This is a genomic window from Bradyrhizobium arachidis (genome assembly GCF_024758505.1).
Lineage (GTDB): Bacteria > Pseudomonadota > Alphaproteobacteria > Rhizobiales > Xanthobacteraceae > Bradyrhizobium > Bradyrhizobium manausense_C.
Map to the genome: position 1 here is coordinate 7,787,240 of NZ_CP077970.1, position 110,137 is coordinate 7,897,376.

Consider the following 110,137-nt stretch of genomic DNA (forward strand, 5'->3'; position numbering starts at 1 on the left):
CGCTCCCTGCGATAGCGGGGCGGCCAAACGCCCTGCTCGGGGAAAGGGCCTATCCAAACCAGGTCAAAGGAGTGTGGGGAAAGATGGTAGCGGGGGAGGGACTCGAACCCCCGACCCCAGGATTATGATTCCCGTGCTCTAACCAGCTGAGCTACCCCGCCACGAGGGGTTCGCGAGGCCGAACGGCTCATCTCGCGAACGCGCGGCATATAAGGAAGGGTATCGGGGGCTGTCAATCCGCCTTCGCTAAAGCTTGGCGCGACGAGAGCGGGAGTGGTGAAAAGCGGGTCGTTGTGGCTCCGGATTCGGCCGTTTTCAGCACCAGACTCGTGGAGAATCCTCCTCGCCCGGATCGCATCTGGCGATGCGCTCCCGCCTCTCCCCGCGCGAGGGAAGAGGCGAAGAAAGAGGGCCTATTTCGGCCGGACATTGGGGTCGCCGCCGGGGCTGCCGGGCGGCGGGATCACCGGGGTCTTGCCGATTTCGGGCGCGGGGGCGCGCATTTCGGGGTCGACGCCAGCGGGCGGGCAGAGCACGCCGTCGGATTTCGCCAGTCTGTCACCGAGCGGTTCCCGGGCCTGACCGGTGGTGCCGCCCTCAGGAACGAGCGAGTTGCGGGAGTGATCCGGGCGCGTCGGCGCGCAGTCGGCGGAGCGCTGCGGCGCGGGCGGGGCGGTCGCCTGCGGCGGCGTGGCCGGCGCGGGCGGGGCCTGCGCGATCGCGCTGCCTGTGGCTGATATCAACGCGGCTGCGAACAGCAATTTGGGTTTCGTGCGCATGACAAAGAAACGCGCGCGCCCCTCCCCGCGTTCCCTCCGAAGCACGACGGCTTCAATTGGACTTCTTCTTTTTGAGCATGATCTTATCGGAAAACCGCGGCACACTTTTCCGGATCATGCTCGCCATCATGCTTTGCGGTAACGGATCAGCGAAAAGTGCCCCATCGGCGGCATCGGCCGGCGCTCGGCGAGCGTGACGCCGCCGTGGCGCTTCTGCCAGTTGGCGAGCCGCGCCCACGGAAACTCCGGCCGCCAGCCGAGCCTGCGCGCGACCGGCGCAAAGGCGAGCTCGAAGGCGCGGCGCGGACCGGTCTCGGCGCCGATGTGGTTGACCAGGATGAGCTCGCCGCCAGGCTTGAGCACACGCACGAACTCGTCGAGCGTGCCTTCGGGATCCGGCACGGCCGTGATGACATATTGCGCGACGACGGCGTCGAAGCAGCCGTCGGGAAACGCGAGGTTTTTCGCGTCCATCACCGAGAGCACCTCGACATTGCTAAGCTTCATCTCGCGCACGCGCTTCATCGCCCGGCGCAGCATCGGCTCGGAAATGTCGACGCCGCACAGTTTGGTCGAGCGCGAATAATCCGACAGCGACAGGCCGGTGCCGACGCCGACGTCGAGCACGCGGCCGCCGATCTTGTCGGCGACCTCGATGGTGGATTGCCGGCCCTGGTCAAAAACCTTGCCGAACACGAGATCGTAGACCGGCGCCCAGCGGCCATAGGCCTTCTCGACCCCGGCCCGCGAGATATCTGCTGCCATGCCCCTGCCCTGAAAATTTAGCCGCGCACGGCTTCGGCCAGCGGCCGCGCGGTGGCCGCAACGACCTTCGACGCCGCGCTCTGGATAAAACCGCCGCCAAGCACGCGCGCCTGCCCCGATGGCGCGTCGTAGAACACACAGGCCTGTCCGGGCGACACGCCCTCCTCGCCCGCGACCAGCTCGACCTCGTAGTGACCGTCGGCGCCGCGCAGCCAGGCCGGCTGCGGCGCGCGCGTCGAGCGCACGCGCACATACATTTCGAGCCCGCTGCCGATCGCGCGGTCGATGTCACCGTCGCCGATCCAGTTGACGTCGCGCAGTACGATACGGTGCATCTTTAGCGCCTCGCGCGGGCCGACGACGACACGGCGGGTCGCTGCTTCCAGCCGCACCACGTAGAGCGGCGAGCCGGAGGCGATGCCGAGACCGCGGCGCTGGCCGACCGTGAAATTGGCGATGCCGTGATGCTGGCCGATGATGCGACCGTCGAGATCGACGATGTCGCCGGGCTCCATCGCGTTCGGCCGCAGCCGCGTGATGATGTCGGTGTAGCGGCCCGTCGGCACGAAGCAGATGTCCTGGCTGTCGTGCTTGTCGGCGACCGCGAGGTCGAAGCGGCGCGCGAGCTCGCGGGTCTGCGGCTTGGTCATGTCGCCGAGCGGGAAGCGCAAAAAGTCGAGCTGCTCGCGCGTGGTCGCGAACAGGAAATAGCTCTGGTCGCGATCGCTGTCGGCCGCGCAGACGAGTGCGCGCGAACCGTCATCGAGGCTGCGCGAGGCGACGTAGTGGCCGGTGGCGAGCGCGGTCGCCCCTAACTCGCGCGCGGTCTTCAGGAGATCGCGAAACTTGACCGAGCGATTGCACTCGATGCACGGCACCGGCGTCTCGCCAAGCGCGTAGCTGTCGGCAAAATTGTCGATGACGGACTCGCGAAAGCGATCCTCATAGTCGAGCACGTAATGGGGAATGCCGAGCTTTGCGGCGACGTCGCGGGCGTCGTGAATGTCCTGGCCGGCGCAGCATGCACCCTTGCGATGGGTCGCCGCGCCATGGTCGTAGAGCTGCAGCGTGATGCCGACGACGTCGTAACCCTCCGCCTTCAACAGCGCAGCCGTCGTCGAGGAGTCGACGCCGCCGGACATGGCGACGACGACCCTGGTGTCCTGCGGACGGCCTTCGAGATCCAGACTGTTGAGCATGGGTTCCGGTCAGTACGCGTGCGGCGATGATCCCGCGATTTCCGCTGCTATTTTCACTTTTCTGGCCGGGAAACAAACCCCTCCCGGAACTCAGGTTCCATGAGGTCGCCTTGCCCGGTCGAAAGCGGCTGAGAGCTACCCTTTAATATAGGCCGCATTCCGGTGAAGCAATCGCATGGGCGGGATTTGCTGGACGCTTAGGGCAATTCTTGCCGGGAGGCAGAAATGGGCCCCCTTTGCGGGGGGCCTCCCCCTCTACGCCAATCTCATAAGACATTGAAATTACAATACAAAATATGGGAGAGACGGACTGGCCCGCTCCTTGCTGACCTCTGAGCCGAGTTTATTGCAAGAGGTCTCCCGTGGTCAGCGTGACGTCCGACGTAGCCGCCAGCGTGCCGGTGCCGAGCACACCGTCGAAATCCGCAAAATCGCAGCCGAAGACGGCCGGCGACCAATTCGGCGCGCTCGTGGACAGCAATACGGCCGCCGCCAGCACGCAGACGGCGGATCCGGCGCCGCGCCGGTCCGACACCGCCAATCGTGCGTCCGATAAGACCTCCTCCGACAAGACCACGTCCGACAAGAGCTCCCGCGACACCTCCGCATCCGACAAGACGTCGCAGGCGACCTCGAACGAGGCGACCGATGATTCGGCGCCGGCCGACAAGGACGCCGCGGGCCCGGCCAAGACCAAGGACAAGTCGGATACATCAGAGACCAAATCGGCGGCGAAGTCCGATGAGTCCAAGTCCGATGAGTCCAAGTCCAAGCAGGCCGACGAGAGCGATGGCCTTGCCGCCGCCGTGCAGGCAGCCGACGCCGCGCAGCAGCAAGCGGCCAGCCAGGCCGTGCCCGATCCGACCGCCGTCATCGTGCCTGTAACAGTCGCTCCGACCGATATCGCTGCGGCCGGGACCCAAACCGGCGCCAACACCGATTCGCCCCTGACGATCGCGGCCGCAGGGATTGCGGCGAGCGCCTCGACCGCGGCGCAGATCGCAACACCCGCGACGACCAAGACCGACGCTGCGACCGCGACCACCGACACGATCGCCACGACGACAGACGCCGATGCCGCCGCGGCAAAGGCCGCGCTCGCGGATGCTGCTGCAGCCGGCACGACCGACACTGCGCCGACAGATCCGCAGCAGACCAGCGGCGCGCTCGCGGCCGCGATCGACAAGGCGACGCCAAAGACCGCGTTCAAGGAAGCCGTCACCGCGCAATCCAACAAGGATGTGTCTGACATCACCGGCGGGCAAGACACCACCAAGCCGGGCGGCCTCACTGCGACAACGGCCAATTCCGCTGCTGCTGCCACGAATGCGCCTGCGCATGCGCAGACCGCAAAACCAGAAAGCAACGGCACCACGACCGAGGCCAAGACGGACACCGCCGATCGCACAGCACCGGCCGCTCCCGCCACACCGACCCCGCACGGTCATGCTGCCAATACGCAGCCGCAGGTGAGCGCGCCCGATCCGAGCGCCCAGGCCGCAGCCGCGATCCAGGCACCGACTACGAACACCATTTCGAGCACGTCAGCCTCCACTGCAACGCTGACCGCGACCGCCGCGACGTCGACGGCCGTGCCGCTCAGCGGATTGCCGGTCGAAATCGCCGCCGCCGCGCGCGCCGGAAAAACCCAATTCGACATCCGCCTCGATCCTGCCGAGCTTGGCCGCATCGACGTCCGCATCGCGGTCGACCGCAACGGCCAGGTCACCTCGCATTTGACGGTCGAAAAGCCGGAGACGCTGTCGATGCTGCGCCAGGACGCGCCGCAATTGCAGCGCGCGCTCGACGATGCCGGCCTCAAGACCGGCAACAACGGCCTTTCCTTCAGCCTGCGCGACCAGTCGTCGTCCGGGCAGAACAACGGCAATGCCAACGACAATGGCGGCAACGCCCGCCGCCTGATCGTCAGCGACGACGAGGCGATGCCGGCCGCCGTCGCCGGGCGCAGCTATGGCCGCATGCTCTCGTCGAGCAGCGGCGTCGACATCAGAGTGTAAGGAGTCCAGGACATGGCCACCACCGGCGTTGCGCCTTCCGTCGTTTCGGGAACCACCGACATCCCGAAGACATCGACGAGCTCGACCCTGAGCTCCTCCACGGGCTCGACGCTCGCGGGTAATTTCCAGACCTTTCTGACGCTGCTCACCACGCAGCTCCAGAACCAGAACCCGCTCGATCCGCTCGACACCAACCAGTTCACCCAGCAGCTCGTGCAGTTCGCCGGTGTCGAACAGCAGCTCAAGACCAACGACACACTCTCGCAGCTCGTCACGCTGCAGCAGACCACGCAGGCAACGCAGGCGCTCGGTTTCGTCGGCAAGACCGCCGTGGTCGACGGCACCACCGCGACGATGACGAATTCGTCGGCGACCTGGCACCTGAACGTTCCGAGCAGCGCGACCGTCGATATTTCGATCGCGAACTCGAGTGGCCAGACCGTCTTCACCGGCAAATACACCGCCGGCGCCGGCACCGACATTCCCTTCACCTGGAACGGCCAGGGCAATGACGGCACCCAGTGGCCCGACGGCAAATACACGATCTCGGCGACGGGCAAGGATGCCTCAGGCAATACGGTGGGCATCGCTGCGCAGGTCCAGGGCACGGTGTCGTCGGTCGACCTGACCCAGTCGCCGCCGCTTTTGACCATCGACGGCAACACCTACACCGTCAGCCAGGTCAAGAGCATCGTCAACGCCAGCAACTGAGGTTCGCACCTCGCCTGACTGGCTCTGTTCGTTAGTAAAGTATTTACGAAGACCCCCTCGACCGGCCTGGACGCCCCCGTCCCGCCGGCCGAGCTGAGGCTGTTCCAGCCATTTTCAACGAGAATTGTATTGAAGCCTTAGGCTTAGCCAATTTTTAAGCCGGCCGGCGTACGGTTGTGGCGTGAGTTCAGTGGTTGAGAGTTTGTGAGTACGCCATGACAGAACCCCATCGCCCGAGGGTAAAATACGTCATCGGGCCGGACGGCAGCCCGTTAACGATTGCCGATCTTCCCGCGCCCGGAACCAAACGGTGGGTCATCCGCCGCAAGGCCGAGGTGGTAGCGGCAGTTCGCGGCGGTCTCCTCTCGCTTGAGGAAGCCTGCAGCCGCTATACCCTCACCGTCGACGAATTCCTTTCCTGGCAGTTTTCCATCGACCAGCACGGTCTTGCGGGCCTGCGCACCACCCGCATTCAGCAATATCGCCAGTAAGCGACCCGGAAACTGATCGATTTGACGAAAATCGGCCCCGCCCTGCGAGGCCGATTTTTTTCATGTCCGTTCTTTTGTCCGACCTCTTAACCTTCGTTAACCATATCGAAACCATCACCTAGGCAATAATTGCCCAGTCGGCTGCCGGAAGTTGGGCCGAATCTCTGGGGCGGTTGCTTGCAAGGTCTGTTGGACTTCCTGAAGGGTATCGGCGCCGCTCGGTTTGCGGCGATGATCGCGGTGACCGCCGCGCTCATCGGCTTTTTCGCGTTTGTCATCCTGCGCGTCACCACGCCCCAGATGACGACGCTGTTCACCGACCTCTCGGTCGAGGACTCTTCCGGCATCATCAAGGACCTGGAACGCCAGGGCATCCCGTTCGAGATTCGCAACGAGGGCAGCATCATCATGGTGCCCAAGGACAAGGTCACCCGTCTCCGCATGAAGCTCGCCGAGGGCGGCCTGCCCAAGGGCGGCGGCGTCGGCTACGAAGTCTTCGACAAGTCGGATGCCCTCGGCACTACCAGTTTCGTCCAGAACATCAATCACTTGCGGGCGCTGGAGGGCGAGCTCGCCCGCACCATCCGCGCCATCGACCGGATCCAGGCCGCCCGCGTCCATCTCGTGTTGCCCGAGCGTCCGCTGTTCTCGCGCGAGGCGCCGGAGCCGTCGGCCTCGATCGTGCTGCGCGTGCGCGGCTCGCTCGAGGCGCAGCAGATCCGCGCCATCCGCCACCTCGTCGCCTCCGCCGTCAACGGCTTGAAGCCGCAGCGCGTCTCGATCGTGGACGAGGCCGGCCAGCTGCTCGCCGACGGCGCTGCCACCGATCCCGAGCAGGCGATCGGCGACGAGCGCCGCGCCGCCTTCGAGAAGCGGATGCGCAAGCAGATCGAGGAGATCGTCTCCTCGGTGGTCGGCTCGGGCCGCGCCCGCGTCCAGCTGTCCGCCGATTTCGACTTCAACAAGATCACCCAGACCTCGGACAAGTTCGATCCCGAAGGCCGCGTGTTGCGCTCCAGCCAGACGCGGGAAGAGAGCAGCATGTCGGCCGAGAACAACGGCCAGGTCACGGTCAACAACGAGCTGCCGGGCAATGGCGCGGGCGGCGGCGGCGTGGTCCCCAAGGACCAGAGCAAGAAGAGCGAAGAGACCAACAATTACGAGATCTCCCGTACCACCAAGACCGAGGTAACCGAGGTCGGCCGGGTCAACCGCATCTCCGTCGCGGTCCTGGTCGATGGCATCTACTCCAAGAACGAGAAGGGCGAGCTCGCCTACACGGATCGTCCCAAAGAGCAGCTCGACCGCATCGCCGCCGTGGTGCGCTCGGCGATCGGGTTCGACCAGAAGCGCGGCGACCAGGTCGAGGTCGTGAACCTGCGCTTTGCCGATGCGCCGGCGACCGCCCCGATCGGCGAGCCCTCGGGCTTCCTCGGCATGCTCCAGTTCACCAAGGATGACGTCATGTACGTCATCGAGCTCGGCGTGATGATGCTGCTGGGCCTCGTCGTGATGTTCATGGTGATCCGGCCGCTGGTGAAGCGCATCCTCGCCTCCGATGAGGTCACGGCCGCCATCACCGCTGCCATTGCCGGCCCGGCGACGGAAGAGTCCGCGCCGGCCACGGGCCCCGGCGGCCAGCCTCTGCTGCCGAGCGCCGCGGCAAGCGCGATCGACGTCGCCACCATTCAGGGCCAGGTCCACGCCCAATCCGTTCATCGCGTCGGCGAACTCGCCGAGCGCAATCCCAATGAAACCGTCGCCATCATCCGTCAGTGGCTGACCGAACCCGCGAAATGATCTGAAATGGCCGGCTCGTTACAGAACGCCAACTCCCAGGACATCACCAGCGTCATCTCGACGCTCGGACAGCGCGCAGGCGCCCGGTCCGGTGACGCCAAGTCCGAGCCAATTTCTGGCCCCCGGCGCGCCGCGATCCTGATGCTGGCGCTCGGCGAGCAATATGGCGGCAAGATCTGGCAATTGCTCGACGACGACGAGGTGCGCCAGCTCTCGCTCGAAATGTCGACGCTCGGCACGGTCGAGGTCGACACGGTCGAGGACATGCTGCTCGAATTCGTCTCGCGCATGTCGGCCTCCGGCGCGCTGATGGGCAATTTCGACGCCACCGAGCGGCTGTTGCAGCAGTACCTCGCGCCGGAGCGCGTCAACGGCATCATGGACGAGATCCGTGGCCCTGCCGGGCGCAACATGTGGGAAAAGCTCTCCAACGTGCAGGAAGAGGTTCTCGCCAACTATCTGAAGAACGAATACCCGCAGACCATCGCCGTGGTGCTCTCGAAGCTGAAGCCGGAGCACGCCGCGCGCGTGCTCGGCATCCTTCCCGAGGAGCTGGCGCTCGACGTCGTCAACCGCATGCTGAAGATGGAGGCGGTGCAGAAGGAGGTGATCGAGAGCGTGGAGAAGACGCTGCGCACCGAGTTCATGTCCAACCTGTCGCAGACTCGGCGCCGCGACGCCCACGAGGTGATGGCCGAGATCTTCAACAATTTCGACCGCCAGACCGAAACCCGCTTCATCACCTCGCTGGAAGAGGAAAACCGCGAGTCCGCCGAGCGCATCAAGGCGCTGATGTTCACCTTCGACGACCTCGTGAAGCTCGACTCCGGATCGGCGCAGACCCTGATGCGCAACGTCGACAAGGACAAGCTCGGCGTCGCGCTCAAGAGTGCCAACGAGGACGTCCGCAACTTCTTCTTCGGCAACATGTCCTCGCGCGCGGCCAAGATGCTCCAGGACGACATGGCGGCGATGGGCCCGGTCCGTCTGCGCGATGTCGACGAGGCGCAGGCGCTGCTGGTCAATCTCGCAAAGGACCTCGCCGCCAAGGGCGAGATCATGCTGACCAAGAACCGCGCTGACGACGAGCTGGTGTATTGATGGCAGCACCCGCAAAATTCCTGTTCGACAACGACTTCGCCGCGCCCGACCGTACCCGCGAGAAGGCTGCAAGCGCGGCCGAGATCGCGCAGAAAGTTGCCGCCGCGGAAGCCGCCGCCTACCAGGCCGGCTTCGACGCCGGCCAGCGCGAGGCCAAGGCCGAGAGCGACCGGCGGGTCGCGCTGGCGATGGAAGAGATCCGGATTTCCGTGCAGGGCATCGCGTCGCGCTTTGGCAGCGTCGAGATGAGGATGGAGACCGAGGCCGTCGACGTCGCGGTGGCTGTGGCGCGCAAATTGTGCGCCGAACTGATCGCCCGCGAGCCGCTCGGCGAGATCGTCGCGCTGGTGCGCGACTGCTTCTCGCACCTCGTCGCGACGCCGCATCTGGTCGTGCGCATCAACGATGCGCTCTACGACAGCGCGCGCGAGACGATCGAGCGGCTGGCCAAGCAGAGCGGCTTCGAAGGACGGCTGGTGATCCTGGCCGAGCCGGAGATCGCGACCGGCGACTGCCGGATCGAATGGGCCGACGGCGGCGTCGTGCTGGAACGCGGCGCGATCGAGGCCAAGATCGGCGAGCTCGTCGGGCGCTACATCACGGCGTCCGGCGACGGCGCGGCGCAGAGGATCTGAGACGGGGATTTGAGGGGTAAGACATGAGCGACACTGACGGGCAGGTCCCGCTTCCCGATCTCAACGGCCCGGCGCCGCCGACCAACCCCGGCGACATCGGCTACAACGAGGACGAATATGCGGCCCGCGTCGCCGCCGACCTCGAGGCGGTATTCGACGTGCCGGTGCAGGTCTCGGCGGTGCTCGGCCGCTCGAAGATGGATGTCGGCGAGCTCTTGAAGCTCGGGCCCGGCACCGTGCTCGAGCTCGACCGGCGTGTCGGCGAAGCCATCGACATCTACGTCAACAACCGTCTCGTCGCCCGCGGCGAGGTGGTTCTGGTCGAAGACAAGCTCGGCGTGACCATGACGGAAATCATCAAGACGGAACGCGGCTAGTTGTTTGAGCATGATCTTTTCGGAAAACCGCTACGCACTTTTCCGGATCATGCTTCGCCGAGAATAACGCGCGGCAGCGCGAACAGACGAACAGGAGACTGACATGCGGCTTCTCATCGTTGGCACACTGAAGGGCCAGCTCACCACCGCCACCAAGATCGCGATGGAGAACGGCGCCACCGTGACCCATGCGGAGGACAACGAGCAGGCCATGCGGGTGCTGCGCGGCGGCAAGGGCGCCGACCTCTTGCTGGTCGACGTCGCCCTCGACATCCGCGATCTCGTGATGCGGCTCGAAGCCGAGCACATCCACGCCCCGATCGTCGCCTGCGGCATCACCAACGACGCCCGCGCCGCGGTTGCCGCGATCCACGCCGGCGCCAAGGAATACATCCCGCTGCCGCCGGAGCCGGAGCTGATCGCCGCCGTGCTCGCCGCGGTCGCCAACGATTCCCGCGAGCTGGTCTACCGCGACGAGGCGATGGGCCGCGTCATCAAGCTCGCGCAGCAGATCGCCGGCTCCGACGCCTCTGTCATGATCACCGGCGAATCCGGTACCGGCAAGGAAGTGCTGGCGCGCTACGTCCACACCCGCTCGGCCCGCGCCAAGCGCCCCTTCATCTCCATCAACTGCGCGGCGATCCCCGAGCATCTGCTGGAGTCCGAGCTGTTCGGCCATGAGAAGGGTGCCTTCACCGGCGCGGTGGCCCGCCGCATCGGCAAGTTCGAGGAGGCAACCGGCGGCACGCTGCTGCTCGACGAAATCTCCGAGATGGACGTTCGCCTGCAATCGAAGCTGCTGCGCGCCATCCAGGAGCGCGTCATCGACCGCGTCGGCGGCACCAAGCCGGTGCCGGTGGACATCCGCATCATCGCGACCTCGAACCGCAACCTGGCGGACGCCGTGCGCGACGGCACGTTCCGCGAGGACCTGCTGTTCCGCCTCAACGTCGTGAACCTGAAGATCCCGCCGCTGCGCGATCGCCCCGCCGACATTCTGGAGCTCGCCCAGCACTTCGTGAAGAAATACGCCGACGCCAACGGCGTGCCGCTGCGCCCGATCTCGGTCGATGCGCGGCAGGTGCTCACCGCCAACCGCTGGCAGGGCAACGTCCGCGAGCTCGAAAACACCATGCACCGCGCGGTGCTGATGGCGCAGGGCGACGAGATCGGACCCGACGCCATCATCACCCCGGACGGCGACCGCCTCGACCTCGCCAAGACCGCGCCGGCCGTGGCGCATGCGACCTTCGCCGCCGAGCAGGTGACGCGGGCGCTCGTCGGCCGCACGGTGGCCGACGTCGAGCGCGACCTGATCCTGGAGACACTGAAGCACTGCCTCGGCAACCGGACGCATGCCGCGAACATTCTGGGCATCTCGATCCGCACGCTGCGCAACAAGCTCAACGAATATGCCGACGGCGGCATCCCGATCCCGCCCGCCGGCGTCCCCGGCGAATACCCGCGCATGCCCGCGATGGGGTGAACGGGACGCGGGAAGCACGGCTCACAGAAATGGCCCGGAGCGTCGCGCTCCGGGCCATTTCGCTTGATCACCTGCCCCGTCTGTGCGGCCTACTTGCCCGGCGGGACGTAGGAGCTCGCAAGCTTGGCGGCCTTCTCCGCAATGGCTTTGAATTCACCCATCTTCCAGGCGCGCACGGTCTCGATCTTGGAAATGGCGCCGCTTGCGGCAGCGGCCATTCCGATGGCGACGGCATCGGCGCCGTCGGGAAACTCCGTGACGATCAGCGCATCATGCGGGCCGGTGGTCATGAAAGCTCCCTGGAGCTTTCCGCCGGCCTTCTCGACCATCGCACCGATGACCGCCGTGCGGTCAGTCGGCTTGTCGACCATTCCCTTGATGCCGGCATTTGAGTAGGAGACGTACGAGATGAACAACGGCATGTTTCTCTCCGTTGAGGTTACAACGACGTCCATGAGATCTTGCAAAAAGCGCTCTCGTTGAGAGCAAGGCATGGCCTGCCGACGGCATGCGAGCTGCCTTGAAAATTGAGCTGCGGACTTCGGCACGTCCAACTGGCAGCTTGTGCCGACTATAGCGGCTTTCGTCGACTCCACAATGCGGTCGTGCGCGAGCGGAAAGCCGGGGTGGATCAATCCCGAATTGCGTTGATTTGCCGGTCTGGCGCCGTCTTCTTCAACGATGTGCCCGTCGCCGGGCTCAGGTGAGGGCTGCATTCGACGACTAGGTCGTCAGCGCGACAGACCCTATAGGTACGACAGTATTGATACGCGAGGTGACAATGTCCGAAACCCAAATCACGGAATGGCTGGCGTCGCAGAAGCAGGCGATGATCGACCTGCTGCGCGACGTCGTGAACATCGATTCCGGATCGTACGACAAGGCGGGCGTGGATGCCGTCGGCGCGCGCTTCGAGAAGCATTTTGCCGAGCACAGCATATCGAGCTGGCGCGAGAGTCACGACACTTTCGGCGATGCCATCCACGCGGCGGTTGCAAAACCCGGCAGCAACGAGGAGCCGATCCTGCTGATGGGCCATCGCGACACTGTCTTCTCCAAGGGCGAGGCCGAGCGCCGGCCCTTCACCATCAAGGACGGTCGCGCCTACGGTCCCGGCGTCGCCGACATGAAGGCGGGCCTGGTGATGAACGTGTTCGTCGCCGCCGCCTTCAAGCGCTTTGGCGGCAGCCCGCATCCGATCAAGGTGCTGATCACCTCGGACGAGGAGATCGCTTCGCCGTCGTCGCGTCCGGTGATCGAGCGCGAAGGACGCGCGGCGCGCTGCGTGTTCAATTCGGAGCCGGGACGGCCGACCGGCAACGTCGTGACGGGCCGCAAGGGCGGCATCTTCATGCATTGCGCGGTGACCGGAAAGGCCGCACATTCCGGCGCCAATTTTGCCGCCGGCATCAGCGCCATCGGCGAGCTCGCGCACAAGATCGTCCAGATCCACGCGCTGACCGATGTTGCGAAGGGCATTACCCTCAATGTCGGCCTGATCTCGGGTGGCCAGTCGGTCAATACGACGGCGCCGTCGGCCGAAGGCCAGATCGACTTTCGCTATGTAGAGCCCGCGCAACGCGAGTCGGTGATGTCGGCGATCGAGAAGATCGTCGCGACGTCTTATGTCTCCGGCACATCGGCGACGCTGACCATCAAGGGCGAGTTCCTGCCCGCCGTCCAGAGCGCGGCGTCGAAAGCGCTGTTCGAGACCTATCAGGGCGCAGCACGGCAAGCCGGCCTCACGACGCTGCAAGGTGAGTTCTCCGGCGGCTGCGCCGATTCCGGCTTCACCGCCGCGGTCGGCACGCCCACCATCTGCGGCGTCGGCCCGGTCGGCGGGCTCGCGCATACGGCGGACGAATATCTCGAGATCGACAGCATCGTACCGCGCGCACAGGCGCTCGCGCTGGCGATTCTGCGGAGCTGAGCTTCGTAACTTCGTAGGGTGGCTTAGCCTTGCGGTTGCGCGAAGCGCAGTCCGCTAGGCGTAACCCACCTCTTTGGTGTCCGCGTCGACAGAGTGGTGGGTTACGCTGCGCTAACCCACCCTACGCAGTTCCATCACGAATAGCTGGGCGCGTCGGGCTTGCGGAAGATGTGGATGGGATCACCCGGCACGATCGGGTTTCCAGTAAGCATCGTGTAAGCGTAAAGCGCGAGATAGGCGATCGCCAACGCGCCGATGGCGTAGAAGGCCCAGGTCGCGACGCGCTTCATTGTCCGGCTCCGCGGCTTCCCGACGGGGAGGCTCTGATAGCGCTTCTAGAGCGGCGGCGACGAAAATGCCAGCCCGGACGACGTGCTGCGATCAGACGACGCGCCGGCCGCGCGCGGGAACACTGACCTCGACAAGCCGCGCCGCATCCTCGTCCTGATCGACCGCGACATACTGGCCGTGCCAATAGGCCAGCGCTGCGCTGCGCGTCGTACTTTTTATGTCACGCACGCGGCCGATGACGATGCCGTGCGAATGACGCTCGACGATCTCCTCGACCTCGCAGTCGAGCGCGGCCAGAGCGCCGACCAGCAGCGGAACACCTGAGACGCTGGTGATCCAGTCCGCCCCCGCAAAGCGGTCGGCGCCCTTCAGGCCGCCCTTGCCGGCAAAGCGCTCGGCAATATCGATCTGGTCCGCATGCAGAATGTTCACACCGAAGGCGCCGAGGCGCCTGATCAGCGGAAACGACGATGCGTCGCGATTGACGCTGACGATCAGCGTCGGCGGATCGACAGACAGCGACGTCACCGACGTGACGGTCATGCCGGTGATGTCCCTGCCCCGCCCCGCTGTGATGACGCTGACGCCGCCGGTGAGATGCCGCATGGCGCCGCGGAAATCGGTGGCGGACACGGCGGGATCGGTGACGAAGGGAAGGATGGCGTTCATGACACGCTCGCTGGCTTTTGGCTCTTGTATCTAGGTGCGCTCGTCGCCCGACAACAGATGCCGCAGGATCGAGCCTTCTAGATTGGCAAGCTCCACCGAGCCGCGCTCGCGCGGCCGCGGCAGGCTCACGGTCACGTCCTGCGCGATGCGGCCGTCCTCGATCACGAGCACGCGATCGGCGAGCGCAACGGCTTCGGAGACGTCATGCGTGACCAGGATCGCGGTAAAGCCCTGGTCGCGCCAGACGCGCTCCAGAAGCCGCTGCATCGAGATACGGGTCAATGCGTCGAGCGCCCCGAGCGGCTCGTCGAAGGCGAGCACGCGCGGGCTGGAGACCAGCGCACGCGCCAGCGCCACGCGCTGCTTTTGGCCACCCGACAGCACCGACGGCCACTGGTCGCGCTTGTCTGAGAGACCGACTTCACCAAGCGCCTCCTCGGCGCGACCGTGCGCGTCCGCAGACGCGCGCTCGCGACCGAGACCGACCTCGACGTTTTCAAGCACGCGCGCCCAAGGCAACAGCCGCGGCTCCTGGAACATCACTCTGACATCCTCGGGACGTGCCTCTTCACTGAGGCTGATGCTGCCGGCTGTGATCTGTTCCAGGCCCGCGATCAGGCGCAGCAGCGTGCTCTTGCCGCAACCGCTCTTGCCGACGATGGCGACGAACTGGCCGGCCGGAATGTGCAGGTCGATGCCGCGCAGCACCTCGTTGTCGCCGAAGGACTTTCGCAAGCCGCGGATGTTCAGCGGCAGGCCGCGGGAGATCGCCGGCTGGATCTCGCGGACGACACGGGCCTGAGGCGCGAAACTGGCGCGGCTGGCAAGCTCGGCTTCAGGCAAAATGGTACGAACGGCTGTCTGCATGGGATTCCCAGTATTTCTGCTCAACGTTTCTGGAAGGCGGGATGCCAGGACAGCGTCAGCCGCTCCAGCACGCGGGAGGCGCTGTCGGCGAGCTTGCCGAGCAGCGCATAGATCAGGATCGAGAGCACGACGACGTCGATCAGCATGAACTCGCGCGCCTGCATCGCCATGTAGCCGAGGCCAGACGAGGCCGCGATCGTCTCCGCGACGATCAGCGTCAGCCACATGATGCCGAGCGCAAAACGGATGCCGACGAAGATCGAGGGCAGCGCGCCCGGAAAGATCACCCGGCGGAACAATTCGCCGTCGGTCATGCCGTAGATGCGGCCCATCTCGATGAGCTGGGGATCGACGGTGCGGATGCCGTGCAGCGTGTTGAGGTAGATCGGGAAGAAGACGCCGAGCGCCACCAAAAACAGCTTCGCGCTCTCGTCGATGCCGAACCAGAGGATGACGAGCGGAATCAACGCCAGATGCGGTACGTTGCGCACCATCTGGAGCGTAGTGTCGGTCAGCTTGCTCGAAAGCTGCGACAGGCCGTTGGCGAGGCCGAAGGCGAAGCCGATGCCGCCACCAATCAGGAAGCCGATCGAGGCGCGCCAAAAGCTCACCCAGATATTGCGGCCGAGCTCACCGGAGAGCAGCAGCTTCCAGCCGGCCAGCACGACATCGCTCGGCGCCGGCAAGACCCGCGTCGGCACGAAGCCGGTGACGCAAGCCAGTTGCCAGATGGCGATGATGAATAGCGGCACGATCCACTGGATCAGGCCGTCGACCCGCGGCAGGCGAAAACTACGCGGAAGGGAAACGCTGTCGATGAGACTCATGATTGCGAAGCCTGCTTTTGCGGACGGTAGTCGTTGCCGATGGTTTCGCCGAACGGCCCGCTATTGAAGCGAAGCGGCGTGACGTTGCTGCCCTGTCCCAACGACAATTTCGGGAACACCAGCTCGGCAAAACGATAGGCTTCCTCGAGATGCGGATAGCCCGACATGATGAAGGTATCGATGCCGATATCCTCATATTCCTTGATGCGCGCCGCGACCGTGTCGGCATCGCCGACCAATGCGGTGCCGGCGCCGCCGCGGACGAGACCGACGCCCGCCCAGAGGTTCGGGCTGATCTCGAGCTTGTCGCGCTTGCCGCCGTGAAGCTGCGCCATGCGCTGCTGGCCGACCGAATCCATCCGCGCAAAGTTCTTCTGCGCGGCGGCGATGGTGCCGTCGCTGACATGCTTGATCAACTCGTTCGCGGCTTGCCAGGCCTGCTCATTGGTTTCGCGCACGATGACATGCAGGCGGATGCCGAAGGAGAGCTTTCGGCCACGCGCCGCTGCGACCTCCCTCACCTTCGCGATCTTCTCGGCGACCTGCGCTGGCGGCTCGCCCCAGGTGAGATATTTGTCGACGGTATCGACCGCGACGTCGATGCCGGCATCCGAGGAGCCGCCAAAATACAGTGGCGGTCGCGGCGACTGCACGGGATGGAACAGCAGGCGGCCATCCTCGATGCGGATGTGCCTGCCCTCAACATTGACGGTCTTGCCGGCGAGGAGATCGCTGTAGACGTTCAAAAACTCGCGCGTGACCTCGTAACGCTCGTCATGGGCGAGGAAGACGCCGTCGCCCCTGTTCTCGACGGGATCGCCGCCGGTGACGACGTTGATCAGCAGCCGGCCGCCTGTGATGCGGTCCAGCGTCGCCGTCATGCGCGCGGCCACGCTCGGTGATTGCAAACCGGGCCTGACCGCCACGAGATAGCGCAGCCGCTCCGTAAACGGCGCGACCGAGGAGGCGACGATCCAGGAATCCTCGCAGCTCCGCCCCGTCGGCAGCAGCACACCGAAATAGCCGAGCTGGTCGGCGGCCTGCGCGATCTGGCGCAGATAATTGAAGTTCACCTCGCGGCCGCCTTCGGCAGTGCCGAGATAGCGGCCGTCGCCGTGGGTCGGCAGGAACCAGAGGATGTTGCTTTTGGACGATTGGGTCATGGGTGTCTCTGATGGTTAGCCGTAGGACGTGCCGACGGCGGCGACCACGATGCCGATCGACAGGGCGACAGCCGCGATCACGCGTTGAATGAAACGTCTCATGGTCAAACCCCTCGAAATGGGAAGGCTGGTCGGCACGATCAGGTCGCCGTGCTGCGCCAGACGATGTCGCGGATCGCGATCGGTTTTGGGATCAGGCCGAGCTTGTGGAAGCGATCGGCGACGCCCTGCTGGGTCGCGATGATGTCGTCGGTGATCGGACCGACCCGGAACGAGGAGCGATTGGCGGCGATGGTCTGGATGTCCAGCGGGATGCCCGTTACCGCGCTCAGCGATTTCGCGACGTCGTCGCGATGGGTCTCCGCCCACGCAGCCGTGGAGGTCGTGACATCGATGATCTGCTGCAACACCTCGCCGTGGTTCTTCGCAAAATCGCGGTTGGCGATGTAGAACGAGTTGGACTTGGTGACCTCGTGGGCGTTGATCAGGATGCGGCCGTTCTGCTTGGTCTCGCCGATCGCAAAATACGGATCCCAGATCGCCCAGGCCTCGATGCTGCCGTTGGCAAAGGCGGGACCCGCATCCGGCGGCGTCAGGTAGACCGGCGTGATGTCGGCATAGGTGAGGCCTGCCTTCTCCAACGTCTGCACCACGATGTTGTGGGCGCTGGAGCCTTTGGTGAAACCGATGCGCTTGCCCTTCAGCTCACTGATCGAGCGGATCGGCGAGTCCTTCGGCACCAGGATGCCCTGGCCGTTGGTGATGGGCTGGCCGGCGGCATAGACGATGGCCGTGCCGGCGGCCTGGGCGAACACCGGCGGGGAATCGCCGACCGCGCCGTAGTCGACGCTGCCGACGTTCATCGCCTCCATCATGGGAGGACCCGAGGAGAACTCGATCCATTTCACCTCGATGCCCAAGGCTGCAAAATGTTTTTCCAGTGCGGCCTGCTGGCGCGTGATGACCAGCACGCCGTTCTTCTGGTAGCCGATACGAATTTCCTTCACGCCCGATTGCGCAACCGCGCGCGACGAGAGCGCAGCGAGCACGGCCGCACCCGCAGACAGTCTTAGAAAGTTTCGACGTTGCATTCCCAACTCCGGGCCGCGTGCGGCCGACCATTCATTCCTGTTGAAGGGATGATGGTGCGAGCTATCGGAGGTGTCGAGACATCTAGGAAAATAGCGATGCGCGCACTGCCATGCGTGCGGCGCGCATGATTAATCTTTCAACCGGCGGAGCGAATGCAGGGAGAATTTTTCTGCACGCGAATGTGAGATCGCGCAGACGCGACTGACCGCCATCCTACAAAGTGTCGAAACAACCCCATGCACAGTAGCCGGTGACGGTCGCCGGTCACCCTGCGATTTTTCCGAAAATCAGTTGACACGTCGGGCAAATCGGTGGCATTATGCCATCATCGCCACGCTTGGGATGGGCAGGGCCCTTTTGCAATGCGCGTTGCACAAGTCAGGGCTCGCGCACCCAGGGATCGGCCGAGAAGTAGCAATTCTCGAGCACCATGCGGTCCCTGGCGGTAAAGTTGACACGACAACGGCGCCACACATTTGTCTGGCGCTTGCCGTCGTCTGACATCTCGACGTCGGAGATCCACACGATCGGCGATCGCCAGCGGTAGCGTCCATCCAGATCCCAAGCGTCGCAGCCGCCGGCGCAGGCCATGTGGAACCTCGTCATGATTCCACGCCGCTTGAAGCACCAGGTTCGCGAACCCCACTCTTTCCCGGGCGGCCTTTCCGCGTAAGGGAAAGGCGAGGTCTGGGTCCAGCAGCCGGAAATGGAGGATGGTCCGGCGGCGTGCGCCGGTACGGCGGACAGCAGCGCGATCAGCACCGAGGCGACAGCCAGAGGCGACTCACGCCTCCACTTGAACCGGGACTGGATGGACATGACGCCATGTGTGTCGCCGGAGAACGATCTGGTTCAATCATCCCTGACACGGGGTCACCATCCCGGCGGCCGTCCGGTCAGTGCAGCCACCTCACCGGCAGGTTCAGCAACCCGCGGAACGCCCAGCCGCCGATTAGCACCGGCTCGTCGTCGGCCAGTTCGATATTCTTCGCCCTCGCAAACACCGTCGGCAACGCGACATCTGCGATCATGGCGCGCGAGGCCCAGGCGCCGGCGCAAAAGTGCGGACCCGCGCCGAAAGCGACGCTCTTTGTCACGTCGCGCCGCACGTCGAACTGGTCGGCGCGCTCAAAATGCTTCTCGTCGCGGTTGGCCGAGCCGAACATCAGGAACACGCGCTCATTGGCCTCGAAGGAGACATCGCGAATGGTCCAGGGTTTTGCGATACGCCGCGGCGACATGCCGATCGGCGAAATCCAACGGGCATACTCCTCGAACGCCTGCAGCCAGGACACCTCGCCACGCCGCACGAGATCGAGCTGCTCGGGATGGGTGAGCAGCGCCCACACCGTGCCGGCGATTGCCTTGCGCGGCTCGTTCTGGCCGCCGGAGATGGCAAGTTTCACGTTCGCGCGCACGCTCTCGATCGGCATATCGGAGGCAAGGAGAACACCAAGGAGACTTTGGTCGGGCTTCTTGCGCATGACCGGCAAAATGTCGTCGATCGCGGCGTCGATGCCTGATGTCGCCGCGTGGCAGCGCGCTTCGACCTCGGGATCGCCGCTGTAGTTGGCGATGCCGTTGATCATGCCCTGCGACCACGCATCCATGTCGCCGAAGCCGATATTGGTGAGGCCGGTGATCGACTTCAGGCATTCGCCGGAGAACGGCAGCGCAAAGTCGCGCATGAAGTCGATGCGGCTGCCCGGCTCGATCGCGTCGATGATGCGGTCGGCATGGGCCTGGAACTGCGCGGTCCAGTAGCCCTTCACCGTCCTCGGCGACACCGCCGGAAAGAATGCGCGCCGCTCGACCTGGTGCGCCTCGCCGTCCTTGCGCATCATGTTGTGGCCCATCAGCTTGTTCATGAGGCCTTCGGGCTGATGCGAGGAAAACACGTCGATCTGCTTCTCGGAGATCGAGATGTCGTCGCGGCTCGTCAGCAGCGTCGAGCCGAGCTGCGGCACGAAGGCGATCGGCGCCTCCGCCCGCATTTTTGCCAGCATCGGATAGGGATCGTTCCAGAACGAGGCCGGGTCGATGTCGATGCGCGGCGCGGTGCTCAAGGCAGGCTCCCCTGGGATTTTTTTCCGTTGGGGGCAAGACTAGCGAACTCAGGTGCTGACGTCTGTCCCTAGCGGTAGGGACAGACAATATCAGGGCGCATCTCCGTAGGTCGGGTGCGCGCGGACAGGATAGCGGGTCCGCATGGCCCAACAAACGCATGAGCGACGTTCGTTAAGGGCAGAGAGACTAATGCACCGCAATACGGTGGCTTGAACGGAAATGCCGGCCTATAGTTGCTAGAGCCGCCGCATCGGTGATGTCGCGGCGACCGTTTGCACGTCAGGGATACGGCCCGGACGAGTGGTGGCGACATTGGAGACTACCGTAAAACAGGCAGTCATTTTGGCTCGCACCCCGCTCTCAAGCGGCGCAGACGTCATTTTGACGGTCGGAGTGGCTCTGATCTATTTTGTCACCGCGCGGCTGAGCCTGGCGTTGCTGGACCCGGCCGACGGCGTTGCCGTTTTCTGGCCAGCGGGGGGAGTGGCTTCAGGGATTTTGATCGCCCTCGGTCCTGCGGCACAGCTGCCTGTCGTCCTCGGAGTGGCAGCTGCAACGATTGCGGCCAACTTGCTGGGCGATCGCAACATCTGGAGCTCGTTGTTCTTTGCTGTCACGAACACCAGTGAAACCGTCATCGTCGCGGGCCTGATCCACCGCTTTTGTGGATCTCCATTCGAGTTGAACGAACTGCGAAGGGTCCTGGCGCTATTCGCCGCGACCGGTATCGCAACGAGCATCTCCGGCCTTGGTGGTACGGCAGTATTTGTGCTGTTTCACGGGTCGGCTGCGTCCCCGGCGGTGATCTGGTTTCACTGGTTCTCATCTGCCTCAATCGGGATTATTGCGGTGACGCCGCTCGCAATCGGGCTGGCGTCGTTGGCGCGCACCCCCCCGCCGCGGTGGGAGGTTGCGGAGGGCGTTTTGGCGCTTGGCGTGGTGTCCCTCGTATGCGCGTTGCTGGCTTTCCTGCCCAACGAGCCCTGGACCGCGGTGCTGGCGGTCGGCGTACTCTGCCCGCTTCTGCTCTGGATCTCAGCTCGCCTTCGTCCAGCGTTCACCGCAATTGCCACGTTCTTCTGTTCGACCACGATCGTCTGGACGACAACCTTCGCAATCGGCATTTTCGGAGACCCACGTCTGTCGATCGAAGAGCGTGTGCTGACGGCCCAAGCTACCATCCTGGCGATCACACTAGGTGCTCTGGTTCTTGCGGCCCTGTTTAGCGAGAGGAGGCTTCACCACGACGCCATTCTGGAGAGGGAGTCCCGATTACAGGACGCCTGGAAATCAGCTCAATTGGCCGATCGCGCCAAATCGAGCTTTCTTGCTGCGGCAAGCCATGACTTGCGCCAGCCGTTACAGACCCTGAAACTCCTGCAAGCAGCGCTTGAATCGCACCATTCAAGCGGTGAGGCGCGCAATCTTGTCGCTGAAATCGGGAAATCGCTGGATACCATGACCAGCATCCTCTCCAGCCTGCTCGACGTGAACAAGCTGGAATCCGGAAACCTGCGTCCATCCGTGAGTGAGTTTTCGCTAAGCGAAATCTTCGAGCCGCTCGCTAGAGACTTTGTCGCGTCTGTGCAGGAAAGGGGACTCCGACTGTGCATCGTCCGTTCCGAGCTCATCATCCGCAGCGACAGCCGCATGCTCGCGGAGATGATCCGCAATCTCTTGTCGAATGCGGTTCGATACACTGACCGGGGACGAATCCTTCTTGGATGCCGACGAGTCGGCGACAATGTTCGCATCGAAGTCTGGGACAGCGGCGTCGGTATCACCGAAGACCAGCTTCCGCACATATTCGATGAGTACTACCAAGGAACCGATGGCGCGAAACTGGGTGGCTTTGGGTTGGGCCTTGCGATCGTAAAGCGGCTTGGAGAAATCCTGGATCACAGGGTCGAGGTGCGTTCTATCCCGGGGAAGGGTACACGGTTTTTCATTGAAGTTCCGCGCGGTCGATCCGGTGTCAATGTGCCGGAAGCAGCGTCGCCGGTGCATCTCTACAATGGTGCGTTCCTGGGCAGCGTTCTCGCGATCGAGGACGAGGCGTCCGTGCGCTCGGCGCTCCGAAGATTGTTGAAGGAGAGAGGGGTTGACGCCACCATCGTTGCAACGGAGACGGAAGCCTTGACCTTGGTCAAAGAGCAGAGTCTGCGCCCAGACGTGCTGCTGTGTGACTACAACCTTCGTGGCTCATCGGATGGTATCGAGACCGTTAGGCGCTTGCGTGTCGCCCTTGGCCGGAACGTGCCGACCGTCATGATGACGGGCGACATCAGATCGCAAACGATGGACTTGATTTCCGCGCAAGGTATCACTGTCCTGATCAAGCCGTTCCAGGCCGAAGAACTTCTGGACGCTCTGAGAGGCCGGGAGAAGCCAGTAATCACCGAGAGCGCATCACCCCATTGAGTTGCTGGGCCACCGCAGCGCCAATGATATCCAGAATTTGGATATCCGCCGCAGGCGCCAAGGGCGACTGGACCGCGTGCATCAACCGGATCTGCAATAGGCAGTACGACAACTGCGCATCCAGCTATTAATTCGCTGCCGAGCCCAACTAGCGGGCCAATGCCGGCTCGACCTGCTGCCCGATACGCTTCACGCTGACGGCCACATCCATGCCCGCGAAGTCGGAAGCCGCGCCGGTCCATGAGCCGGACACCGGCGCGGCCTGTTCGGGCTTGCGCGTGTAGGCCACCCGGATCAGGTCGGCGCCACCGACGAGCGTGTTGGTCGGGTCGTACGGCACCCAGCCGGCGCCGGGCAGGAAGACGTGCAGCCACGCGTGTGTCGCGCCACCTCCGAGAACGAGGGGGTCGTCGCGGCTTTCGATCTGTCGGGCGCCTTGCTGCAATCCGGTGTTTCGGATGACTGGCGGATTCGTCGTGTCGAGCGTCGCATCGTAGAGATAACCCGACACGAAGCGTGCGGCGATCCCCAGCCCTCGCACGACCTCCATCATCAGCAGGGCGAAGTCGCGGCAGGTTCCGCTACGGCGATCGAGCGTCTCGGCAGGCCGCTGCGTACCCATGGCGTCGCGCGACTGGTAGCGGAAGTCGCCGCGGATCGCGGCGTTCAGATTGCCGAGGATGTCGCGCGTGTGGATGGTGCCGCGCCGCGGCAGGAATTGCGCCACCCACTCGCGCAGCGCCGCCTGATCCTCGGGATATTGCTGCGGGAGGAAGGTCGCCAGATCGAGCCGGTCTTCGTCTCCGTACTGGAAAGGATAGTTTTCGGCCTCGGGCGCGAGCGGCAATTCCAGGTTCTTCACGCCGAAATGCTCGATCACGAAACGTGCGCGAAACTGTAGCATGTCGGCGGGCACCCGCGGCTCGACCACCGCGACCGAATTGGAAAAGACGTCGTGCTTCCAGTACTGGATGCTGTGCGGCGATACTTCCAATGTCGACGACAGCACCCGGATGTCGTGCGCGGGACGCGGCCGGAACATCACGTGGTGCGTGGAGAACTCCACCGGCTTGTTATACCGGTAGGTGGTGACGTGCTCGACTTCGAGGAAGACGGACATCAGGAGGCTCCAGGCCAATGACCAGTTCGGCGCGAACGGGCTGCAGCCGAGGGCGTTCGCACCCCTGTGCGCACTGTCGCGCAAGGACAACAGCTGCGACGGCAGATTAGACGACCTGTGCGGCCCGCAACAGGTGACTCTTGACATAGATCAACGTGCTGACCGTCAACCGAACTCGCACACTGAGACAGGCCACATCGCAACGCGCCCAAGGCCGATGAACTCGCCCCGCCGCATGCCCCCAAGACGCTTCAGTTCAGCCTCCGCGTCAGAAGCCGCAGCACGATCGCGAACAGCTCGTTCTGCGCGGAGATGCCGAGCTTCTCATAGGCGCGCTTGCGATAGGTCAGCGTCGAATGCAGGCTGATGCCGATCTCCTGCGAGATCGCCTCGGAGCTCAACCCTGCGAGAATGCCGCGACAGACGTCTTGCTCGCGCGCGGTCAGATCGCTGAGCGGCGGCCGCGTCGCAAACAGCGTAGCGATATCTTGTTCGGTACGGGGCGCCGTAGTCTGGAAATGACGCGCAACGCTCGCGCCGATCGTCGGCGCGATTGTTCGCAGGCGTTCGAGCTGCGCAGGGCTGAAGCGCCCTTGCGCGGCGATGCGATAGAAATTGACGTAGAAGCAGGTGTCCTCGACCCAGATCGCGGTGGCGAATTTGTCGACGATGCCGGAGTCCTGGAAGAAGATCTTTCGGTAGCGCGCATCGTACATGCGTGGCGCAAAGGCCGGCAGCAGGATCGGCGCCGGCTGCGCCTGCCCCTCGAACAGCGCGTCGCGGTTGGGATCCGACGCGTGGAACTGCCCGGCATAGGCGGCGCCGAGATCACTCCCGATCGCGATGTTGCCGGCATCAAGCAGACAGCTCGCGGCGCCCTTACGCGTCAGCGAGAACACCATGCAATGGCCGACATCCGCCTGCCGGCGCAGTGTTTCGATGAGGATGTTCGGGAAATTGGGCCGGCCGATCGCGAGCACGGCCGGGGTGATGTCGCCTGCTGCGAATGCCTGAGGTGCCCCATGAGGCCGCATCGTCCGCTCCCTGTCGCCATTTGCCAAAAGTTAGCAGCAACGGCGCAGGACCGGAAGGCGCCCCTGACTCGGGCATCCACAGAGGGACTCACCTTGCCCTGGTTTGCTCATGCCACAAACTCGTCATGCCCGGGCTTGTCCCGGGCATCCACGTTCTTCGTGCCCGCGACAAAGGTCGTGGATGGCCGGGACAAGCCCGGCCATGACGAATGTGGAAGCAATCGCACGCAAACTCGCCACGGTCACTTGCGATTGCACTTCCAACAGGGGAACGCCTACCCCGCAGCCACCTTCGCCGGCGCGACGTTGATCGCGAGCTTGCCGTAACGATCGGTGAAGGCCTCGGTGTCGATTTCCTCGAGCTTGATCTCGCCGCTCATGACACCCTGTTTCCAGGCCTCCTGTGCCGGGTCGTTCTGGAACTCCGGCATCACCTCGCGGCCGAACAGCTCGAGCGACTCGCAGATGTGCTCGTGGCTGTTCTTGCCGGCCTGGTTGAGCAGGATGACCTGATCGATATGGGAGCTCTGGAATCGCCTCAACTTCTTGCGGATCGTCTCCGGTGAGCCGATCAGGCCGCCGCGCAGCGCCGCCTCCTGCGCCTCCGGATTGTCGCGCTTCCACTTGTTGTACTCGTCCCACATGTTGACGGTGCCGGGCGCCGGGCGCTGGCGGTTCTGCGAGGCACCGTAGAAGCGCAGGGCGAACTGGAAGAAGGTGGCACCGTCGGCGCGCGCACGGGCCTCCTCGTCGGTCCTGGCGCACATGAAGAACGAGACCAGCGCCATGTTGGGGTTGATCTCGTAGTCGGCCAATTTGTGCAGCCGCTTGGTCATCGCATTGTAATAGGCGTGCACCCAGGCGTGCGCGGCATCGGCGCTGACGAACTGGAAGCCGAGCGCGCCAAAGCCGTGGCGGCCGGCGCGCTCGATGGTCGGCAGTTGCGAGCAGGCCATCCACAGCGGCGGATGCGGCTTCTGCACCGGTTTTGGCACGACATTGCGCAAAGGAATGTCGAAATATTTGCCGTGGTGCTCGCAGCCGCCATCCCTGAACATCGGGAAGATCGCGCGGACCGCTTCCTCGAACACCTCTTTCTTGTGCTCCATGTTCCGGCCGAACGGCTCGAGCTCGGTGATCGAGGCGCTCTCGCCCATGCCGAACTCGCAGCGGCCGTTGCTGAGGAGGTCGAGCACCGCGACGCGTTCGGCGACGCGCGCGGGATGATTGGTTGTGAGCTGGAGGATGCCGTGGCCGAGTCTAATTTTCTGCGTGCGCTGGCTGGCCGCCGCGAGGAATGATTCCGGCGAGGGCGAGTGCGAATATTCCTCCAGGAAGTGATGCTCGACCACCCAGGCATGGTCGTAGCCGAGCTTGTCGGCAAGTTCCATTTGCGTCAGCGCGTTCTGGTATAGCCTGAGCTCGTCGCCGGCGACCCAGGGACGGGGCAGTTGGAGCTCATAGAAGATGCCGAACTTCATGACGCCTCCCATTATTCTTGTTAATTGCATCTTATTGAGCGAGGCGGCGCTGTCCATGGCGGTGCAATTCCGCCACGTGGCACAAGCGGAATTTACTCCGAACAACCCAAGGTTTATTACTCATACCACTGCGACAAAGTGTGCGATGCAATGCGGGTTGATCCATATCAAACTACCAGCACCGCAGTTCCTTTAGGTAGTTGATCTGCAAGGTAACGGCCCGGATGCCGTCCAATTCCAAATTAGCTTCAGAGAGACCGAATATGTCGGCCCCTGGCGACGAGACGACTGGGCGTTTGCGCCGACGGCGCATGGAGATTTTTGCGTTCCTGTTCCTGACGGCGGTGGTGATGCCAGCCCTCGCGGTCGGGACCGTCGGCAGCTATGGGCTCGCCGTGTGGATCTACCAGATGTTCGCAGGTCCCCCCGGTCCGCCGCAAAGCCCGCATTGAAATCCAACAGAGAAAGGCAGGCATATGGCCCAAGCCAAACTCAACCGCCGCGCACTGATCACCGGACGGGTGCTCACCGCCGACCGCATCGTGCCTCCGCCCGGGGGCGAGATCGCCAGCATTCTGGTGCAGGCGCGCCCCGATCGGCTCGCTACCGTCGAAGCCGACATCACCGCGCTGTCCGGCTGCGAGATCCACGGCCGTGACATCAGAGGCAAGCTCGTTGTCGTTGTCGAAGCTGACGACGCCGGCAGCCTCGGCACCACCCTCAACACCATCCAGTCGCTGCCAAACGTCTATTCCGCGGCGCTGGTTTTTCACGCCATCGAAGCCTAAGGCGACGGGAGAATCTTGATGACCACACCCAAACTCGACCGCCGCCAGATGCTGAAGCTGGAGGCTGCCGCGATCGCGGCCGCTGCCGCCGGCATGCCGGTCCCGGCCCTGGCCGCAAACCTCGCCGCCGAGCGCGACGTCAGCGAACTGAAGTGGGACAAGGCCGCCTGCCGCTTCTGCGGCACCGGCTGCTCCGTCATGGTCGCCACCAAGGACAATCGCGTGGTCGCCACGCACGGCGACATCAAGGCCGAGGTCAATCGCGGCCTCAACTGCGTCAAGGGCTACTTCCTCTCCAAGATCATGTACGGCCACGACCGGCTGACGCAGCCGATGCTGCGCAAGACGGGCGGCAAGTACGACAAGAACGGCGAGTTCACACCTGTTACATGGGACGAAGCCTTCGACATCATGGCCGAGAAGTGGAAGGACGCGATCAAGAAGCGCGGGCCGAACGGCGTCGCCATGTTCGGCTCCGGCCAGTGGACGATCTGGGAGGGCTATGCCGCCTCAAAGCTGTTCAAGGCCGGCTTCCGCACCAACAATATCGATCCCAATGCGCGCCACTGCATGGCGTCAGCCGTTGCGGGCATGATGCGGACCTTCGGCATCGACGAGCCCGCCGGTTGCTATGACGACATCGAGGCGACCGACGCCTTCGTACTGTGGGGCTCCAACATGGCGGAGATGCACCCCATTTTGTGGACGCGTCTCACCGACCGTCGTCTCTCCGCGCCGCATGTCCGCGTCGCCGTGCTCTCGACCTTCGAGCACCGCTCGTTCGACCTCGCCGATATCGGCATGGTGTTCGTGCCGCAGACCGACCTCTACATCCTCAACGCCATCGCCAACCACATCATCAAGACAGGGCGCGTCAACAAGGATTTTGTCGCCGCGCATACCGTGTTCAAGCGCGGCCAGACCGACATTGGTTACGGCCTGCGGCCCGAGCATCCCCTGCAGAAGAAGGCGACGGGTGCCGCCAAGGCCAACGACTCCACCGACATGAGCTATGACGAGTTCGCAAAATTCGTCTCGGAGTACACGCTGGAGAAGGCAGCCCAGATGTCCGGCGTGCCGCTCAACCGGCTCGAGGCGCTGGCCGAGCTCTATGCCGACCCCAAGACCAAGGTCGTCTCGTTCTGGACCATGGGCTTCAACCAGCACACCCGCGGCGTCTGGTGCAACAACCTCGTCTACAACATCCATCTGCTGACGGGGAAGATCTCCTCGCCCGGCAACAGCCCGTTCTCGCTGACCGGCCAACCGTCGGCCTGCGGCACCGCGCGCGAGGTCGGCACCTTCTCGCACCGCCTCCCCGCCGACATGGTCGTCACCAACAAGGAGCACCGCACCAAGACCGAGCACATCTGGCTGCTGCCCGAAGGCACCATTCCCGACAAAAACGGCGCACATGCCGTGCTGCAAAGCCGGATGCTCAGGGACGGCCTGATCAACGCCTATTGGGTGCAGGTCAACAACAATTTGCAGGCCGGCCCCAACGTCAACGAGGAGACCTATCCGGGTTTCCGCAACCCCGACAATTTCATCGTGGTGTCGGACGCCTATCCGACCGTCACCGCGCTCGCCGCCGACCTCATTTTGCCCACCGCAATGTGGGTCGAGAAGGAAGGCGCCTATGGCAATGCCGAGCGGCGCACGCAGTTCTGGCACCAGCTCGTCACAGCGCCGGGCGAAGCCAAGTCCGATCTCTGGCAGCTCATCGAGTTCTCCAAGCGCTTCAAGATCGAGGAAGTATGGCCGGAGGAGCTGATCGCCAAGAAGCCGGAGGTTCGCGGCAAGACGCTGTTCGACGTGCTCTACAAGAACGGCCAGATCGACAAGTTCCCGACCTCGGAGATCGAAGCCGGTTACGGCAACGAGGAATCCAAGGCGTTCGGATTCTACGTCCAGAAGGGCCTGTTCGAGGAGTACGCCCAGTTCGGCCGCGGCCACGGCCACGACCTCGCGCCGTTCGACACCTATCATCGCGAGCGCGGCCTGCGCTGGCCGGTCGTCAACGGCCAGGAGACGAAGTGGCGCTTCCGCGAGGGCAGCGATCCCTATGTGAAGCAGGGCACCGACGTGCAGTTCTACGGCTACCCCGACGGCAAGGCGCGCATCTTCGCGCTGCCGTTCGAGCCGGCGGCGGAATCGCCCGACAAGGACTATCCGTACTGGCTCTCGACCGGCCGCGTGCTGGAGCACTGGCATTCCGGCACCATGACGCGCCGCGTGCCCGAGCTCTACAAGGCCTTCCCCGAAGCCGTCTGCTTCATGCACCCGGACGACGCGCAGGATGCGAAGCTGCGTCGCGGCGACGAGGTGAAAGTGGTCTCGCGCCGCGGTTACATCCGCGCCCGCGTCGAGACGCGCGGCCGCGACCGGCCGCCGAAGGGCCTCGTCTTCGTGCCGTGGTTCGACGAATCAAAGCTGATCAACAAGGTGACGCTGGACGCCACCGATCCGATTTCGCTGCAAACCGACTTCAAGAAATGCGCCGTGCGCATCGAGCGGGTGTGAGCCATGATGAAACGATTTGGTATCGCCGTGCTGGCGCTCGCGATGGCCGCGGGCGCAGGCACACTGACTGCGCAGACGCTCAATTCCGGCCTGCGCGGCACGGCCCCGCTCAACGAGGAAGGCCCGGCGCCGCCGATGCTGCCGAACCGCAACACCTCGGAGAAGGAGGCGCGCAACTATCCGGAGCAGCCGCCGGTGATCCCGCATTCGATCGACGGCTACCAGATCGACCTCAACGGCAACAAGTGCCTGTCCTGCCACGCGCGTGCGCGCACGGCGGAATCGCAGGCGCCGATGGTCTCGATCACCCACTTCATGGACCGTGACGGTCAGTTCCTGGCCTCGATCTCGCCGCGGCGCTTCTTCTGCACGGAGTGCCACGTGCCGCAGAATACCGCCACGCCGCCCGTCAGCAACGACTTCACCGACGTCGACACGCTGCTCTCGCGTGCAAGCCCCGGTGGCCGGCGATGACAACGACCGCTGACGAGCCCAGGGACGGGTTGAAGGCGAAGCGCGGCTTCATCGCGCGGAGCTGGGATTTTGCTCTCGAACTCTGGGGCGTGCTGAGACGGCCGAGCTCGGTCTTCGCACTCGGCACGCTGGTGCTCGCGGGCTTCGTGGCAGGCGTCATCTTCTGGGGCGGCTTCAACACCGCGCTGGAATTGACCAACACCGAAAAGTTCTGCACCGGCTGTCACGAGATGAAGGACAACGTCTATGCGGAGCTGAAGTCGACCATCCACTTCACCAACCGCTCCGGCGTGCGCGCGACCTGCCCGGACTGCCACGTCCCGCACAACTGGACCGACAAGATCGCGCGCAAGATGCAGGCCTCCAAGGAGGTCTGGGGCAAGATCTTTGGCACCATCGACACCCGCGAGAAATTCCTGGATCACCGGCTCGAGCTGGCGGCGCACGAATGGGCCCGCTTCAAAGCCAATGATTCCCTGGAATGCCGCAACTGCCACAGCGCCGATTCCATGGACATCACAAAGCAATCGCCGCGCGCCTCGGTCGCTCACCAGCGCTTCCTGTTCACGGGCGAGAAGACCTGCATCGACTGCCACAAGGGCATCGCCCATCACCTGCCCGACATGCGCGGCGTTCCCGGCTGGCAGTAGGGACTGCGGCAGCCGGATTTGCGCCGCTTGAACCGGCGGGGCGAATGGTTAGTTTTGGGGGATGGCGAATCGCCTCGTTTCGCCCTTCCTCAAGACAGATATGCCCAGTTTCACCCCGCATCAGGATGCCGCGCTAAAAGCCGTTGGCGATTGGCTCAAGGCAAAACCCGGCCGAGGCGGCACGCCGCCGATTTTTCGCCTGTTCGGCTTTGCCGGAACCGGCAAGACCACGCTGGCGCGGCACATCGCCGACGGCGTCGACGGCGAGGTGAAGTTCGCCGCCTTCACCGGCAAGGCCGCGCTGGTGATGCGCAACAAGGGCTGCGACAACGCCTCCACCATCCACTCGCTGATCTACCGCGCCCGCGAATCCGGCGAGGAGCAGCCGAGTTTTGAGCTCTGGGACGACGCGCCGGCCTCCAAGGCAAAACTGATCGTGATCGACGAATGCTCGATGGTCGATGCGGAATTGGGCCGCGACCTCATGTCGTTCGACTGTCCGCTGCTGGTGCTGGGGGATCCCGCGCAGTTGCCGCCGATCCAGGGCGGCGGCTTCTTCACCAATACCGAGCCCGACGCGATGCTGACCGAGGTGCACCGTCAGGCGCAGGACGATCCGATCGTGCGGATGTCGATGGACATCCGCGAGGGGCGCGAGCTCGAGATCGGCCGCTACGGCGAGAGCGAGGTGGTCTCGCGCAAGGAGCTCGACCCCGATCGCGTGATGAGCGCCGACCAGGTGCTGGTCGGCCGCAACAACACGCGACGTGCGTACAATATGCGAGTGCGCCAGCGCCAGAACATCGAGGACCAGTTTCCGGTCGCCGGCGACAAGCTGGTCTGCCTGCGCAACAACCGCAAGAAAGGCCTGTTCAACGGCGGCCTGTGGCGCGTGAAGTCACGCAACACGTCGCGTTCGAAATCGCGCATCCTCAGCATGCGGCTGTCGCCGGACGAGGAGTTCGGCCACAAGGTCACCAAGGTCTCGGTGCGCGCCGATTGTTTTGAAGGCGGCATCGAGCAGATCGCGTGGGAGCAGCGCAAACCCTATGACGAGTTCGACTTCGGCTATGTGCTGACCGTGCACAAGTCGCAGGGCTCGCAATGGGACGACGTCGTGCTGTTCGACGAGAGTTTTGCGTTCCAGGACTCCAGGGCACGGTGGCTCTACACCGGCATCACGCGCGCGGCGAAGCGGTTGAGCGTGGTGGTGTAAGGCTAACCCACCCTACGAATCCGTCACTTCTCCGCCACGAAAGCGTGTGCCTCACGGGTTCGTGTCCGCAGCAATGTAACAATCGCCCGGCCAACCCGTATCTTGCTCACGTACTTGGACAACGGAAAACGCCGCCGTCCGGGCTGTTCGCCCGGTCCGCCCAGCCCTAGACTGTCGCCAATTTCGCAAGAGGATCCGCCATGCGCCGAACCCGCTTCCATGTCCCCTCACTGCTCGCCGCGCTGGCGCTTGCCTTCGCCGCGCCTGCCCGGGCAGCAGAAGAGGCTGTCGTCATTCCCACCCCCGCCATAGATGCGGCGCCGGCGAGCGGCATCCAGACCGCTGTTCTCGCGGGCGGCTGCTTCTGGGGCGTGCAGGGCGTGTTCCAGCACACCGCAGGCGTCGTGAACGCGGTCTCCGGCTATGCCGGCGGAACCAAGGCGACCGCGGATTATCGCATGGTGTCCTCGGGCACCACGGGCCACGCCGAAGCGGTCGAGGTGAAATACGATCCGAAGAAGATCACTTACGGAAAAATCCTGCAGATCTTCTTCTCGGTCGTGCACGATCCGACCCAGCTCGACCGCCAGGGTCCGGACGTCGGCACGCAATATCGCTCGGCGATTTTCACGACCTCCGACGAGCAGAAGAAGGTCGCGGACGCCTATATCGCGCAGCTCAACGGCGCAAAAGTGTACAAGAAGCCGATCGTGACCAAGATCGGCGCGCTGGAGGCGTTCTACCCGGCCGAGGCCTATCACCAGGACTATCTGACGCTGCACCCGACGCAGCCCTATATCGCCTACAACGACATTCCGAAGGTCGAGAACCTGAAGAAGCTGTTCGCGGATAATTATCTGGAGAAGCCGACGCTGGTCAGTGCCAGCAAGGCCACCAACTAAAGCGCGATGGGAGATCCATGTCCGACACCAAGACGACTTCCGACAAGGTCATCAAGAGCGAGGAGCAGTGGCGGCGCGAATTGTCGCCGATGCAATATGCAGTGTTACGGGAAAAGGCGACCGAACGTCCCTTCTCCGGCGAGTATGAGCACGACCACCGCGCCGGCACCTATGTCTGCGCCGGCTGCGGCAACGAGCTGTTCGAGTCGGACGCCAAGTTCGATTCCGGCTGCGGCTGGCCGAGCTTCACCCAGCCTGCCGTCGAGAGCCATATCGACGAGGAGCGGGATGTGAGCCACGGCATGATCCGCACCGAGGTGCTATGCTCCAAATGCAGCGGCCATCTCGGCCACGTCTTCCCCGACGGTCCGGCGCCGACGGGGCTGCGCTACTGCATCAATTCGGCGGCGCTCAAGCTGGAGCCGAAATAGCGCCGGCAAGTGCGGGTTCCGGCGTGGAACCCGATGCCGAGATGTGCTTTTCTCTCCTGACGGTGCGGCTGACCGGCGCATCACAGCGGCCGTCAGGGAGGATGCCATGACGCTCGGAACCATCCTGATCATCCTGGTGATTATCTACCTCTTGGGCGGCATGTCCGGCCGCTTCGGGGGCTATGGCTATGGCATGGGCCATTCCGGCATGGGGATCGGCGGCGTCATTCTCGTGGTGCTGGTCGTGCTGCTGCTTCTGGGCAAGCTTTAAGCCGAATAAGCCATTGATTTAACTGCAATTATACCCATTGCGGGGCTGCCATGCGCGGATTCATCATCTCCGTTCGCAGGGGTCGCATTTCTGTCAAAACGGCCTATATTAGGGGTCGGAAATGACGGCGTGCCGCCAGGTCGCGGCCATCGCCCTCCACCCCCATCGCGCCTGAAGCAAAGAAAGATCACGAGGTCTTTGACCATGCGTCCACTGCGTCCGTTCAACTTCAACACCTCCGCCGAGCTCTTCCCCGCCGCCATCCGCAAGAAGAAGCGTGCCGGCTTCACCTATCGGCGTTTCGGCACTGCGGCCGAGGCCGTGCAATTCGCGATGGAGCAGTTGCCGACGGATTCGCTGAACGGCGCCTATCTCCAGGTCGAGGAAGCGCGCTTCGACCAGAACGGTATCCGCTCGCTCTATGAGAGCGAAGCCTTCCCGCTGCCGCGCCGCCGCAAGCCGGAGCCGGCTGCGAACACCGACGCCGACGCGGCGTAAGCTTTTCCATCCTCCGATGGGTTGCGAAGCGCGGTAGCCAAACGGCTACCGCGCTTTTCGCGTTTGGCTCTCTCCACGTGCGGGGACAGGCGAAGAAGAAACTCAGCGTCCCTGTTTGTCGAGCCAGCGGCGCAGCAGGCGCACGTTGCGCATGTTGGCGCGGAACATGACGTCAAAGGCATCGCCGGCGAACGGCACCATGCCGACGACACCGTCGACCGCGACATTGCCGAGCATCCGCGCCGTGAGATACCAGGGCGCGCCCAGCGCGCGCGCCTCGCGCACCAGCCACAGCGAGATCGCGGTCGTGATGATATCGCCGACCACCGGGATCAGGCCGATCAGGCCATCGATGCCATAACGGATGTTGGTGCCGGGCAGCACGAAGGCGATATCGAGCAGTTTTGCGAGCGCCTCGAGCCGCGCCAGCCGCTGCTCCCGCGTCAGATTGCCGAAGGGATTGGCGAATGAACCGTCCCTGCTGAACTCGAAGCCGAACTCGCGAAATCCCTGCTCCAGCGTCTCGGGCCGGATCTCGTGCCCCTCCTGATCGATGATCGGCCCGCGCGCCTCGCGCCCGCTGAAGGTCGCACGCGAGGTGTTCCCCGAACGGCGCCGTCCGCGCACTGAAATCTCGTCATCGGGCATGGTCATGGTCCCCGGTCAACGCACGGGTGCGGCCGAGGTTGCTGCGGCGGAGTGGCCACTCACGCCGATGCCGCCGCCGGCTGCGGCTCGTCGATATATTTGTGCACGACCCAGGACGAGATCACTGCCGGCACGAAGCCGACCAGCCCATAGAGGATGAACTGCACCGCACCGCTCTCCGATCCGCGCGAGCCATAGGTGAAGACGGCCAGGAAGAATGCGGTGATCCCGACCAGCAGGATGCGCAGCACCGGCCCGACGCGCTTGATGTGCAGGAGGATGTCATCAACCGCACCGATCATCAGCGCCGGCAGGAAGCCGAACAAATAGCTGTATTGCAGGGTCTTGAAGAACACCACGAACAGCTTACCGACCTCGCCCAGACTGGTCTGGGTCCAGTAGCCGGACTGATAGGTGGTCGTCAGCAGCAGCAGAAAGCCGCCGATGAACGGGACGACCAGCGCAAAAACCAGATAGCGTTTCATCAAGCACCCCTTACTCGGACACCGCAATTATAGCAGCGCGCCCCAAAGCTTGGATAGCCGTTCGCATAGAACGGAGCCAGCGCCGCGAAGGTCCATAAGCTCCCGGCAGCGGCCTCATCAGCCCGGCCTGCCGATTACGATCGCGCGCTGAAACTGTCGCCGGCTCGCGCAGGGTCAGCAACTCGCCGAGGGCGCATCGCGGCAACCGGCCGCAGGGCGCGGCATCGCAGTAGCCGCGGCCTTGCGAGCGCACAGCCTACGTGCAACGCTGCTGCAATCGGTAGAATGTTGGCTGCAATCAAAGAAATTGCACGAGCTTCGAGTACGATAGTGGCCGGCCCTCGGCGTAGAATATTGCGGCATGTCGTTATCTGCATCCTGACGGCGATGCTGTCCGTTGCGCTTGCACGGACGGCTCACGCCGAGCCGAAGCGCGTGCTGGTGCTGCATTCCTACGGTCAGAACTTCAAGCCGTGGCGGGACTACGCGGTTGCGCTGCGCCAGGAGTTCGAGCGCCAGTCGCGCTGGCCGATCGACGTCCAGGATTTTTCGGTCGTCACCGCCCGCTTCGACGACAAGAGCGTCGAGACCCAGTTCGTCGAATATCTCGGCGCGCTGTTCGCACACGGCGCGCCCGACCTCATCGTGGCGATCGGGGCGCCAGCGGCCCTGTTCGTGCAGCAGCATCGGGCAGGCCTGTTTCCCTCGGTCCCGATGGTCCTGACCGCCGTCGAGGAACGGCGGGTACGGCAGTCGGCATTGACGGACAATGATGCTGTCGTTGCCGTGAAGCAGGATCTTCCGGCGCTGTTTGCCAACATTCTCCGGCTGCGCCCGGAGACGAAGACCGTTGCCGTGGTGATCGGCGACTCCCCGAACGAGCGCTTCTGGCTCAGCGAATTCCGCCGCGAGATCGAACCGACGCTCTCCAACGTCAAGATGGTGTTCTGGAACGACAAATCCTTCCCCGACATTCTGAAGCAGGCCGCCACGCTGCCGCCGAACAGCGCGATCTTCTGGGTGCAGTTGCAAGTGGACGGGACCGGCGCCGTGCACGAAGGCGAACGTGCCCTGAAGCACATCCACGATGTCGCCAACGCGCCGATCTTCTCCTATGACGAGTCCTTCTTCGGCGGCGAGACCGTCGGCGGTCCAATGACGTCGGCGGCCAAGTCCGGCCACAAGACGGCGGAGGTCGCGCTCAGAATTCTCGGTGGCGAAAAGCCTGATGACATCAAGACGCCGACGCTCGAATACGGCCCGCCAAGATATGATTGGCGGCAGTTGCAGCGCTGGAACATCCCCGAGAGCCGGCTTCCGCCTGACAGCGAGGTGGAGTTTCGCCCGCCGACGGCATGGGCACCCTATCGCTGGCAGATCAGCCTCATCGCGGCCGTGATCCTGCTTCAGGCAGCGCTCATCAGCATCCTCGTCCACGAACGCCGCCGGCGGCTGCTCGCCGAGGTCCAGGCGCGGCAGCGCTCGGCGGAGCTGGCGCACATCAATCGTTTCACGATGGCGGGCGAGCTGACCGCCTCGATCGCGCACGAACTCAACCAGCCGCTCGGCGCGATCCTGACCAATGCCGAGAGCGCGGCCTTGATGCTGAAATCCGACACGCCCGACCTCAAGGAGCTGCGCGAGATCGTCGAGGACATCAGGCGCGACGACTCGCGCGCGAGCGAAGTCATCATCCGCCTGCGCAGCCTGCTCAAGAAGGCGCCGTTCGAGCAACGCGATCTCGATCTCAACCAGGTCGCGCGGGAGACGATCGAATTCCTCCAGCCGCTGGCCACCGCGCGCGATGTCGAGCTCGACCCGGGGATCGCCGCAGGCGCGCTGCCGATCCGGGGCGACCGGGTCCAGCTTCAGCAGGTGATCATGAACCTGATCGTCAATGCCATCGATGCGATCTCCGGCGCGGCGGGCCCAAAGCGCCGGATCGGATTGCGGACCGCACGGGTCGGCGAGTTCGCCGAAATCGGCGTCTGCGATAACGGCCCTGGCATCCTGCTCGACAGGTTCGACAAGGTGTTCGAGCCGTTCTTCACCACCAAGCCGCAAGGCATGGGCATGGGCCTGGCCATCGCCCGCACCATCGTGGAAGCCCATCACGGACGGATCGCGGCCGAGAACAAGGCCGAGGGAGGCGCGGTGTTCCGCATCATCCTGCCGCTCGCCGCGCCGGGACGCGGGCGGTCCTGACCGGCCGGAAACCGGCCGGAACAAGTGCCCGCCCTGCCGAGTTGGGACAGACTTCCAAGGAGCTTCCTGCAACCGACGCGGAGCGAGCGATGCGTGGTCTGATCATGGGACTAGCCGTCATCACCATGGCCGTAACGGGCCTTGTGAGCGCGCCGGCCTTCGCGCAAGGGCATGCCGGCACCAAAACGGAGCAGCAGGCCTGCTCGCGCGACGCCTCGCGGCTGTGCCGCAAGGAGCTCGGCAATGACGGTGCAGTGCAATCGTGCCTGCAGGCCAACCGCAGCAAGCTGTCGTCGTCATGCCGCAAGGTGTTCGAGAGCCACGGCATGTAACTTTGGCATGTAATTTTGGCATGTGATTTTTCGGAGCTTGCGTGACGAACGCGCAACAATCGTGAAATCGTTTGCGTGAGCCATTGAAGCTTCGCCGCAATCGCGCATAATTTGATTCGGGCGGCGCAGCACTTTCGATTCGACAGACATCGCAGATCGAACAACCACACACGGACGGATAGTCCGGTGCCGGTGATGACATGCGGCAGCGCAAGCCGCGTGCGGCGCCCCAAATACAAGCGGCCTGTCCGGCCGCGGAACCTCGGGGACGCATTTCACATGTCAAGCTACCGGATCGCAAACTACCGGATTATCAGGATCGCCACACTCGTTGCGCTCGCCACGTCGGCCGCTGCGCTCGCCACCTCACCCAGCCTCGCCTTCACGCAGGAAGCGCAGCAGATGTGCTCGGGCGATGCGATGCGGCTGTGCTCCGCCGAAATCCCCGACATCCCGCGGATCACCGCCTGCATGGTGCGGAACAAGTCCCAGGTCAGCCCGGGCTGCCGTGCGGTGATGGACCGGGAAGCGGCCGCCGCGGCGGCAGCGCGGAAGCGAGCGGCCGCGGTGGACTAGAGCCAGGTGACCGCCGCTTGCCTCAGGCGAGCGGCAGCCTGATGCGGAATCGCGCGCCACCCTTGGCATCGTTCTCGGCCAAGAGTTGTCCCGCGTGAGCCTCCACGATGGTTCGCGCGATGGACAGGCCAATCCCCATGCCGTGCTCCTTGGTCGTGAAGAACGGCTGGAACACGTCCGACAGCTTGTCCGGGGCAATGCCGGGACCGGAATCGGCAATCGAAACCTCGGCGAAATTGCCGCTGCGATCGGTCCTGACGACAATGTGGCGCTCCGCCGTCGGCATGCCGGCCATCGCGTCGATGGCGTTGACGACCAGGTTCAGGATCACCTGCTGGAGCTGAATCCGGTCTCCCCTGACGACGAGCGGTGCGGGCTCGAGCGCCCTGTCGACGCCGACCTGCCGGCCAACGGTGAGGGCAGCAAGGAACTCCAGGGTCTCGCCGACGATCGCGTTGAGATCGACCTCGCGCAGCTCGAAGGGAGTCTTCTTCAGCAGACTTCGCAGGCGCAGAATGACCTCGCTGGCACGCTCTTCGTCGCGGCGGATGTCGGCCACGATCTCCCTGATTTCGGCGATGTCGGGCGCGGCCGATTTGACCATCAGCTCCATGGTCTCGGCGTTGGTGCGAATGGCGCCGAGCGGCTGGTTGATCTCATGCGCGATCGAGGCGGTCAGCTCGTTGGCCGTCGTGAACCGGTTGACGTGGGCAAGCTCCGACATGCGCTGCCGGGATTGCACCTCGGCAAGGAGCCGGCGCCCTCGCTCATGCACGAGCAGCGTGATCAGCAGCGCCTGGGCCAGGACCACGGAGCAGATCAGCATGATCTGCCAGCGATAGGTCTCCCAGGTGGAGGGCTCGCGGAAATCGACCTCGCTACCTGCTGGCAAGATGCGCTCGCTGACGTTCCAGCGCTTCAATTCCCGCCAGTCGTATTTGGGCGGCTGAAAATCGCTGGGCGGGGTCTTGATGTCCCCCGGCTTCTCGCCGCCAAGGATGCGCATCGCGACAGACGCGGTTCGCCTGCCTCCCTCGGCCGGTGAATGCATTGGCCCGCCAATGATCTCCCGGCCGAAGAAGGCCTGATCCGTGGTGAAGATCGGCGCGTTGGCGACCGCATATAATCGTGTCAGCGCCCGGTCGCCCTCGTGGCCGACGCCCGCCCCATCGATGATCATTTGAAACCAGAAGATCGCCGAGTGCGCAGGAAGCGCGGCAATCTGCTTCAGCATCTCCTCGAAGGACAGCTTGTCGTACCACCTGATATCGACGCGCGACTCCAGCGGCTTCAACTCCCGGCGCATCTCGTTCTGCCAGACGAGCTCGTTGGGAGAGTTGCCGTTCACCATCGCGATGACGCGCGTCTCCGGCGCAATCGCGAGGAAGCTTTCGAAGAGGTAGCGAAAGTCGTGCCTGACCGCGACGACCGTATCGTTCTCGGTCAGGTTCGCGAACTGGATGCGGCGCTGCTCGACCGCCGTGAACAGCATCGGCGCGGCCGGAAACAGCTTCTGCCGGTGGCGCTGGATGAAGACGGCGGCCGGCGCGCCGATGCAGATGATCAGCTCGGGCGGCTTGTCGGCGTAGAGCGCGTGAAGATATTCGACGAACGGAAGGTCCGGATTGGAATCGGTGGTGCGGGCCGCGATCAGCGAATGTTCCTGCACATCCAGGACCCAGGGCGACTGCCGGTCCAGCTCGGCCCGAATGGCCCGCACGTATTCATTCCACGGCCGGAATTCACGGCCGAAGGAATGCAGGATCATGACGCGCTTGTGCTCGGCAGCCGCCGCATCGAGCAATGTCAATGCGTAGACCAGTGTCGCAACGCACAATCTGACAAGCGATGACCGGGCCATGAACCGAGGTACGCAATACGCTCAAGCAAAGGACGCCGGAGCCATTGTAGATCACGGGGTTCGGCTACAACAGCGTCGATCCATGACGCTTTCGGCTAAGCCCTTACTCCCCCCAGGCCGCGAACGCGTCGTTGAAGGCGCGCTCGCCGGGGGCGCCCTTTTCGATCGCGATGATGGCGCGGCGCTGGTTGGTATAGACCAGCGGGATGTCGAACCAGGAACGCTCCTTCAGGAGCTGGATGTTGCGGGCGCGGTCGGCTTCGACATTGGAGAGGCCGACCAGGAAGAAGCCGTCGGTGACCTTGACGGCGAGGCCCGCGAGCGGGGTGCCGCGCGCCTGCTCGTTCGACTTCATCAAAATGCCCGGCACGTTGGAGACGCCGCCGCCCGGGAAATCCGGAGGCAGGATGAAGGTCAATTCGGCCGTGTGACTCGCCGGCAGCGACGAGTCGGTGTTGCGGCGGAACGACATCGTCATCTTGAACTTGCGGTCGGGAATCTCGATGTCGGCGCGCACGGCGATGTCGGCCTTCTGGTTGCCGGACGCCTTGATCGGCTCGGTCCGCCACACCACGGAGCCGACGAACTGCTTGCCCTTCGGATCGGACGGATCCTCGTCATAGAGCACGACGCGCTGCGCCACCGGGGCCGCCGGCTGCTCGCTCGACGACGGCTGGCCGACACGATCGGGAATCTTCGGCTTGCTCTGCGGCTGCGACGGGTCCTTCGGCGCCTCCACCACCTGCGTGGCCGACGGCTTGAACAGGCCGCTCACGGTCTGCACGATCGACTTGCCGGCGACGAGGGCCACTCCGATCAGGACCAGCACGATGCCGAGCGCAATCGCGCTCTTGAATGGAAATCCCGAGCGGGGCTTCTTGACGTCACGGACCGGGATGCGCGGGCGCGGCGACGGCGGCTGCGGCGTGTAGCGCTCGGCCTCCTCCGCCGACTCGTCATAGGAATAGGGCACGTCCGGCGGCTCGCCGGCGCGGTTCTCCAGGCTGGGCTCGAGCCGGTCGAATTCCGGCGAGGGCGACGGCACGTTGGCGTAGGTCCGGCGCGCGGCGCGATTGGCCTGTTGCGCGGCACGGCCGAGGTCGTCGGCATCGGCGGTGATGTCGCGGAAACCGCGCACGCCCGGCGCCTGCGGAGGCAGCGGCGGCGGCGGCGCACCTTCGGGCGGACGGCGTGAGGCGGCGGAGCGATCACGCCCTCCGGGCGCAGGCGGCTCCGGCATTGGTGGCGGCGGAGCCTGCGGGCCTTGCGAACGCGGCGGCTCAGCGCGCGGCGGGCGCGCCTGACGCTGGGCATCGCGATCGCTGGAATCATCGGGCCGCTCGCCGCGCGGCGGTGCGGCCGGGCGCGAAGCACGCGGCGGTGGAGCGGACGGCGAGGCCGGCTGTTGCGCGCCCTCGGCAGCGCGGGCGCTGGCCCGGCGGAAGGCGTCGCCGCTGCCGCTACCGGTGCGCGCACCACCCGGGCGCGAGGCGTCGCGGGCGCGCTGGGCGGCTTCCGATTCGACCTTGCGCACGGCCTCTTCGAGCGACAGCCGCTCGCGGGTGATCTCGGATTCGGAGAGCGGCGGCTGTACGCTGCGCAGTTGCGCGATCAGCGCCGTGCGCGCCCGTTCATAGAGCGCGCGACGGCTTTCGCCGGGAGCGTTGGGGTCCAGGGCGGCAATAGCGCGGGCGATCAGCGGATAGTAATCAGCCATTTCAACTCAACTATGCGCACGTCCCGGTAAGAGATCGTTAAGCCTCAAACGGATTTTGCACCAGAATAGTATCTTCGCGTTCGGGGCTGGTGGAAAGAAGTGCGACCGGGCAGCCCACCAGTTCCTCGATCCGGCGGACGTACTTGATGGCCTGGGCCGGCAGGTCTGCCCAGGACCGTGCATTGGCCGTCGGCTCCTTCCAGCCTTCGATGGTCTCGTAGATCGGCTCGACCCGGGCCTGTGCGCCCTCGCCGGCCGGGAAGTGGTCGATCTCCTTGCCGTCCAGCCGGTAACCCGTGCAGACCTCGATGGTGTCGAAGCCGTCGAGGATGTCGAGTTTGGTCAGCGCCAGGCCGTTGATTCCGCAGGTCCGGACCGCCTGGCGGACCAGGACGGCGTCGAACCAGCCGCAACGGCGCGGACGGCCGGTATTGGTGCCGAACTCGCGGCCGCGCTCGCCGATCCGGCGGCCGGTCTCGTTGTCCTGCTCGGTCGGGAACGGCCCTTGGCCGACGCGGGTCGTGTAGGCCTTGCAGAGGCCGAGCACATAGCCGACCGCGCCGGGCCCGAGGCCCGCGCCGGTCGCGGCCTGCGCCGCCACCGTGTTGGACGAGGTGACGTAGGGATAGGTGCCGTGGTCAACGTCGAGCAGCGCGCCTTGCGCGCCCTCGAACAGCATCCGCTTGCCCTCGCGGCGCTTGATGTCGAGCAGCCGCCAGACCGTTTCCGCGTAAGGCAGAAGCTGCGGCGCCAGCGCCGACAGCTCCTTCAGGATGTCCTTGCCGTCGAACTCTTCGAGATTGAGGCCGCGGCGCAATGCGTTGTGGTGGGCCAAGAGCCGGTCGATCTTGTGCGGCAGCGTGTCGAGGTCGGCGAGGTCCATCAGGCGGATGGCGCGGCGGCCGACCTTGTCCTCATAGGCAGGGCCGATACCGCGGCGGGTGGTGCCGATGGCGGTCGCCGAGTTGGAGGACTCGCGCAGCGCATCGAGTTCGCGGTGCAGCGGCAGGATCAGCGTGACGTTCTCGGCGATGCGCAGATTGTCCGGGCTGACGGCGACGCCCTGCGCGCGCAGCTTGGTGACCTCGTCGAGGAAGGCGGCGGGATCGAACACCACGCCGTTGCCGATGACGGACAGCTTCGACTCCCGCAGCACGCCCGAGGGCAGCAGCGCCAGCTTGTAGGTCTTGCCATTGATGACCAGCGTATGGCCGGCATTATGCCCGCCCTGGAAACGGACGACGATGTCGGCCTGCTCCGACAACCAGTCGACGATCTTGCCCTTTCCTTCGTCACCCCACTGGGCGCCGACGACGACAACATTGGCCATTCGCGGGTAATCCCTATGCAAACTGTCTCTAAGTGACATGATCCCAACGGAAAACCGGTGCCGATCTTTCCGGAATCATGCCTATCGCCAAGCCCTAGTCGCGGCCCAAGGCCGCTCGCATGCGAGGCAGCCCAACCGGATAAAGGAAGCGGCCTCTCTAAGCAAGCAAGAACGGGGCTTTTTCGGGGTCTGAAACCCGCTTCAAGCCTTTGATATCCCCGGAAAATCCAGAATCGCTCCGGGCCGGGCCACCGACCTCGACGAAAGGCGCAGACATTGCCGCCGGAGCGCATGGTCGCGATGCATCCTCCGGCATTGTGGCTGCGTGCGATTCCGTGTCTCTGAGGGGGCCGGGTACGAGCCGGCCCGGACGCTGCCGGGCCGGACGACTCGGCGCATGAACCGGGCTTCGTCTCATCCCATGTCCGCCAGCGAGCAAACCACCGGCATTGCCGTGCCGGGGCACCAGCCCTGGATCGCCAACCAGCCTTATCTGCTGCTCAGCATCACCGCGCTGTGCTGGGCCGGCAACGCCATCGTCGGCCGGCTCGCCGCCGGCCATATCCCGCCGGTGACGCTGTCCTTCCTGCGCTGGACCTTCGCGTTCCTGCTGGTGCTGCCCTTCGCCTGGAAGCATCTGGCTAGGGACTGGCCCGCGATCCGCGGCAAGCTCGGATTGATGATCGTGCTGTCGATCACCGGCATCGGCGCCTTCAATACCTTGCAATACTGGGCGCTGGAGCACACCGAGGCGCTCAACACGCTGCTGCTGCAGTCGGCCGCGCCCCTGGTCGTGGCGCTGTGGTCGCTGGCGATCCTCGGCGTCAGGCTGACGGCGACGCAGACATTCGGCGTGCTGCTGTCGCTGTGTGGCGTGCTCACCATCCTGCTGCGCGGCGATTTCACCACGCTGTCGAATATCGCGTTCAACAAGGGCGACCTCATCTTCATGGTCGCCCTGATCATCTTCGCGCTCTATTCGGTGCTGACCCTGAAGCGGCCCGCGATCCACGGCCTCTCCTTCCTCGCCTTCACCTTCGGCTGTGGCGCGGCCTGCCTCATCCCGCTGGAAATCTGGGAACTGTCCGCCCGTCCCGTGATGAAGCTCGACGCGCCTAACCTGCTGACGCTGGTCTACGTCGCGGTGTTTCCCTCCACCCTCGCCTACCTCTGTTTCAACCGCGGCGTTGCGCTGATCGGCGCCAACCGCGCCGCGCCCTTCTTCCATGTCGTGCCGGTGTTCGGCTCGATCATGGCGATGATCTTCCTCGGCGAGCTTCCGCAGGCCTTCCACTTCATAGGCTTCGCGCTGGTGCTCGCAGGCGTGTTCGTGGCCTCGCGCAAGCAGGCTACTTGACGATCCGTCCCAACATTCAGTGTCTAATATATTGACCGGTCAACGCCTCAGGCGGTCTTGAATTTGCTGTAGGCTTCCCTGGTCGCGACGATCACATGCTCGGCACAGCCGTTGCGGCGATGCGGATCGGCGAGCGTTTCGTAAGCGTCCGACGTCATCATGTCGAGGAAGGCGGCGACGGTAGGATAATGGACCAGCGCGACGAAATCCCAGTTGTGGCCGGCCTGCGGCCCGAGCGCGACCGCCCTGGCATCGCCGGTCCACAGCAGCGTGCCGCCGCGCGCCTTGATCATCGCCACCGTCACCGCGCTGTAGCGCAAGTAAGCGTCCCAGCCCGAACCGTCGCCGTCGAGCGAGCGCGGATGAAAGCGCATCAGGTTCAGCATCACCACGGGCGCGTGCTGATCGAGTTGCGCCAAACCTTCGACGTTCAGGAGATCCACACCCATCTCACGCCTCCCCGACAATTTCCTGCATTGTAGCATTGCGGAGACGGGACTTGTCGGGCAAGCGAAGCCCGGCGCAAGCTCGACAGAGAACAATGACAATCGTCGCACCCGCGCCACCGACCACGAAACCGATCGGCTGGCTCAATAACCAGCCTTATCTGCTGCTGAGCCTGTCCTCGCTGTTCTGGGCCGGCAATATCGTGCTCGCGCGCCATGTCGGCGCGCATATCCCGCCGATCACGATGACCACGATCCGCTGGTTCGGCGTGTTCCTGATTCTGCTGCCGTTTGCCTGGCCGCATCTGAAGCGGGACTGGCCGGCCCTGCGCGCGCATCTGCCGCTGATGCTGTTTTTGTCGCTGATCGGCTTTGCCTTCAACAACGCGATCTCCTACTGGGCGATGCAATACACGGAGGCCCTGAACGCGTTGCTGATCCAGTCGTCCGGGCCGCTGTTCGTGGCGCTGTGGTCGCTGGTGCTGTTCGGGGTGCGGCTGACGGGCAGCCAGCTTGCGGGCATCGTGGTCTCGCTGCTCGGCGTGCTCGTCATCATCCTGCGCGGCGACCTCGCGGCACTCGCGAGCATCGCCTTCAACAAGGGCGATGTGATGTTCACCTGGTCGCTTATCGCGTTCGGACTCTATTCCGCGGTCATTGCGCGCCGGCCGCGGGTTCATCAGCTCTCGTTCCTGTCCTTCACCACCTGCTGCGGCGCCATGATGCTGGTGCCGGGCGCGCTGTGGGAATATTCCGCCGGCATCACGCTGAAGCTCGATGCGCTGACGCTGGCGACGATGAGCTACATCCTGATCTTTCCCTCGACGCTCGCCTACCTCTTCTTCAACCGCGGCGTGGCGCTGATCGGGCCGAACCGCGCTGCGCCGTTCTTCCATCTGGTGCCGGTGTTCGGCTCGGCGCTGGCGATCGTGCTGCTCGGCGAGAAGCTGCAGGCGTTTCACCTGATCGGCTACGCGCTGGTGCTCGCCGGCGTGGTCACCGCCTCGCGGCAGGGTTCTGCGGCGAATGGCTCTCCGGCGAAATAATTCCGCGCCGCGGATGTGCGCGCCAAGCTGCCGCCTTCCGATTCCGGCCCGGACGGGCTAGTTTCCCGGCACAACAAGAACAGGGAAACGTCCGGAATGTCCTCATTCGTCATCCGCGGCTTGCGCGCCGCCGCCGTGCTGCTCGCGTGTCTTTCGGCATCTTTGGCCACGTCCACCGCGCAGGCGCAAAACTATCCGAACCGCAACATCACGCTGGTGCTGCCGTTCGCCGCCGGCAGCGGCACCGACACCACGACGCGGATCATCTCGCAGCATCTGTCGCAAGCGCTCGGCGTCGGCATCGTGATCGAGAACAAGGCCGGCGCCAACGGCATGCTGGCCGCGACCTATGTCGCGCGCGCCACCCCGGACGGCTACACGCTGCTGGTCACCACCAACACCACGCATTCGGCCAATCCCTATCTGCTGAAGAGCCTCACCTACGACCCGGTGAAGGATTTTGTGCCGATCGCGCGCACCGGCGACCTGCCCTTCATGCTGGTGATCCACCCGGACGTGCCGGCGAAGACGGTCGGCGAGCTCGTCGCCTATGGCAAGGCCAATCCGGGCAAGCTGAGCTACGCCTCGGGCTCCTCGTCCGCGATCGTATCGGGCGCAACCTTTGCGCATAACGCCGGGATCGACATGCTGCACGTGCCCTACAAGAGCTCGCCGCCGGCGCTCAACGACGTGATGGGCGGCCGCGTCTCCATGATGTTCGTGGACATTTTGACCGGCCTGCCGCACGTCAATGGCGGCGCGCTGCGTTCGCTCGCGGTCACCACCAGGGAGCGCTCGCCGCTGGTGCCGAATCTGCCGTCGATGCAGGAAGCCGGCGTGCCCGATTTCGACATCACCTCGTGGCAAGGCTATTTCGCGCCCGCCGGCACGCCGAAGGAGATCGTCGTCAGGCTCAACGCCGAGATCCGCAAGATCGTCGAGAAGCCGGAGATCAAGGCCCAACTCGCCACGCTCGGCATGGACGCTTTCTCCGGCACGCCGGAGGAGCTTGGCGCCTTCGTGAAGGATCAGCTCGTGCTGTGGGAGAAGCTGATCAAGAACGCGAACATCGAGGCGCAGTGAGCGCTGCCACGAGTGACGACGCCGTAGGGTGGGTTAGCCCCGCGGATTGCGCGAAGCGCAATCCGCTCGGCGTAACCCACCTCTTTTGCTTCCGCGGAGACAGAAGCGGTGGGTTACGCCCAGCCGACTGCGCTTCGCGCAGCCGCAGGGCTAACCCACCCTACGAATTCCGTGTTCACTACTTAAGCCGCGCGCACCTTCGCCAGGAAGCCGTCCACCGCGCTGCGCAGCGCGCCGGACTGGTTGTCCAGCTCGCGGGCATTCGAGAGCACGTCGCTTGCCGCCGAGCCGGTCGCTTCCGCGGCCGAGGTGACGCTGCCGATATGGGTGTTGATCTCGTTCGAGCCGGCCGCGACCGACTGGATGTTGCGGGCGATCTCGCGCGTCGCCTCGCCCTGCTGCTCGATCGACGACGAGATGCCGGCGGTGATCTCGCTCATCTCGGCGATGGTCTGCGTGATGCCGGCGATGGCGGCGACGGCGTCGCTGGTCGAGGTCTGCATCGCCGCCACCTGGGCGGAGATTTCCTCGGTCGCTTTCGCAGTCTGGTTGGCGAGCGCCTTGACCTCGGAGGCGACCACCGCAAAACCGCGGCCGGATTCACCGGCGCGCGCCGCCTCGATGGTGGCGTTGAGCGCCAGCAGGTTGGTCTGCGCCGCGATCGAGTGGATCAGCTTGACCACCTCCCCGATCTTCTCGGCGCCAGACGACAGCACCTGCACGGTGGCATTGGTGCGCTCGGCGTCGTTGACGGCCTTGCTCGCGACCACCGTCGAGCGCGTCACCTGGCGTGAGATCTCGTTGACCGAGCTCGACAGCTCTTCGGCGGCCGCCGCGACGGTGCCGACATTGCCGGACGCCCGTTGCGAGGCCGCACCGACGGTCGCTGCACGCGCGCTGGCGTCGCTGGCGGTCGCGGTCATCGACTGCGCCGTGGTCTGCATGCCTGCGGCGGCCGAAGAGACCGAGCGGACGATGCCGTTGACGCTGCGTTCGAAGTCGTTGGCGATGCTGTCCATCGCGCTGCGGCGTTCCGCCGCAACACGTTCCTTGGCGTCCGCCTCGGTCTTCTCGAGATCGCGGATGCGGACCGCATTGTCCTTGAAGATCTGCACCGTTGACGCCATCGCGCCGACCTCGTCACCGCGGCCGACGCCGGGAATGTCGCCTTCGAGCTTGCCGTCGGCGAGCTCCTTCATGCGGGTGCCGAGCATGGCAAGCGGGCGGCTGATGCTGCGGCCGATCAGCCAGGCGACGCTGCCGGCGACGATGACGATGCCGAGGATGGACAGGCCGAGCAGCCAGGCCACCGGCGCCATCTTGTCCTCGATGTCGTCGAGATAGGCTCCCGTGCCGAGATACATGTCGAAGCCGGGGACGGCCACCGCGTAACCAAGCTTGCGGATCGGCTTCTCCTGGCCGGGCTTCACATATTCATAGTACAGCAGGATGTCGCCGTGGGCCTTGACGCCGTCCATCAGCTCCTTGGACAACTTGCGGCCGTTGGTCTCGACCTCCATGCGATTGGTGCCGATCTGCTTCGGATCGGGCGCGAGCTGCGTGATGCCGTCATAAGTGGTGCCGAACAGGTAGCCCGCGCCCTTGTCATAGGTCATCGCGTTGCCGTAGCGGCGAAGGTCGGCCAAGGCGGCCTCCTTCGTCATCTCGCCGGCGTTGACCCGCTTCATCAGGGTGGCCGCGTAGTTGCGCGCCAGTTCGACGATCGCCTTGGCCTGGTCGACGCGCGCATTCACCATCTCGCGCTTCATCAGATAGCCGGCGAGAACCCCGGAGATGCACAAGCCGAACAGCGTGACGCCGACAAGAATGCCAAGCTTGGGGGCGATCTTCATATTGCTCAACTTCACGGGGATGGCTCCGGGAATGGGGGACAGGCGCGTGGCAAGTCGATAGAATTTGAATCAACCTTTAGTGTGAGACCCCTTAGCGCTTTGTTACGGGAACTCCGTAGAAGCCCTGACCTCCGCGAAAGTCCGGTATTCCGGCAACCGACGATTGTACGAATACGAGCCGCTTTCGCGTAAAAGACGAACAGGCCCGGCGCCAAGGCCGGGTCAAAGCAACAACCGACCAGCAGAATCGGGAGCAGGAAATGCCGAAATACAGGGTGCTGACGCCGAAGGGCGCGAGCTTTACGGTCGCCGGCAGCGATTACTCATATGAGCGGGAGGCGCTCGATCCGATCGAGGCCGAGATCATCGAGGCGCCGGCCAACGAGGCCGAGTTCATCGCGGCCGCCCGGACCGCCGACGCGATCTACGCCAAGGGCATGCCGATCTCAAAGACGGTCATCGACGCGCTGGAGACCTGCAAGGTCATCACGCTCGGCTCCGTCGGCGTCGACAGCGTCGACGTGAAGGCGGCGACCGCACGCGGCATTCCCGTAACCAACATCCCCGACACCTTCATCGAGGAGGTCGCCGACCACGCCATGATGCTGCTGCTCGCCGGCTTCCGCCGCCTGGTCGAGCAGGACCGGATGGTGCGCACGGGGCGCTGGGCCGAGGGTCGGCCGGCGCTCCTGAAAATCCCGCGGCTGATGGGCCAGACGCTCGGCTTCATCTCGTTCGGCCGCGTGGCGCGTGCAGTTGCGAAGCGCGCCGCGCCCTTTGGCCTCAGGATGATGGCCTACGATCCCTTCATCCAGGAAACGCTGATGTACGACCACGGCGTGCTCCCGGCGACGCTGAACGAGGTGCTGTCGCAATCGGATTTTGTCTCGATGCACGCCCCGGCGCGGCCCGAGGTGCATCACATGCTCACCGAGAAGCATTTCCGCCAGATGAAAAAAGGCTCGGTCTTCATCAACACCGGCCGCGGCGCCACCGTGGACGAGGAAAGCCTGATCAAGGCGCTGCAGGAGGGTTGGATCGCACATGCCGCGCTGGACGTGCTGGAGAAAGAGCCGCCGTCGCACAACAATCCCCTGCTCGGCATGGAGAACGTGACGCTGACCGCCCATGTCGCCTCTGCCTCGGCACGGTTCGACGAGGCGCGCAAGCGCCGCGTGGGCTACGAATTGTCACTGGTGCTCCAGGGGATGTGGCCGGTAAGCTGCGTCAATCCGTCGGTGCTGCAAAACACCGCGCTCCGCCGCTGGCAGCCCGTCAGCATGGACCGCGGCCCGAACAGCTGAGCGGGCAAAAAGCGGCTTCGAAGCAAACGGAGAGACGAGACTCGTCCGAACCAGAGAGACCCTTCACCGGCGATCAACGCCGGGAAGGCGAAAAAACCTAGGGAGAGACTGATGAGGAACGACTTCACACGTCGCGATGCCTTGGCGCTGGGCCTGTCCGCAGCTGCGCTCGCCGCAACCGGAGCGCCTGCAAACGCGCAATCCGCAATCAAGGCCGCCGACGTACCGGCGCCCAAATGGGCGATCGAGAAGGGCGCATCGCTGAAGATGCTGCGTCCGGTCCGCTTCGTCCAGGCCGACGAAGACGTGTTCCGCGCCAACGCGGCCAAGTTCAGCAAGGAGACCGGCGTCGAGGTCAAGGTCGACTTCGTCGGCTGGGAGGACATCAACCAGCAGACCGCGGTGACCTCGAACTCCGGCGCAGGCCCCGACATCATCATGGGCTTCTCCGACGCCCCGCACATCTATGTCGACAAGCTGATCGATCTCAGCGACCTCGCCGACTATCTCGGCAAGCGCTACGGCGGCTGGCAGAACCTCGCAAAAGCCTACGGCAAGAAGGCCAAGAGCGACACCTGGATCGGGCTCCCGTTCGGCGCCACCGCCGGCCCCCTGATCTATCGCAAGTCGATCCTGAAATCCGTCGGCTTCGACAAGGCGCCGGAAGATGCGCCCGGGTTCCTCGACCTCTGCAAGAAGCTGCAAAAGGCCGGCAAGCCCGCCGGCTTTGCGCTGGGCAATGCCGTCGGCGACGGCAACGGCTTTGCGGACTGGATGATGTGGTCGCACAACGCCTCGCTGCTGGATGAGGAAGGCAACGTCACCATCAACAGCAAGGAGACCATCGCGGCGCTGAACTTTGTGAAGGAGCTCTATCCGACCTTCATCGCCGGCACGCCATCCTGGAACGACGTGAGCAACAACCGCGCCTATTCCTCGCAGGAAATCGGGCTGACTGCGAACGGCGTCTCGCTGTATTTCTCGCTGAAGAACGATCCGGCGACCGCCGCGATCGCCGAAGACAGTGAACATCAGCTCCTGCCGAAATTCTTTGCGCCGATCTCGCCGATGTCGGGCCTGACGCTGAACGCCATGGTGTTCAAGCACAGTCAGTATCCGAACGCCGCGAAGGCGTTCCTGCAGTTCATGATGGAGAAGGATCAGTACGAGCCGTGGCTGAACGCCAACAGCGGCTACTGGTCGCAGCCGCTCGCGGCCTATGCCGACTCGGCGGTGTGGAAGGGCGACCCCAAGGTCGCGATCTTCAAGAACACCATGAACAGCACCTACTACGCCGGCTACAAGGGTCCGATCTCGACCGCAACCGGTGCGGTTCGCGCCGACTATGTGACGGTGCAGATGTTCGCGTCCGTTGCGACCGGCGCTGCCACGCCGGAGGCTGCGGCCGCGGAGGCCGAGCAACGCTGCAAGCGGTACTTCCGGCGGCAGGCAGCGAAGTAACGCCTGAACGAAACGAACGTCATTGCGAGGAGCGAAGCGACGAAGCAATCCAGACTGTCTCCGCGGAAACATCCCTGGATTGCTTCGCTTCGCTCGCAATGACGACGCGGCCTACTCTTAAAGGACACACGCACGATGTCCGTGACCACGCTCACCTCCCCCGCCCTGGCGGTCCGGCAACCGGGCTGGATCGTGCGGCTGTTCGACTACAAGCCGTTCCTGATCGTGATGTGCCTTGCGCCCGCGATCGGCCTTTTGGCGGTGTTCCTCACCTATCCGCTCGGGCTCGGCGTCTGGCTCGCCTTCACCGACACCACGATCGGCCAGCGCGGCGTCTTCATCGGCTTTGAGAACTTCCAGTACCTGGTCAAGGATCCCTTGTGGTGGAACGCGGTGTTCTACAGCGTGGTCTACACGGGTATCGCGACCTTCGGGAAGTTTGCGCTCGGCTTCTGGCTGGCGCTGCTGCTCAACAACCATTTTCCGTTCAAGAGCCTGCTCCGCGCCATCGTGCTGCTGCCCTGGATCGTGCCGACGGTGCTGTCGGCGCTGGCGTTCTGGTGGATCTACGATCCGCAGTTCTCGATCATCTCCTATCTGCTGGTCGACGTGCTGCACTGGCGCTCTACCAATGTCGACTTCCTCGGTACGCCCTGGCCGGCACGGTTCTCGCTGATCGCCGCCAACATCTGGCGCGGCATCCCCTTTGTCGCAATCTCGCTGCTCGCGGGGCTACAGACCATCTCGCCCTCGCTCTACGAGGCCGCGATGCTCGACGGGGCCAGCGCCTGGCAGCGCTTCCGCTACATCACCTTTCCGATGATGATGCCGATCCTCGCCATCGTCATGACCTTCTCGATCATCTTCACCTTCACCGACTTCCAGCTCGTCTACGCCATCACGCGCGGCGGCCCGGTGAACTCCACGCACCTGCTGGCCACGTTGGCGTTCCAGCGCGGCATCGCCGGCGGCGAACTCGGCGAAGGCGCCGCGATCGCGGTCTCGATGATCCCGTTCCTCGTGTTCGCGACGTTGTTCAGCTACTTCGGCCTCGCGCGCCGCAAATGGCAGCAGGGAGAAGCCAATGACTGACGTAACCGCCTCACCTGATAACAGCAATGTCGCCAGTGCCACGCCGGATACGATGGCGTGGGACTCCCGCGCACGGCGGGTCATGATGATCTACCTGCCGCTGTCCTGCTTCGTGCTGATCCTGCTGTTCCCGTTCTACTGGATGGCGATCACGTCGTTCAAGCCGAACGCCGAGCTGTTGAACTACAAGGAGCACAATCCGTTCTGGATCACCTCGCCGACGCTGGCGCACATCAAGCACCTCTTGTTCAACACGGCCTACCCGACCTGGCTGAAGACCACGATGTTCGTGGCTGTCGGATCGACCACACTGTCGCTGTTTGCGAGCACGCTCGCGGCCTACGCGATCGAGCGCTTGCGCTTCCGCGGCAGCCCCTATGTCGGCCTCGGCATCTACCTAGCCTATCTCGTGCCGCCCTCGATCCTGTTCATTCCGCTGGCGACGGTGATCGTGCAGTTCGGCCTGTTCGACTCACCGATGGCGTTGATCCTGGTCTATCCGACCTTCCTGGTGCCGTTCTGCACCTGGCTCCTGATCGGCTATTTCAAATCGATCCCCTACGAGCTCGAGGAATGCGCGCTGGTGGACGGCGCGACGCGGCTGCAGATCCTGCGACGGATCACGCTGCCGCTCGCGGTGCCCGGCCTAATCTCGGCCGGCATCTTCTCCTTCACGCTGTCCTGGAACGAGTTCATCTACGCGCTCGCCTTCATCCAGAGCGGCGCCAACAAGACCGTGCCGGTCGCGATCCTGACCGAGCTCGTCACCGGCGACGTCTATCAATGGGGTGCGCTGATGGCCGGCTCGCTGCTCGGCTCGCTGCCGGTCGCCCTGTTCTACTCGCTGTTCGTGGATTATTACGTGTCGTCGCTGACCGGCGCGGTAAAGGAGTAGACTCGCAACTGCGGCGTTTGGCCCGGTTTCACAAAACTGCAACAGGCCCGCAGCATAAGGCGTGCGTCCGATAACAGGAGACGCACATGCGCGCGACCTTGCTGACTTCCGTCGCCACCCTCATTCTCACCGCGAGCGCAGCACTCGCGCAAAACGAGGGCGAATTCCCCGCCAACCTCGCCGGCCACGCGGTCATGCCGGCGGAGTCCTTCATCGAGGCGCCGGCGGATGCGCCCGCCGACCTCAAGACCTCGGGCAAATACACCACGGGCAAGCGCGTCGACGCGATCGGCACCGTGATGGGCAAGTCCTTTGAGCGGCCGACCGGCGTGTCGCTGCCCTTCAAGGGCCAGCCGCTGCAGGGCCATTCCGGCATCAAGTCGATGGGCGACGGCACCTTCTGGGTGCTGACCGACAACGGCATGGGCTCGCGCTATAACTCGCCGGATTCGATGCTCTATCTCAACCGCTACAAGATGGATTGGGTGAGCGGCAAGATCGAGCGGCAGGAGACGGTGTTCCTGCACGATCCCGACAGACGCGTCCCTTTCCGCATCGTCCATGAGGACACGCAGAAGCGCTATCTCACCGGCTCGGATTTCGACACCGAAGGCTTTCAGATCATCGGCGATGTCTTCTGGATCGGCGACGAGTTCGGCCCCTACATCCTGAAAGCCGACAAGGCCGGGAAAATCCTCGCCGTGTTCGAGACCGTCGCCGACGGCAAGCCGGTGCGCTCGCCCGATCATTGGGCGGTGCAGTCGCCAGGCGCCCCGGGCGCGAGCTACACCAACGTCAACCTCCGCCGCTCCAAGGGCTATGAGGGTTTTGCGGCCTCGAAGGACGGTAAATTCCTCTACGGCCTGCTCGAAGGGCCGCTGTGGGACGCCGAGAAGAAGGATTTTGAAAAGGTCGACGGCAAGGAAGCCTCCCGCATCCTCGAATTCGACGTCGCCGCCGAAAAGTTCACCGGCCGCTACTGGCACTACGTGTTCGAGCAGAACGGCAACGCCATCGGCGACTTCAACATGATCGACCCGACCGCCGGCCTCATCATCGAGCGCGACAATGGCGAAGGCACCGCCGACAAGGCCTGTCCGCAAGGGGTGCGCGGCGAAAACTGCTTTCCCAATCTCGCCAAGTTCAAGCGCGTCTACAAGATCGAGCTCTCGGACGCCAATGTCGGCAAGCCCGTGCGCAAGATCGGTTACATCGACCTCTTGAAGATCCGCGATCCCGACAAGAAGGCGAAGAAGCCGCTCAACGACGGCGTCTACACCTTCCCGTTCTTCACCATCGAGAACGTCGATCGCGTGGACGAGACCCACATCATCGTCGGCAACGACAACAACCTGCCGTTCTCCTCCAGCCGCGATCCGAACAAGGCCGACGATGACGAGTTCATGCTGCTCGAGGTGGCGGAGTTTTTGAAGGCGAAGTAGAGGTAAAGCTCTCTCTTCGCCAACCACAAAACCCTGCCGTCGTCCCGGACAAGCGCGCCAACAAGCGCGCGCTGATCCGGGACCCATAATCACAGGGAGACGTTTGGCGAAGACTCGGAGTTATCAGCTTGCCCCATAACCACGCCCTGTGGTTATGGGTCCCGGATCTGCGCTGACGCTTGTCCGGGACGACGGCGGAATTTGCGGCGACCGCCGCGCTACCTCACCGTAAACTCCACCGGAATCGAAAAGCTCATCGATCCGTTGCTGATCTCCGGCGGGAAAGGCGGGAACGGTTGCGCCTGCCCGATCATCGACATCGCCTGGGCATCGAAGGCGGCGATCCCCGATGATCCGCCGAGCCGGCTGGACGTCACCTGCCCGCTCCGGCTCAGCGTAAAGGAGAGCCGCGCGACGCCGCGCTGCCCGCCGCCGGCGGACGGATATTGATGGAAGCGCATCAGGTGCGCGCGGACACGCTGGTTGTAGGACGCGATCACCGAGGCCGTGGCTCCGGAACTCATGGCGGATGCCATCGGCGCCTCGCGCTCGGCACGCGGCGGTGCGCTGGTGCGCGGTGCGGGCGGCGCCTCCGAGGGTTTTTTGGCCTCGCGGCGAACGACTTTTGGCTTCACCGGCGCCGGCTTTTCGATGAGTACGATCTTCGCAGGGTCAGGCTTGGCCGCCGTGGCATCCCGCTTCTGCTCAGGCGGCACGACCACTTCGGGCTTCTCCTGAGGCGGCGTCGGTGCGATCGTCTCCTCGACGAGCTGCTGCTGCACCGGCTCCGGCGGCGAGGCGTCGGCCTCCTGCATCACAGGTCCGGGAGCGATATAGAGCGGCGTCGCTTCAGGCGCCGAGGTCACCGGCGACATGTCGACCATGATCGCGGGCATCGTCACGCCCTCCTCGGGCGCGCGGATGAGCCAGGTCAGCGCGAGCGCGGCGACAACCGAATGCAGCGCGACGATCGTGACCGCCGAGGCGCTCCAGCGGACCACGCCCCGCTCCTCGAGCGGCTCGTACAGCGCAAAGGCGTTCGCCGACATCAGCTGCGTCCGTCAAGGCCGACGAGCGCGACCTTGAGATAGCCCGCGTTGCGCAGCGCGTTCATCACCTCCATCAGGTCGCCATAGCTCACGGCCTTGTCGGCACGCAGATAAATCCGCTCGTCCTTGCGTCCCTTGGTCGCCGCATTGAGCGAGGTGACGAGACCGTCGCGGCCGACTGTATCCTCGCCGACGGCGACGGCCAGATCCGGCTTCACGGTGACGAAGACCGGCTTGTCGGGGCGCGGCTGCGGCTCGGCTGATGTCGCGGGCAAGTCCACGCCGATATCGACGGTCGCAAGCGGTGCTGCCACCATGAAGATGATGAGCAGCACCAGCATCACGTCGATGAAAGGCGTGACGTTGATCTCATGCGTGACGTCGAGATCGTGGGGATCACCACGCCGTACGCCGAGTTTTGCGCCCATGGCCTACTCCGCCGCTCGCGCCAGCCGAAAATCCCTGACGTCGCGCTGGCGGCTGACCAGCAGCAAGAGCTGCGCCGAGGCATCGCCCAGCAACGCGCGATAATTCGCAATGCCGCGGACCAGCTGGTTGTAGATCACGACCGCCGGGATCGCCGCGACGAGACCGAGCGCGGTGGCGAGCAGCGCCTCCGCAATGCCGGGCGCTACCACCGCGAGGCTGGTCGTCTGGCTCTCGGAAATGCCGATGAAGGAATTCATGATGCCCCAGACCGTGCCGAACAGGCCGACGAACGGCGCGGTGGCGCCGATGGTCGCGAGCACGCCGGTGCCGCGCGCGATCTGCCGCGACATCGCGGCCTCCACGCGCTCCAGCCGCAGCGCCACGCGCTCCGGCAGGCCGTCGTCGTGGATGCCACCGGAGAGCTCCGCTTCGATCGCCGTCGACTGGATCAGCCGGGCGACGGCGTCATTGGCGCCGCCGGTCTGTCCTGAAGCGTCGGCGATAGCGATATTGCTCTCGAGCGTCCGCATGCGCCTCCTGGCGAGCGCGCTCTTGCGGTTGAGCTCGATGGTCTTGGCGAGCCAGACCGTCCAGGTCACGAGCGAGGCGATCGCAAGCCCGATCATGACCGCCTTCACGACGATGTCGGCGCTGACGAACATGCCCCAGGGCGAGAGGTTGCGCGGCAGCAGCGCTTCGGCCGTGGCGGCAAAGGCGGAGCACGGCGCGACCATCGCAGCTATCCCGACCGTCAGTCGCGTTTTGAACAGGCTCTGCATGTCGATCTCCCAACAGGCGAGGCGTGGGAACGGTTACGCCGCGACGGTTTTGGCAAGCTGCCTGAACCGTTCGAGCTGATCCGCGCGCAAGGCGCGGGTCTCGTCGCGGCCGACGAAGACCTTGTACATGATCCCGCCATCGACATTGACGAAGGCGACGAAGGCCGACGTCTTGCCCATGAACGGCCGCTCGACGAAGGCAACGCCCGCACAGCGCTCGTGCCTGAGATGGCCGTGCAGGCCTTTTGGCTGCATCAGGTTGAAATAGCCGCGGCCGATTTCGCCGGTGGGGATGCCGCCGGTGAACTCGAAGATCGCGTCCTCGGTGTGCACGATGAGCGTGACCTCGCCCCATTGCGCGATGTCGGCCATGGCGGCGGCGAAGTGACTGCCTGATGCCATGGTGACCATGGTATCAGGCAGCGCCTCGATCACCTGGCGCGGCGTGACCTTGCGTTCGCGCGCGACGTCCTCGATGACAGCGCCGGGGTTGGCGGCCATGTACGACTTGAGATCGGCGAGCTCCGTGCTCAACATATCCGGCTCCTCTCAGGCGGCCGCGCTTGCCTTGCGCTCGGTCTGGATGACTTCAAAGCCCTCGAACTTGGGATGGCCGAGATAGAGGCTCTCGCCGGTCCGGTTGTCGGCGCGGGCATGCGCGCGGCGAAATTCTTCCGAGCGCGTCCAGGCTTCGAACGCGGCCTTGTCGACCCAGACCGTGTGCGAGGAATAGAGCGTGTGATCATCGAGCTCCGGTCCCTTCAAGAGGTGAAACTCGACGAAGCCGGCCATGGCCCCGAGATAGGATTCGCGCGTGGCCCAGGCATTCTCGAAGGCCGATTCCGCGCCCTTCTTCACCTCGAAACGGTTCATGGCGATAAACATGTCATTCTCTCCTTGTCATCGAAACGGAAACACGCCGATGCCGCGCTGGAGCATCAGCGCGGCCCGGCGGAGGTCGGTGGTGCGCAGCATCTCGCCGGTTACGCGCCTCCAAAGTGGATCTTCAGGCCGGCCTTGTAGACCCGTCCCGGTCCCGGGCTCGACCACAGCACGTCATTCTGCGTGGTGCCGTCGGTGGAGCTGCCGGGGATCGCGTAAGGCCGGTAGTACTGGTTCAAGAGATTGTCGATCGAGGCGGTGAAGACGATGTCCCGCGTCGCGTTGTAGGTCAGGTACAGATTGACCAGCTCATAGCCCGTCGCGGGCAGGTAGCCGGCGGGCACGTCGTTGTTGGGCCCGTAGGAGGCCCATTGCGCCGCCAGGACCAGCTTCTGATCGAGCAAGCGGACACCGCCGGTCGTGACGACCTTGCGCGGCGTGATGGTCGCAAGGCCGATACCGGTCTGCGTGTTCTTGCCCTGGATGTAGTGGCCAGCGATCCCGACGAACCAGAGACCGGCGTCGTACATCGTCTCCGCCTCAAAGCCCTGGATCCGCGCGTTGGCGATGTTCTGGTACTGGTAGAACTGGCTGAAGGAGCCAAACGGCGGCACCGCGACCGGCGTTGAGGCGACGAGGTCGATATAGTCGCTGACGTCGTTGCGGAAGAGATTGAACTTGCCGCGGAACGAGTCGGCGGCCGTGAAGATGCCGTCATACTTCAGGTTGAGGCCAATTTCCTTGTTCCTGCCGACCTCGGGACGAAGGTTCGGGTTAGGCAGGAAGCAGAACAGGCCGGTGGTGCCGTTCGGGCAAACGAAGAAGGCCGGCCCGCCGCCGGTCGCATGTGCGCCCGAGATCACGGTCTCGGTGATCGACGGCGCGCGATACCCCTCGGCATAGCTGACATAGGGCGTGAAACCGGCAACCGGCGTGACGCCGAGGGTGATCTTTGGCGAGAAGCGGTCGCCGCCGGAGTGCGTCGTGCCGGAGTCGAGGTCGTAGCGATCGAAGCGGATCGCGCTGACGGCCTCGAACCAGGTGCCGTAGTTCTGCTTCAACTGCACGAAGCCGCCCGACACGGTTCGAATGCCGCTCGGCGTCGTGATGTTGGAATTGCCGCGGCTGTCCGAGGTCTTCACGTTGTCCTGGAATGCGTCGAGGCCCCAGGTGACGGCGTTGCGCCAGTCGCCGACATTGAAGCGGGTGGTGTTGTTGAGGTCGATGCCGAAGGTGTCAAGCACATAGCCGCGCTTGTCGCCGACACAGCCCGAGATGTTGTTGCCGGTGTTGCCGGCGCCGCAAAAGGCAGCTCCGCCGGTCGAGTAATGATACGTCTTGGTCTGGTCGTTATCGACGCGGTTGCCGTAGACCGACATATGCCAGTCGAACAGATTGTCGCTCGGCAGCGCATAGTTCCAGGTGATCGTGCCCAGGTAATTCTTGGCGTCGGACGCATAGACCGAGGAGCCCTGGTACAGCGCGCGCTGCGCGGCGGTCGCCACCGGACCGGTGTTGAACTGGCCGATATTGTACTGGTAGTCCTGGAAGACGCTGCCGAGCTTGACCTCGTGACCGAGCGCCGGCCGCACGGTGAGCTTCATCAACCCGGCCGCGATGTCATTGCCGGTGTTGCCGATCGTGGTGCCGTTACCGTCCTTGTAGTTGCCTTGCGTGCGGTAGACCGCGCCGCCAAAAATGTCGACGTCGGGCGTTGCGCGCACGCCGCCGAACACCGAGCCGAGGCCGCGATCCTTGTTGGTGCCGTAGGAGCCGGAGAGATCGACACCCCAGCGCTCGCCGGGACGCACGACGTCGTTGATGTCCTTGGTGCGGAACGAGACCAGGCCGCCGATCGCGCCGGAGCCATAGATATTTGCCGTCGGACCGCGCACGACATCGATGCCGCCGACGAGCTCGGGATCGAGGAAGAAGGAGCCGTTGGCGTTATGGCCGGTGCGCTGGTAGTTCTGCCGCGCGCCGTCGACCACGACCGCGACGCGGCCAAAGTCCTGCAAGCCGCGAATGTTGATGACCGTCGCGGGATCGTCGCCGCGCTCCTGGAACGACACGCCTGGCACGGCATAGAAAACATCCGACAACCGGTTGGGCTGGAGACCCTGGATCTTCTCGAGCGACACGGAAGAGACAGGCGCGAGCGCATCGATCGCACGCTCCGGAGTTTTTGACGCGGCAACGGTGATGGTGTCGAGCGTCTGGACGCCGACGATGCCGGCCTGCGCACGCGCGTCGAATACGCTGGTCGCAGCCTGCTGCTCGGCCTGGGGCTTCGGCGGTTTGCGCCTGGCTTGCTTCGGCCGCTCGGAGGCCGCACGCGTGCCTTGCGGCTCCGCGTTCTGCGCAAAACCGCTCTCCGACAGAACTGCCGCAAATGAAACCACCGACGCGCCCAAAATCAGGGCGCGCGAAACCCTAGCCCTGTCAGCCATACTAGCCCCAGCCCGATCATCATCTTTTGTTGGTTTGGCTGGCGTGCGCTCGCGATGCGCGAAGCGACTGGCTGGCTATTGGTTGGCAGGCGCGAGCTCCCCGGCTCGTACCGCACCCTCTTTGGTTACGTCCCCACATCAGGACGGTCAAGAAACGCTGTTGCAATTTATATCGATTGTAAATCGCAGCCGTTGGAATGCGCTTCCGCCCGCTTATACAAGCGGGTGCAACATCCAGGAATTTCGAAAGCGCGTCACAAAGACAATGTCAGCAACTTCCGGAGACGAGATCGGCGACGCCGGAAGGGAGGCGGATGGCCCTTGCGCAGCTGCAAAGACCCTGATCATGCAGGGCAATCGCATCGACAGCCGCGACCTGTTCGCCGCCGAGCGCGAGATCATCATCGCGCATGGCGAGGACAAGTATCGCCTGCGCCTGACGTCGCAAAACAAGCTCATCCTCACGAAGTAATCGCAATGACAATTTGTCGCATGCTCATGCGTATCATGCTGGTCGGCGGCCTTGCACTCGGGGCGGCTGCACACGCCGACGGCATCACCGTGCATGATGCGCGCAACCGTGACATCGCGATCAACGACGCGGCGCGCACGGTGTCGATCGGCGGCGCCATCACCGAGATCCTCTATGCGCTGGGGTTAGACGGCCGGCTGGTCGGGATCGACACCACCAGCCTTTATCCGCCGGCTGCGCTGCGCGAAAAGCCCAATGTCGGCTACATGCGCCAGATCTCCGCCGAGGGCGTGCTCGGTCTCAATCCCACGCTGATCCTGGCGGTGCAGGGCTCCGGCCCGCGCGAGACCATGGACGTGCTCGAGACCGCAAAGGTGCCGCTGGTACTGGTGCCCGAGACGTTCTCCGAGCAGGGACTCTTGGAAAAAATCCGGCTGGTCGGCCACGCCATGGGCGTCGATGCCCGCGCCGAATGCCTGAGTACGGCGGTTGCCTCCGATCTCACGCAATTGCGCGAGCTGCGCGCCAGGGTGACGAAGCCGGTGCGCGTGATGTTCGTGATGTCGCTCCTCAACGGCCGCGCCATGGTCGCCGGACGCAAGACCGCGGCCGACGAGATCATCCAGCTCGCCGGTGCGGCCAATGCGGTGTCCGACTATGACGGCTACAAGCCGATGGGCGACGAAGCCATCGTCGCGGCCAAGCCCGACGTCGTGCTGTCGATCGAGCGCGGCGCGGATTCGCTCCAGGCCGACGCGATCTATGCCCATCCGGCGTTCGCGCTGACGCCCGCGGCGGGCGCCAAAGCCTTCATCGCGATGGATGGCCTTTATCTGCTCGGCTTCGGCCCGCGCACCGCGGCCGCCGCGCGCGACCTCTCGCTCAAACTCTATCCGGCGCTGGCGGGGCAGTCGGGCTCGTTCGCATCTGCCGTGCTCTCGGCCAATTGCCGGCAATGAGCCTCGCGGTCGACAGCAAGGCCGGCGATCTGCGCGGCCGACCGCGAACGCGACGGCGCCCTGCACCGTTGACGATTGCCGTCCTGCTTGTCGCGCTCACGATCGCGGCGGTCATCGCGCTCACGGTCGGCGCGGCCGGCATTCCGCTCAGCCGTCTGCCGGCAGCGCTCGGCCTTTGGCAACAGGGCGCCGCCGATCCCATGGCACCGCGCGACCAGCTCGTGCTGTGGTCGATCCGGATTCCGCGGATCGCAGCCGCCGCCATGGTCGGCGGACTTCTTGCGATGTCAGGTGCCATCATGCAGGGCCTGTTTCGCAACCCCCTCGCCGATCCCGCGCTGGTCGGTGTCTCCAGCGGCGGTGCGCTGGCGGCCGCTGCCGCCATCGTCTTCACGGATTCGCGGATGGGCGAGGCGTTGCGTTTTCTCCAGACCGAGCTGTTGCCGCTCGCCGCATTTGCGGGATCGCTGGTCACGACCGCCATCCTCTACGGCATCAGCAGCCGCTCGGGCCGCACCTCGATTGCGATCTTCCTGCTCGCCGGCGTTGCCATCGGCGCGATCACCAATGCCGGCATCGGACTGCTCGCGTTCATCGCCGACGACCGTCAGCTCCGCGACATCACGTTCTGGCTGCTGGGATCGATGAGCGGCGCAACCTGGACCAAGGACGCCATGCTTGCGCCGGTGCTGCTGCTCGGTCTCGCGACGTGCGTCTTCATCGCGCGCGGGCTCGACCTGCTCGTGCTCGGCGAGGCCGACGCCTTTCACGGCGGCGTCGACGTCGAGCGATTGAAACGGATCGCGATCGTGCTGGTCGCTGCGATGACCGGTGTCGCGGTCTCGGTCTGCGGCGTCATCGGCTTCGTCGGCATCGTCGTGCCGCATCTGTTACGGCTCGTGATCGGACCCGCCCATCGCCTGCTGCTGCCGGCCTCCGTGCTGCTCGGCGCCGTCTTGCTCGTCGGTGCCGACACACTGGCGCGCACCATCGTGGCGCCGGCCGAGATGCCGATCGGTATTCTGACCGCCGCGGTCGGTGCACCCTTCTTCCTCGGGATTCTCTTGCGGCAGCGCGGGCTCGCCACGCTATGACCGATGTGATCGAAGCCCGCGCCCTGACCAAGCGCGTCGGTCACGCGACCCTCGTCGACGCGATCGACCTGCGCGTCGCGGCCGGCGAGATCGTCGCTATCGTCGGCCCCAACGGCGCCGGAAAGTCGACCCTGCTCCGGTTGCTCTCCGGCGATCTGCGTCCCACCCAGGGCGAGGTGCATCTCAAGCAGCGCAACATCCGCACCTACAGGCCGCGCGAACTCGCCCTCAATCGCGCGATGCTGTCGCAGCACATCCACGTCACCTTCCCCTTCACGGTGGAAGAGATTGTGCTGATGGGCGCGGGCGATCGCGGCGCGCAGGATGCCGCGCCGCTGGTCGATGCCGCCTTGCACGAAGTCGGCCTCGAAGGCTTTCGCGCCCGACAACTGCCGACGCTCTCCGGCGGTGAGCAGCAGCGCGCCCATTTCGCGCGCGTGCTGGTGCAGTTGGCCTGCGGCGAGGCCGCGCATGGACCGGGGCTGCTGCTGCTGGACGAGCCGACCTCCAGCCTCGATTTGCGTCACCAGATCGACCTTGTCGAAGCCGCGCGACGCCGCGCCGCCAATGGCACGGCTGTTGTCGCGATCGTTCACGACCTCAATCTGGCGATCCGGCTTGCCGACCGCCTCGTGGTGCTGCGCCATGGCAAGCTCGTCGCCGACGGCAGCCGCCACGACGTCGTGACCGACAGCATGATCCGCGACATCTTCGAGATCGACGCCGTCATCGGCAGGGCCGATGACGGCGTACCTTATCTGCTGCCGCAATCGATGCGCGCAGCCAACGCCGCGAGCTTCAGCCCGCCGGCGTCATGACGATGCCCTTGTCCTTGGGCCAGCGGATGCGCCAACCGAACTTGATCTCCTTGACCTCGGCAGGCTTCGCTTCGAATGCCCATTCCAGCACGCCGCGTTTGTCGTGCAAATTGGTCGATGTGGGCGGCGTGGTCGAGGGCAGCATCTCGACTGCAATGTCCTCGTTCTCGCTGACCGGAAGTTGATCCTCGATCGCGATGCGGATCGGGAAATCGTGGCCATTACGAACGACGGTGCGGAACGAGCGGGCATCGGTCTTGGACGACGCGATCACGCCGGCCGTGCCTTCGTTCTGCCTGATGACGGTGCGCTCGATCTTGATCTTGTCGTCGGCGCCGAAGCCAAGCCGGATCGCGTCATTGCGCGCGGCGGTCGAGAATTTGCTGCGGCCGACAAAGGTGCCGTCGCGGAAGATCGCGACCTTGCCCGGCAGCAGGTTGGTATCCTCGGCGAGCTTGAAGGAGGCTTCGAGATAGGCGGTCGGATCCACGACCGGGGCGGCACGGATCGCGAGGTCAGGTGTGACCGTCATGGACGAGATGAGCAGGCTCTTGGCGCCCTCATTGGCGCCGAGGCTGACGCGACCGGAGATCTGATACACGGCCTGGAAATCGCCGATCTCAGCGTTGGCTTGCTGCTCGTCGGCCCGCTCGCGCTGCTCGGGGGCCTCGGCGGCTTTCGCCATCGCCGGGGACTGCGCCTGCCGCGTCATCGGTTGCGCCGGCATCGCCATGTCGGACGCCGTGCCCAGCGCCAGCGGCTTCGGAATCTGCGGATATTTGACGACCAGCGAATTCAGCTCCGGCGCGCTGCCGCCGCGACTGACGCGGACGGTGGAGACACCGAGGCTGACATTCGACCAGTCCTCGCCGGTCGCCTGCGTGATCTCGGCGCGGCGCACCAGTTCGAGCTGCGGCTTGCGGTCCTTGGTCCCGGTATCGAGACGGGCGTCGTAGAGCGGCAGCCAGCGCGCGTTGCGCACATTGTAGGTCACCCGCAACGTCGCCTTCGTGGCGGCAGCCGCCGCGACGTCGATCCGGACCTCCAGCTTGCTCGGCGGCTTGGCCGAACGCTCGGCTTCCAGCTGGCCGATCTGGCGATCGATGTCGCGCTGCTTGCGCGTGGCCTCGCGGATCGCGGTGTCGGCGGTCGCGATCTCCTCCGCGACGGCGGCAAAGGCCGCACGCCATTCGGAGATCGGCCGCGCCTCGCCCTTCTCGCCGATGCCGGCGGGCGATGCTTCGGCAAAGCGTTCGGCAAATTTGCGCCGCGCGTTGGCCGCGTCGATCGAACCTTGCAGATTGCCGCGCTCGTCCTTCAGGGCCTGGATGCGCTTGTCGATTTCAGGGAGATTGATGGGTGGCGCGGCGCGCGGCGGCCGTGCGTCGATCGAGCCGATGGTCAGCTTGGCCCCGCCTTCGCCCTCGACCCGCAACGACGAAGGATCGAGCGTCGGCGGAAAGTCCTTGGCGACCAGCGTGCTATCGCCGGACGGCAGGTCCAGCGCGATGACGCGGGTGATGCTTCCGCCATCGGGATAGACGGTGACGGCGTCGATGGCTGAATTGGCGTCCACATCCGCGGCCCAGGACGGCGCTGCGGCCGCCGCCGTGACCAGGACCAGACTCGTCGTAACCAGACACTTTGCGATCGTTCGCATGAATTCCCTCCTGCCAGCCTCGCCGCGCCACCAGCCGGGCGCGCGAGAAGATGCCTCGCCATCGAGATGAGACGCAGCAAGGAAGGAACTGGTTCGATTGAGGTTTCCGTGGGGCGGCGGCGTCGCCGCCTGTCGCGTCATCCGGCCGCACAGCCGGATGACCACGGTTCAGCCGTGGTTCAGGCTTGCCCGTAGATGCGGCGGAGCAAATCGGTCACGTTCTTGGCATTGGCCTTCTTGAGGACGCTGGCGCGGTAACCCTCAACCGTCCGCGCGCTCAGCCGCATCTGTCGGGCGATCCCCTTGTTGGTGAGGCCGGCGGCAAGATGCTGGAGCACGTCGGCCTCGCGCTCCGTCAACGGCTCGCAGCCGGCAATCCAGCGCTGCCGGCTCGAATCCGGGTGGGCGAACTCGTCGATGGCAGCATGGATGCGATCGGCGACGTCGTGGCTTTGAAACGGCTTCTCGATGAAATCGAACGCGCCGCTCCGGATCGCGTCGACGGCCATGGCGATGCTGCCATTCGCCGACGTCATCAGGATCGGTGCCATGCAGTTCTCCTCGCGGAGCTGCTTCAGGACATCGAGCCCCGAATGGTCGGACGCCTGCACCTCAAGCAGGACGCAGGCGGGCATGCGGAGCTTCGCTTCCGACAGCAGCGAGGCACCATCGGCAAAGCAGATGACCTCATAGGCCTTCTGCTGAAGCGCCGTCGAAAGCTGTTCGCGGGAGGAGGCGTCGGTATCAATGACGAATACCTCACCCTTGGAAATCGTGTTTCCTGGCATCATATCCGGCTCAATAATGTTTTGATCAAAGGATCCGAGGCGGCAATCCCGAACGCCCGGGAGGCCGTCGTAAGCCTGGCTTCGGCGCCAGCGCTTTCGGTTTTGCGTATGTATGTCTCGACCGGCTCCGGGATTTGACGGATTGGGACAGAAATTTTACAGTTCGGGACATCTGCTGGAATGGCTGGTATGACCGATCTCATTCGCAGCGCAGCCCTGACCCATTATCCGGACATTGCCCGGTCGGTCGGACTCGACCCCAGCGAGATGATGCGACGAGCGCGGCTTCCGCTGGCCTGCCTCGACAGGCCTGAAGTTCGGATCGCGGTAACTGGCTTCCGGCGCCTGCTCGAAACATCGGCAGCAGTGTCAGGCGCCCAAGATTTCGGCTTGCGCATGGCTGATCGGGGCGGCCTTACCAATCTCGGCCCCGTCGCCCTGGTCGTTCGCGAACAGCCGACGGTCGGCAGCGCGCTCGAGGCGCTGGCCCGCTACATCCACATCCACCATGACGGCATGCGGCTCGACGTCAGGCGCAGCGGAAGCAGGGTGACCATTGCGCTCGGCCTGCGCGGCCGTCATCCCAGCGCCTCGAACCAGTCGATCGATCTTGCGCTCGGCACCATCCACCGCGTGATCCAGGCGCTGTGCGGCGACAAATGGCGGCCGCTCGAGGTGCACTTCAGCTACGCTCCGCCGCGCGATCGCAGCCCTCATCGCGAATTCTTCGGCTGTCCGCTCATCTTCAATTCCGAGATCGACGCGGTGGTGATTTCGGCCCAGGATCTGAGCCGCCGGATCGCGAGCGCGCATCCCCTGATGGCGAGCTATCTGCGTAAGCGCATCGAAGCCATCGAAACGCGGCCGGGCGGCTGGGACGAGAAGGTGGACGAGGTCGTGCGCGCACTGCTCGCCAGCGGCAACTGCACGGTCGAGCGCGTGGCAGAGCATTTTGCGTGCAACCGCCGCACCATCCACCGTCACCTCGCCGAATGCGGCACCAGCTTCTCCGCCATCCTCGATGCGCAACGCGCCGCGCTCGTCACCAAGCTGATCGAGGATCCCGGCCGGTCGCTGTCGGCAATCGCGCAGCAGCTCGGCTTCTCCGCGCAAAGCGCGATGGCCCGCTGGTTCCGCAGCCGTTTTGGCTGCTCGATCACCGACTGGCGCAAGGGTGTGCGGCCGGCACGGCCGCGGACCGATGCAGCAACCAAAGCCAGCGAATTGCCCGCGGGCTTAGCACACCGATAACGAAAAAAGCACGGCGCTCGTCGCGCCGTGCTGTCTTACATACAAGCCTCTCGCGCGGAAGCGATCGCGTTAGCTGTAGATCTCGAACAGGCCCGCGCCGCCCTGACCGCCGCCGATGCACATCGTCACCACGCCCCACTTGGCTTTGCGACGACGTCCTTCCTGCAACAGATGGCCGGTCAGACGCGCGCCGGTCATGCCGAAGGGATGGCCGATCGCAATCGAGCCCCCATTGACATTATACTTGGCGGGATCGATGCCGAGCTTGTCGCGCGAATAGAGACACTGGCTCGCAAAGGCTTCGTTGAGCTCCCAGAGATCGATATCGTCGATCTTGAGGCCATGGCGCTTCAGGAGTTTTGGCACGGCGAAGATCGGCCCGATGCCCATCTCGTCAGGCTCGCAGCCCGCCGACGCCCAGGCGACGAAGCGGCCCATCGGATTGAGGCCGCGCTTCTCGGCGTCCTTGGCTTCCATGAGCACAACGGCCGCAGCGCCGTCGGAGAGCTGGCTGGCGTTGCCGGCGGTGACGTATTTGCCCGGGCCCTTCACCGGCTCGAGCTTGGCGAGGCCCTCCAGCGTGGTCTCGGGACGATTGCACTCGTCACGGTCCACGACATAGTCGACGATCGACTCGGCCTTGGTCGCCTTGTCCACGACCTTCATCTTGGTCTTCATCGGGACGATCTCGTCCTTGAACTTGTTGGCCTGCTGGGCGGCCGCCATGCGGCGCTGCGATTCCAGCGAGTACTCGTCCTGATATTCGCGGCTGAGCTTGTAGCGCTCGGCGACGATGTCGGCGGTGTCGATCATCGCCATGAAGATGTCGGGCGCGGTCTTGAGCAGCTCCGGATCGATCGATTCCTTCGGCGAGCCGCCGCCCGGAATCGAGATGCTCTCTACGCCGCCCGCGACGATGCAGTCGGAGCCGTCGGAACGGATCGAGTTGGCGGCCATCGCGATGGTCTGCAGGCCCGAGGAGCAGAAGCGGTTCACGGAAACGCCGGCGGTCGATTTCGGCAGGCCCGCGAGCAGCGCCGCCTGACGGCCGATATTCGGTGCGCCATGCGCGCAATTACCGAGATAGCAATCCTCGACATAGTCCTTGGCGACGCCGGCGCGATCGACCGCGTGCTTGATGGCGTGCGCGGCCAGCGACATCGGCGGAGTGATGTTGAACCCGCCACGGCCGGACTTCGCCAGACCCGTGCGTGCATAGGAAACGATTACGGCTTCACGCATTGCTCTCTCCCTTTTCGGACGACCTGATGTGGTCGGTCTTGTACGGCCAGTCTTGGCGCCATTGGTACACAAACTTTGCCGGCCGCGGGAAAGAAAAACGCCGCCCCTGGATGCAGGAGCGGCGCTTGTTCCGCACGTCGGAATATCTGCGCGGAGTCGTCATTCCGGGGCGATGCGTAGCATCGAACCCGGAATCTCGAGATTCCGGGTTCGCGCATTCGCGCGCCCCGGAATGACAGTGTCAGTTAGAACGTCAGCACCTTGGCCTGCTTGACCTGCGGCAGCGCCTGCACCTTGGCGAGAACGTCTGCCGGAACCGCGCCGTCGACCTCGACCAGCGCGATCGCATCACCGCCCTGCTCGACACGGCCGAGATGGAAGGTTGCGATGTTGATCTTGGCGTCGCCCAAAAGGCTCGCGAACTTGCCGATGAAGCCCGGCTTGTCCTCGTTGGTGACGTAGATCATCGACTTGCCGAACTCCGCGTCGACGCGGATGCCCTTGATGTCGACCAGCCGCGGCTTGCCGTCATGGTAGACGGTGCCGGAGACCGAGCGCTCCTGCCGCTCCGTCGCGACCGTCACCGTGATCAGGCTTTCATAGTCGCTCTGCGCGGCGCGGGTCACCTCGTCGACCACCATGCCGCGCTCCTTGGCGACGACAGGCGCCGACACCACGTTGACCTCGCCCAGCATCGGCCGCAGCAGGCCGGACAGCACGGCGGAGGTCAGCGCCTTGATCTTCATCTCCGCGACATGGCCCTCATAGGTGATCGTGACCTTCGAGATGCCGGTCTCGGTGAGCTGGCCGGCGAAGGAGCCGAGCTTCTCGGCGAGCGCGATGAAGGGTTTCAGCTTCGGCGCCTCTTCCGCCGTGATCGAGGGAAAGTTGATGGCGTTCGAGATCGCGCCGGACAACAGATAGTCCGACATCTGCTCGGCAACCTGCAGCGCGACGTTCTCCTGCGCTTCGGTGGTGGAGGCGCCGAGATGCGGCGTGCAGATCACGTTGGGATGGCCGAACAGCACGTTCGAATTCGCGGGCTCCTCGACGAACACGTCGAAGGCCGCGCCCGCGATGTGCTTGGAATTCAGCGCTTCGACCACCGCCTGCTCGTCGACCAGGCCGCCGCGCGCGCAGTTGATCAGGCGTACGCCCTTCTTCATCTTGGCGATCGCTGATGCGTCGATGATGTTCCTGGTCTTCTCGGTGAGCGGGGTGTGCAGCGTGATGAAGTCGGCACGCCTCAAGAGATCGTCGAGCTCGACCTTCTCGACGCCGATGTCCTTGGCGCGTTCGGGCGACAGGAACGGATCGTAGGCGATCACTTTCATGCGCAGGCCCAGGCCGCGGTCGGCGACGATCGAGCCGATGTTGCCGCAGCCGACCACGCCCAGCACCTTGCCGGTGATCTCGACGCCCATGAAGCGGTTCTTCTCCCATTTGCCGGCCTGGGTGGAGGCGTCGGCCTGCGGGATCTCGCGGGCGAGCGCCAGCATCAGGGTGATGGCATGCTCGGCGGTCGTGATCGAATTGCCGAACGGCGTGTTCATCACGATGATGCCCTTGGCGGTCGCGGCGGGGATCTCGACATTGTCGACGCCGATGCCGGCGCGGCCGATCACCTTCAGGTTCGTCGCCTTGTCGATGATCTTGGCGGTCGCCTTGGTCGCGGAGCGGATCGCGAGACCGTCGTAATTGCCGATGATCTCGGCAAGCTTGTCCTTGTCCTTGCCGAGGTTGGGCTGGAAGTCGACCTCAACGCCGCGATCTTTGAAGATCTGCACGGCAGCGGGAGAGAGCGCGTCGGAAATGAGAACTTTGGGTTTGGTCATCTGAACGTTTCCTTCACCCTCCCCTGGAGGGGGAGGGTCGGCGCTTCAGCGCCGGGGTGGGGTGAAACTGTCGATGTGAATTTCAAAAGTGCGCCGAGTGGAGAGATCACCCCACGCCGACGCACCGTCTTGTCTGAGCATGATCTTGTCGGAAAACCGGATAACCACTTTTCCGGATCATGCTCGCCGGTGCGTCGACCCTCCCCCTCAAGGGAAGGGTCGGAAGCATCACGCCGCCTTGGCGAGCTGCGCCTTGGTCTCGGCAAAGGCCCAGTCGATCCACTGGGTCAGAAGCTCGACGTCCTTGGCTTCCACAGTGGCGCCGCACCAGATGCGCAGGCCTGCGGGCGCGTCGCGATAGTACGCGAAGTCGTAGCCCGCGCCTTCCTTCTCGACCAGCGCGACCAGCTTCTTGCAGAAGTCGGCCTGCGCGTCCGCCGAGAGCGAGGTGATCGCGGGATCGGTGAACTTGAGGCACACCGAGGTGTTGGAGCGGATCGAAGCGTCCTTCGCCAAGAAGTCGATCCAGGGCGTCTTCGCCTTCCAGTCGGCGAGCACCTTGGTGTTGGCATCGGCGCGCGCGATTAGCGCCTTGAGTCCGCCGATCGACTTCGCCCAGTTCAGCGCATCGAGATAGTCCTCGACGCAGAGCATCGACGGCGTGTTGATGGTTTCGCCGACGAAGATGCCTTCGTTGATCTTGCCGCCCTTGGTCATGCGGAAGATTTTTGGCAGCGGCCAGGCCGGCTTGTAGGTCTCGAGGCGCTCGACGGCACGCGGCGACAGGATCAGCATGCCGTGCGCGGCCTCGCCGCCCAGCGCCTTCTGCCAGGAGAAGGTGACGACATCGAGCTTGGCCCAGTCGAGTGGCTGCGCAAACGCCGCCGAGGTCGCGTCGCAGATGGTGAGGCCTTCGCGAGTCGCGCTGATCCAGTCGGCGTTCGGCACGCGCACGCCTGACGTGGTGCCGTTCCAGGTGAAGACGACGTCGCTCTTCTGATCGACCTTCGACAGATCGGGAATCTCACCATAGGCCGCGTTGAGCTTGGTGACGTCCTTGAGCTTCAATTCCTTGACGATATCGCTGACCCAGCCCTCGCCGAAAGATTCCCAGGCGAGCGTAGTGACAGGGCGCGCACCGAGCAGCGACCACAGCGCCATTTCGACCGCGCCGGTATCGGAGGCCGGAACGATGCCGATGCGATAATCGGCCGGCACCTCGAGCACTTCGCGCGTCAGATCGATCGCGAGCTTGAGCTTGGTCTTGCCGACCTTCGCGCGATGCGAGCGGCCGAGCGCGGCGTCCTTGAGATTTTGGGCATTCCAGCCAGGGCGCTTGGCGCAGGGGCCGGAGGAGAAATGCGGCACGTTCGGCCGCGAAGCGGGCTTCGCTACAGTCATAATCTACCCTTCCAGATAGTAAGCCTCCCGTTGGGGGGAGGTGTCCCGCGGCGGCTAATACGGGAAACGGGTAGAATCGTCAAGGAGCTTTGGGCGTCTCACGGCGGAGTGATGGTTCGGCCTGCGTCTCCGCCGGAGATTCGCCCGCAGCATGGGCATTCAGCAAGCCCAAGGCTTCGCTGATCAATTGCGCCGCCCTGCGCCGGCTCGCGACCTTCAAAATGCATTGCTGATCGGCCAGCACCACGTAGTCGTTACCGACCTTGATCAAGGAATAGCTGGTCATCGAAATATCCCCCCTGCCGGATGGGAGACTCGACGATACACCCAATCGCTTCTCGGCGAACATGAACGACGGGTAAGTAGTTTATCAGCTCTTAATGAACGCGCATGCGCAGGCGAATTTTGCAGGCCGCGCAAGGGACGCGGTGGCTTGCGTCAAAAGCGGACAGTCATGCCGACATGGCTCGCGGCGAATCCGAGCCGCTTGTAGAAGCGCTGCGCGTCGGTGCGGCTCTGGTGCGTCAAGAGCTCGACGAGCTTGCAGCCGCGCCCACGCGCCTCTTCGACTGCCCACTGCACCAGTTGCTCGCCGATGCCGCGGCTACGGCAATCGGAAGCAACGCGAACGTCCTCGATCAGGCCGCGCGAGGCGCCCTGCGAACTCAGGCCCGGCAGGATGCAGAGCTGAAGGCAGCCGACCACCCTGCCCTCGCCGGTCTCGGCGACCACGAGCTTGAAGTTCGGATCGCGGTCCACGGTCTCGAATGCATCGAAATAGGACGCCGGCAGCGGATCGACGGGCCGCTCGCGCGCGCTGCCGAGATGGTCATCGGCAAGCATGGCGACGATAACAGGAACGTCGTCGCGGCGGGTACGGCGGATGGTGATGGAATTCGCGGCCATGATGTGATCCAGAATTCAGCGCGCCGGCGCCAGGCCCAGATACGTCTCGGTCTCGCCGATCCAGCGCCGGATCGCGGCGTAACGTGCGAGGTCAAAGCCACCCTCATGGGCAACGCGGGTATAGGCCAGCAGCGAGACGTCGGCGAGCGAGGCAGCATCGCCGGCAAAGAAGCTGATGGTTTCGAGATGCTGCTCCATCCGGTCGAGCGCCGCATAGCCGCGCTTGACCTTTTCCGGATCGAGCTCGGATGCGCTCCTGCCGAGATAGACCATCTGGAAGCGGCACACGGCAATATAGGGCTCGTGGCTGTACTGCTCCCAGAACAGCCATTCGTCCATCTTGGCTGCGGCAAAGGCATCGCGCGGAATGAGCGCGCTATCGCGGGCGAGATAGCGGATGATCGCGTTGGACTGCGCCAGCGTACGGCCGTCGTCGAAGGCGACGGTCGGCACCTGGCCGGCGCCGTTCATCTTGAGGAATTCCGCTGTGCGCGTCTCGCCCTTGCGGGTGTCGATCTCGATCCACTGATAGGGCAGCGCGAGCTTGTCGCAGACCCACTTCACCTTGAGGCAATTGCCGGAATTCGAATCGCCGTAGATCTTCATGACTGCCGCTCCCTACAGCATGATCCGGACCCGGAGGGCCGCATTAGCGCAAAGTGTGCAGCGGTTTTTCCGAAAAGATCATGCTCGGACAAAGAGGAAACGACAGAGCATCAGGGCCGAAGAGCCCTGTCAACCGGCGCCATGCGCGCGCGTCAGAACTTGTAGCCGAGGCCCGCGCGGATCGTATTGATGTTCGACTCGATGCTCGAGGTCACGCGCTGGAATTCGTATTCGGCACGGACGAACAGACCGCCCATGAGCATGACGTCAACGCCGAGGCCGGCGGAATATCCATAAACCAGCTTGGATTGGCTCGCGGATGTGGTGGCGGGCAGCACCGGCGGCGGAGACGCCGAAACGGCGCGATCGACAGTCTGATAGCCGACCCCGCCGCCGAAGAACGCATAAGGGAGGAAGCATCCCCAGGCATAGCCGGCGCGCGCGCGCAGCGATCCGAAATCGGAGATGCCGACGATCGCTGATGACGCGGTGGTGGAGATGATGTTGTTGGCGTTGTCCCAGGTTCTTCCCGTCGAGGCCGCGGTCGACTTGAAGCCGAAGTGACTGTAGTTCGCCTCGATGCCGAGGACGACATCGTCCCATTGCCCGTTGTATCCGGCAAAGGCGCCAAAGCCGGTGTTGTTGCTCTTCGCCTCGGCCGGCAGTTGCCACCAGCTATAGGTCGGCCCCGGCGTCTTGAACGTCGCCTGAAGGTCGCTGTTCATGACGGGCGAGATATTCGATTTGATGTTGCCGTAGTCGACCTGGCCGCCGACGTAATAGCCCTGCCAGCTGGTTCTGGAGGCAGACAGGCCGTCGGTGAAGCCTCCGCGCAGGATGGGAAGATCGGGCATATCGGCCGCTTGCGCGGCAGACACCGATCCCAACATCGCCGCCACCAACATGAACCTACGCATCGCAACGCTCCATCCAACACGAACTTTCGCTAGTGATCATGGACCGTTAACCTTAACCAATGGTTGCAATAGGCAATTTCGTCCGGGCGAGCATTGAAAAATACGCAAAGCAAAACGGCGCGGGATGATCCCGCGCCGTTAAGAGACTTTAAGAGATGGGCGAGCGATCAGCCCTTGGTGACCAGCGGCGGCGGCATGTAGGCCGGCGGGCTGTTGAGATCCCAGCGCACGCCGAGCTTCAGGTCGTGCGAGGTGATGTCCTTGATCTTGATCGAGGTCGGGCCGGAGGCGCTGTTGTCGAACAAGCGGAAGTTGCCGGGCGCCGCGTCGCCGAGGTTCATGTAGCTGTAGGCCAGTTCGACGGTGAAGCCGGGATTGACCTTGTAGGCGAGACCGGCGTGGGCGGCCCAGGCGAAGTTCCACTTTCCGTTGTCGGCGAAGTAGGCGACGCTGTTGTTCAGCAATGGGCTGTATGACACGCCGTCGTCGCGGAAGCCGCTGATCCTGTTGTAGGAGCCGCCGACACCGGCACCGATGAACGGCGTGATGCACCACCACGTGCCGAGATCGACATAGGCATTTGCCATGACGACCCACTCGGATTTGCTGCCGCTATAGTTGTTGGCCCCTACGAAGCCGGGCGCGATGACGTTGTCCGAGCCGTGCAGGTTGGCCTTGCCGCGCCACTGACCGATCACGTCCGCGCGGAACCAGTTGTTGAAGCGATAGCCGACACCGAGGTCGAACAGCGGCGAGGAGTCGAAGCCGAGGCCGTTCGTGGTGGTCGGGAAGGTCTGCGCCGTGAGGCTGTCGATCTTCTTTGCGCTCTGGTTGGTCATGCCGATGTCACCGCGCAGGTACCAGCCGCCGAAGTCGGCGGGCGGCGCCGGCGGTGCGTACATGGGAGGGGGCGCCGCAATTGGCATGTCGGCGGCAAACGCCATCGACGAGATCAGGGTTGCCGCTCCTGCGGCAAGCAAAGACTTAACGCTACGCATTGGCTTCGTCCTTTTGGCCGGTGAGGCAAAATCGGACGCCTCACGTTCTGGAAACTCACGGACCGGACGATGGCACTAAATGCTTAAGCGCCACTTAACCCTAATTTTTAAGGTTGATTTTTTCTCACCGTACACGCGCACGCGGCAAGAGCGTTGCAAAAATGCGGCGCCTGCGCGCTCAATTGCTAACGATTGATGAAAATGCAGCGCAACGAAAGAGGAAGCGTTAACGCCCGTGCCGCGGCAGTTTCGGCAGGAACACCGCCAGCAGGCCGATCGCCGGAAGATACGAGCAGACCTGATAGACGAACTCGATCGAGGTGTGGTCGGCGAGCTTGCCGAGCACGGCAGCGCCTAAGCCGCCGATGCCGAAGGCGACGCCGAAGAACACGCCCGAGATCATGCCGAATCTGTGCGGCACCAGCTCCTGCGCGAACACGATGATCGACGATGTCGTGGAGGAGATGATGAGCCCGATGAAGACGGAGAGCACCGCACTTCCGACGAGCCCCACATAGGGCAGCGCCAGTGTGAACGGCAGCGCGCCGAGGATCGAAATCCAGATCACGATCTTGCGGCCGAAGCGATCGCCCAAGGGGCCGCCGAGGAACGCGCCGACCGCGTTCGCCGCGAGGAAGATGAAGAGATAGATCTGGGCTGCCTGTGTCGACACGCCGAAACGGTCGATCAGATAGAAGATGTAGTAGCTCGACAGGCTCGAGACGTAGAGCTGTTTTGAGAACAGCAGCGCCACCAGCACGAGCAGCGCGACCGCGACACGGCGCGAGCTCGGCCCGTTCGGATGCGCGTGAAGCGGCGCCGTTTTCTTCGTGGTGATCTGCGGCGCGTACCAGCGGCCGATGCGCCAGAGGATGACAATGGCGAGGAACGCGATCGACGAGAACCAGGCGATGCTGCCCTGCCCGAACGGCACGACGATCAGCGCCGCGAGCACCGGTCCCATCGAGGTACCAAAGCTGCCGCCGAGCTGGAACACCGACTGTGCGAAGCCGTAGCGTCCGCCGGAGGCAAGCCGCGCGATGCGTGCGGACTCCGGATGAAACACCGCCGAGCCGAGCCCGACCAGCGCGGCCGCAACCAGGATGATGAGATACTGGTGTGCAACGGCCAGCAGCAGCAGCCCGAAGAAGGTCGAGGCCATGCCGATCGACAGCGAATAGGGTTGCGCCTTCTTGTCGGTGTAGTGCCCGACCACCGGCTGGAGCAGCGAGGCCGTGAACTGGAAGGCCAGCGTGATCATGCCGATCTGCGCGAAGTCGAGCGCGTAAGTGTCCTTCAGGATCGGGTACACCGAGGCGATCAACGACTGCATGGTGTCGTTGAGGAAATGCGAGACGCTGATTCCGGCAAGCACGACATAGGCCGGCCCCGCACTGGGCTTGGCAGCCACAGACGCCAGGTCGGCCACCACGACGGGCTCGGTCAGCGTTTCCTCGGAGACGACGACAGGCTTGTTCAAGGGAGCATCCCGGAGAGGCGCGGCGAACCGCCACACCTGTTTACCTACGATGACCGCGGCATCGCGACCACCGCCAATCGCCGATAGCTGGGATGCGCGCGTCTCCGGCTGATCAGGACGCTTACCCTCCCCTGGAGGGGGAGGGTGAGAAGCCAGGCCATCTCCAACAGCAGCTGTGGGATGCGCTTAGGCCGCCGCCTGACCGAGCGCCGAGACGATGGTGTCGACGACTTCCTCGACCAGGATGCGGTCCTCGCCCTCGCCCATCACGCGGATCACGGGCTCGGTGCCGGAGGAGCGGATCAGGAGGCGGCCGTGGCCGTTGAGGCGCTTCTCGCCGTCCGAGATCGCCGACTTGACGTCGGTGTCGTCGAGCGGCTTGCCGCTCTTGTAGCGGACGTTCTTGAGGATCTGCGGCAGCGGATCGAAGCGGTGGCAGACCTCGGAGACCGGACGGCGCAGCTTCTGCACCACCGCCAGCACCTGCAGCGCGGCGACGAAGCCGTCGCCGGTCGTTGCGTAGTCGGACAGGATGATGTGGCCGGACTGCTCGCCGCCGAGATTGTAGCCGCCGCTCAACATCTGCTCGAGCACGTAGCGGTCGCCGACCGGCGTGCGCACGAGATCGAGCCCCTGCCCTTTCAGGAAGCGCTCAAGCCCGAGATTGGACATCACGGTCGCGACGATGCCGGGCCGCGACAGCCGACCGTCTTCCTTCCAGCTCTGCGCGATCACCGCCAGCAACTGGTCGCCGTCGACGATGTGGCCGCGCTCGTCGACCAGGATGACGCGATCGGCGTCACCGTCGAGCGCAATGCCGATATCGGCGCGCATCTCGCGCACCTTCTTCGACAGCGCTTCCGGTGAGGTCGAGCCGCATTCCTTGTTGATGTTGAAGCCGTCGGGCTCGACGCCGATCGGGATCACGTCGGCGCCCAATTCCCACAGCGCTTCCGGCACCACCTTGTAGGCCGCGCCATTGGCGCAATCGACTACGACGCGCAGGCCGTCGAGCGACAGGTCGCGCGGCAGCGTCCGCTTGGCGAATTCGATGTAGCGGTCGTGCACGCCGTCGATACGGCGGGCGCGGCCCAGGCTCGCACTCTGCGCGAGCCGCTTGTCGAGGGATTCGTCGAGCAGTTGCTCGATCTGCTTCTCGACGTCATCCGAAAGCTTGAAGCCCTGCGGGCCGAACAGCTTGATGCCGTTGTCCTCGAACAGATTGTGCGAAGCCGAGATCATCACGCCGAGGTCGGCGCGCATCGACTTGGTCAGCATCGCGACCGCCGGCGTCGGCATCGGGCCGACCAGGAGCACGTCCATGCCGACCGAGGTGAAGCCGGCGACCATCGCATATTCGATCATGTAGCCGGACAGACGGGTGTCCTTGCCGATCACCACCCGGTGGCGATGATCGCCGCGCTGAAACGCAAGACCGGCCGCCTGGCCGACCTTGAGCGCGAGCTCAGGCGTGATCAGTCCGTTGGCGCGGCCTCGAATCCCGTCCGTACCGAAATATTTGCGACTCATAAGGTCCCCCAAGCGAGAACCAGGGATCCCCACTCTACAACTGGCGGATGCCCAGGAAAGCTCCACCATCCCCTGATTTGCTGAGGGTCTTATAATGCTTCCGCGGCTAACTTGGCTTCAAAAAATATGATGAATCATTACGGAACCGGGCCCGGACCGGACCGGTAACCTCTTGTTAACATTGAAATTCCAGACCCTTGGAAGCGGAAGGATGGAACCGGAGCCCTAGCCCTTGCGCTTCACGTGTTGGTCGGCCCGGCTTGGCGGCGGCTGGGTGACGTTGACGGGATCGGAGGCCGGGAAGGTCTCCTCCAGCCCTTCCTCGAGGGCTTCGTCCAACTGGCGCTTCTCGGTGCTGTCGTCCGATTTCGGCAAGACGTGCGGTCTGGTCATCACCGCCTCCCTGCAAACGATTTGGCTGCGCATCCAACCATGCTAGATGACCATGAAATCATCCGATGCAAGGACGGGCCGGGGAACGTTGATGAAGCATATCACCTGCATTGAAGACCTGCGTGAATTGCACAAGCGGCGCGTGCCGAAGGCGTTCTTCGACTATTGCGATCGCGGCTCCTATGCCGAGGAGACGCTGCGCGCCAACCGCGAGGATCTTCAGCACATCAAGTTTCGCCAGCGCATCCTCGTCGACGTCTCCAAGCGCGACACCTCGACGACGATCCTCGGCGAGCCCTCGACCATGCCTCTGATCCTCGCGCCTGTCGGGCTGTTGGGCATGCAGCATGGCGACGGCGAGATCCACGCCTGCCGCGCCGCGCAGGCCGCCGGCATCCCGTTCACGCAGTCGACGATGTCGATCTGCTCGATCGAGGACATCGCCGCCAATGTCGAGAAGCCGTTCTGGTTCCAGCTCTACGTGATGAAGGACCGCGGCTTCATCAAGGAATTGATCCAGCGCGCGATCGCCGCCAAATGCAGCGCAATGGTGCTGACGGTCGATTTGCAGGTGATCGGCCAGCGCCACGCCGACATCAAGAACGGCATGTCGGTGCCGCCGGAATGGACGCTGTCAAAGCTGATCGACTTCGCGACCAAGCCGGCCTGGGTTTCCGGCGTGCTGCGCGGCAAGCGCCGCACCTTCGGCAACATCGCCGGCCACGTGAAGAACACCGAGGATCTCAACCGGCTTGCGGAATGGACGGCGTCGCAGTTCGACACCACCTTGAACTGGAAGGACGTCGAGTGGGTCCGCAGCATCTGGCCGGGCAAGCTCGTCATCAAGGGCATCTTGGACGTCGAGGACGCCGAGGAAGCCGCCAAGACCGGCGCGCAGGCGCTGGTCGTCTCCAACCATGGCGGCCGCCAGCTCGACGGCGCGCCGTCCTCGATCGAGGTGCTGCCTGAAATCGCCGATGCGGTCGGCTCCAAGATGGAGATCATGTTCGACGGCGGCATCCGCTCCGGCCAGGACGTGGCCCGCGCGCTCGCACTCGGCGCAAAGTCCTGCATGATCGGCCGCGCCTATGCCTATGGCCTGGGCGCCGGCGGCCAGGCCGGCGTCGCCAAGGCGATCGACATCATCCAGAAGGAGCTGTTGACGACGATGGGCCTGTGCGGCGTCAACAGAGTGGACGAGATCGACGATCACATCATCGCGGTGTGATGTGCCGTAGGGTGGGTTAGCTCTGCGGCTGCGCGAAGCGCAGTCCGAAGAGCGTAACCCACCAACTTCGATCCGCATTTGCGGAAGCATGGTGGGTTACGGCTTCGCCTAACCCACCCTACAACTCCACCGCTTGCCGCGACCTCACATCGGCGGCGTCACGCCATCGCGGCCGACATTGACGCGGCCAGCCTCCAGCGAGCCGTCCTCCTTCTTCGCCGCGCCAAAAATGATCAGCTTGGCGCCCGGCTTCACTTCACTCCGGTCGCTGGCGACAAAGGTGACGATCGGCGTCTCCGGCGGCACCACGACTTTCTTCTCGCCGTCCTTGTATTTGAGCAGGATGTTCTGACCGTCAGTGCCCTTGACCGTCTCGGCGACCGTCGCATTGGTCATGGTCGAGTTCGCGCGCGCGTCCCAGGGGCGAAAACCTTCGGCGGCACCCCGCTGGTTCTCGGGGAAGATGTGCACGGCGATGGCACGCTGAGTCCCGTCGGGCTCAGGCATGCCGGTCACGCCGATATAGGATCCTTGCTTGATCTCCGAGAGTTCCGTCTTGATGACAGCGAAGACGGCGACGTTGTCGGTCATGCGGACCTGCATGTCGGTGCCTTCGCGGGTCTTGATGCCGAGCATATTGCCGTCGACGGTCTCGATGGTGCCGCGGATGCGGACCGTCGGCGCTTGCTGGGCTGTAGCGACTGCGGCGTAGAGCGAGAGGACGGCAAGCGAGGCCAAGAACAAGGCCAAGAACAAGCGTGGCATCCGGATAATCGGTTTCGGCACGGCCTTATCCCTCCATGGCGGTTGCGACGAGCGCGGGAACGTTTCACATCGGCGGCGTCAGGCCGTCGCGGCCGACGCTGACGCGGCTGGTCTCGAACGAGCCGTCCGGCAAGGCCTTGATGAAGGCGATGATCTTGGCGCCGGCTTTCAGGTCGGATTTTTCGCCGGGCACGTAAGTGACAACAGGGGTGTCGGCCGAGACGAACACCTTCTTCTCGCCGTCCTTGTACTTGACGAGCAGCGTGTGGCCGTCATTGCCGACAACACTCTCGGCGACCGTGGCGTTGGTCATGCTGGAATTCGGACGCAGATCGTAGGGGCGCGAGCCCTCGCCGGTGCCGCGCATGGTCTCGGGGAACACGTGAACCTCGACCGCGTTCTGCCCGCCGTCCGGTCCGGGCACCGTCGTGGTACCGATGAAGGAGCCGACCTTGATGTCGGCCAGCGCGATCCTGGTGACGCCGGCGACGCGAATGTCGGGCGTGACATGCAGCTTGACGTTCTCACCGCTGCGTGACTTGACGGCCAAGAGATCGCCATCGACGCTTTCGATCGTGCCGCGCACGCGCGTCGGCGGTTGCTGCGCGAGCGCATAGAGGGAAGACAAGGCCACCATCGCAACAGCGACGAGCGGACGCGCGAATGTCGTACGTTGAACGGGCATGAATACTCTCCGATTGTCCCACGACAGCAAGACCCCGGATATCGCCCGCTATTCTCTCAAGACTTTGTGAGATCGGCCTCGACCAGCGCGCGCAGTTCCGCCGTGACTTCCGGCCGCTCGCCGAACCACAGTTCGAAACCGCGCACCGCCTGGTGCAGGAGCATGCCGAGCCCGTCGGCGGTTTTCAGGCCGCGCGCCTGGGCTGCCGCGAGCAGCGCCGTGACCAGGGGGACATAGACGAGATCGGCGACGACGGCATCTTGCGGCAATCGCGTCACGTCGACCTCCAGCGCAGGCTGGCCGTGCATGCCGAGTGAGGTCGTATTCACCAGCAGTTTTGCGCGCGACAGCACGTCGTTGGTCGCGCGCCAATCGATGGCGAGCACGCGCGGCCCAAACTCCTGCGCCAGCGCCTCGGCGCGCGCGACGGTGCGGTTGGCGAGATGAACGCGGCTGATGCCGCGCTCCAGGAGGCCGAACACGACGGCGCGCGAGGAACCGCCCGCCCCCAGCACCAGCGCCTCTTCGCACCTGTCCCAGCCGGGCGCACTGGCGTCGAGATTGTTGATGAAGCCTTCGACGTCGGTATTTGTCGAGCGCAGCTCGCCATTGGCAAACCACAACGTGTTGGCGGCGCCGATTGCCTTGGCGCGCTCGTCGGGCGTCGAGAGCGCGAGCACGTCCACCTTGTGCGGGATGGTGACGTTGGCGCCGACGAAGCCGCGCAGCGACAGCCGCAGCACGAAGTCGCGCAAATCGTCCGGAGGGACTGCCTCGATCACATAACCGCCCGCGATGCCGAGCGTGCGCAGCCAATAATGATGGATCAACGGCGAACGCGAATGCGCGGCCGGCCATCCGATCAAGCAGGCAGCAGGAGCTTTAGGCACGATCGTGCTCGGCGTATCGATACGGCACAGCAACCTCCCCCGTCATCCCGGCGCCGAAGACATGCGTCGCGCTGCCCGGCCAGGACGATGAATATCCTCGGTGCCGTCCTGTCAAGCGTGGGTCATCGCGCCATCGGAGCGAGAGGTGGAAGGCCGGAGGGACCGTTGAACGGCCCCTCCGGGGCGATGGCATGTCTCACGCCGCGTCGCGATGCGCGGCGATGATCTGGTCGGCGGCGCGCCCGGTCACCTCGGCCATGTGGTCGAACTGACGCGTGAAGCTGCCGGCGCCTGCAGTTGCCGAACGCAACTCCACGATCAGTTCGCCGATCTCGGCCTCCGGCATCATGGCGCGGACGGAGTCCCAGCCGCTCCAGCCGTCGCGGGTGTCGAAGCCGAGAATCTGCCCGCGCCGCGCCGACAGGATCGCGTTGATCTTGGCGGTGGCATCGGTCGGACAGACGATCTCGACGACATAGATCGGCTCCAGCAGCACCGGCTGGCACTGCGGCAGGCCCTCATTGAGTCCGATCCGCGCAGCCGTGCGGAAGGCGAGATCGGAGGAGTCGACGCTGTGATAGGAGCCGTCGGTCAGCGTCACCTGCAAATCGGTGACGGGGAAACCGAGCGGACCGCGCGTCAGCCCGTCGACGACGCCTTCTTCCACCGCGGGAATGTAGTTGCGCGGCACCGCGCCGCCGACCACCTTCTCGGCGAATTTGAAGCCGTCGCCGCGCGGCAGCGGCTTGATGTCGAGCACCACGTCACCGAACTGACCGTGGCCGCCGGACTGCTTCTTGTGCCGGCCGCGCTGGGTGATCGGCTTGCGGATGGTCTCCTGATAGCCGATCCCGGGCGCATGCGACTTCACGCTGACGCCGAAGCGGTCGCGCAGACGTTCGCTTGCAACGCGCAAATGCATCTCGCCCTGTCCCCACAGCACGGTGTCGTGGGTCTGGGCATTCTGCACGACGACGAGCGAGGGATCTTCCTCGTGCAGCCGGGCCAGCGCCTGGCCGAGCTTGACGTCGTCCTTGCGATCGTTCGCCGCGACCGAGGTCGCCAGCACCGGCGAGGTCGCCTCGACCGCGATCAGCGCCGCCGGCTGGGTCTTGCTGTTGGAGAGCGTGTCACCGGTCTTGATCGGATCGAGCTTGCCCAGCGCAACTGTGTCGCCGGCTTCCGCCGACGGACGCTTGCTGTCATAGGCGCCGCTGACGGCAAGGATGCCGGAGACGCGGCTTGCGCCACCCGAGGATGACTGCAACGTGGCGCCGTCGTCGAGATGGCCGGCGAGCAGCCGGGTCAGCGACAGTTTTCCACCATGCTGCGAATGCAGGGTCTTGAAGACGTAGCCGAGCGCGTCCTTGCTCTCGGGCGCACCGAGACGCTGGGCGGTCTCCGCAATGCCCGGCGCCTCGTGACGCAACGCCTTCATCAGGCGCAGCACGCCGTTCTCGCGCGCGGCCGCACCCAGCAGCACCGGACAGATCAGGCCTTCGCGCAGTTCGCGCGCGAGATCGTCGAACACGGCGTCGCGCGGCGGCTGGATATCTTCGAGCAGCTGCTCCATCAGCGCATCGTCGTGATCGGCGAGCTTCTCCAGCATCGAGAAGCGGGCTTCCTTCTCACGATCGAGATTGCCGCCTTCGAGCGCGACCACTTCGGATGCCTTGTGCTCGCGATAGATGAAAGCGCGCTCCAGCGCGAGGTCGACGAAGCCCTCGATCAGCTCGTCCTTCCAGATCGGGATCTGCCGCAGCACCAGCGGCACGCGCGAGGCCGGCTGCAGCGTCGCGAGCGTCTCGCGGATGCGCTTGTTGGCGCGATCGATCTTGTTGAGGAACAGGAAACGCGGGATCTTCATCTCCTCCAGCTCGCGCAGGATGATCTGAAGCTGCGGCAGCTTCTTCTCGTCGGCCTCGCAGACCACGACCGCAGCATCGACCGCAGGTAGCGCGGCGCGCATGTCGTGGGCGAACTCGACGGAGCCCGGACAGTCCAGGAACGTGTAGCTGTCGCCCATGAAACTCGTGGTGGCAGCAGTGAGGCCGACGGTCATCTTGTGATGACGGGCCTCGGGACTGGCGTCGCCCACCGAGGTACCGGCGTCGACGCTGCCGGCGCGCGGGATTGCGCCCGTTCGCGCCAGTATTGCTTCGAGAAGAGTGGTTTTACCGCTTTGGAAAGGGCCCACCAGCGCGATGCACCGTGGACCGCGGGGACTTCTGACGTCTTGTCCCATTCGCCGCCTCCTTCATGTGGAGCTCGGCCCGTGATTGGGTCGGCAGAGCGATGCTCTGCCGGTCCGAAAGTTTTGGCAAGCGCGAAACGTCGCTGCGGTGCGTCGTCGATAGAACCGCGTCAGCTAACTGTCCGACCCGACTATTCGATCGACACGAAAATTTGTTAACGGCCCGGACGCAGTTCCAGGCTCTCCAGGCCGGCGGCGATATTGAACCCGACCTGGCCCTGCACGCTGAGCGGCTGGAGCGCGATCGAATTGTTCGAGCCGCCGACCAGCACGTTGCCGCCGAGACCGACGCCGATCGACGCGCTGCCCTGCGCGCCGGCGTAGTTGCCGGCAAGGTCGCCCGGCCCGAGCCGGTCCACCGGCGCGAACACGCCCCAGGCGAGCGCGGTTTCCTGGGTGATGCCGATGTCGAGACCCACTTTACGGATCGTTGCGACGTAGCGGTCCTCCGGCAAGCCGTCGGCGCGCAGCACGCAGCCGAGATGGGTCACCGAGCCCACGACGAAGCCGATGCTGGCGCCGCCGCGGCATTCGAGTACGCCGACCCGCACCATTCGCTGCTGCGCGCCGGCCGCAGCGATGGACGCAACGAGGCTGGCGGCAACGAGCCCGGCGAGGGCGAATGAGCGGCGCATGGGAGGTCTCCGGAATATGATGCAGGCGAGGAGCGAGCGCCGCGCAAGCGGCGCGCGAAACGTCTATGCCACAACATCCCCCGCGGTTCCAGATTGACAGCGACCATAAAAAAGGCCCGCGCGAAGCGGGCCTTTTCGTCAACTGCCGTCGGGATTATCGCAGATTACCGCAGAAGCGCTGGATGCGCTTGCAGGCATCTTCGAGATCCGAAGTCTTGGTCGCATAGGAGATGCGGAACGCCGGGCCGAGGCCGAAGGCCGAGCCCTGCACCACGGCGACGCCTTCGGTTTCCAGGAGCTCCGTAACGAACTGCTCGTCGTTTCCGATCACATTGCCCGACGGCGCTTTCTTGCCGATCGTGCCGGCGCAGGACGGGTAGACGTAGAACGCACCCTCGGGACGCGGGCATTCGATGCCCTTGGCCTGGTTGAGCATGGAGACGACGAGGTCGCGGCGCTCCTTGAACACCTTGTTGTTGGCGGGGATGAAGCTCTGCGGGCCGTTCAGCGCTTCCACCGACGCCCACTGCGCGATCGAGCACGGGTTCGAGGTCGACTGCGACTGGATGGTCGCCATCGCCTTGATGAGCTGCGCCGGACCACCGGCATAGCCGATGCGCCAGCCGGTCATGCAATAGGCCTTCGACACGCCGTTCACGGTGAGCGTGCGGTCATACAGTCTCGGCTCGACCTGCGCGACGGTGGTGAACTGGAAGTCGTCGTAGACGAGATGCTCGTACATGTCGTCGGTCATCACCCAGACATGCGGGTGCTTGACCAGCACGTCGGTGAGCGCCTTCAGCTCGGCCTTCGTATAGGCCGCGCCGGTCGGGTTCGACGGCGAGCACAGGATCACCCATTTGGTCTTCGGCGTGATCGCGCGCTCCAGCGCGTCCGGCTGCAGCTTGAAGCCAGACGCGGCGGTGCAGACCACCGACACCGGCTCGCCGCCGGCGAGCGCCACCATCTCGGGATAGCTGACCCAGTAGGGCGCCGGGATGATCACCTCGTCGCCCGGATTGATGGTCGCCATCAGCGCATTGTAGAGCACCTGCTTGCCGCCGGTGCCGACGATGATCTGGTTCGGCTTGTAGGCCAGACCGTTCTCGCGCTGATATTTCGCGATGATCGCTTCCTTCAGCTCGGGAATGCCGTCGACCGCGGTGTACTTGGTCTTGCCGGCTTCGATGGCGGCGATCGCGGCCTGCTTGATGTTGGCAGGTGTGTCGAAGTCGGGTTCGCCGGCGCCGAGGCCGATGACGTTGCGCCCCGCCGCTTTCAGCGCGCGTGCTTTATCCGTGACCGCGATGGTCGCGGACGGCTTCACACGGTCGAGCGCAGCGGCAAGGAAGGACATCGTCATCTCCTGACAAGCGTCGTGAATCCATTGTTGGTCACGACTCTGATTGTGGGAATGGAAGCACCCTAGGACGGGTGCCGCTGCACCGCAAGAAACTTCCTCATTTGCCGCAGAAGTTTACGTGACAAACAGGGTCCGAGCCCTGAATTCGCGCAAGATTCATAAAATTTCGCCGCAAAATGGCTCATATCCGGCAAGCCATTCGGACAGGCGGTGAGGCACGTCCCTCATCCGACATTGCACCGAGGATATTGCTCCGAGCACCAAGCCGGTGACCAGCCCGCGTCTGCCGAGCGGCCAGCTCGATCGCGCGACGTTGATCGGAGCCATAGCTACCTTTCGCAGGACGCAGGAATCATGCGACATGAGCCCGTGCGCGAACGATTGTGATTTGGAATGTCGCGCAAGCGTGATCCGACTTGTTCGGTTGTGTTGAAATGATTTTTCGCACGTTTGCAGTGCAGTAGAGTTTTCGAGTTTTTCTAGCGCCCGGGCCTTGCGGCAGATTCGCATCGGCATCATTGTTTAGCCGCGTTGCGGGACGACAGGTCCGCAACTTCGTCAGGACTCGAACCCCAAGAATGTACAAGCTCTATTCGATGCAACGCTCCGGCAACAGCTACAAGGTCCGCCTTGCGCTGGCGCTGCTGAACGTTCCCTATCAGGCGATCGAGATCGACATTCTGCGCGGCGAGAGTCGCACGCCGGACTTTCTGGCGAAGAATCCGTCCGGCCAGGTGCCGCTGCTCGAGGTCGGCGACGGTCGCTACCTTGCCGAGTCCAACGCCATCCTCTGGTACGTTGCCGGCGGCACGCCGCTCGCGCCCGAGCAACGCATCGACCGCGCCGAGGCGCTGCAATGGATGTTCTTCGAGCAGCACGCGCTCGAGCCGAACATCGGCGCCGCCTATTTCTGGCTGTCGCTGGTCAAGGGCGGCCGCGACCTTCAGACCCACGCGCTGGAAGACTGGATGGAGCGCGGCTACGGCGCGCTCCAGGTGATGGAAAACCACCTCAAGACCTGCGAGTACTTTGCGGCGCGCCAGCTCACGGTCGCCGACATCGCGCTCTACGGTTACACCCATCTCGCCGACCGCTGCGACTTCGACCTCTCGACCTTCCCGGCGATCCGGGCCTGGCTGAGACGGGTCGAGCAGACCCCCGGCTTCGTTGCGATGGATTGGCGGCCGGTCGACATCGACAACCCTGCCAGTATCGCGGCGGGCGCCTAAATAGCGGGCACAACGGTAATCTTTGCCGCGATCTCGCCATATTCGGCGAGGCGGCCGCCCCAATATTGCCGGTTGAAATTGTGACAGTTGTTGGCGTCGCGGGTGATTCGCTCGCGTGCTGAAGGATTTACGCCATGATTCGGGAGTCCGGCACGACGGGCTTTCAGAGCCGAATGGTACCCGCCGCCTCGTCCCGGCTGACCAACGCCGTCGCGGCCTCGCTGGCAATCGCCGCACTGTCGCTGTGCCTGAGCGTCAGCCTCACCGTGCTGTCGACCAAGGCGACCATGGCGATGGTGCTGCACTGACGCAGCCTCATTCCCGATCACACTCTTGAGCGCCCCATGAGGATACGCGCTGACCGATATCGCGACAGGACGTCGATGAGAACACCGGTCATCCTCGTTGCACTGACGCTGACCGCAGCCATCCTGGTCGCGGTGCTGATGCTCGCCGGCACCCGCAAGAGCGTGGGCACCTCGACGTTGCACTTCCCCGTCGTGCACATGCAGGTGATCGCCTGAGCCTACCGGCCGCGCTCGGTCAAACGCGCGATGACTTGAGCTAAAATCATCGGAAAGCTTTTCGCGCCACCTCAGCCGCGCCTTAAGCATTGGCTGCGAAACTCCATCCCAACTTCGCAAACGTCAGTCACTCTTTCGCCCCCACCTCGTCCAGGGAGTGACCATGCAGCTCGGATGGCGAGCGATCTGTGGTCCGGCGCTGACGGCAGCGACCGCGCTGCTGGCGATCCTGCTCGACCGCTTTCTTCCCGTCCCCTCACCGGCTCCGCTGTTCGTCTGCATCGTCGCCTTTGCCGGCTCACTCTCCGGGTTCGCATCCGGCATGGTCAGCGCGGCCATCGCAGTGATCGGCTCGGCGCTGTTCTTCCTCGGTCATCGCGGCATTCCCGGCTACGCCGCGGGCGATTTGGTGCGGCTCGGATTGCTGGCAATGACCGCGGCCGGCACCGCGGGGATCACCGGGCTGATGCGCAAGCGCCTGCTCGATGCGTTTGCCTGGGAACGCAGGCATCATGCCACGGCCGCGCGACTGTCGGCCGCGCTCGACCAGGTCGACATCGGCATCGTGCTGCTCGATAGCGAGACGCGCGCGGAGTTCATCAACCGCGCGTTCCGCGACTATTTCTCGCTGCCCGACGAGAAGGCCGACAGCCGGCCGCCTTTCATCGCGCTGATGTATCACGGCCGCGACACCGGCGCCTTCGAGCTGCCCGAGGACGAATTGAGCGCCTTCATCGCCCAGCGCATGGAGATGGTGAGAAGCGGCGACGCCACGCCGATCAACATCAACCTCGCGGACGGCCAGGTGCTGCGCTTCAGTTGCACGGCCTTGCCCGACGGCGGACGCATGCTGAGCTACACGCCGGTGACCGACCTCGTGCGCCACACCGACGAAGCCACGCGCGCGGAGTATTATCGCTCGCTGCGCGATCCCGCCGAGCGCAAGCTGATCCGGTATCTGCGCGTCGCGGAATAGCGCATAGTTGATCGGCACAGCCATCGTCCCGTATGAAGGTATCCCGCTTGGACTCGCGCCTCGCCTCCTCTGGGATCGTGGAATCTCGATATGTCGCTCACCATTCGCGCCGTCACCCGGCAGGACTACGACCAATGGTATCAGCTGTTCGACGGCTACAACGCCTTCTACGGCCGCTCGGGCCCGACCGCGCTTGCGCCCGAGATCACGCGCATGACCTGGCAGCGCTTCTTCGACGCCTATGAACCCGTGCATGCGCTGGTCGCCGACAGCGACGGCAAGCTGCTCGGGCTGACGCACTACCTCTACCATCGCAGCACGACGGCGATCGAACCGTCCTGCTATCTCCAGGACCTGTTCACGGCGGAAGGCGCGCGCGGCAAGGGCGTCGCTTCCGCGCTGATCTACGGCGTCTATGAGCGCGCCAAGGCGGCCGGCGCCTCGCGCGTCTACTGGCAGACCCATGAGACCAACCGCACCGCACAGAGCCTGTACGACAAGGTGGCGGAGCGCTCCGGCTTCATCGTCTACCGCAAGCTGTTCTGATCGCCGGGCCTGTGGATAAGTTGTGCTGTCACCGCGGCGTAACATAGCGGGACTAGGCTCCCGCTTGCGTCTGATCAGGCCCCCCGTCACCGATCAAGCGCCCCAAGGCGGTCCCCGTCAGTCGCCGCGTCTGGCCGGGACCGCATTTTTTTGCGCGCATGGCAGAGGCGCAGGCAGCGCCTTGCTGGTGCAGCGCGCCGCCGTCACAATGGGCTCCTGCACTCGCTCCTTCCGTCAGGATCTCCCATGGAAACTCGCAATCTCGGCGCCTCCGGGCTGTGCGTCTCGGCCGTCGGCCTTGGCTGCAACAATTTTGGCCAGCGCACCGATCTCGAGACCTCGCGCAAGGTGATCCACCGCGCCATCGATCTCGGCATTACGCTGTTCGACACCGCCGACATCTATGCGGGCATGGGCGGCTCGGAGACGGTGCTCGGCACCGTGCTGGGCGACCGGCGCAAGGACATCGTGCTCGCCACCAAATATTCAAAGCCGATGGCGACCGACGGTACCAAGCAGGGTGCGTCGCGGCGCTACATCATGAACGCGGTGGAAGCGAGCCTGAAGCGGCTGAAGACCGACTGGATCGATCTCTACCAGCAGCACGACTACGACCCGCTGACGCCGATGGAGGAGACGCTGCGCGCACTCGACGACCTCGTCACCCAGGGCAAGGTCCGTTACATCGGCAACTCGAATTTCCCGGCCTGGCGGATCGCGGAAGCCGAATATCTGGCACGCGGGATGAACGTCAGCCGCTTCGTCTCCTGTCAGGACGAATACAGTCTCGTGGTGCGCGACATCGAGAAGGACCTGTTGCCCGCGGCGCAGGAATACAAGCTCGGCCTGCTGCCGTTCTTCCCGCTGGCGAGCGGCCTTCTGACCGGCAAGTACCAGCGCGGCGCGGCGGCGCCCTCGGATACGCGTTTTGCCAAGGCGCCGGCGCTGCGCGACCGCTACGTCACCGCGCGCAATGAGGACATGGTCGAGAAGCTCGGGGCCTTTGCGCAGGCGCGCGGGCACTCGATGCTCGAACTCGCCTTCTCCTGGCTCGCCGCGCGCCCGCAAGTGTCGAGCGTGATCGCGGGAGCCACCCGTCCCGAGCAGATCGAGCAGAACGTGGGTGCAATCGCGTGGAAACTGACGGCCGAGGACATGGCCGAGATCGACAAGATCACCAAAGGCTGATGCGCGCTATTTCGCGCCGCGCCCGACCGTCTGCTTGACCTCAAACCCCTCGAACTGCGGATGGCCGAGATAAAGCGGCTTGTTGTCGCCGGCGCGGGCATGCGCCGCGCGGAACGCCTCGGACTTGGTCCAGGCCTCGAACGCGGCGTGGTTTGCCCACACGGTGTGCGAGGCGTAGAGCGTGTGGTCCTCGAGCTCCGGTCCTTTGAGCAGATGAAACTCGACGAAGCCCGGCACCTTGTCCAGATGGGTGTCGCGCGACATCCAGACCTGCTCGAAGGCAGCCTCCGACCCCTTGGCGACGCGGAAGCGGTTCATGGCGATGTACATGAAGATGGTCTCCTGATGCTCTCGCCAGATACTTCGTCATTCCGGGATGCGCCGCAAGGCGCAGGCCCGGAATCCATTTTGCCACAGAGTCGGCGGAGGGATGGATTCCGGGCTCGCGCTAACGCGCGCCCCGGAATGAGGCGCTCGTGAGTTAGATAACCAGCCCCTTCATCGGGCGCGCGGCGGCGCTGTCCGGAAACACGGTCTCCGCCAGCACGCGATCCGAGAGCCCGAACTGGTCCTGCAGCACGCCCTTGATCACGGCGCGCAAGTCCGTGGTCGGCTTGAGGTCACGGCCTTCGTAGAGATTGGCCGGCTTCAGGCCCGGCCAGTCCGAGATCACCCGGCCGCCCTTCACCGCGCCGCCGGCGAGCAGCGCGATGGTGCCGGTGCCGTGATCGGTGCCGTCGGTGCCGTTGATGCGCGCGGTGCGGCCGAACTCGGTTGCGACCACGACCACGGTGTTGCGCCAGCGATCCCCAAGGCCGCTTTCGAATTCGGCGAGCGCACCGTCGAGGCCGCCGAGCAGGAAGGCCAGCCGCCCGACCGGGCCGCCTTCATTGGCATGCGTATCCCACCCGTCGAAGGCGAGCGCGGCGATGCGCGGGCCGTCGTCGGCTGCCATCAGCTTTGCAGCGCCGCGCGCCACCAGCCGCATCTGCGCGACCGCATTGCCCGGCTTCGGCTTCATGTCGTCGCCGCTGGCCGCCTTCTCGAGCTGCAGGCCCTGCGTGAGCGCGGAGGCCAGCGCGGGATCGCGGTGGCGGTAGAGATCGACGAGCCGCATCGCGGTGTCGTCGTCGGCCTGCGGCAATGCGACCGGCGCCCAGCCGACGGTGGGTGCGGCGCCACGCAGCACCAGCGGCGTGGTCGGACCGACCGCGAGCCCGCTCGACACGCGCTCGCCGCGCGGCAGGGCTTCCAGCGCGCGGTTGAGCCAGCCGGATTGCACCCGGCCCGGCCCGGCGTAGCCGCTCTCCAGCACGTCCTGGCCATCGAAATGCGAGCGGTCGCGATACGGCGTCGACACGGCATGAACGATTGCGGCATGCTTGTCGCGATACATGCGCGCAAATTCCGGCATCGCCGGATGCAGCGCGAAGAACTGATCGAGCATCAAGGCGGCGCGCGGCCCGTCCGCGCTCAGCGCGATCGAGCCGTGCAAGCCGGCATAGTCGGGGTCTCCGATCGGCGCGACGGTTGCAAGACCGTCGAGCGCACCGCGCAGGATCACGACGACGAGCCGCGGATCGCGCCCGTCGGCAGCACGCGCGAATTTCGGCAAATAGGCCCAGGCCGCGAAGGAGGCGCCGCCGAGCAGCAGCGCGCGACGCGAGGTGAGGAGCCGGTTCTCGACGCAATCCATCGTCATCTCCTCTGTAGTTCCGGCGACATCAGCAAGAGCGCCAGCGCCTGCTGGCGCGATTCCGCGCGCTCGATGGTTCTGCGCGTCTCGACCGAGGCCGCGTCCGACGCCGCGAATTCCAAGAGATCGAGCGGATCGATGTTGTTGCCAAGACGCGCGCCCATTTGCGCGGCAACGTCGAGCCTCAGCTTCATGCCTTCGGGCGCGGTCCAGGCCGCGTTGGTGTCGGGGAATCCGTTCGGGCCCGGCGGCGCCCATAGCGGCTGTCCCAGCAGATTGAGATTGTTGAGATAGCCGCCCGGATCCTCTGGCACGCGCGCAAGCAGCCGTCCGCTCGCGACCAGGAATTCGTAAGGTGAGCGCATCTTGGTCAGCGGCGCCTTCCAGGCCTCGTCGGCATCGACGAGCGCGGTCGCAAACGCCTTGAGGTCGCCGTCGGTCTTGACGAAGACGTCGCGCAGCCGCGCCACCAACCCAAGTGGCGGATCGTCGGCCACGAAGTGGCGCACGAATTTCGTGGCGATGAAGCTGGCTGTCGATGGATGGCGCGCGATATCGGCGAGCGCCGCCTCGCCCTGCGCAACGCCGGTCGCCTCATAGGTCTTGCCGAGCAGCACCTGCGGACCGGGCTGATGCGCGTTGCTGTTGAACACGAAGGAGCCGGGCACCCCGAGCTGGCCCTGCCGGCCCGCAAAGGTCCATCCCGTGATGATGCGCGCGAGCGAGGTGACATCTTCCTGCGTATAGCCGCCGCCGACCCCGAGCGTATGCAGCTCCATGATCTCGCGCGCGAGGTTTTCGTTCAGCCCGCGCTTGCGGTTTTGGCCGGCGCGCGAATCCGGCCCGAGCGATTGCTGGTTGTCGAGGAAGAACAGCATCGCCGGATGCTGCTCGACCGCCTTCAGCATGTCGGCGAAGCGCCCGAGCACGTGCGGCCTGATCGCCTCACGCTCGAACGACCCCGCCCACATCCGCGCCAGCTCGCCCTTGGCGGCCGAGATGCAGAAATGGTTGGACCAGAACACGACCAGCCGCTCGGTGAAGCCGCAATCGGCGAGCGTGGCACGCTGCAATCGCGCCAATGCCTCGGCGCGAAACGTCTTCTGGATGACGTTGAGCGGCTGCGGCGCCGGCTTCGCAACCGGCGGCGCTGCCGCATTTGGTTGCATGCTCTCGGCGGCCTTGGCCGCGTTGTCGGCCGCCTTCATCTCCGGCGGCTGGCCCGCGATGTCCATGGCGGCCATGTTGAGCGACAAATTGCGGCGCGCCTTGGCGTCGGGCTTCTGGTCGGCGGGCACTTGCTGGGGCTGCGCTTCCGCGGGCCCGCCCGCTTTCGCTGCGGCCTCGCGGGCCTGCTTGACCTGCGCCTGGTATTCGAACACGGCCTGGCCGAGCTGCGGCGTCGATTGCAGGGCCGGCGCCTCCAGCAGCACGCCACTGGGCCGGCTCAGTTCCGCCTTGACGAAACCGCGGGGATCGGTGGCCGCGTTGATGAAATCGCCGGACGCTCCGCCGCGCGCGCCAAAGCCGAACCGATTGAGCGCAACGAGCGCGGCTTGCGAATCCCGGGCCATCAATGTGTCCTTGAGCGCTGGCGCTTCCGCGCCGTCGGTGCGGCGCATAATATACCGACCAAAGAGATGAACCTGATATGAAGATCACGGCGAAGCTTCGGCGCAAATCATGACAAAACCGAAAGAATTTCCGTTGCCCGGGGCGACCGCGCGGCGCGTCGTCTGTTCCCGCTGCGGCACCGAATTCGGCTGCGGGCTGTCCAAAAACTGCTGGTGCGCGGAGGAAACGGCAAAGCTGCCGATGCCAACCGGTGCTGAGGATTGCCTGTGCCGGGAATGCCTAAGGAAGGCGGCCGGGGCGGCTTCCTAAACCGCAAACCCCGGGGAAGTCCTTGCCATGCCGTCGAACGCATCGAGCAATCGCTCGCGCCAGGCGTAGACGGGGTCGTCCGTCTCCAGCAGCCTGAACGGGCTGACCACGCGCGCCCACTGAAAACCGCCGAACACGATGTAGTCGGCATAGTTCGGCTGCGCCCCGCCGAGCCAGGGCTGCGCCTTCAGGGTGAAGCGCAGCACGTCGAGCGATTTGCGGAAGGCGACGACGCCGGTGTCGCGGCTCGCCATGATCTCCTCGAGCGGCTTGCCAAAGCGCGCCTCGCGCGTCCTGCGAAAATACTTGGCGTCGACGGCGGCGAGGTTCTTCGGGATGTCCGCGATGATCAGCGGAAAGATGCCGCCGACGATGGCGAGATCGCCCCACCAGTTCAGCATCCGCGCCATGGCGCGGCCGCCCTCGCCGCCGAACAGCGACGGACGATCCGGATAGGTGTCCTCGAGATAGTTTGCGATGGCCCAGGAATCGACCACCGGCTTGTCGCGGTCGAGCAGCACCGGGACTTTTTCCGAGCCATGCGGCGCGATTGCCTGCTTCTCGGTGAAGCGCCACGGGATCGACTCGGCCGACAGGCCCTTATGCGCCAGCGCCATCCGCGTGCGCCAGCAGAACGGGCTGAAGGGACGCGCGGGATCGGTGCCGACGAGTTCGAACAGTTTGAGCGACATGGCTTCTCCAATGCTCCATCATCGCGAGGAGCGCCTGCGGCGGCATTGTGGATTGCTTCCCTTGCGCTCGCAATGACGACGTGGTGGCGGATCCGCGCCGGGCTCGACCGGCTCCGCCGATCTCACGGCGCCGCGGTCACGACGATCGTCCTGTTTTCCGTCTTCTGCATGCTGCGGCCGCGCGCGCTTGCCTTGGTGACGGTCGTGTCCGCGATCCTGCGTGTCATGCCATCCTCGACCGAAAACTCGGCGCGCGCGTCGAGCGAGAGCACCATCTGCTTGACGATGCCGTCGATCTCCTGCGGCGTGACGCTGTTGCCGGCAGCCACCATGAGCTTCCTGGTGAGCGACTGCATCAGCTCCTTCAGCGACGCGGGATCGTAGGCCGTGGTGTTGACGTAGGTGCGCTTGCCGGATGCGCTATCTGCCGCAGTGAGCTCGAAGCTGGAGTTGGATTTCATCGCGCCGCCGCCGAGCGGATTGTCGACAGCATCGCTCGTGCGCCTGACCTCGTGCAGCTTCATCCCGGTGGATTGCGCCTTGGCGAGTTGCGGCAGCTCCTCCAGATAGTTGGCCGCGGCCTTCACGGCGTCGGCCTCGATCAGGCCTGCCATGATCTGGTTGAGCGCGGTGACGAGCTGCGGCTTGTCCTTGAATTGCTCCGTGATGCGGCCGGCCATGGCGCGCAGGGCGGCCCTGGCTTCGTCGAGATTGTCGACGCGCACCGGCTTGCCTTGCCGGTCCGTGGTGGCCTTGATCGGGACGTCGTCCAGCGCCTTCGCGGCAGATCGCACCATAGGCAGCGTCGGGTCGTTACCCTCGGCCGTGGTGCCGCGGCGGACATAGGTGATGCGAAAGCCGTCGGCGACCTTCTCGTCGATCGAGAGCTCGGCGCGCGTCCTGATCAGGGAATTCCTCGCCCCGCCCTCCGCGCGCATCTCGTCGGTGCGGGTTTCGGTCTCGATGACCCAGCGGCTGCCGACCGGTGGATTGAAGGGACGCTCGGTGGTGTCGGCGGCGAGCGCGCAGGCGGCCTGGAGCGAGAGCGTCGCGGCGGCCCCGATAAAGATCGCGGCGAGGCGAAGCCTGACGGCTTTCGGATGTGTCATTGCAGCCCTCCAGGCCCTTGGTGGCGGCCTGGAGGGGTTGGGTTCAAATGCGAGGTCTGGTGTTGGCGAAGATCAGCGCCCGTGCGTGCGCAAAAACTTCTCGCCATCCGTGGTCACGGCGATGGTGAGGCCGAGGCCTGCGCGCGTCTCGCGGGCGACGTAGCCGCGGTCGGCGGCGTCTTCCCAGATGGTGAGGCGCGGGCACGACGTCTTCCAAGTCGCGATCACCTCGGCATAGGCGCGCGGCTCGCGCGCGACCCATTCGACGAAATCGAGCACCAGGGGATCGGCCTCATCGGTCATTGCAAACCTCCCTTGTCGAACGCCGCCAGCACGGGCGTGCGCACCAGAAGCCAGCTTCCATAGGCGATGTAGTAGCAGGCGATGGTGGTGATCAGCCGTGTCGCCCAGACGCGGTATTGCTGGTCGCTCATCGCTTCCAGGATGCGCCGCGCCAGCGTGGTGCCGAGCATGGAGGCGGCGATCGCGACGCCGGCAAGCACCGGATCGAGCGTCGCCGCCTGGTCGATGATGCCGCCAAAATAGATCAGCTTGGTGAAGTGGCTGGCGACCTGGCAGGTCGCCTTCGTCGCCACGATCTCACGGCGACCGAACTTGCCGCCAAGGAAGAAGGTGTCCATCAGCGGACCGGACACGCCGGTCATCAGCATCAACCCCATGCAGATCGAGCCGTAGAATGTGCCCTGCCAGATGCTGTCGGGATTCGGCTTGATGCCCGCGGGCATCAGCCGCGCCATGAACGGGGTGACGCCGAGCAGCAGCAGCGCGACCGGCTTGTCCGGCACGTAGCGCGTGATCGACCAGGCGCCGAGCGCAAGCGCGCAACCGATCAAATAGACCCCGACCGGCCGCCAGCGGATATGCGCGCGCCACAGCACCGCACGCCAGCCGTTCGAGGCCATCTGCGTGATCGCGTGCAGCACCATCGCGGTCGGCAGCGGCATCAGCGCCAGCAGCACGCCGATCAGGATCAGCCCGCCCGCCATGCCGAACAGCCCCGACAGGAATGCCGTCGCGACCATCAGCAATCCGAGTGCAGCGATCATGATGGGCGTCACGAAGGATTCTCCTGTGATCGGCACGGCTCAACGTCAGGGACGCGAAGCTGCTTCACTCCCTCGCCCCGCTTGCGGGGAGAGGCGAACAACGGCAGGCATCTCGAAAGCAACTTGGAATTATACTCATTCTTGTGCCGCGCTTGTCCTGCCTGCGCAAACTGAGTTATCTTGCCCTGGCATCAGTTTTCCTGAGGGTCCACGGCCGTGCGGCGGCTGCTCTTTCTCAACGGCATCAAGGCGTTCGAGGCGGCGGCGCGCACCGGCAGCTTTGCCTCGGCCGGCATCGAGCTGAACGTGTCGGCGGCCGCCGTCAGCCGCATGGTGCATCTGTTGGAAGAGCGGCTCGGCGTGGCGCTGTTCGAGCGCAAAGCCAACCGTCTGGTGCTGACGCAGGCCGGCCGCGCCTATCAGAGTGGGCTGACGCCGATCTTCGATGCGCTGGCAAGCCTCACCGCACAGGTGACGGCGGCGTCCAGCCTGCGCGTGCTGACCATCGGCGTCGGCCACACCTTTGCGATGCGCTGGCTGATCCCGCGGCTGTCGGAGTTTCGCAGCGAGGAGCCCGACATCGAGGTGCGCTTCACCACCGGCGGCGCGGCGGTGCCGTTCGGCGAGGACTGGAGTTGCGGCATCAAGCTCGGCACCGGCGACTGGCCGGGCCTCGTCGCCGAGCCGCTATTCGCCGGCGATCTCACGCCGGTCTGCGTGCCCCGGCTCGGCACGTCGCTGAAGAGGCCGTCCGACCTGAAGGCGCCGAGCCTGATCCGCGTCGCGCATTCGCCGGATGACTGGCCGATCTGGCTCAAGGCCGCCGGCCTTCCGCGCCTCACCGCGCGCGGGCCGGAGTTCGAGTTCTACGGCCAGGCGCTGCAGGCAGCCAGCGACGGGCTCGGCATCGCCATGGGCATCCGCCCCTATATCGATGACGACCTCGCCGCCGGCCGGCTCGTCGCGCCGTTCGATCTCTCCGTGCCCAAGGGCATGCGCTGGTATTTGGTCTATCGCAGCTTTCAGACCGAGCAGCGCGATTTTGCGGCGTTCCGGCGCTGGATCATGCGCGCCGCCGCGGAACCCGCCGCGCGGCCTGTCCGGCGGCCCGCGCGCGGCGCAGCGCGGACCTAAGCACGGAACCGGGCAAAAAAGCCGCCGCGTGTGAACGGCTTCACAGTCGCTAACGCCGAAACGTGGTCCTCTGACTCTCCAATGAGAAACGGGGACTACGAATGACGACCATGTATGACGGCTTTGACATTGAATCGTTCGAAGCTGGCAAAGGCCTTTGGCATGCCCGCATCCGCCGCGCCGATCTGAGCCCGCTCGCCATCGACGGCGTGCTGTTTCCGGCGATGGAGATGGGCTTTGCCTGGCCCGACGCCCAGGCCGCGATCGCCGATGCAAAACACCACATCGACCGCTTTCGCCGTCGCATCACCAGCGACGAATGAGATTCGACGCACGGCCGGGACAATCAGGGGAAACAGTCATGGCGTACATCGAATTCGAAGAGGCTCAACCGGTGGCCCGACCGCTGGCCCGGTCGGTGCTGGCGGGATGTCCGGACTGCACGGGCGAGCTCACCGTGCTGCGCGTGATCGGCGGCCGCGCCGGCTGCGAGTACTGGACCATGCGCTGCACCGCATGCGGCGGGATCCATCTCGACATCCTCGAGCCCGCCGAAGCACGCGCGCCGGACGACGGACCGCAGCCGGCGGCGTAACGCGGAAGCGCACATGGGGCGCAGGCGAGGCACGACGATGATCAAGGCTCTGCTGCTTGACCTCGGAGACACGCTGATCGACACCCACAAGACGCCTCCAGCGCCGTTTCCCGGGGTCGAGGACGCCCTTGGTGTCCTCAAAACCCTGGAGACGGCGGACCACAAGCCGCTGGTCATGTGTCTGGTCTCTGATTTCACGATGCCGGAACCGCGGACTCCGGAGGCCATTGCAGCGGCATTCGCCGACTATCTCCGGGAGCTGGACAAGACCCACCTGCGGCGCTTCTTCGAGCCGGTCGACGAACGCGTGACGCTGTCGACCCATGCCGGACAGCGCAAGCCCGCCGCCATCGTGTTCAAGATGGCACTCGAGCGCGCCAAGGTCCACGGCACCCTCCGCAATACGCTCTTGATCACGGAGAACGCCGAGCATATCAGGGTGTGCCGCGACGAGCTTCACATGAAGACCCTGCAATTCGGCGTCGACTTCACCGCCTGGTCGGAAGCGCCGAAGCTGATCTCGCAGACGATCGGCGCGGACGCATAGGTGATGCGTGATGAGATTAGGTTGAGCTGGTGCGACAAGCGCCCACCCTCCCCTGGAGGGGGAGGGTGTCAGCCCGTGTGATGACCACCTCAACCAACCCCGCGCTTGCTGCTGCCAACCTGCTGTCAGCAGCCTCGCTGTGACAGGGCATTCGCCCTTTCCTGCGGGCCGGACTCGTCCCATATTCCGGCCATGGCGAAGAAACCTGCTCCCCCCGCAAAATCCGGAAAATCCCCCAGATCCAAGGCACATCGACCCGATGTGCAGCCGATCGCGCCGGCACTGGCCGAGCTCCTCAATCCCGCGATCAATCGCGGCGAGAGCGGCATCGGCTCGTCCACGGGGTTGCAGCCGCCGCCCGACAATTCGCGCGACCGCCGCGCGGGCGGCGAGGCCGCGGCGCATCGCGCGCGGGCCTCGACGCCGAAGGAATTTCCTTCCGACCGTCCCGCGGGCCTCGACGAGGCGCCGCAGGCGAATTACGGCACGTCGGCCACGATCCCGTTCCTCGACCCGGAACTGGCAAAGCAACTGGGCCTGCCGACCGAGGAGGACGATGCGGACGCGCTTGCCCGCCCCCCGCGCAGCAAGATGGAAGCGCTCGGCGTCAGGGCGACTGCGGACGCGCTGGAGGCGCTGATCCGCGAAGGCCGCCCCGAGTTCCGCAAGGATGACGGTTCGATGCGGGTGTGGACGCCGCACCGGCCGCCGCGCCCGGAAAAGTCCGAAGGCGGCGTGCGCTTCGAGATCAAGTCGGCCTATGAGCCCAAGGGCGACCAGCCCACCGCGATCGCCGAGCTCGTCGAAGGCATCGAGCGTAACGACCGTTCGCAGGTGCTGTTAGGGGTCACCGGCTCCGGCAAAACCTACACCATGGCAAAAGTGATCGAGGCGACGCAGCGCCCTGCCCTGATCCTGGCGCCAAACAAGACCCTCGCCGCCCAGCTCTACGGCGAGTTCAAGAGTTTTTTCCCCGACAACGCGGTCGAGTATTTCGTCTCGTATTACGATTACTACCAGCCGGAAGCCTACGTTCCGCGCACCGACACCTATATCGAGAAGGACTCTTCCATCAACGAGCAGATCGACCGCATGCGCCATTCGGCGACGCGCGCGCTGCTCGAGCGCGACGACGTCATCATCGTCGCCTCGGTGTCCTGCATCTACGGTATCGGCTCGGTCGAGACCTACACCGCGATGACCTTTGCGCTGAAGAAGGGCGAGCGCATCGACCAGCGCCAGCTCATCGCCGACCTCGTCGCCCTCCAGTACAAGCGCACCCAGGCCGATTTTACCCGCGGCACCTTCCGTGTCAGGGGCGACGTCATCGACATCTTCCCGGCGCACTATGAGGACCGCGCCTGGCGCGTGAACCTGTTTGGCGACACCGTCGAGAATATCGAGGAGTTCGATCCGCTCACCGGCCACAAGCAGGACGAGCTCGAATTCATCAAGATCTACGCCAACTCGCACTATGTGACGCCGCGCCCGACGCTGGTGCAGGCGATCAAGTCGATCAAATCAGAGTTGAAGCAGCGGCTCGACCAGCTCCACGACCAGGGGCGCCTGCTGGAGGCGCAGCGGCTGGAGCAGCGCACCACCTTCGACCTCGAGATGATGGAGGCGACCGGAAGCTGCGCCGGCATCGAGAACTATTCGCGCTACCTGACGGGCCGCCGCCCCGGCGAGCCCCCGCCGACGCTGTTCGAATACGTGCCCGACAACGCGCTGATCTTCGCCGACGAAAGCCACGTCACCATTCCGCAGATCGGCGCCATGTTCCGCGGCGACTTCCGCCGCAAGGCGACGCTGGCCGAATATGGTTTCCGCCTGCCGTCCTGCATGGACAACCGTCCCTTGCGTTTCGAGGAGTGGGACATGATGCGGCCGCAGACGGTCGCGGTGTCGGCGACGCCGAGCGGCTGGGAGCTGAACGAGAGCGGCGGCGTGTTCGTCGAGCAGGTCATCCGCCCGACCGGCTTGATCGATCCGCCCGTCGACATCCGCCCGGCCCGCACCCAGGTCGACGATCTCGTCGGCGAAGTCCGCGCCACCGCGAACGCCGGCTATCGTTCGCTGATCACCGTGCTGACCAAGCGCATGGCCGAGGACCTCACCGAATATCTGCACGAGCAGGGCATTCGCGTGCGCTACATGCACAGCGATATCGACACCATCGAGCGCATCGAGATTATCCGCGACTTGCGCCTCGGCGCCTTCGATGCGCTGGTCGGCATCAACCTCTTGCGCGAAGGCCTCGACATTCCCGAATGCGCGCTGGTCGCTATCCTCGACGCCGACAAGGAAGGTTTTTTGCGCAGCGAGACCTCGCTGATCCAGACCATCGGCCGCGCCGCGCGCAACGTCGACGGCAAGGTGATCCTTTATGCCGACCAGGTCACGGGATCGATGGAGCGCGCCATCGCCGAAACCAACCGCCGCCGCGAGAAGCAGGTCGAGTACAACACCGCCAACGGCATCACGCCGGAGAGCGTGAAGAAGCAGATCGGCGACATCCTCAACTCCGTCTACGAGCGCGACCACGTGCTGGTCGAGGTCGGCGGTCACGACATGACCGACGACGTCATCTCGATCGGCCACAATTTTGAAGCCGTGCTCGCCGATCTCGAAACAAGGATGCGCGAAGCCGCCGCCGACCTCAATTTCGAGGAAGCCGCACGTCTGCGCGACGAAGTCAAGCGCCTGCGCGCCACCGAACTCGCCGTGGTCGACGACCCCACCGCAAAGCAGCGCACCGTGCAGGGCAAGGCCGGCGCCTACGCCGGCACGAAGAAATACGGCGACGCCGCGAATCTTCCCGTCAGCGCGATGAAGAAGAAGACCGTCGGCTCAGCACTGAAAGCGAGCGGCGGCAGCGGCTCAAAAGTGCACAAGCCGCATCTCGACGAAATGCACGGCCCGGAGTCGCTGCCCTATCGTGCGGAGCGTGCGCTGCCGGCAAAACCGTTCGGCAGCACCAGCCGGATCATCCAGCCGACGGACTCAAGGCAATCGGGGCCGGAGTTCGGGCCGGCGCCGAAGTCGACGGGTGGCGCGCCGGGACGACGGGGTGGGTGGAAGAAGAGGTAAGGAGCGCAGCGCCCGCTTTCACCCCATGCTCGCGAACACCACCGCGAGCACCGACATCATCATCACGATGGTCACAAGCTGCAGCGAGGCGACCGGCTGGGTACGCCATTCCGTGATCTTGTCTGACAGCGACAGGCGGCCGTCGAAGAAGATCGGCTCGTAGACGGTCTTGCAGAGCGACGGAAATTTTGCGCCGAGCGTCGAGGCGAGAGCTGCGTGGCAGAGCGAGGCTGAGATGACGAAGATGGCGACGCCGGGGTCGCCGACGAGGTCGTGATTGCCGGCGAGCTTGAGCAGCAGGGAGGCAGCGGCAAAACTCGGAAAGCTCTGGAAGATCGCGGTCAGCGCAAAACCTTCGACGAGGTTTTGCAGGCGGGACTTCCTGATGACGGCGGCGGTCATGGCACGGCTCCCTGATGACGTGCGTATGAAGGTAGCCGTGGCCTGCGAGGGGCGATGTGAGGTGTGTCACGCCCCTGCTTCCGCCTTGGGAATGAGGGGCGCGATGGATTCCGGGCTCGCGCTATCGCGCGCCCCGGAATGACGGTTTTGGAGGGAAATCACCCCCTGCCGGCGGCTACTCCCTGAAAGTAGTAATTCCGGTTGGTGCCGTCATAGGCGCCTGACGTCATGCAGCAGGCTTTGAAACCTGCGCGCCGAGCCGCAGGGGCAGAGGTCGTTGCGGCCGAGTTTTTCGAACAGCTCGACGTCGCCATGGACGACGCGCACGCCGCGTTTGCCCGCGCGCTTCACATGGGTTTCCGAGGGGAAAGAATTCCGCCGCTTACGCGTGACGCTGAAAGCTGGGGAGGTTTTCGAGATCGCGAACTCTGCGCATGACGCCCTCCATCGGTTGGGACTACGCGGCCGATCGCCGCAGCGTCTCGCTAGCACGGGCATCATGATCGCGGAAGCCGGCCGCTTCGATCCCGCGCATCGCGCCAGCCGGTGTGTGCTTTTCACGCCACCTGGCTGCCGCGCGGCCCGCGAACCCGGGCAGGCATTCGTCGCCATCGTGCGCCATGAACCTGGCATTGCCGGCCCGCGTCAAACCGTCTGCAATCCCTCTGTGGTTTTGCGGATTGCAACGCGTTGATGCGGACAGCCGATGAGGGTGGGCACGGAATGACGGTCGACAGCTTGAATCGCCAGCGCGTGCTGGCCCTGCTCGAGGCGTTCAGCGCCGGGGATATCGAACGCACCCTGTCGTTCTGCACGGACGATGTCGACTTCCTCACCCATGCGCCGGTCGACGTGCTGCCGCATCTGGGACCGCGTCACGGCAAGGAGGAGATGCGTCAGTTGTGGACGCTGGTGCAGTCGCGCTATTCCGAGATCCGCTACGAGGTGCCGCAGATCGTCGCCGAGGGCGACACGGTCGCGACGAATTTGCGCACCTTCTTCCGCAAGCGTCGCAACGGCCGCATCGTCGCCGTCGACATGGCGGTGTTCTACACTTTTCGCGACGGCCAGGTCGCGCAGATCCGCGAGATCATCGATTCCTACGATCTGGTGCAGCAGGTGCTAGAGCGCGAGATCGGCCCGCTGATCCTCGGCGAAAGCGTCGAGGGGGCGTAGGGGGCGTTGAACCTTCCTACTCCCTTCCAAGACCCATCACCGGGCGTGTTGTGCGCCCAAAGGGGCGAAGTCGGGTCGATGAAGGTCGCGTTGCTAGCCGTTTTGGGCTTGTTCCTGGGAACCCTGGCCGGTGCGGCCCTGGGCGTCGGCTTCGGGCTCGCCTGGGTCGAATTCTTCAAAACCACGAATTTTGAAGGCTATAGCGGCATGCTGGTGTTCTTCACCTTCATGCCGCTCGGCGCTGCGATCGGCGGGATCAGCGGCGCGCTGCTGTTCGGCTACCTTGCGGTCCGCGACCAGGCGATCCCGATCGAACGGGGCCCTGCCGGTCTCGCCGACAGGTAGAATCACGGGACTTTGTTGGCGATTTCACAAGTTCCGCATCAATTGTGCATTGCAAAATTGTGAATTGCACTTTGCCGAAATCGGCCTATTTGTTTGCGTACAAATGAATTGAACGACCCCGCGGCGCCTACTGTGCATGGGGTTGTTCTCGTTTTTTGAGCCAGCCAGTTCCAGGGACGACCCAAATGACAGAGCACAGCCTCTGGCGTTTCTCGCGCGCTTTGCACCACGCGATCAACGACCGGCAGTTCGAGGATATCGAGAGCCTGATCGACGAGGACGTCGACTGGGCGCTCTACGGTCCGATCGACATGTTTCCCTTCCTCGGGGCACGCGCGGGCAAGAGCGCGGTGCTGGAGGTGATCCGCCAGATCGCCGACAATTTCCAGGTCCGCCGCTTCGACCGCGAGAGCATCATGCTCGGGGTGGATTCGGCGGCCTCGATGCTGCGCTATTCGCTCACCGCGCTGGATTCCGACAAGCCGATCTCGCTGCGCGTGGCGCAGTTCGCCCAGTTCAGGGCGGGCCGCCTGACCAACATGCGCGTGCTGATCGACACCTTCGACCTGGTCGAGCAGGCGCTCGGCCGCTCCATTCATCTGCCGAAGATGACCGCGGCGGGGTGAGGGACGCCAACGGGTCCCGCCCTTCGGGACCGACGGCCGCGCCCCCGCGAAGCATCCTGGCCTCCAGCCCCGCCGGATCGCTCTTCGGGAGGACGAAGCCGTCGGGCGCGCGCGCCATCCGCGCGGCCCGCTGGTTCGCATTTTGACGTGACGTCGCGGTGATGCGCGCCGCCACAATTTCGCAACGATGGCTCCGCATCTTCACCACGGAATTGGCTGCGGGCAGGACGATGCATCTCACGACAGGATTTGGCTGGGCCAGGCTGCCGATGCTGGCGGCTGCGTTCATCTTTGGCTCGGTGCTAACGGTATCAGCGCAGACCGTGCCGACCATGCCGAATGCATCAGCGGAAGAGGCTGACGAGGCCGAGGAAGCGCCCGCGGCCAACATCAACGATCCCGACGTGCTCAAGGACATCGACGTCGACAAGCTCGACTGGGCCCAGCTCGGTACCGACGCCTCTACGCTCCGTGACGAGATCGCCGCGAAGAAGCGTGCCGCCAGGCAGGCCGCCGGCAATGACGGGCTGAACTGGTCGTCGAATGCCAATGCCAACGGCTCCTCCGCCGTCAACGTCAAGCAGTCGATTACCCCGTTCTGGGACGCGCGGATCGGCGCCGACATGACGGTCGCGCGCGAGCCGACCACGATGTCCGAGCTCCTGGCCCAGAAGGCCGCCAATGGCGGCAGCGTGCCGACCTCCTCCGGCAGCGCCTGGGCGGCCGCCACCGCGCCGGGCGCTGGCGCGATCTGGGACAAGACCGCGGTCGAGGCGCGCGTCGATCCCGGCGCGGAGAACAGCAAGCTCGGCGCCTCCCTCACAAAGGCGGTGCCGCTGTCGGGCGACTACGCGCTCACGCTGCAGAACGGCTACAGCGTGAACCAGCAGGGCACGACGCCGATCCCCGGCATCGCCGGCCACATCACGCGCAGCTACGAGACCGACCAGTCGGCCAAGGTCACGATCACCGACACCGGCACAAGCTTCACGGCCGGCCAGACCATGTCGTCGTCGGACGACAAATGGCTGCGCAAGTTCGGCGCCGAGCAGAAGCTATATGACGGCGTCACTATCTCCGGTTCCGTCGGCGAGACCGCGCAGGGTGCGACCAGCAAGAGCCTGACCGCGGGCTTCAAGAAGAGCTGGTGAGCCTCTTCTGACCTGATCGATAAAATCCGCGCAAAAACGCCACGGCAAAGCCGCCGAATGGTCGATCCTTGCCGCATCTCGGCCCCTATGCCGTCAAAATCGGACGCCCTGATGCCCCCACACACATCGTCGTGCGGGGGACACTCGCGCAAGCGAACAGGGGAACAACGATGAACGCAATTCGTTCGGAAAAAGTCGAAACCACCGAGACCGAGGCGGTCGATAGCAATCTCGCCGCGGTGTCGGAAGTCGAAGCCGGCATCCGCGATTTCGTGCGCAACGACATCGCCTATCTGCGCCGGCCGGCGGCGGGCAGCGAGCCCGCGCTCGATGCGAATGCGGAAGCCACCGTCACCAACGTCAACTCGCTGATCCAGCGCGTCGCCGGCACCTCGCTCGCCGAGATCGAGAACCTGATCTCCGAGCTCGAGAGCCTGCGCGACCTGCTGCATGCCGAAGGCCAGCGCGTCCAGCGCGAAATCTCCGGCTACGCCCAGCTCAGCCAGGCCGCGATGAAGTCGACCCGCATGATCGCCGACAACGTCGCGCAGTGGAAGCGCGCCGCCGACGGCCTGCGCAATAGCTGATCGCTAACACGTCTCTTGAGCCGCCGCGTTCCCGAGGGGGCGCGGCGGTTTTGCTTGGGTAGCCATGAAGAAGCTGTCATCGCCCGCGAAGGCGGGCGATCCAGTATCCCAGAGGCAGCGCGAGGATACGGATAGGCGGCGGCGTACTGGATTCCCCACCTACGCGGGGAATGACAGCGGAGGGTGCGGCACGCGCTAGTGTCCTTGCGCCCCCCAGACCTTTTCAATTTGAACTTTCCCACGTCCCGCCGCGACCAAGGACAGGCACCGGCTTTCATTGCCGCCCGCCAGGGGACAGTTTTGATGAACAGCATCCGGCCCGAGAATACGGACCCGATACCGCTGCGCGCTGCTCAGCCGCAGTTCGGCACGATCATGATCCGCTTTGTCGGATTGCTGGTGGTCGCGATTGCGGTGCTGGCGTTCGTCTACAGCCGCTGACGCGGCGTGTCGGCGCAATCGATCACAAAGTTAATGGAACGTTAGCGGCTGGCCGCAACCGTCGAGGCTTCGAGCGTGTACGCGCCATCGGCATAGCCCTTCACCACCATGCCGGCGACCAGCATCACGGCCAGCGTCGCGGTAGCGAAGATGAATCCGACCAGCTTGAGTGCGCCGCGGTCTGCCATGGTCCTCGTCCCCTGTCCTCTACCCACTTCGTTCAAATAGACAGCGACAAGTTCATAATTGGTTAGCAAATCAAAGGTTCCGCGAAGGCTTTGAGCCGATCCGTGAACCTTGGCGCAGCTTATGGCAGCCATGGTGAATCGCGTCCATAGCGCGCGGGCAACACCTGCGACCGATTTCGTTCGTTCATCTTGGAACGGGTCTAACCGCCGGCCTCGCGCATCGGAACGAAGGCGGTCGCGGTGATCGAATAGACCTCTTCGCCGCGCTGGTTGGTGCCTGTCGTGGTCGCCTGCAAAATGCCCCAGCCCGGACGCGAGCCGGATGTGCGCTTGTCGACGATGACGCTGACGAAGCTGACGGTGTCGCCTGATAGCACCGGGCGGATCCAGCGCAGGTCGCGAAAGCCCGGTGATGGGCCCCACACCGCGAGCTTGTCGCCGCGCGCCACAGCTTCCTGCGTCAGGCGCCGGCCGTCCTCGATCAGCAACCGCATGCAGGCGGAGCCGACGTGCCAGCCGGAGGCGGCGAGCCCGCCGAACAGCGACTTGCGGCCCTCCTCCTCGTCGAGGTGGAAACGCTGCGGATCGAACTTTGCGGCAAAGGTCTTGATCGCCTCGGCCGTGAAGGTGTGCGAGCCGATCTCGCGGCGCTGGCCGATCTGAATGTCCTCGAAGAACCGCATCAGGCCGCTCCCCCGCGCCGCTTGATGAGGATCGGCGAGGTCATCTCGCACAGGACCTGCCCCTTGGCGTTGCGCGCGGTGCATTTGAATTTGACGATACCGAGCTCGGGACGGCTCTTGGAGGTGCGCGCTTCCAGCACGTCGACATCGAGCGTGAGATCGTCGCCGGGCCTCAAGGGAGAAAGCCAGCGCACTTCGTCGACGCCGGGCGAGCCGAGCGAGGCGGCGCGGGTGATGAAGCCATCAGCCATCATCCGCATCATCAGCGAGCAGAGATGCCAGCCCGAACCGGACAGGCCCTTGAGCATGCTCCTGGATGCCGCCTCGTCATCCAGATGCATCGGCTGCGGATCGAACTCGGCGGCGAAGGCCAGAATCTCGTCGCGGGTGACATGGCGCGGGCCGAACGTGACGAACCGGCCGGGCGGAAAGTCTTCGAATGTCAGGGTCATCTTGGGGAAGCCGGTGGGAATGACAGATTGTGGCCGCACTTTGCGGCAATCTCAACCCGCCCGGCCGCATGGCTCGTGCTACATTCGACGAGTCGGGCCTGCTTGACCGAGCCAGATTTGACGCGTCCCGATTGCCGGGGGAGATCAATGTTTGCATTCAGCGACCTGTTTCAGTGGGACCGCTTCATCACGCCGACGATCATCAAGACCTTCTACTGGCTGGTGATCGCGCTGATCTGCCTGTTCGGCGTCTCCGGCATCTTCTCAGGGTTAGCTGCGATGGCGATCAGCCCGTTCGCCGGCTTCCTCGTGGTGCTCTATTCGATCGCGAGCGTCGTGGTGGGAATCGTGTTCTCGCGCATCATCGCGGAGTTCATCCTGATCGTGTTCCGCATCAACGAGCATCTCGGCGCGATCCGCGACCAGGGCGGCGGGATGCGCTAGCTCGTCATTCTGGGGCGATGCGAAGCATCGAACCCGGAATCTCGAGATTCCGGGTCTGGTCCTTCGGACCATCCCGGATGACGATGTGTGGCTCTTACGTATTAAACCGGAAATGCATCACGTCGCCGTCGGCGACGACGTATTCCTTGCCTTCCAGCCGCAGCTTCCCGGCATCGCGCGCGCCGGCTTCGCCGCCCAGCGCGACGTAGTCGTCATAGGCGATGGTCTCGGCGCGGATAAAACCCTTTTCGAAATCGGTGTGGATCACACCGGCCGCGGCCGGGGCCTTGGTGCCGCGATGGATGGTCCAGGCGCGCGCCTCTTTTGGGCCGACCGTGAAATAGGTGATGAGATCGAGCAGCGTGTAGCCGGCGCGGATCAGGCGATCGAGGCCGG

General features: G+C 64.7%; 116 protein-coding genes, 1 tRNA gene and 1 pseudogene (2 of these 118 cut by a window edge). 56 read left to right on the forward strand and 62 right to left on the reverse strand.

Going from position 1 to position 110,137, the window contains the following annotated elements; genetic code table 11:
* The 5 genes and pseudogenes from KUF59_RS44460 to mnmA all read right to left on the reverse strand — a co-directional run.
* Positions 1-9, reverse strand: a pseudogene (locus KUF59_RS44460) (TrbI/VirB10 family protein); its annotated part reaches 81 nt to the left of the window's first position; the annotation flags it as partial.
* 75 nt (positions 10-84) lie between these two features.
* Positions 85-161, reverse strand: a tRNA-Met gene (locus KUF59_RS36020).
* A gap of 252 nt (positions 162-413) precedes the next feature.
* Entirely contained in the window at positions 414-779 is a 366-nt protein-coding gene (locus KUF59_RS36025; RefSeq protein WP_212461417.1) for a hypothetical protein, read from the reverse strand.
* 126 nt (positions 780-905) lie between these two features.
* The gene (locus KUF59_RS36030) at positions 906-1,544 is read right to left on the reverse strand and encodes a class I SAM-dependent methyltransferase (protein ID WP_212461418.1); all 639 of its coding nucleotides are present in this window, start codon (positions 1,542-1,544) and stop codon (positions 906-908) included.
* 17 nt (positions 1,545-1,561) lie between these two features.
* The gene (gene mnmA, locus KUF59_RS36035) at positions 1,562-2,743 is read right to left on the reverse strand and encodes a tRNA 2-thiouridine(34) synthase MnmA (RefSeq protein ID WP_212461419.1); all 1,182 of its coding nucleotides are present in this window, start codon (positions 2,741-2,743) and stop codon (positions 1,562-1,564) included.
* Between the two features lie 362 nt (positions 2,744-3,105).
* Between mnmA and KUF59_RS36040 the strand changes: the two genes are divergently transcribed.
* The 8 genes from KUF59_RS36040 (at position 3,106) to flbD (ending at position 11,362) form a co-directional block, all read left to right on the forward strand.
* A complete protein-coding gene (locus KUF59_RS36040; RefSeq protein ID WP_212461420.1) occupies positions 3,106-4,761 on the forward strand; it encodes a flagellar hook-length control protein FliK in 1,656 nt (551 codons plus the stop codon).
* Positions 4,762-4,773: 12 nt separating this feature from the next.
* Entirely contained in the window at positions 4,774-5,472 is a 699-nt protein-coding gene (locus KUF59_RS36045) for a flagellar hook assembly protein FlgD (RefSeq protein ID WP_212461421.1), read from the forward strand.
* Positions 5,473-5,687: 215 nt separating this feature from the next.
* A complete protein-coding gene (gene sciP, locus KUF59_RS36050) occupies positions 5,688-5,963 on the forward strand; it encodes a CtrA inhibitor SciP (RefSeq protein ID WP_002714638.1) in 276 nt (91 codons plus the stop codon).
* Positions 5,964-6,140: 177 nt separating this feature from the next.
* Positions 6,141-7,763: a flagellar basal-body MS-ring/collar protein FliF gene (gene fliF, locus KUF59_RS36055; RefSeq protein ID WP_212461422.1), complete on the forward strand. Its 1,623-nt coding sequence runs from the start codon at positions 6,141-6,143 to the stop codon at positions 7,761-7,763.
* A gap of 6 nt (positions 7,764-7,769) precedes the next feature.
* The gene (gene fliG / locus KUF59_RS36060; RefSeq protein ID WP_212461423.1) at positions 7,770-8,864 is read left to right on the forward strand and encodes a flagellar motor switch protein FliG; all 1,095 of its coding nucleotides are present in this window, start codon (positions 7,770-7,772) and stop codon (positions 8,862-8,864) included.
* Positions 8,864-9,499, forward strand: a complete 636-nt coding sequence (locus tag KUF59_RS36065) for a FliH/SctL family protein (RefSeq protein ID WP_212461424.1) — start codon at positions 8,864-8,866, stop codon at positions 9,497-9,499. The genes fliG and KUF59_RS36065 overlap by 1 nt, the downstream gene beginning before the upstream one ends.
* A gap of 23 nt (positions 9,500-9,522) precedes the next feature.
* Positions 9,523-9,876: a flagellar motor switch protein FliN gene (gene fliN, locus KUF59_RS36070; RefSeq protein WP_140976982.1), complete on the forward strand. Its 354-nt coding sequence runs from the start codon at positions 9,523-9,525 to the stop codon at positions 9,874-9,876.
* A 103-nt stretch (positions 9,877-9,979) separates the two neighbouring features.
* Positions 9,980-11,362, forward strand: coding sequence for a sigma-54-dependent transcriptional regulator FlbD (gene flbD / locus KUF59_RS36075; RefSeq protein ID WP_212461425.1), 1,383 nt, complete (start codon positions 9,980-9,982; stop codon positions 11,360-11,362).
* Between the two features lie 89 nt (positions 11,363-11,451).
* Here flbD and KUF59_RS36080 read toward each other — a convergent pair whose 3' ends face one another.
* Positions 11,452-11,784, reverse strand: a complete 333-nt coding sequence (locus tag KUF59_RS36080) for a GYD domain-containing protein (protein WP_212403858.1) — start codon at positions 11,782-11,784, stop codon at positions 11,452-11,454.
* Between the two features lie 359 nt (positions 11,785-12,143).
* Here KUF59_RS36080 and KUF59_RS36085 point away from each other — a divergent pair, with 359 nt between their 5' ends.
* Positions 12,144-13,292, forward strand: coding sequence for a M20 family metallopeptidase (locus tag KUF59_RS36085; protein WP_258767828.1), 1,149 nt, complete (start codon positions 12,144-12,146; stop codon positions 13,290-13,292).
* 134 nt (positions 13,293-13,426) lie between these two features.
* Here the strand turns inward: KUF59_RS36085 and KUF59_RS36090 are convergent, their stop codons facing one another.
* The 8 genes from KUF59_RS36090 to KUF59_RS36125 form a co-directional block, all read right to left on the reverse strand.
* On the reverse strand, positions 13,427-13,582 hold the full coding sequence (locus KUF59_RS36090) for a hypothetical protein (RefSeq protein ID WP_212462747.1): 156 nt from the start codon (positions 13,580-13,582) through the stop codon (positions 13,427-13,429).
* A gap of 91 nt (positions 13,583-13,673) precedes the next feature.
* Complete coding sequence (locus tag KUF59_RS36095) at positions 13,674-14,252, reverse strand: flavin reductase family protein (protein WP_212462748.1); 579 nt, start codon at positions 14,250-14,252, stop codon at positions 13,674-13,676.
* Between the two features lie 30 nt (positions 14,253-14,282).
* Complete coding sequence (locus KUF59_RS36100; protein ID WP_212462749.1) at positions 14,283-15,119, reverse strand: ATP-binding cassette domain-containing protein; 837 nt, start codon at positions 15,117-15,119, stop codon at positions 14,283-14,285.
* Positions 15,120-15,139: 20 nt separating this feature from the next.
* On the reverse strand, positions 15,140-15,946 hold the full coding sequence (locus tag KUF59_RS36105; RefSeq protein WP_212462750.1) for an ABC transporter permease subunit: 807 nt from the start codon (positions 15,944-15,946) through the stop codon (positions 15,140-15,142).
* Complete coding sequence (ssuD, locus tag KUF59_RS36110; RefSeq protein ID WP_212462751.1) at positions 15,943-17,109, reverse strand: FMNH2-dependent alkanesulfonate monooxygenase; 1,167 nt, start codon at positions 17,107-17,109, stop codon at positions 15,943-15,945. The genes KUF59_RS36105 and ssuD overlap by 4 nt, the downstream gene beginning before the upstream one ends.
* A gap of 140 nt (positions 17,110-17,249) precedes the next feature.
* Positions 17,250-18,200 (reverse strand): sulfonate ABC transporter substrate-binding protein, encoded by a 951-nt coding sequence (locus tag KUF59_RS36115; protein ID WP_212462752.1) that lies wholly within the window; start codon positions 18,198-18,200, stop codon positions 17,250-17,252.
* A gap of 379 nt (positions 18,201-18,579) precedes the next feature.
* Complete coding sequence (locus KUF59_RS36120; protein WP_249141184.1) at positions 18,580-18,807, reverse strand: hypothetical protein; 228 nt, start codon at positions 18,805-18,807, stop codon at positions 18,580-18,582.
* Positions 18,808-19,097: 290 nt separating this feature from the next.
* Positions 19,098-20,267, reverse strand: a complete 1,170-nt coding sequence (locus KUF59_RS36125) for a cytochrome P450 (protein ID WP_212462753.1) — start codon at positions 20,265-20,267, stop codon at positions 19,098-19,100.
* A gap of 394 nt (positions 20,268-20,661) precedes the next feature.
* On the opposite strand from KUF59_RS36125, the gene KUF59_RS36130 reads away from it, so the two are divergent.
* Positions 20,662-22,689: a sensor histidine kinase gene (locus KUF59_RS36130; protein WP_212462754.1), complete on the forward strand. Its 2,028-nt coding sequence runs from the start codon at positions 20,662-20,664 to the stop codon at positions 22,687-22,689.
* 148 nt (positions 22,690-22,837) lie between these two features.
* Here KUF59_RS36130 and KUF59_RS36135 read toward each other — a convergent pair whose 3' ends face one another.
* The 3 genes from KUF59_RS36135 to KUF59_RS36145 all read right to left on the reverse strand — a co-directional run bounded on the left by KUF59_RS36135 (position 22,838) and on the right by KUF59_RS36145 (position 26,324).
* Positions 22,838-23,809, reverse strand: a complete 972-nt coding sequence (locus KUF59_RS36135) for a transglutaminase family protein (RefSeq protein ID WP_212462755.1) — start codon at positions 23,807-23,809, stop codon at positions 22,838-22,840.
* Between the two features lie 251 nt (positions 23,810-24,060).
* Entirely contained in the window at positions 24,061-24,843 is a 783-nt protein-coding gene (locus KUF59_RS36140) for a helix-turn-helix transcriptional regulator (protein ID WP_212462756.1), read from the reverse strand.
* A gap of 275 nt (positions 24,844-25,118) precedes the next feature.
* Positions 25,119-26,324, reverse strand: a complete 1,206-nt coding sequence (locus tag KUF59_RS36145; protein WP_212462757.1) for an LLM class flavin-dependent oxidoreductase — start codon at positions 26,322-26,324, stop codon at positions 25,119-25,121.
* A gap of 263 nt (positions 26,325-26,587) precedes the next feature.
* On the opposite strand from KUF59_RS36145, the gene napE reads away from it, so the two are divergent.
* The 10 genes from napE to KUF59_RS36195 all read left to right on the forward strand — a co-directional run bounded on the left by napE (position 26,588) and on the right by KUF59_RS36195 (position 34,077).
* Complete coding sequence (gene napE, locus KUF59_RS36150; RefSeq protein ID WP_212462758.1) at positions 26,588-26,776, forward strand: periplasmic nitrate reductase, NapE protein; 189 nt, start codon at positions 26,588-26,590, stop codon at positions 26,774-26,776.
* Positions 26,777-26,800: 24 nt separating this feature from the next.
* Complete coding sequence (locus KUF59_RS36155) at positions 26,801-27,112, forward strand: chaperone NapD (protein WP_212462759.1); 312 nt, start codon at positions 26,801-26,803, stop codon at positions 27,110-27,112.
* A gap of 18 nt (positions 27,113-27,130) precedes the next feature.
* Positions 27,131-29,635 carry a nitrate reductase catalytic subunit NapA gene (napA, locus tag KUF59_RS36160; protein ID WP_212462760.1) on the forward strand — a complete coding sequence of 835 codons (2,505 nt, stop codon included), beginning with the start codon at positions 27,131-27,133 and terminating at the stop codon, positions 29,633-29,635.
* A gap of 3 nt (positions 29,636-29,638) precedes the next feature.
* Positions 29,639-30,109 carry a nitrate reductase cytochrome c-type subunit gene (locus KUF59_RS36165; protein WP_212462761.1) on the forward strand — a complete coding sequence of 157 codons (471 nt, stop codon included), beginning with the start codon at positions 29,639-29,641 and terminating at the stop codon, positions 30,107-30,109.
* Positions 30,106-30,759, forward strand: coding sequence for a NapC/NirT family cytochrome c (locus KUF59_RS36170; RefSeq protein ID WP_212462762.1), 654 nt, complete (start codon positions 30,106-30,108; stop codon positions 30,757-30,759). Before KUF59_RS36165 ends, KUF59_RS36170 begins: the two co-directional genes overlap by 4 nt.
* Positions 30,760-30,859: 100 nt before the next feature.
* On the forward strand, positions 30,860-31,975 hold the full coding sequence (locus KUF59_RS36175; RefSeq protein ID WP_212462763.1) for an ATP-dependent DNA helicase: 1,116 nt from the start codon (positions 30,860-30,862) through the stop codon (positions 31,973-31,975).
* A gap of 200 nt (positions 31,976-32,175) precedes the next feature.
* Positions 32,176-32,877: a peptide-methionine (S)-S-oxide reductase MsrA gene (gene msrA, locus KUF59_RS36180; protein ID WP_212462764.1), complete on the forward strand. Its 702-nt coding sequence runs from the start codon at positions 32,176-32,178 to the stop codon at positions 32,875-32,877.
* 17 nt (positions 32,878-32,894) lie between these two features.
* A complete protein-coding gene (msrB, locus tag KUF59_RS36185; RefSeq protein ID WP_212462765.1) occupies positions 32,895-33,308 on the forward strand; it encodes a peptide-methionine (R)-S-oxide reductase MsrB in 414 nt (137 codons plus the stop codon).
* 106 nt (positions 33,309-33,414) lie between these two features.
* Positions 33,415-33,579, forward strand: a complete 165-nt coding sequence (locus tag KUF59_RS36190; RefSeq protein ID WP_212462766.1) for a DUF3309 family protein — start codon at positions 33,415-33,417, stop codon at positions 33,577-33,579.
* Positions 33,580-33,783: 204 nt separating this feature from the next.
* On the forward strand, positions 33,784-34,077 hold the full coding sequence (locus tag KUF59_RS36195; protein WP_140977018.1) for a hypothetical protein: 294 nt from the start codon (positions 33,784-33,786) through the stop codon (positions 34,075-34,077).
* 102 nt (positions 34,078-34,179) lie between these two features.
* Here the strand turns inward: KUF59_RS36195 and KUF59_RS36200 are convergent, their stop codons facing one another.
* Both KUF59_RS36200 and KUF59_RS36205 read right to left on the reverse strand, forming a co-directional pair.
* Entirely contained in the window at positions 34,180-34,731 is a 552-nt protein-coding gene (locus KUF59_RS36200; RefSeq protein ID WP_212462767.1) for a DUF4112 domain-containing protein, read from the reverse strand.
* A gap of 53 nt (positions 34,732-34,784) precedes the next feature.
* Positions 34,785-35,210, reverse strand: a complete 426-nt coding sequence (locus KUF59_RS36205) for a DUF5413 family protein (protein WP_212462768.1) — start codon at positions 35,208-35,210, stop codon at positions 34,785-34,787.
* 354 nt (positions 35,211-35,564) lie between these two features.
* Here KUF59_RS36205 and KUF59_RS36210 point away from each other — a divergent pair, with 354 nt between their 5' ends.
* The 3 genes from KUF59_RS36210 to KUF59_RS36220 all read left to right on the forward strand — a co-directional run bounded on the left by KUF59_RS36210 (position 35,565) and on the right by KUF59_RS36220 (position 38,323).
* Positions 35,565-37,415 carry a sensor histidine kinase gene (locus KUF59_RS36210; protein WP_212462769.1) on the forward strand — a complete coding sequence of 617 codons (1,851 nt, stop codon included), beginning with the start codon at positions 35,565-35,567 and terminating at the stop codon, positions 37,413-37,415.
* Positions 37,416-37,504: 89 nt separating this feature from the next.
* Positions 37,505-37,747: a hypothetical protein gene (locus tag KUF59_RS36215; RefSeq protein WP_249141186.1), complete on the forward strand. Its 243-nt coding sequence runs from the start codon at positions 37,505-37,507 to the stop codon at positions 37,745-37,747.
* Positions 37,748-38,026: 279 nt separating this feature from the next.
* Positions 38,027-38,323 (forward strand): hypothetical protein, encoded by a 297-nt coding sequence (locus KUF59_RS36220; protein ID WP_249141195.1) that lies wholly within the window; start codon positions 38,027-38,029, stop codon positions 38,321-38,323.
* A 22-nt stretch (positions 38,324-38,345) separates the two neighbouring features.
* Here KUF59_RS36220 and KUF59_RS36225 read toward each other — a convergent pair whose 3' ends face one another.
* The 3 genes from KUF59_RS36225 to KUF59_RS36235 form a co-directional block, all read right to left on the reverse strand.
* Positions 38,346-40,184, reverse strand: a complete 1,839-nt coding sequence (locus KUF59_RS36225; RefSeq protein WP_212462771.1) for a sensor histidine kinase — start codon at positions 40,182-40,184, stop codon at positions 38,346-38,348.
* Between the two features lie 103 nt (positions 40,185-40,287).
* Entirely contained in the window at positions 40,288-41,901 is a 1,614-nt protein-coding gene (locus KUF59_RS36230) for a hypothetical protein (RefSeq protein ID WP_212462772.1), read from the reverse strand.
* Positions 41,902-41,938: 37 nt separating this feature from the next.
* Positions 41,939-43,231, reverse strand: coding sequence for an adenylosuccinate synthase (locus tag KUF59_RS36235; RefSeq protein WP_212462773.1), 1,293 nt, complete (start codon positions 43,229-43,231; stop codon positions 41,939-41,941).
* Between the two features lie 421 nt (positions 43,232-43,652).
* Between KUF59_RS36235 and KUF59_RS36240 the strand changes: the two genes are divergently transcribed.
* Positions 43,653-44,588 (forward strand): DMT family transporter, encoded by a 936-nt coding sequence (locus tag KUF59_RS36240; protein ID WP_212462774.1) that lies wholly within the window; start codon positions 43,653-43,655, stop codon positions 44,586-44,588.
* Between the two features lie 47 nt (positions 44,589-44,635).
* Here the strand turns inward: KUF59_RS36240 and KUF59_RS36245 are convergent, their stop codons facing one another.
* Positions 44,636-45,037 (reverse strand): DUF1330 domain-containing protein, encoded by a 402-nt coding sequence (locus KUF59_RS36245; RefSeq protein ID WP_212462775.1) that lies wholly within the window; start codon positions 45,035-45,037, stop codon positions 44,636-44,638.
* Between the two features lie 92 nt (positions 45,038-45,129).
* On the opposite strand from KUF59_RS36245, the gene KUF59_RS36250 reads away from it, so the two are divergent.
* Both KUF59_RS36250 and KUF59_RS36255 read left to right on the forward strand, forming a co-directional pair.
* Complete coding sequence (locus tag KUF59_RS36250) at positions 45,130-46,080, forward strand: DMT family transporter (RefSeq protein ID WP_212462776.1); 951 nt, start codon at positions 45,130-45,132, stop codon at positions 46,078-46,080.
* A gap of 96 nt (positions 46,081-46,176) precedes the next feature.
* Positions 46,177-47,163, forward strand: coding sequence for a Bug family tripartite tricarboxylate transporter substrate binding protein (locus KUF59_RS36255; protein ID WP_212462777.1), 987 nt, complete (start codon positions 46,177-46,179; stop codon positions 47,161-47,163).
* 182 nt (positions 47,164-47,345) lie between these two features.
* Here the strand turns inward: KUF59_RS36255 and KUF59_RS36260 are convergent, their stop codons facing one another.
* Positions 47,346-49,031: a methyl-accepting chemotaxis protein gene (locus KUF59_RS36260; protein ID WP_212462229.1), complete on the reverse strand. Its 1,686-nt coding sequence runs from the start codon at positions 49,029-49,031 to the stop codon at positions 47,346-47,348.
* 245 nt (positions 49,032-49,276) lie between these two features.
* Here KUF59_RS36260 and KUF59_RS36265 point away from each other — a divergent pair, with 245 nt between their 5' ends.
* The 5 genes from KUF59_RS36265 (at position 49,277) to KUF59_RS36285 (ending at position 55,210) form a co-directional block, all read left to right on the forward strand.
* Entirely contained in the window at positions 49,277-50,320 is a 1,044-nt protein-coding gene (locus KUF59_RS36265; RefSeq protein ID WP_212462230.1) for a C-terminal binding protein, read from the forward strand.
* A gap of 111 nt (positions 50,321-50,431) precedes the next feature.
* Complete coding sequence (locus tag KUF59_RS36270; RefSeq protein WP_212462231.1) at positions 50,432-51,781, forward strand: ABC transporter substrate-binding protein; 1,350 nt, start codon at positions 50,432-50,434, stop codon at positions 51,779-51,781.
* Between the two features lie 135 nt (positions 51,782-51,916).
* Positions 51,917-52,873 carry a carbohydrate ABC transporter permease gene (locus tag KUF59_RS36275; RefSeq protein WP_212462232.1) on the forward strand — a complete coding sequence of 319 codons (957 nt, stop codon included), beginning with the start codon at positions 51,917-51,919 and terminating at the stop codon, positions 52,871-52,873.
* A gap of 52 nt (positions 52,874-52,925) precedes the next feature.
* A complete protein-coding gene (locus KUF59_RS36280) occupies positions 52,926-53,768 on the forward strand; it encodes a carbohydrate ABC transporter permease (RefSeq protein WP_408918131.1) in 843 nt (280 codons plus the stop codon).
* An 86-nt stretch (positions 53,769-53,854) separates the two neighbouring features.
* Positions 53,855-55,210, forward strand: coding sequence for an esterase-like activity of phytase family protein (locus KUF59_RS36285; RefSeq protein ID WP_212462234.1), 1,356 nt, complete (start codon positions 53,855-53,857; stop codon positions 55,208-55,210).
* A gap of 218 nt (positions 55,211-55,428) precedes the next feature.
* Here KUF59_RS36285 and KUF59_RS36290 read toward each other — a convergent pair whose 3' ends face one another.
* The 6 genes from KUF59_RS36290 to KUF59_RS36315 all read right to left on the reverse strand — a co-directional run bounded on the left by KUF59_RS36290 (position 55,429) and on the right by KUF59_RS36315 (position 60,799).
* Positions 55,429-56,259: a TonB family protein gene (locus KUF59_RS36290; RefSeq protein ID WP_212462235.1), complete on the reverse strand. Its 831-nt coding sequence runs from the start codon at positions 56,257-56,259 to the stop codon at positions 55,429-55,431.
* Complete coding sequence (gene exbD / locus KUF59_RS36295; protein ID WP_212462236.1) at positions 56,259-56,687, reverse strand: TonB system transport protein ExbD; 429 nt, start codon at positions 56,685-56,687, stop codon at positions 56,259-56,261. The genes KUF59_RS36290 and exbD overlap by 1 nt, the downstream gene beginning before the upstream one ends.
* Before the next feature lie 3 nt (positions 56,688-56,690).
* The gene (gene exbB / locus KUF59_RS36300) at positions 56,691-57,467 is read right to left on the reverse strand and encodes a tonB-system energizer ExbB (RefSeq protein ID WP_258767829.1); all 777 of its coding nucleotides are present in this window, start codon (positions 57,465-57,467) and stop codon (positions 56,691-56,693) included.
* A gap of 33 nt (positions 57,468-57,500) precedes the next feature.
* Entirely contained in the window at positions 57,501-58,004 is a 504-nt protein-coding gene (hutX, locus tag KUF59_RS36305) for a heme utilization cystosolic carrier protein HutX (RefSeq protein WP_212462238.1), read from the reverse strand.
* 12 nt (positions 58,005-58,016) lie between these two features.
* Positions 58,017-58,352 (reverse strand): heme-degrading protein HmuQ, encoded by a 336-nt coding sequence (gene hmuQ / locus KUF59_RS36310; RefSeq protein ID WP_212462239.1) that lies wholly within the window; start codon positions 58,350-58,352, stop codon positions 58,017-58,019.
* A 98-nt stretch (positions 58,353-58,450) separates the two neighbouring features.
* Complete coding sequence (locus KUF59_RS36315; RefSeq protein ID WP_212462240.1) at positions 58,451-60,799, reverse strand: TonB-dependent hemoglobin/transferrin/lactoferrin family receptor; 2,349 nt, start codon at positions 60,797-60,799, stop codon at positions 58,451-58,453.
* Between the two features lie 265 nt (positions 60,800-61,064).
* Between KUF59_RS36315 and KUF59_RS36320 the strand changes: the two genes are divergently transcribed.
* Genes KUF59_RS36320 through KUF59_RS36335 form a run of 4 tightly spaced genes read left to right on the forward strand, consistent with a single transcriptional unit; the run spans position 61,065 to position 64,142 of the window.
* Positions 61,065-61,271, forward strand: a complete 207-nt coding sequence (locus tag KUF59_RS36320; RefSeq protein ID WP_249140935.1) for a hemin uptake protein HemP — start codon at positions 61,065-61,067, stop codon at positions 61,269-61,271.
* A 5-nt stretch (positions 61,272-61,276) separates the two neighbouring features.
* Positions 61,277-62,230 carry a heme/hemin ABC transporter substrate-binding protein gene (locus KUF59_RS36325; protein ID WP_212462242.1) on the forward strand — a complete coding sequence of 318 codons (954 nt, stop codon included), beginning with the start codon at positions 61,277-61,279 and terminating at the stop codon, positions 62,228-62,230.
* The gene (locus tag KUF59_RS36330; protein WP_258767830.1) at positions 62,227-63,324 is read left to right on the forward strand and encodes a FecCD family ABC transporter permease; all 1,098 of its coding nucleotides are present in this window, start codon (positions 62,227-62,229) and stop codon (positions 63,322-63,324) included. Before KUF59_RS36325 ends, KUF59_RS36330 begins: the two co-directional genes overlap by 4 nt.
* Positions 63,321-64,142, forward strand: coding sequence for a heme ABC transporter ATP-binding protein (locus KUF59_RS36335; protein ID WP_212462244.1), 822 nt, complete (start codon positions 63,321-63,323; stop codon positions 64,140-64,142). The genes KUF59_RS36330 and KUF59_RS36335 overlap by 4 nt, the downstream gene beginning before the upstream one ends.
* On the opposite strand, the gene KUF59_RS36340 is transcribed toward KUF59_RS36335, so the two are convergent.
* Together KUF59_RS36340 and KUF59_RS36345 are read right to left on the reverse strand one after the other, a co-directional pair.
* Positions 64,123-65,802: a mucoidy inhibitor MuiA family protein gene (locus tag KUF59_RS36340; protein WP_258767831.1), complete on the reverse strand. Its 1,680-nt coding sequence runs from the start codon at positions 65,800-65,802 to the stop codon at positions 64,123-64,125. The two genes, KUF59_RS36335 and KUF59_RS36340, sit on opposite strands and share 20 nt — an antisense overlap.
* 179 nt (positions 65,803-65,981) lie before the next feature.
* On the reverse strand, positions 65,982-66,590 hold the full coding sequence (locus KUF59_RS36345; RefSeq protein WP_212462345.1) for a response regulator transcription factor: 609 nt from the start codon (positions 66,588-66,590) through the stop codon (positions 65,982-65,984).
* A gap of 189 nt (positions 66,591-66,779) precedes the next feature.
* Here KUF59_RS36345 and KUF59_RS36350 point away from each other — a divergent pair, with 189 nt between their 5' ends.
* Positions 66,780-67,841 (forward strand): AraC family transcriptional regulator, encoded by a 1,062-nt coding sequence (locus KUF59_RS36350; RefSeq protein WP_212462246.1) that lies wholly within the window; start codon positions 66,780-66,782, stop codon positions 67,839-67,841.
* Positions 67,842-67,910: 69 nt separating this feature from the next.
* On the opposite strand, the gene KUF59_RS36355 is transcribed toward KUF59_RS36350, so the two are convergent.
* The 11 genes from KUF59_RS36355 to KUF59_RS36405 form a co-directional block, all read right to left on the reverse strand.
* Complete coding sequence (locus KUF59_RS36355) at positions 67,911-69,083, reverse strand: thiolase family protein (protein WP_212462247.1); 1,173 nt, start codon at positions 69,081-69,083, stop codon at positions 67,911-67,913.
* 245 nt (positions 69,084-69,328) lie between these two features.
* The gene (gene serA, locus KUF59_RS36360; RefSeq protein WP_212462248.1) at positions 69,329-70,918 is read right to left on the reverse strand and encodes a phosphoglycerate dehydrogenase; all 1,590 of its coding nucleotides are present in this window, start codon (positions 70,916-70,918) and stop codon (positions 69,329-69,331) included.
* A gap of 228 nt (positions 70,919-71,146) precedes the next feature.
* Complete coding sequence (locus KUF59_RS36365; protein WP_212462249.1) at positions 71,147-72,319, reverse strand: phosphoserine transaminase; 1,173 nt, start codon at positions 72,317-72,319, stop codon at positions 71,147-71,149.
* Positions 72,320-72,398: 79 nt separating this feature from the next.
* On the reverse strand, positions 72,399-72,605 hold the full coding sequence (locus KUF59_RS36370; protein ID WP_212462250.1) for a hypothetical protein: 207 nt from the start codon (positions 72,603-72,605) through the stop codon (positions 72,399-72,401).
* Positions 72,606-72,757: 152 nt separating this feature from the next.
* Positions 72,758-73,225 carry a GNAT family N-acetyltransferase gene (locus tag KUF59_RS36375; protein WP_212462251.1) on the reverse strand — a complete coding sequence of 156 codons (468 nt, stop codon included), beginning with the start codon at positions 73,223-73,225 and terminating at the stop codon, positions 72,758-72,760.
* Positions 73,226-73,240: 15 nt separating this feature from the next.
* Positions 73,241-73,831 (reverse strand): glutathione S-transferase family protein, encoded by a 591-nt coding sequence (locus KUF59_RS36380; protein ID WP_212462252.1) that lies wholly within the window; start codon positions 73,829-73,831, stop codon positions 73,241-73,243.
* A gap of 152 nt (positions 73,832-73,983) precedes the next feature.
* Positions 73,984-74,748, reverse strand: a complete 765-nt coding sequence (locus KUF59_RS36385; RefSeq protein WP_212462253.1) for an outer membrane protein — start codon at positions 74,746-74,748, stop codon at positions 73,984-73,986.
* Between the two features lie 167 nt (positions 74,749-74,915).
* Positions 74,916-75,746 carry an outer membrane protein gene (locus KUF59_RS36390; protein WP_212462254.1) on the reverse strand — a complete coding sequence of 277 codons (831 nt, stop codon included), beginning with the start codon at positions 75,744-75,746 and terminating at the stop codon, positions 74,916-74,918.
* 226 nt (positions 75,747-75,972) lie between these two features.
* Positions 75,973-77,226 carry an MFS transporter gene (locus KUF59_RS36395; protein WP_212462255.1) on the reverse strand — a complete coding sequence of 418 codons (1,254 nt, stop codon included), beginning with the start codon at positions 77,224-77,226 and terminating at the stop codon, positions 75,973-75,975.
* A gap of 186 nt (positions 77,227-77,412) precedes the next feature.
* On the reverse strand, positions 77,413-78,756 hold the full coding sequence (glmM, locus tag KUF59_RS36400) for a phosphoglucosamine mutase (RefSeq protein WP_212462256.1): 1,344 nt from the start codon (positions 78,754-78,756) through the stop codon (positions 77,413-77,415).
* Positions 78,757-78,981: 225 nt separating this feature from the next.
* Entirely contained in the window at positions 78,982-79,149 is a 168-nt protein-coding gene (locus KUF59_RS36405) for a hypothetical protein (protein ID WP_258767832.1), read from the reverse strand.
* Between the two features lie 91 nt (positions 79,150-79,240).
* Between KUF59_RS36405 and KUF59_RS36410 the strand changes: the two genes are divergently transcribed.
* The gene (locus KUF59_RS36410; protein ID WP_212462258.1) at positions 79,241-80,377 is read left to right on the forward strand and encodes an alpha-hydroxy acid oxidase; all 1,137 of its coding nucleotides are present in this window, start codon (positions 79,241-79,243) and stop codon (positions 80,375-80,377) included.
* A 144-nt stretch (positions 80,378-80,521) separates the two neighbouring features.
* Here the strand turns inward: KUF59_RS36410 and KUF59_RS36415 are convergent, their stop codons facing one another.
* The 6 genes from KUF59_RS36415 to KUF59_RS36440 all read right to left on the reverse strand — a co-directional run bounded on the left by KUF59_RS36415 (position 80,522) and on the right by KUF59_RS36440 (position 86,963).
* On the reverse strand, positions 80,522-81,142 hold the full coding sequence (locus KUF59_RS36415) for a single stranded DNA-binding domain-containing protein (RefSeq protein WP_212462346.1): 621 nt from the start codon (positions 81,140-81,142) through the stop codon (positions 80,522-80,524).
* Positions 81,143-81,206: 64 nt separating this feature from the next.
* A complete protein-coding gene (locus KUF59_RS36420) occupies positions 81,207-81,827 on the reverse strand; it encodes a hypothetical protein (RefSeq protein ID WP_212462259.1) in 621 nt (206 codons plus the stop codon).
* Positions 81,828-81,883: 56 nt separating this feature from the next.
* Positions 81,884-82,717: a shikimate dehydrogenase gene (locus tag KUF59_RS36425; RefSeq protein WP_212462260.1), complete on the reverse strand. Its 834-nt coding sequence runs from the start codon at positions 82,715-82,717 to the stop codon at positions 81,884-81,886.
* Positions 82,718-82,913: 196 nt separating this feature from the next.
* Positions 82,914-84,962 carry an elongation factor G gene (locus KUF59_RS36430; RefSeq protein WP_212462261.1) on the reverse strand — a complete coding sequence of 683 codons (2,049 nt, stop codon included), beginning with the start codon at positions 84,960-84,962 and terminating at the stop codon, positions 82,914-82,916.
* 164 nt (positions 84,963-85,126) lie between these two features.
* Positions 85,127-85,606, reverse strand: coding sequence for a DUF992 domain-containing protein (locus KUF59_RS36435; RefSeq protein WP_212462262.1), 480 nt, complete (start codon positions 85,604-85,606; stop codon positions 85,127-85,129).
* Between the two features lie 154 nt (positions 85,607-85,760).
* Positions 85,761-86,963: a pyridoxal phosphate-dependent aminotransferase gene (locus tag KUF59_RS36440; protein WP_212462263.1), complete on the reverse strand. Its 1,203-nt coding sequence runs from the start codon at positions 86,961-86,963 to the stop codon at positions 85,761-85,763.
* Positions 86,964-87,547: 584 nt separating this feature from the next.
* Between KUF59_RS36440 and KUF59_RS36445 the strand changes: the two genes are divergently transcribed.
* The 6 genes from KUF59_RS36445 to KUF59_RS36470 all read left to right on the forward strand — a co-directional run bounded on the left by KUF59_RS36445 (position 87,548) and on the right by KUF59_RS36470 (position 91,432).
* Entirely contained in the window at positions 87,548-88,198 is a 651-nt protein-coding gene (locus KUF59_RS36445; RefSeq protein ID WP_212462264.1) for a glutathione S-transferase family protein, read from the forward strand.
* 134 nt (positions 88,199-88,332) lie between these two features.
* The gene (locus KUF59_RS36450; protein WP_212462265.1) at positions 88,333-88,506 is read left to right on the forward strand and encodes a hypothetical protein; all 174 of its coding nucleotides are present in this window, start codon (positions 88,333-88,335) and stop codon (positions 88,504-88,506) included.
* Positions 88,507-88,581: 75 nt separating this feature from the next.
* The gene (locus KUF59_RS36455) at positions 88,582-88,722 is read left to right on the forward strand and encodes a hypothetical protein (protein WP_212462266.1); all 141 of its coding nucleotides are present in this window, start codon (positions 88,582-88,584) and stop codon (positions 88,720-88,722) included.
* A gap of 163 nt (positions 88,723-88,885) precedes the next feature.
* Positions 88,886-89,698 (forward strand): PAS domain-containing protein, encoded by an 813-nt coding sequence (locus KUF59_RS36460; RefSeq protein ID WP_212462267.1) that lies wholly within the window; start codon positions 88,886-88,888, stop codon positions 89,696-89,698.
* Positions 89,699-89,788: 90 nt separating this feature from the next.
* Complete coding sequence (locus KUF59_RS36465; protein WP_258767833.1) at positions 89,789-90,244, forward strand: GNAT family N-acetyltransferase; 456 nt, start codon at positions 89,789-89,791, stop codon at positions 90,242-90,244.
* 246 nt (positions 90,245-90,490) lie between these two features.
* Positions 90,491-91,432, forward strand: a complete 942-nt coding sequence (locus KUF59_RS36470) for an aldo/keto reductase (protein WP_258767834.1) — start codon at positions 90,491-90,493, stop codon at positions 91,430-91,432.
* Positions 91,433-91,438: 6 nt separating this feature from the next.
* Here the strand turns inward: KUF59_RS36470 and hmuQ (KUF59_RS36475) are convergent, their stop codons facing one another.
* The 3 genes from hmuQ (KUF59_RS36475) to KUF59_RS36485 all read right to left on the reverse strand — a co-directional run bounded on the left by hmuQ (KUF59_RS36475) (position 91,439) and on the right by KUF59_RS36485 (position 94,702).
* Complete coding sequence (gene hmuQ, locus KUF59_RS36475; protein WP_212462270.1) at positions 91,439-91,762, reverse strand: heme-degrading protein HmuQ; 324 nt, start codon at positions 91,760-91,762, stop codon at positions 91,439-91,441.
* Positions 91,763-91,913: 151 nt separating this feature from the next.
* On the reverse strand, positions 91,914-93,134 hold the full coding sequence (locus KUF59_RS36480) for a DUF1501 domain-containing protein (RefSeq protein WP_258767835.1): 1,221 nt from the start codon (positions 93,132-93,134) through the stop codon (positions 91,914-91,916).
* Positions 93,131-94,702, reverse strand: a complete 1,572-nt coding sequence (locus KUF59_RS36485) for a DUF1800 domain-containing protein (protein WP_258767836.1) — start codon at positions 94,700-94,702, stop codon at positions 93,131-93,133. Before KUF59_RS36485 ends, KUF59_RS36480 begins: the two co-directional genes overlap by 4 nt.
* A gap of 109 nt (positions 94,703-94,811) precedes the next feature.
* Here KUF59_RS36485 and KUF59_RS36490 point away from each other — a divergent pair, with 109 nt between their 5' ends.
* Complete coding sequence (locus KUF59_RS36490) at positions 94,812-95,012, forward strand: cysteine-rich CWC family protein (RefSeq protein ID WP_258767837.1); 201 nt, start codon at positions 94,812-94,814, stop codon at positions 95,010-95,012.
* Here the strand turns inward: KUF59_RS36490 and KUF59_RS36495 are convergent.
* From KUF59_RS36495 to KUF59_RS36510, 4 genes are all read right to left on the reverse strand, one after another.
* Positions 95,009-95,704 carry a glutathione S-transferase family protein gene (locus tag KUF59_RS36495; RefSeq protein ID WP_258767838.1) on the reverse strand — a complete coding sequence of 232 codons (696 nt, stop codon included), beginning with the start codon at positions 95,702-95,704 and terminating at the stop codon, positions 95,009-95,011. The two genes, KUF59_RS36490 and KUF59_RS36495, sit on opposite strands and share 4 nt — an antisense overlap.
* Before the next feature lie 122 nt (positions 95,705-95,826).
* Positions 95,827-96,813: a hypothetical protein gene (locus KUF59_RS36500; protein ID WP_258767840.1), complete on the reverse strand. Its 987-nt coding sequence runs from the start codon at positions 96,811-96,813 to the stop codon at positions 95,827-95,829.
* A 72-nt stretch (positions 96,814-96,885) separates the two neighbouring features.
* On the reverse strand, positions 96,886-97,116 hold the full coding sequence (locus KUF59_RS36505; RefSeq protein ID WP_212462275.1) for a hypothetical protein: 231 nt from the start codon (positions 97,114-97,116) through the stop codon (positions 96,886-96,888).
* Positions 97,113-97,892 carry a sulfite exporter TauE/SafE family protein gene (locus KUF59_RS36510; RefSeq protein ID WP_258767841.1) on the reverse strand — a complete coding sequence of 260 codons (780 nt, stop codon included), beginning with the start codon at positions 97,890-97,892 and terminating at the stop codon, positions 97,113-97,115. The genes KUF59_RS36505 and KUF59_RS36510 overlap by 4 nt, the downstream gene beginning before the upstream one ends.
* 204 nt (positions 97,893-98,096) lie before the next feature.
* On the opposite strand from KUF59_RS36510, the gene KUF59_RS36515 reads away from it, so the two are divergent.
* The 5 genes from KUF59_RS36515 to uvrB all read left to right on the forward strand — a co-directional run bounded on the left by KUF59_RS36515 (position 98,097) and on the right by uvrB (position 103,246).
* Positions 98,097-99,014 carry a LysR substrate-binding domain-containing protein gene (locus KUF59_RS36515; protein WP_212462277.1) on the forward strand — a complete coding sequence of 306 codons (918 nt, stop codon included), beginning with the start codon at positions 98,097-98,099 and terminating at the stop codon, positions 99,012-99,014.
* A gap of 101 nt (positions 99,015-99,115) precedes the next feature.
* Positions 99,116-99,337, forward strand: a complete 222-nt coding sequence (locus KUF59_RS36520; RefSeq protein WP_212462278.1) for a hypothetical protein — start codon at positions 99,116-99,118, stop codon at positions 99,335-99,337.
* A gap of 38 nt (positions 99,338-99,375) precedes the next feature.
* Positions 99,376-99,609 (forward strand): hypothetical protein, encoded by a 234-nt coding sequence (locus tag KUF59_RS36525; RefSeq protein ID WP_258767842.1) that lies wholly within the window; start codon positions 99,376-99,378, stop codon positions 99,607-99,609.
* 13 nt (positions 99,610-99,622) lie between these two features.
* On the forward strand, positions 99,623-100,156 hold the full coding sequence (locus KUF59_RS36530) for an HAD family hydrolase (RefSeq protein ID WP_258767844.1): 534 nt from the start codon (positions 99,623-99,625) through the stop codon (positions 100,154-100,156).
* Positions 100,157-100,348: 192 nt separating this feature from the next.
* The gene (uvrB, locus tag KUF59_RS36535) at positions 100,349-103,246 is read left to right on the forward strand and encodes an excinuclease ABC subunit UvrB (RefSeq protein ID WP_258767845.1); all 2,898 of its coding nucleotides are present in this window, start codon (positions 100,349-100,351) and stop codon (positions 103,244-103,246) included.
* An 18-nt stretch (positions 103,247-103,264) separates the two neighbouring features.
* Here uvrB and KUF59_RS36540 read toward each other — a convergent pair whose 3' ends face one another.
* Entirely contained in the window at positions 103,265-103,648 is a 384-nt protein-coding gene (locus KUF59_RS36540) for a hypothetical protein (RefSeq protein WP_258767846.1), read from the reverse strand.
* A gap of 210 nt (positions 103,649-103,858) precedes the next feature.
* Complete coding sequence (locus KUF59_RS36545) at positions 103,859-103,999, reverse strand: SEC-C metal-binding domain-containing protein (RefSeq protein ID WP_258767847.1); 141 nt, start codon at positions 103,997-103,999, stop codon at positions 103,859-103,861.
* A gap of 372 nt (positions 104,000-104,371) precedes the next feature.
* Between KUF59_RS36545 and KUF59_RS36550 the strand changes: the two genes are divergently transcribed.
* The 6 genes from KUF59_RS36550 (at position 104,372) to KUF59_RS36575 (ending at position 107,974) form a co-directional block, all read left to right on the forward strand.
* Positions 104,372-104,824: a nuclear transport factor 2 family protein gene (locus KUF59_RS36550; protein ID WP_258767848.1), complete on the forward strand. Its 453-nt coding sequence runs from the start codon at positions 104,372-104,374 to the stop codon at positions 104,822-104,824.
* Between the two features lie 78 nt (positions 104,825-104,902).
* Positions 104,903-105,169, forward strand: a complete 267-nt coding sequence (locus KUF59_RS36555) for a hypothetical protein (RefSeq protein ID WP_258767849.1) — start codon at positions 104,903-104,905, stop codon at positions 105,167-105,169.
* Positions 105,170-105,354: 185 nt separating this feature from the next.
* The gene (locus tag KUF59_RS36560) at positions 105,355-105,795 is read left to right on the forward strand and encodes a nuclear transport factor 2 family protein (RefSeq protein WP_212462285.1); all 441 of its coding nucleotides are present in this window, start codon (positions 105,355-105,357) and stop codon (positions 105,793-105,795) included.
* Between the two features lie 230 nt (positions 105,796-106,025).
* Positions 106,026-106,946 (forward strand): hypothetical protein, encoded by a 921-nt coding sequence (locus KUF59_RS36565; RefSeq protein ID WP_212462286.1) that lies wholly within the window; start codon positions 106,026-106,028, stop codon positions 106,944-106,946.
* A gap of 170 nt (positions 106,947-107,116) precedes the next feature.
* A complete protein-coding gene (locus KUF59_RS36570) occupies positions 107,117-107,533 on the forward strand; it encodes a hypothetical protein (protein ID WP_212462287.1) in 417 nt (138 codons plus the stop codon).
* Positions 107,534-107,836: 303 nt separating this feature from the next.
* On the forward strand, positions 107,837-107,974 hold the full coding sequence (locus KUF59_RS36575; protein ID WP_212462288.1) for a hypothetical protein: 138 nt from the start codon (positions 107,837-107,839) through the stop codon (positions 107,972-107,974).
* A gap of 41 nt (positions 107,975-108,015) precedes the next feature.
* Here the strand turns inward: KUF59_RS36575 and KUF59_RS36580 are convergent, their stop codons facing one another.
* From KUF59_RS36580 to KUF59_RS36590, 3 genes are all read right to left on the reverse strand, one after another.
* Complete coding sequence (locus KUF59_RS36580) at positions 108,016-108,162, reverse strand: hypothetical protein (RefSeq protein WP_212462289.1); 147 nt, start codon at positions 108,160-108,162, stop codon at positions 108,016-108,018.
* A 200-nt stretch (positions 108,163-108,362) separates the two neighbouring features.
* Complete coding sequence (locus KUF59_RS36585; protein ID WP_212462290.1) at positions 108,363-108,845, reverse strand: MaoC family dehydratase; 483 nt, start codon at positions 108,843-108,845, stop codon at positions 108,363-108,365.
* The gene (locus KUF59_RS36590; protein ID WP_212462291.1) at positions 108,845-109,297 is read right to left on the reverse strand and encodes a MaoC family dehydratase; all 453 of its coding nucleotides are present in this window, start codon (positions 109,295-109,297) and stop codon (positions 108,845-108,847) included. Before KUF59_RS36590 ends, KUF59_RS36585 begins: the two co-directional genes overlap by 1 nt.
* Positions 109,298-109,444: 147 nt before the next feature.
* On the opposite strand from KUF59_RS36590, the gene KUF59_RS36595 reads away from it, so the two are divergent.
* The gene (locus KUF59_RS36595; protein WP_212462292.1) at positions 109,445-109,741 is read left to right on the forward strand and encodes a DUF4282 domain-containing protein; all 297 of its coding nucleotides are present in this window, start codon (positions 109,445-109,447) and stop codon (positions 109,739-109,741) included.
* A 94-nt stretch (positions 109,742-109,835) separates the two neighbouring features.
* Here the strand turns inward: KUF59_RS36595 and ychF are convergent, their stop codons facing one another.
* A protein-coding gene (gene ychF, locus KUF59_RS36600; RefSeq protein ID WP_212462293.1) for a redox-regulated ATPase YchF crosses the window boundary here: on the reverse strand, positions 109,836-110,137 show its final stretch. It continues 796 nt past the right edge of the window; the window shows 302 of its 1,098 coding nt (coding positions 797-1,098); its start codon lies beyond the right edge, outside the window; it ends in the stop codon at positions 109,836-109,838.

Bases quoted from the DNA above. Each gene is read 5' to 3' on its own strand.
- glmM (WP_212462256.1), bottom strand. From the start codon at position 78,756: ATGAGTCGCAAATATTTCGGTACGGACGGGATTCGAGGCCGCGCCAAC.
- KUF59_RS36175 (WP_212462763.1), top strand. From the start codon at position 30,860: ATGCCCAGTTTCACCCCGCATCAGGATGCCGCGCTAAAAGCCGTTGGC.
- KUF59_RS36505 (WP_212462275.1), bottom strand. From the start codon at position 97,116: ATGACCGATGAGGCCGATCCCCTGGTGCTCGATTTCGTCGAATGGGTC.
- KUF59_RS36580 (WP_212462289.1), bottom strand. From the start codon at position 108,162: ATGGCAGACCGCGGCGCACTCAAGCTGGTCGGATTCATCTTCGCTACC.
- msrA (WP_212462764.1), top strand. From the start codon at position 32,176: ATGCGCCGAACCCGCTTCCATGTCCCCTCACTGCTCGCCGCGCTGGCG.
- KUF59_RS36255 (WP_212462777.1), top strand. From the start codon at position 46,177: ATGTCCTCATTCGTCATCCGCGGCTTGCGCGCCGCCGCCGTGCTGCTC.
- KUF59_RS36095 (WP_212462748.1), bottom strand. From the start codon at position 14,252: ATGAACGCCATCCTTCCCTTCGTCACCGATCCCGCCGTGTCCGCCACC.
- KUF59_RS36365 (WP_212462249.1), bottom strand. From the start codon at position 72,319: ATGACTGTAGCGAAGCCCGCTTCGCGGCCGAACGTGCCGCATTTCTCC.
- KUF59_RS36190 (WP_212462766.1), top strand. From the start codon at position 33,415: ATGACGCTCGGAACCATCCTGATCATCCTGGTGATTATCTACCTCTTG.
- hmuQ (WP_212462270.1), bottom strand. From the start codon at position 91,762: ATGTACATCGCCATGAACCGCTTCCGCGTCGCCAAGGGGTCGGAGGCT.
- KUF59_RS36435 (WP_212462262.1), bottom strand. From the start codon at position 85,606: ATGCGCCGCTCATTCGCCCTCGCCGGGCTCGTTGCCGCCAGCCTCGTT.
- KUF59_RS36385 (WP_212462253.1), bottom strand. From the start codon at position 74,748: ATGCGTAGGTTCATGTTGGTGGCGGCGATGTTGGGATCGGTGTCTGCC.
- KUF59_RS36245 (WP_212462775.1), bottom strand. From the start codon at position 45,037: ATGGGTGTGGATCTCCTGAACGTCGAAGGTTTGGCGCAACTCGATCAG.
- KUF59_RS36465 (WP_258767833.1), top strand. From the start codon at position 89,789: ATGTCGCTCACCATTCGCGCCGTCACCCGGCAGGACTACGACCAATGG.
- uvrB (WP_258767845.1), top strand. From the start codon at position 100,349: ATGGCGAAGAAACCTGCTCCCCCCGCAAAATCCGGAAAATCCCCCAGA.
- KUF59_RS36340 (WP_258767831.1), bottom strand. From the start codon at position 65,802: ATGCGAACGATCGCAAAGTGTCTGGTTACGACGAGTCTGGTCCTGGTC.
- KUF59_RS36585 (WP_212462290.1), bottom strand. From the start codon at position 108,845: ATGCGGTTCTTCGAGGACATTCAGATCGGCCAGCGCCGCGAGATCGGC.
- KUF59_RS36250 (WP_212462776.1), top strand. From the start codon at position 45,130: ATGACAATCGTCGCACCCGCGCCACCGACCACGAAACCGATCGGCTGG.
- KUF59_RS36530 (WP_258767844.1), top strand. From the start codon at position 99,623: ATGGGGCGCAGGCGAGGCACGACGATGATCAAGGCTCTGCTGCTTGAC.
- KUF59_RS36415 (WP_212462346.1), bottom strand. From the start codon at position 81,142: ATGCCACGCTTGTTCTTGGCCTTGTTCTTGGCCTCGCTTGCCGTCCTC.
- KUF59_RS36165 (WP_212462761.1), top strand. From the start codon at position 29,639: ATGATGAAACGATTTGGTATCGCCGTGCTGGCGCTCGCGATGGCCGCG.
- fliN (WP_140976982.1), top strand. From the start codon at position 9,523: ATGAGCGACACTGACGGGCAGGTCCCGCTTCCCGATCTCAACGGCCCG.
- KUF59_RS36495 (WP_258767838.1), bottom strand. From the start codon at position 95,704: ATGTCGCTCAAACTGTTCGAACTCGTCGGCACCGATCCCGCGCGTCCC.
- KUF59_RS36480 (WP_258767835.1), bottom strand. From the start codon at position 93,134: ATGACGATGGATTGCGTCGAGAACCGGCTCCTCACCTCGCGTCGCGCG.
- KUF59_RS36330 (WP_258767830.1), top strand. From the start codon at position 62,227: ATGAGCCTCGCGGTCGACAGCAAGGCCGGCGATCTGCGCGGCCGACCG.
- KUF59_RS36560 (WP_212462285.1), top strand. From the start codon at position 105,355: ATGACAGAGCACAGCCTCTGGCGTTTCTCGCGCGCTTTGCACCACGCG.
- KUF59_RS36555 (WP_258767849.1), top strand. From the start codon at position 104,903: ATGAAGGTCGCGTTGCTAGCCGTTTTGGGCTTGTTCCTGGGAACCCTG.
- KUF59_RS36195 (WP_140977018.1), top strand. From the start codon at position 33,784: ATGCGTCCACTGCGTCCGTTCAACTTCAACACCTCCGCCGAGCTCTTC.
- KUF59_RS36170 (WP_212462762.1), top strand. From the start codon at position 30,106: ATGACAACGACCGCTGACGAGCCCAGGGACGGGTTGAAGGCGAAGCGC.
- KUF59_RS36225 (WP_212462771.1), bottom strand. From the start codon at position 40,184: ATGGCCCGGTCATCGCTTGTCAGATTGTGCGTTGCGACACTGGTCTAC.
- KUF59_RS36065 (WP_212461424.1), top strand. From the start codon at position 8,864: ATGGCAGCACCCGCAAAATTCCTGTTCGACAACGACTTCGCCGCGCCC.
- KUF59_RS36045 (WP_212461421.1), top strand. From the start codon at position 4,774: ATGGCCACCACCGGCGTTGCGCCTTCCGTCGTTTCGGGAACCACCGAC.
- KUF59_RS36430 (WP_212462261.1), bottom strand. From the start codon at position 84,962: ATGGGACAAGACGTCAGAAGTCCCCGCGGTCCACGGTGCATCGCGCTG.
- KUF59_RS36085 (WP_258767828.1), top strand. From the start codon at position 12,144: ATGTCCGAAACCCAAATCACGGAATGGCTGGCGTCGCAGAAGCAGGCG.
- sciP (WP_002714638.1), top strand. From the start codon at position 5,688: ATGACAGAACCCCATCGCCCGAGGGTAAAATACGTCATCGGGCCGGAC.
- KUF59_RS36100 (WP_212462749.1), bottom strand. From the start codon at position 15,119: ATGCAGACAGCCGTTCGTACCATTTTGCCTGAAGCCGAGCTTGCCAGC.
- napA (WP_212462760.1), top strand. From the start codon at position 27,131: ATGACCACACCCAAACTCGACCGCCGCCAGATGCTGAAGCTGGAGGCT.
- KUF59_RS36030 (WP_212461418.1), bottom strand. From the start codon at position 1,544: ATGGCAGCAGATATCTCGCGGGCCGGGGTCGAGAAGGCCTATGGCCGC.
- KUF59_RS36550 (WP_258767848.1), top strand. From the start codon at position 104,372: ATGACGGTCGACAGCTTGAATCGCCAGCGCGTGCTGGCCCTGCTCGAG.
- KUF59_RS36235 (WP_212462773.1), bottom strand. From the start codon at position 43,231: ATGGCCAATGTTGTCGTCGTCGGCGCCCAGTGGGGTGACGAAGGAAAG.
- KUF59_RS36025 (WP_212461417.1), bottom strand. From the start codon at position 779: ATGCGCACGAAACCCAAATTGCTGTTCGCAGCCGCGTTGATATCAGCC.
- KUF59_RS36270 (WP_212462231.1), top strand. From the start codon at position 50,432: ATGAGGAACGACTTCACACGTCGCGATGCCTTGGCGCTGGGCCTGTCC.
- KUF59_RS36490 (WP_258767837.1), top strand. From the start codon at position 94,812: ATGACAAAACCGAAAGAATTTCCGTTGCCCGGGGCGACCGCGCGGCGC.
- KUF59_RS36120 (WP_249141184.1), bottom strand. From the start codon at position 18,807: ATGACGAGGTTCCACATGGCCTGCGCCGGCGGCTGCGACGCTTGGGAT.
- KUF59_RS36140 (WP_212462756.1), bottom strand. From the start codon at position 24,843: ATGCGGCCTCATGGGGCACCTCAGGCATTCGCAGCAGGCGACATCACC.
- KUF59_RS36335 (WP_212462244.1), top strand. From the start codon at position 63,321: ATGACCGATGTGATCGAAGCCCGCGCCCTGACCAAGCGCGTCGGTCAC.
- KUF59_RS36220 (WP_249141195.1), top strand. From the start codon at position 38,027: ATGTCAAGCTACCGGATCGCAAACTACCGGATTATCAGGATCGCCACA.
- flbD (WP_212461425.1), top strand. From the start codon at position 9,980: ATGCGGCTTCTCATCGTTGGCACACTGAAGGGCCAGCTCACCACCGCC.
- KUF59_RS36520 (WP_212462278.1), top strand. From the start codon at position 99,116: ATGACGACCATGTATGACGGCTTTGACATTGAATCGTTCGAAGCTGGC.
- hmuQ (WP_212462239.1), bottom strand. From the start codon at position 58,352: ATGTTTATCGCCATGAACCGTTTCGAGGTGAAGAAGGGCGCGGAATCG.
- KUF59_RS36370 (WP_212462250.1), bottom strand. From the start codon at position 72,605: ATGACCAGCTATTCCTTGATCAAGGTCGGTAACGACTACGTGGTGCTG.
- KUF59_RS36205 (WP_212462768.1), bottom strand. From the start codon at position 35,210: ATGAAACGCTATCTGGTTTTTGCGCTGGTCGTCCCGTTCATCGGCGGC.
- exbD (WP_212462236.1), bottom strand. From the start codon at position 56,687: ATGGGCGCAAAACTCGGCGTACGGCGTGGTGATCCCCACGATCTCGAC.
- KUF59_RS36265 (WP_212462230.1), top strand. From the start codon at position 49,277: ATGCCGAAATACAGGGTGCTGACGCCGAAGGGCGCGAGCTTTACGGTC.
- KUF59_RS36470 (WP_258767834.1), top strand. From the start codon at position 90,491: ATGGAAACTCGCAATCTCGGCGCCTCCGGGCTGTGCGTCTCGGCCGTC.
- KUF59_RS36450 (WP_212462265.1), top strand. From the start codon at position 88,333: ATGATTCGGGAGTCCGGCACGACGGGCTTTCAGAGCCGAATGGTACCC.
- KUF59_RS36525 (WP_258767842.1), top strand. From the start codon at position 99,376: ATGGCGTACATCGAATTCGAAGAGGCTCAACCGGTGGCCCGACCGCTG.
- KUF59_RS36315 (WP_212462240.1), bottom strand. From the start codon at position 60,799: ATGGCTGACAGGGCTAGGGTTTCGCGCGCCCTGATTTTGGGCGCGTCG.
- KUF59_RS36115 (WP_212462752.1), bottom strand. From the start codon at position 18,200: ATGCAACGTCGAAACTTTCTAAGACTGTCTGCGGGTGCGGCCGTGCTC.
- msrB (WP_212462765.1), top strand. From the start codon at position 32,895: ATGTCCGACACCAAGACGACTTCCGACAAGGTCATCAAGAGCGAGGAG.
- KUF59_RS36455 (WP_212462266.1), top strand. From the start codon at position 88,582: ATGAGAACACCGGTCATCCTCGTTGCACTGACGCTGACCGCAGCCATC.
- KUF59_RS36285 (WP_212462234.1), top strand. From the start codon at position 53,855: ATGCGCGCGACCTTGCTGACTTCCGTCGCCACCCTCATTCTCACCGCG.
- KUF59_RS36380 (WP_212462252.1), bottom strand. From the start codon at position 73,831: ATGAAGATCTACGGCGATTCGAATTCCGGCAATTGCCTCAAGGTGAAG.
- KUF59_RS36390 (WP_212462254.1), bottom strand. From the start codon at position 75,746: ATGCGTAGCGTTAAGTCTTTGCTTGCCGCAGGAGCGGCAACCCTGATC.
- ssuD (WP_212462751.1), bottom strand. From the start codon at position 17,109: ATGACCCAATCGTCCAAAAGCAACATCCTCTGGTTCCTGCCGACCCAC.
- KUF59_RS36405 (WP_258767832.1), bottom strand. From the start codon at position 79,149: ATGACCAGACCGCACGTCTTGCCGAAATCGGACGACAGCACCGAGAAG.
- KUF59_RS36485 (WP_258767836.1), bottom strand. From the start codon at position 94,702: ATGGCCCGGGATTCGCAAGCCGCGCTCGTTGCGCTCAATCGGTTCGGC.
- hutX (WP_212462238.1), bottom strand. From the start codon at position 58,004: ATGTTGAGCACGGAGCTCGCCGATCTCAAGTCGTACATGGCCGCCAAC.
- KUF59_RS36280 (WP_408918131.1), top strand. From the start codon at position 52,926: ATGGCGTGGGACTCCCGCGCACGGCGGGTCATGATGATCTACCTGCCG.
- KUF59_RS36155 (WP_212462759.1), top strand. From the start codon at position 26,801: ATGGCCCAAGCCAAACTCAACCGCCGCGCACTGATCACCGGACGGGTG.
- KUF59_RS36090 (WP_212462747.1), bottom strand. From the start codon at position 13,582: ATGAAGCGCGTCGCGACCTGGGCCTTCTACGCCATCGGCGCGTTGGCG.
- KUF59_RS36350 (WP_212462246.1), top strand. From the start codon at position 66,780: ATGACCGATCTCATTCGCAGCGCAGCCCTGACCCATTATCCGGACATT.
- KUF59_RS36460 (WP_212462267.1), top strand. From the start codon at position 88,886: ATGCAGCTCGGATGGCGAGCGATCTGTGGTCCGGCGCTGACGGCAGCG.
- KUF59_RS36200 (WP_212462767.1), bottom strand. From the start codon at position 34,731: ATGACCATGCCCGATGACGAGATTTCAGTGCGCGGACGGCGCCGTTCG.
- KUF59_RS36410 (WP_212462258.1), top strand. From the start codon at position 79,241: ATGAAGCATATCACCTGCATTGAAGACCTGCGTGAATTGCACAAGCGG.
- KUF59_RS36375 (WP_212462251.1), bottom strand. From the start codon at position 73,225: ATGGCCGCGAATTCCATCACCATCCGCCGTACCCGCCGCGACGACGTT.
- KUF59_RS36215 (WP_249141186.1), top strand. From the start codon at position 37,505: ATGCGTGGTCTGATCATGGGACTAGCCGTCATCACCATGGCCGTAACG.
- KUF59_RS36320 (WP_249140935.1), top strand. From the start codon at position 61,065: ATGTCAGCAACTTCCGGAGACGAGATCGGCGACGCCGGAAGGGAGGCG.
- KUF59_RS36345 (WP_212462345.1), bottom strand. From the start codon at position 66,590: ATGCCAGGAAACACGATTTCCAAGGGTGAGGTATTCGTCATTGATACC.
- KUF59_RS36240 (WP_212462774.1), top strand. From the start codon at position 43,653: ATGTCCGCCAGCGAGCAAACCACCGGCATTGCCGTGCCGGGGCACCAG.
- KUF59_RS36575 (WP_212462288.1), top strand. From the start codon at position 107,837: ATGAACAGCATCCGGCCCGAGAATACGGACCCGATACCGCTGCGCGCT.
- KUF59_RS36500 (WP_258767840.1), bottom strand. From the start codon at position 96,813: ATGACACATCCGAAAGCCGTCAGGCTTCGCCTCGCCGCGATCTTTATC.
- KUF59_RS36590 (WP_212462291.1), bottom strand. From the start codon at position 109,297: ATGACCCTGACATTCGAAGACTTTCCGCCCGGCCGGTTCGTCACGTTC.
- KUF59_RS36440 (WP_212462263.1), bottom strand. From the start codon at position 86,963: ATGTCCTTCCTTGCCGCTGCGCTCGACCGTGTGAAGCCGTCCGCGACC.
- KUF59_RS36230 (WP_212462772.1), bottom strand. From the start codon at position 41,901: ATGGCTGATTACTATCCGCTGATCGCCCGCGCTATTGCCGCCCTGGAC.
- KUF59_RS36355 (WP_212462247.1), bottom strand. From the start codon at position 69,083: ATGCGTGAAGCCGTAATCGTTTCCTATGCACGCACGGGTCTGGCGAAG.
- napE (WP_212462758.1), top strand. From the start codon at position 26,588: ATGTCGGCCCCTGGCGACGAGACGACTGGGCGTTTGCGCCGACGGCGC.
- fliG (WP_212461423.1), top strand. From the start codon at position 7,770: ATGGCCGGCTCGTTACAGAACGCCAACTCCCAGGACATCACCAGCGTC.
- KUF59_RS36420 (WP_212462259.1), bottom strand. From the start codon at position 81,827: ATGCCCGTTCAACGTACGACATTCGCGCGTCCGCTCGTCGCTGTTGCG.
- KUF59_RS36275 (WP_212462232.1), top strand. From the start codon at position 51,917: ATGTCCGTGACCACGCTCACCTCCCCCGCCCTGGCGGTCCGGCAACCG.
- serA (WP_212462248.1), bottom strand. From the start codon at position 70,918: ATGACCAAACCCAAAGTTCTCATTTCCGACGCGCTCTCTCCCGCTGCC.
- KUF59_RS36570 (WP_212462287.1), top strand. From the start codon at position 107,117: ATGAACGCAATTCGTTCGGAAAAAGTCGAAACCACCGAGACCGAGGCG.
- KUF59_RS36565 (WP_212462286.1), top strand. From the start codon at position 106,026: ATGCATCTCACGACAGGATTTGGCTGGGCCAGGCTGCCGATGCTGGCG.
- exbB (WP_258767829.1), bottom strand. From the start codon at position 57,467: ATGCAGAGCCTGTTCAAAACGCGACTGACGGTCGGGATAGCTGCGATG.
- KUF59_RS36145 (WP_212462757.1), bottom strand. From the start codon at position 26,324: ATGAAGTTCGGCATCTTCTATGAGCTCCAACTGCCCCGTCCCTGGGTC.
- mnmA (WP_212461419.1), bottom strand. From the start codon at position 2,743: ATGCTCAACAGTCTGGATCTCGAAGGCCGTCCGCAGGACACCAGGGTC.
- KUF59_RS36105 (WP_212462750.1), bottom strand. From the start codon at position 15,946: ATGAGTCTCATCGACAGCGTTTCCCTTCCGCGTAGTTTTCGCCTGCCG.
- KUF59_RS36595 (WP_212462292.1), top strand. From the start codon at position 109,445: ATGTTTGCATTCAGCGACCTGTTTCAGTGGGACCGCTTCATCACGCCG.
- KUF59_RS36080 (WP_212403858.1), bottom strand. From the start codon at position 11,784: ATGCCGTTGTTCATCTCGTACGTCTCCTACTCAAATGCCGGCATCAAG.
- KUF59_RS36290 (WP_212462235.1), bottom strand. From the start codon at position 56,259: ATGTCGGCGAACGCCTTTGCGCTGTACGAGCCGCTCGAGGAGCGGGGC.
- KUF59_RS36135 (WP_212462755.1), bottom strand. From the start codon at position 23,809: ATGTCCGTCTTCCTCGAAGTCGAGCACGTCACCACCTACCGGTATAAC.
- KUF59_RS36540 (WP_258767846.1), bottom strand. From the start codon at position 103,648: ATGACCGCCGCCGTCATCAGGAAGTCCCGCCTGCAAAACCTCGTCGAA.
- KUF59_RS36445 (WP_212462264.1), top strand. From the start codon at position 87,548: ATGTACAAGCTCTATTCGATGCAACGCTCCGGCAACAGCTACAAGGTC.
- KUF59_RS36325 (WP_212462242.1), top strand. From the start codon at position 61,277: ATGACAATTTGTCGCATGCTCATGCGTATCATGCTGGTCGGCGGCCTT.